At 70.4% G+C, this 115,343-nt stretch carries 90 protein-coding genes (1 of these 90 running past the window's edge); 55 read left to right on the top strand and 35 right to left on the bottom strand.

Features of this window, described 5'->3' with window-relative positions; all coding sequences use genetic code 11:
- The 5 genes from ACTWLT_RS09210 to ACTWLT_RS09190 form a co-directional block, all read left to right on the top strand.
- A protein-coding gene (locus ACTWLT_RS09210) for a glycoside hydrolase family 95 protein (protein ID WP_445317924.1) crosses the window boundary here: on the top strand, window positions 1-743 show its 3' portion. Its footprint begins 2,260 nt before the window's first position; 743 of the gene's 3,003 nt are visible here — the last part of the coding sequence; its start codon lies off the left edge, out of view; its stop codon occupies window positions 741-743.
- A 110-nt stretch (window positions 744-853) separates the two neighbouring features.
- Window positions 854-1,552: a VOC family protein gene (locus ACTWLT_RS09205; protein WP_445317923.1), complete on the top strand. Its 699-nt coding sequence runs from the start codon at window positions 854-856 to the stop codon at window positions 1,550-1,552.
- Window positions 1,553-1,618: 66 nt separating this feature from the next.
- Window positions 1,619-2,011 carry a YybH family protein gene (locus ACTWLT_RS09200; protein ID WP_445317922.1) on the top strand — a complete coding sequence of 131 codons (393 nt, stop codon included), beginning with the start codon at window positions 1,619-1,621 and terminating at the stop codon, window positions 2,009-2,011.
- A gap of 110 nt (window positions 2,012-2,121) precedes the next feature.
- Window positions 2,122-2,637: a SigE family RNA polymerase sigma factor gene (locus ACTWLT_RS09195; RefSeq protein ID WP_252418081.1), complete on the top strand. Its 516-nt coding sequence runs from the start codon at window positions 2,122-2,124 to the stop codon at window positions 2,635-2,637.
- On the top strand, window positions 2,634-3,803 hold the full coding sequence (locus tag ACTWLT_RS09190; protein WP_445317921.1) for a hypothetical protein: 1,170 nt from the start codon (window positions 2,634-2,636) through the stop codon (window positions 3,801-3,803). The genes ACTWLT_RS09195 and ACTWLT_RS09190 overlap by 4 nt, the downstream gene beginning before the upstream one ends.
- A 106-nt stretch (window positions 3,804-3,909) precedes the next feature.
- Here the strand turns inward: ACTWLT_RS09190 and ACTWLT_RS09185 are convergent, their stop codons facing one another.
- A complete protein-coding gene (locus tag ACTWLT_RS09185; RefSeq protein WP_445317920.1) occupies window positions 3,910-5,832 on the bottom strand; it encodes a Na+/H+ antiporter NhaA in 1,923 nt (640 codons plus the stop codon).
- Window positions 5,833-6,125: 293 nt separating this feature from the next.
- Here ACTWLT_RS09185 and ACTWLT_RS09180 point away from each other — a divergent pair, with 293 nt between their 5' ends.
- The gene (locus ACTWLT_RS09180; RefSeq protein WP_445317919.1) at window positions 6,126-9,086 is read left to right on the top strand and encodes a 3-keto-alpha-glucoside-1,2-lyase-like domain-containing protein; all 2,961 of its coding nucleotides are present in this window, start codon (window positions 6,126-6,128) and stop codon (window positions 9,084-9,086) included.
- 81 nt (window positions 9,087-9,167) lie between these two features.
- On the opposite strand, the gene ACTWLT_RS09175 is transcribed toward ACTWLT_RS09180, so the two are convergent.
- The 5 genes from ACTWLT_RS09175 to ACTWLT_RS09155 all read right to left on the bottom strand — a co-directional run bounded on the left by ACTWLT_RS09175 (window position 9,168) and on the right by ACTWLT_RS09155 (window position 16,449).
- Window positions 9,168-11,639 (bottom strand): M14 family metallopeptidase, encoded by a 2,472-nt coding sequence (locus ACTWLT_RS09175; protein WP_445317918.1) that lies wholly within the window; start codon window positions 11,637-11,639, stop codon window positions 9,168-9,170.
- A gap of 251 nt (window positions 11,640-11,890) precedes the next feature.
- Window positions 11,891-13,708: a glycoside hydrolase family 15 protein gene (locus ACTWLT_RS09170; RefSeq protein WP_445317917.1), complete on the bottom strand. Its 1,818-nt coding sequence runs from the start codon at window positions 13,706-13,708 to the stop codon at window positions 11,891-11,893.
- A gap of 34 nt (window positions 13,709-13,742) precedes the next feature.
- Window positions 13,743-14,219, bottom strand: a complete 477-nt coding sequence (locus ACTWLT_RS09165; protein ID WP_445317916.1) for a hypothetical protein — start codon at window positions 14,217-14,219, stop codon at window positions 13,743-13,745.
- Window positions 14,220-14,384: 165 nt separating this feature from the next.
- Window positions 14,385-15,779 carry an alpha/beta hydrolase domain-containing protein gene (locus ACTWLT_RS09160; protein ID WP_445317915.1) on the bottom strand — a complete coding sequence of 465 codons (1,395 nt, stop codon included), beginning with the start codon at window positions 15,777-15,779 and terminating at the stop codon, window positions 14,385-14,387.
- A 103-nt stretch (window positions 15,780-15,882) separates the two neighbouring features.
- On the bottom strand, window positions 15,883-16,449 hold the full coding sequence (locus tag ACTWLT_RS09155) for a QsdR family transcriptional regulator (protein ID WP_445317914.1): 567 nt from the start codon (window positions 16,447-16,449) through the stop codon (window positions 15,883-15,885).
- 173 nt (window positions 16,450-16,622) lie between these two features.
- On the opposite strand from ACTWLT_RS09155, the gene ACTWLT_RS09150 reads away from it, so the two are divergent.
- The 3 genes from ACTWLT_RS09150 to ACTWLT_RS09140 all read left to right on the top strand — a co-directional run bounded on the left by ACTWLT_RS09150 (window position 16,623) and on the right by ACTWLT_RS09140 (window position 21,417).
- On the top strand, window positions 16,623-16,925 hold the full coding sequence (locus tag ACTWLT_RS09150) for a hypothetical protein (protein ID WP_445317913.1): 303 nt from the start codon (window positions 16,623-16,625) through the stop codon (window positions 16,923-16,925).
- The gene (locus ACTWLT_RS09145; protein ID WP_445317912.1) at window positions 16,922-18,562 is read left to right on the top strand and encodes an amidase; all 1,641 of its coding nucleotides are present in this window, start codon (window positions 16,922-16,924) and stop codon (window positions 18,560-18,562) included. Before ACTWLT_RS09150 ends, ACTWLT_RS09145 begins: the two co-directional genes overlap by 4 nt.
- A gap of 293 nt (window positions 18,563-18,855) precedes the next feature.
- Window positions 18,856-21,417 (top strand): M14 family metallopeptidase, encoded by a 2,562-nt coding sequence (locus tag ACTWLT_RS09140; protein WP_445317911.1) that lies wholly within the window; start codon window positions 18,856-18,858, stop codon window positions 21,415-21,417.
- Window positions 21,418-21,481: 64 nt separating this feature from the next.
- Here ACTWLT_RS09140 and ACTWLT_RS09135 read toward each other — a convergent pair whose 3' ends face one another.
- Entirely contained in the window at window positions 21,482-22,195 is a 714-nt protein-coding gene (locus ACTWLT_RS09135) for a hypothetical protein (RefSeq protein ID WP_252418092.1), read from the bottom strand.
- Window positions 22,196-22,409: 214 nt separating this feature from the next.
- On the opposite strand from ACTWLT_RS09135, the gene ACTWLT_RS09130 reads away from it, so the two are divergent.
- From ACTWLT_RS09130 to ACTWLT_RS09120, 3 genes are all read left to right on the top strand, one after another.
- Complete coding sequence (locus ACTWLT_RS09130) at window positions 22,410-22,817, top strand: YciI family protein (protein WP_445317910.1); 408 nt, start codon at window positions 22,410-22,412, stop codon at window positions 22,815-22,817.
- 8 nt (window positions 22,818-22,825) lie between these two features.
- A complete protein-coding gene (locus tag ACTWLT_RS09125; protein ID WP_445318042.1) occupies window positions 22,826-23,971 on the top strand; it encodes an RNA polymerase sigma factor in 1,146 nt (381 codons plus the stop codon).
- Between the two features lie 108 nt (window positions 23,972-24,079).
- Window positions 24,080-24,529 carry an iron chaperone gene (locus tag ACTWLT_RS09120; protein WP_252418094.1) on the top strand — a complete coding sequence of 150 codons (450 nt, stop codon included), beginning with the start codon at window positions 24,080-24,082 and terminating at the stop codon, window positions 24,527-24,529.
- A 21-nt stretch (window positions 24,530-24,550) separates the two neighbouring features.
- Here the strand turns inward: ACTWLT_RS09120 and ACTWLT_RS09115 are convergent, their stop codons facing one another.
- Window positions 24,551-25,171, bottom strand: coding sequence for a helix-turn-helix domain-containing protein (locus ACTWLT_RS09115; protein WP_445317909.1), 621 nt, complete (start codon window positions 25,169-25,171; stop codon window positions 24,551-24,553).
- 120 nt (window positions 25,172-25,291) lie between these two features.
- Here ACTWLT_RS09115 and ACTWLT_RS09110 point away from each other — a divergent pair, with 120 nt between their 5' ends.
- Both ACTWLT_RS09110 and ACTWLT_RS09105 read left to right on the top strand, forming a co-directional pair.
- Window positions 25,292-25,948 (top strand): class I SAM-dependent methyltransferase, encoded by a 657-nt coding sequence (locus ACTWLT_RS09110; RefSeq protein ID WP_445317908.1) that lies wholly within the window; start codon window positions 25,292-25,294, stop codon window positions 25,946-25,948.
- Window positions 25,949-26,251: 303 nt separating this feature from the next.
- On the top strand, window positions 26,252-27,379 hold the full coding sequence (locus ACTWLT_RS09105; protein WP_445317907.1) for a glycoside hydrolase family 183 protein: 1,128 nt from the start codon (window positions 26,252-26,254) through the stop codon (window positions 27,377-27,379).
- Between the two features lie 67 nt (window positions 27,380-27,446).
- On the opposite strand, the gene ACTWLT_RS09100 is transcribed toward ACTWLT_RS09105, so the two are convergent.
- Window positions 27,447-28,340, bottom strand: a complete 894-nt coding sequence (locus ACTWLT_RS09100; RefSeq protein WP_445317906.1) for an SGNH/GDSL hydrolase family protein — start codon at window positions 28,338-28,340, stop codon at window positions 27,447-27,449.
- 226 nt (window positions 28,341-28,566) lie between these two features.
- Here ACTWLT_RS09100 and ACTWLT_RS09095 point away from each other — a divergent pair, with 226 nt between their 5' ends.
- Both ACTWLT_RS09095 and katG read left to right on the top strand, forming a co-directional pair.
- Window positions 28,567-28,995, top strand: a complete 429-nt coding sequence (locus ACTWLT_RS09095; protein ID WP_252418102.1) for a Fur family transcriptional regulator — start codon at window positions 28,567-28,569, stop codon at window positions 28,993-28,995.
- Window positions 28,996-29,024: 29 nt separating this feature from the next.
- The gene (gene katG / locus ACTWLT_RS09090; protein WP_445317905.1) at window positions 29,025-31,301 is read left to right on the top strand and encodes a catalase/peroxidase HPI; all 2,277 of its coding nucleotides are present in this window, start codon (window positions 29,025-29,027) and stop codon (window positions 31,299-31,301) included.
- An 86-nt stretch (window positions 31,302-31,387) separates the two neighbouring features.
- Here the strand turns inward: katG and ACTWLT_RS09085 are convergent, their stop codons facing one another.
- The 3 genes from ACTWLT_RS09085 to ACTWLT_RS09075 are packed head-to-tail and all read right to left on the bottom strand — an operon-like array spanning window position 31,388 to window position 34,235.
- A complete protein-coding gene (locus ACTWLT_RS09085; RefSeq protein WP_445317904.1) occupies window positions 31,388-32,119 on the bottom strand; it encodes an NADPH-dependent F420 reductase in 732 nt (243 codons plus the stop codon).
- Window positions 32,120-32,161: 42 nt separating this feature from the next.
- Window positions 32,162-33,193 carry an LLM class flavin-dependent oxidoreductase gene (locus tag ACTWLT_RS09080; protein WP_445317903.1) on the bottom strand — a complete coding sequence of 344 codons (1,032 nt, stop codon included), beginning with the start codon at window positions 33,191-33,193 and terminating at the stop codon, window positions 32,162-32,164.
- Window positions 33,186-34,235, bottom strand: a complete 1,050-nt coding sequence (locus ACTWLT_RS09075; protein WP_445317902.1) for an LLM class flavin-dependent oxidoreductase — start codon at window positions 34,233-34,235, stop codon at window positions 33,186-33,188. Before ACTWLT_RS09075 ends, ACTWLT_RS09080 begins: the two co-directional genes overlap by 8 nt.
- A 113-nt stretch (window positions 34,236-34,348) precedes the next feature.
- Here ACTWLT_RS09075 and ACTWLT_RS09070 point away from each other — a divergent pair, with 113 nt between their 5' ends.
- The 4 genes from ACTWLT_RS09070 to ACTWLT_RS09055 all read left to right on the top strand — a co-directional run bounded on the left by ACTWLT_RS09070 (window position 34,349) and on the right by ACTWLT_RS09055 (window position 38,537).
- Complete coding sequence (locus tag ACTWLT_RS09070; RefSeq protein ID WP_445317901.1) at window positions 34,349-34,840, top strand: MarR family winged helix-turn-helix transcriptional regulator; 492 nt, start codon at window positions 34,349-34,351, stop codon at window positions 34,838-34,840.
- A gap of 137 nt (window positions 34,841-34,977) precedes the next feature.
- Window positions 34,978-36,168: an MFS transporter gene (locus ACTWLT_RS09065; RefSeq protein ID WP_445317900.1), complete on the top strand. Its 1,191-nt coding sequence runs from the start codon at window positions 34,978-34,980 to the stop codon at window positions 36,166-36,168.
- 101 nt (window positions 36,169-36,269) lie between these two features.
- Window positions 36,270-36,899 (top strand): VOC family protein, encoded by a 630-nt coding sequence (locus ACTWLT_RS09060; protein ID WP_445317899.1) that lies wholly within the window; start codon window positions 36,270-36,272, stop codon window positions 36,897-36,899.
- A 93-nt stretch (window positions 36,900-36,992) separates the two neighbouring features.
- A complete protein-coding gene (locus ACTWLT_RS09055; protein WP_445317898.1) occupies window positions 36,993-38,537 on the top strand; it encodes an NAD(P)-binding domain-containing protein in 1,545 nt (514 codons plus the stop codon).
- On the opposite strand, the gene ACTWLT_RS09050 is transcribed toward ACTWLT_RS09055, so the two are convergent.
- From ACTWLT_RS09050 to ACTWLT_RS09035, 4 genes are all read right to left on the bottom strand, one after another.
- A complete protein-coding gene (locus ACTWLT_RS09050; protein WP_445318041.1) occupies window positions 38,521-39,120 on the bottom strand; it encodes a nitroreductase family protein in 600 nt (199 codons plus the stop codon). The genes ACTWLT_RS09055 and ACTWLT_RS09050 overlap by 17 nt on opposite strands.
- A 79-nt stretch (window positions 39,121-39,199) precedes the next feature.
- Window positions 39,200-40,432: a carboxylate-amine ligase gene (locus tag ACTWLT_RS09045; protein WP_445317897.1), complete on the bottom strand. Its 1,233-nt coding sequence runs from the start codon at window positions 40,430-40,432 to the stop codon at window positions 39,200-39,202.
- 48 nt (window positions 40,433-40,480) lie between these two features.
- A complete protein-coding gene (locus tag ACTWLT_RS09040) occupies window positions 40,481-41,644 on the bottom strand; it encodes a M20/M25/M40 family metallo-hydrolase (RefSeq protein ID WP_445317896.1) in 1,164 nt (387 codons plus the stop codon).
- A 91-nt stretch (window positions 41,645-41,735) separates the two neighbouring features.
- Window positions 41,736-42,311, bottom strand: a complete 576-nt coding sequence (locus tag ACTWLT_RS09035) for a carboxymuconolactone decarboxylase family protein (protein WP_445317895.1) — start codon at window positions 42,309-42,311, stop codon at window positions 41,736-41,738.
- Window positions 42,312-42,553: 242 nt separating this feature from the next.
- Here ACTWLT_RS09035 and ACTWLT_RS09030 point away from each other — a divergent pair, with 242 nt between their 5' ends.
- Together ACTWLT_RS09030 and ACTWLT_RS09025 are read left to right on the top strand one after the other, a co-directional pair.
- Window positions 42,554-43,669: a MerR family transcriptional regulator gene (locus tag ACTWLT_RS09030; RefSeq protein ID WP_445317894.1), complete on the top strand. Its 1,116-nt coding sequence runs from the start codon at window positions 42,554-42,556 to the stop codon at window positions 43,667-43,669.
- Entirely contained in the window at window positions 43,597-44,031 is a 435-nt protein-coding gene (locus ACTWLT_RS09025) for a DinB family protein (protein ID WP_445317893.1), read from the top strand. Before ACTWLT_RS09030 ends, ACTWLT_RS09025 begins: the two co-directional genes overlap by 73 nt.
- Before the next feature lie 41 nt (window positions 44,032-44,072).
- Here ACTWLT_RS09025 and ACTWLT_RS09020 read toward each other — a convergent pair whose 3' ends face one another.
- Window positions 44,073-45,026, bottom strand: coding sequence for a hypothetical protein (locus ACTWLT_RS09020; RefSeq protein WP_445317892.1), 954 nt, complete (start codon window positions 45,024-45,026; stop codon window positions 44,073-44,075).
- A 185-nt stretch (window positions 45,027-45,211) separates the two neighbouring features.
- On the opposite strand from ACTWLT_RS09020, the gene ACTWLT_RS09015 reads away from it, so the two are divergent.
- Window positions 45,212-47,398: a molybdopterin-dependent oxidoreductase gene (locus tag ACTWLT_RS09015; RefSeq protein WP_445317891.1), complete on the top strand. Its 2,187-nt coding sequence runs from the start codon at window positions 45,212-45,214 to the stop codon at window positions 47,396-47,398.
- Between the two features lie 93 nt (window positions 47,399-47,491).
- Here the strand turns inward: ACTWLT_RS09015 and ACTWLT_RS09010 are convergent, their stop codons facing one another.
- Both ACTWLT_RS09010 and ACTWLT_RS09005 read right to left on the bottom strand, forming a co-directional pair.
- On the bottom strand, window positions 47,492-47,833 hold the full coding sequence (locus ACTWLT_RS09010; RefSeq protein WP_252418117.1) for a YciI family protein: 342 nt from the start codon (window positions 47,831-47,833) through the stop codon (window positions 47,492-47,494).
- Window positions 47,834-47,901: 68 nt separating this feature from the next.
- Complete coding sequence (locus ACTWLT_RS09005; RefSeq protein ID WP_445317890.1) at window positions 47,902-48,558, bottom strand: dihydrofolate reductase family protein; 657 nt, start codon at window positions 48,556-48,558, stop codon at window positions 47,902-47,904.
- A gap of 245 nt (window positions 48,559-48,803) precedes the next feature.
- On the opposite strand from ACTWLT_RS09005, the gene ACTWLT_RS09000 reads away from it, so the two are divergent.
- The 4 genes from ACTWLT_RS09000 to ACTWLT_RS08985 all read left to right on the top strand — a co-directional run bounded on the left by ACTWLT_RS09000 (window position 48,804) and on the right by ACTWLT_RS08985 (window position 53,593).
- A complete protein-coding gene (locus tag ACTWLT_RS09000; RefSeq protein ID WP_252418119.1) occupies window positions 48,804-50,378 on the top strand; it encodes an MFS transporter in 1,575 nt (524 codons plus the stop codon).
- A 253-nt stretch (window positions 50,379-50,631) separates the two neighbouring features.
- A complete protein-coding gene (locus ACTWLT_RS08995) occupies window positions 50,632-52,272 on the top strand; it encodes a tannase/feruloyl esterase family alpha/beta hydrolase (RefSeq protein WP_445317889.1) in 1,641 nt (546 codons plus the stop codon).
- Between the two features lie 106 nt (window positions 52,273-52,378).
- Complete coding sequence (locus ACTWLT_RS08990) at window positions 52,379-52,864, top strand: SRPBCC family protein (protein WP_445317888.1); 486 nt, start codon at window positions 52,379-52,381, stop codon at window positions 52,862-52,864.
- 135 nt (window positions 52,865-52,999) lie between these two features.
- A complete protein-coding gene (locus ACTWLT_RS08985) occupies window positions 53,000-53,593 on the top strand; it encodes a dihydrofolate reductase family protein (protein WP_256483044.1) in 594 nt (197 codons plus the stop codon).
- A 160-nt stretch (window positions 53,594-53,753) separates the two neighbouring features.
- On the opposite strand, the gene ACTWLT_RS08980 is transcribed toward ACTWLT_RS08985, so the two are convergent.
- From ACTWLT_RS08980 to cmdF, 4 genes are read right to left on the bottom strand one after another with little or no spacing between them, the layout of a single operon-like run.
- Window positions 53,754-54,605 (bottom strand): phytanoyl-CoA dioxygenase family protein, encoded by an 852-nt coding sequence (locus ACTWLT_RS08980; RefSeq protein WP_445317887.1) that lies wholly within the window; start codon window positions 54,603-54,605, stop codon window positions 53,754-53,756.
- On the bottom strand, window positions 54,605-54,871 hold the full coding sequence (locus ACTWLT_RS08975) for a phosphopantetheine-binding protein (RefSeq protein WP_252418124.1): 267 nt from the start codon (window positions 54,869-54,871) through the stop codon (window positions 54,605-54,607). The genes ACTWLT_RS08980 and ACTWLT_RS08975 overlap by 1 nt, the downstream gene beginning before the upstream one ends.
- A gap of 28 nt (window positions 54,872-54,899) precedes the next feature.
- Window positions 54,900-56,279, bottom strand: coding sequence for a condensation domain-containing protein (locus ACTWLT_RS08970; protein WP_445317886.1), 1,380 nt, complete (start codon window positions 56,277-56,279; stop codon window positions 54,900-54,902).
- Window positions 56,280-56,322: 43 nt separating this feature from the next.
- Window positions 56,323-57,924: a tyrosine 2,3-aminomutase gene (gene cmdF / locus ACTWLT_RS08965; RefSeq protein ID WP_252418126.1), complete on the bottom strand. Its 1,602-nt coding sequence runs from the start codon at window positions 57,922-57,924 to the stop codon at window positions 56,323-56,325.
- Window positions 57,925-58,249: 325 nt separating this feature from the next.
- Here cmdF and ACTWLT_RS08960 point away from each other — a divergent pair, with 325 nt between their 5' ends.
- The 10 genes from ACTWLT_RS08960 (at window position 58,250) to ACTWLT_RS08915 (ending at window position 70,411) form a co-directional block, all read left to right on the top strand.
- Window positions 58,250-59,017: a TylF/MycF family methyltransferase gene (locus tag ACTWLT_RS08960; RefSeq protein WP_445317885.1), complete on the top strand. Its 768-nt coding sequence runs from the start codon at window positions 58,250-58,252 to the stop codon at window positions 59,015-59,017.
- A 57-nt stretch (window positions 59,018-59,074) separates the two neighbouring features.
- On the top strand, window positions 59,075-59,635 hold the full coding sequence (locus ACTWLT_RS08955; RefSeq protein ID WP_445317884.1) for a dihydrofolate reductase family protein: 561 nt from the start codon (window positions 59,075-59,077) through the stop codon (window positions 59,633-59,635).
- Window positions 59,636-59,855: 220 nt separating this feature from the next.
- Window positions 59,856-61,283: an extracellular solute-binding protein gene (locus ACTWLT_RS08950; RefSeq protein ID WP_445317883.1), complete on the top strand. Its 1,428-nt coding sequence runs from the start codon at window positions 59,856-59,858 to the stop codon at window positions 61,281-61,283.
- A 21-nt stretch (window positions 61,284-61,304) separates the two neighbouring features.
- On the top strand, window positions 61,305-62,543 hold the full coding sequence (locus tag ACTWLT_RS08945) for an acyl-CoA dehydrogenase family protein (protein WP_445317882.1): 1,239 nt from the start codon (window positions 61,305-61,307) through the stop codon (window positions 62,541-62,543).
- Between the two features lie 188 nt (window positions 62,544-62,731).
- Window positions 62,732-63,979, top strand: a complete 1,248-nt coding sequence (locus ACTWLT_RS08940) for a cytochrome P450 family protein (protein WP_445317881.1) — start codon at window positions 62,732-62,734, stop codon at window positions 63,977-63,979.
- Window positions 63,980-64,253: 274 nt separating this feature from the next.
- Window positions 64,254-65,006, top strand: a complete 753-nt coding sequence (locus tag ACTWLT_RS08935; protein WP_445317880.1) for an SDR family NAD(P)-dependent oxidoreductase — start codon at window positions 64,254-64,256, stop codon at window positions 65,004-65,006.
- Window positions 65,007-65,040: 34 nt separating this feature from the next.
- Entirely contained in the window at window positions 65,041-66,435 is a 1,395-nt protein-coding gene (locus ACTWLT_RS08930; protein WP_252418133.1) for an FAD-dependent oxidoreductase, read from the top strand.
- A 327-nt stretch (window positions 66,436-66,762) separates the two neighbouring features.
- On the top strand, window positions 66,763-67,947 hold the full coding sequence (locus ACTWLT_RS08925; protein WP_252418168.1) for an RNA polymerase sigma factor: 1,185 nt from the start codon (window positions 66,763-66,765) through the stop codon (window positions 67,945-67,947).
- A gap of 98 nt (window positions 67,948-68,045) precedes the next feature.
- The gene (locus ACTWLT_RS08920) at window positions 68,046-69,584 is read left to right on the top strand and encodes a 4-hydroxyphenylacetate 3-hydroxylase family protein (RefSeq protein WP_445317879.1); all 1,539 of its coding nucleotides are present in this window, start codon (window positions 68,046-68,048) and stop codon (window positions 69,582-69,584) included.
- Window positions 69,581-70,411, top strand: a complete 831-nt coding sequence (locus tag ACTWLT_RS08915; protein WP_252418135.1) for a methyltransferase domain-containing protein — start codon at window positions 69,581-69,583, stop codon at window positions 70,409-70,411. Before ACTWLT_RS08920 ends, ACTWLT_RS08915 begins: the two co-directional genes overlap by 4 nt.
- 83 nt (window positions 70,412-70,494) lie before the next feature.
- On the opposite strand, the gene ACTWLT_RS08910 is transcribed toward ACTWLT_RS08915, so the two are convergent.
- Window positions 70,495-71,868, bottom strand: a complete 1,374-nt coding sequence (locus ACTWLT_RS08910) for an FAD-binding oxidoreductase (protein WP_445317878.1) — start codon at window positions 71,866-71,868, stop codon at window positions 70,495-70,497.
- Window positions 71,865-73,400, bottom strand: coding sequence for a methyltransferase domain-containing protein (locus tag ACTWLT_RS08905; RefSeq protein WP_252418137.1), 1,536 nt, complete (start codon window positions 73,398-73,400; stop codon window positions 71,865-71,867). The genes ACTWLT_RS08910 and ACTWLT_RS08905 overlap by 4 nt, the downstream gene beginning before the upstream one ends.
- Before the next feature lie 326 nt (window positions 73,401-73,726).
- Here ACTWLT_RS08905 and ACTWLT_RS08900 point away from each other — a divergent pair, with 326 nt between their 5' ends.
- The 4 genes from ACTWLT_RS08900 (at window position 73,727) to ACTWLT_RS08885 (ending at window position 79,436) form a co-directional block, all read left to right on the top strand.
- Window positions 73,727-76,873 (top strand): non-ribosomal peptide synthetase, encoded by a 3,147-nt coding sequence (locus tag ACTWLT_RS08900; RefSeq protein WP_445317877.1) that lies wholly within the window; start codon window positions 73,727-73,729, stop codon window positions 76,871-76,873.
- 94 nt (window positions 76,874-76,967) lie between these two features.
- The gene (locus ACTWLT_RS08895; protein WP_252418139.1) at window positions 76,968-78,152 is read left to right on the top strand and encodes an acyl-CoA dehydrogenase family protein; all 1,185 of its coding nucleotides are present in this window, start codon (window positions 76,968-76,970) and stop codon (window positions 78,150-78,152) included.
- A 30-nt stretch (window positions 78,153-78,182) separates the two neighbouring features.
- Entirely contained in the window at window positions 78,183-78,584 is a 402-nt protein-coding gene (locus ACTWLT_RS08890; RefSeq protein ID WP_445317876.1) for an SgcJ/EcaC family oxidoreductase, read from the top strand.
- Window positions 78,585-78,710: 126 nt separating this feature from the next.
- On the top strand, window positions 78,711-79,436 hold the full coding sequence (locus ACTWLT_RS08885) for a maleylpyruvate isomerase family mycothiol-dependent enzyme (RefSeq protein WP_445317875.1): 726 nt from the start codon (window positions 78,711-78,713) through the stop codon (window positions 79,434-79,436).
- Window positions 79,437-79,461: 25 nt separating this feature from the next.
- On the opposite strand, the gene ACTWLT_RS08880 is transcribed toward ACTWLT_RS08885, so the two are convergent.
- Window positions 79,462-80,790 (bottom strand): FAD-dependent oxidoreductase, encoded by a 1,329-nt coding sequence (locus ACTWLT_RS08880; protein ID WP_445317874.1) that lies wholly within the window; start codon window positions 80,788-80,790, stop codon window positions 79,462-79,464.
- Window positions 80,791-81,030: 240 nt separating this feature from the next.
- Between ACTWLT_RS08880 and ACTWLT_RS08875 the strand changes: the two genes are divergently transcribed.
- Together ACTWLT_RS08875 and ACTWLT_RS08870 are read left to right on the top strand one after the other, a co-directional pair.
- Window positions 81,031-81,480 carry an SCP2 sterol-binding domain-containing protein gene (locus ACTWLT_RS08875; protein ID WP_445317873.1) on the top strand — a complete coding sequence of 150 codons (450 nt, stop codon included), beginning with the start codon at window positions 81,031-81,033 and terminating at the stop codon, window positions 81,478-81,480.
- Between the two features lie 178 nt (window positions 81,481-81,658).
- Complete coding sequence (locus ACTWLT_RS08870) at window positions 81,659-82,456, top strand: TIGR03084 family metal-binding protein (RefSeq protein WP_252418144.1); 798 nt, start codon at window positions 81,659-81,661, stop codon at window positions 82,454-82,456.
- A 79-nt stretch (window positions 82,457-82,535) separates the two neighbouring features.
- Here ACTWLT_RS08870 and ACTWLT_RS08865 read toward each other — a convergent pair whose 3' ends face one another.
- From ACTWLT_RS08865 to ACTWLT_RS08845, 5 genes are all read right to left on the bottom strand, one after another.
- Window positions 82,536-83,174 carry a MerR family transcriptional regulator gene (locus ACTWLT_RS08865; RefSeq protein ID WP_445317872.1) on the bottom strand — a complete coding sequence of 213 codons (639 nt, stop codon included), beginning with the start codon at window positions 83,172-83,174 and terminating at the stop codon, window positions 82,536-82,538.
- A 110-nt stretch (window positions 83,175-83,284) separates the two neighbouring features.
- On the bottom strand, window positions 83,285-84,130 hold the full coding sequence (locus ACTWLT_RS08860; protein ID WP_445317871.1) for a helix-turn-helix domain-containing protein: 846 nt from the start codon (window positions 84,128-84,130) through the stop codon (window positions 83,285-83,287).
- A gap of 1,169 nt (window positions 84,131-85,299) precedes the next feature.
- Entirely contained in the window at window positions 85,300-86,376 is a 1,077-nt protein-coding gene (locus tag ACTWLT_RS08855) for a carboxymuconolactone decarboxylase family protein (protein WP_445317870.1), read from the bottom strand.
- Window positions 86,377-86,435: 59 nt separating this feature from the next.
- A complete protein-coding gene (locus ACTWLT_RS08850) occupies window positions 86,436-88,073 on the bottom strand; it encodes an FAD-dependent oxidoreductase (protein WP_252418148.1) in 1,638 nt (545 codons plus the stop codon).
- Complete coding sequence (locus tag ACTWLT_RS08845) at window positions 88,070-88,639, bottom strand: DUF5987 family protein (RefSeq protein WP_445317869.1); 570 nt, start codon at window positions 88,637-88,639, stop codon at window positions 88,070-88,072. Before ACTWLT_RS08845 ends, ACTWLT_RS08850 begins: the two co-directional genes overlap by 4 nt.
- A gap of 243 nt (window positions 88,640-88,882) precedes the next feature.
- On the opposite strand from ACTWLT_RS08845, the gene ACTWLT_RS08840 reads away from it, so the two are divergent.
- The 10 genes from ACTWLT_RS08840 to ACTWLT_RS08795 all read left to right on the top strand — a co-directional run bounded on the left by ACTWLT_RS08840 (window position 88,883) and on the right by ACTWLT_RS08795 (window position 103,892).
- The gene (locus tag ACTWLT_RS08840) at window positions 88,883-89,470 is read left to right on the top strand and encodes a hypothetical protein (protein ID WP_445317868.1); all 588 of its coding nucleotides are present in this window, start codon (window positions 88,883-88,885) and stop codon (window positions 89,468-89,470) included.
- Window positions 89,467-90,045 (top strand): copper resistance CopC family protein, encoded by a 579-nt coding sequence (locus ACTWLT_RS08835; RefSeq protein ID WP_445317867.1) that lies wholly within the window; start codon window positions 89,467-89,469, stop codon window positions 90,043-90,045. The genes ACTWLT_RS08840 and ACTWLT_RS08835 overlap by 4 nt, the downstream gene beginning before the upstream one ends.
- A 106-nt stretch (window positions 90,046-90,151) precedes the next feature.
- The gene (locus ACTWLT_RS08830) at window positions 90,152-91,147 is read left to right on the top strand and encodes a DUF1702 family protein (RefSeq protein WP_445317866.1); all 996 of its coding nucleotides are present in this window, start codon (window positions 90,152-90,154) and stop codon (window positions 91,145-91,147) included.
- A gap of 192 nt (window positions 91,148-91,339) precedes the next feature.
- Window positions 91,340-92,383 (top strand): DUF1702 family protein, encoded by a 1,044-nt coding sequence (locus ACTWLT_RS08825; RefSeq protein WP_445317865.1) that lies wholly within the window; start codon window positions 91,340-91,342, stop codon window positions 92,381-92,383.
- A complete protein-coding gene (locus tag ACTWLT_RS08820) occupies window positions 92,380-98,193 on the top strand; it encodes a type I polyketide synthase (protein ID WP_445317864.1) in 5,814 nt (1,937 codons plus the stop codon). The genes ACTWLT_RS08825 and ACTWLT_RS08820 overlap by 4 nt, the downstream gene beginning before the upstream one ends.
- Entirely contained in the window at window positions 98,190-98,630 is a 441-nt protein-coding gene (locus tag ACTWLT_RS08815) for an acyl-CoA thioesterase (protein ID WP_252418155.1), read from the top strand. The genes ACTWLT_RS08820 and ACTWLT_RS08815 overlap by 4 nt, the downstream gene beginning before the upstream one ends.
- An 18-nt stretch (window positions 98,631-98,648) precedes the next feature.
- On the top strand, window positions 98,649-99,185 hold the full coding sequence (locus tag ACTWLT_RS08810) for a flavin reductase family protein (RefSeq protein ID WP_374558739.1): 537 nt from the start codon (window positions 98,649-98,651) through the stop codon (window positions 99,183-99,185).
- The gene (locus ACTWLT_RS08805) at window positions 99,182-100,540 is read left to right on the top strand and encodes a cytochrome P450 (RefSeq protein ID WP_445317863.1); all 1,359 of its coding nucleotides are present in this window, start codon (window positions 99,182-99,184) and stop codon (window positions 100,538-100,540) included. The genes ACTWLT_RS08810 and ACTWLT_RS08805 overlap by 4 nt, the downstream gene beginning before the upstream one ends.
- 341 nt (window positions 100,541-100,881) lie before the next feature.
- The gene (locus ACTWLT_RS08800) at window positions 100,882-102,813 is read left to right on the top strand and encodes a CRTAC1 family protein (protein ID WP_445318040.1); all 1,932 of its coding nucleotides are present in this window, start codon (window positions 100,882-100,884) and stop codon (window positions 102,811-102,813) included.
- Window positions 102,810-103,892, top strand: coding sequence for an enediyne biosynthesis protein (locus ACTWLT_RS08795; RefSeq protein ID WP_445317862.1), 1,083 nt, complete (start codon window positions 102,810-102,812; stop codon window positions 103,890-103,892). The genes ACTWLT_RS08800 and ACTWLT_RS08795 overlap by 4 nt, the downstream gene beginning before the upstream one ends.
- 120 nt (window positions 103,893-104,012) lie before the next feature.
- On the opposite strand, the gene ACTWLT_RS08790 is transcribed toward ACTWLT_RS08795, so the two are convergent.
- From ACTWLT_RS08790 to ACTWLT_RS08775, 4 genes are all read right to left on the bottom strand, one after another.
- The gene (locus ACTWLT_RS08790) at window positions 104,013-105,533 is read right to left on the bottom strand and encodes a glycoside hydrolase family 99 protein (protein ID WP_445317861.1); all 1,521 of its coding nucleotides are present in this window, start codon (window positions 105,531-105,533) and stop codon (window positions 104,013-104,015) included.
- Between the two features lie 87 nt (window positions 105,534-105,620).
- Window positions 105,621-107,750 (bottom strand): ThuA domain-containing protein, encoded by a 2,130-nt coding sequence (locus tag ACTWLT_RS08785; RefSeq protein WP_445317860.1) that lies wholly within the window; start codon window positions 107,748-107,750, stop codon window positions 105,621-105,623.
- Window positions 107,751-107,782: 32 nt separating this feature from the next.
- Window positions 107,783-110,653: a ricin-type beta-trefoil lectin domain protein gene (locus tag ACTWLT_RS08780; protein WP_445317859.1), complete on the bottom strand. Its 2,871-nt coding sequence runs from the start codon at window positions 110,651-110,653 to the stop codon at window positions 107,783-107,785.
- Window positions 110,654-110,714: 61 nt separating this feature from the next.
- A complete protein-coding gene (locus ACTWLT_RS08775) occupies window positions 110,715-113,858 on the bottom strand; it encodes a glycosyl hydrolase family 95 catalytic domain-containing protein (protein WP_445317858.1) in 3,144 nt (1,047 codons plus the stop codon).
- Window positions 113,859-114,315: 457 nt separating this feature from the next.
- Here ACTWLT_RS08775 and ACTWLT_RS08770 point away from each other — a divergent pair, with 457 nt between their 5' ends.
- The gene (locus tag ACTWLT_RS08770) at window positions 114,316-114,780 is read left to right on the top strand and encodes an SRPBCC domain-containing protein (RefSeq protein WP_445317857.1); all 465 of its coding nucleotides are present in this window, start codon (window positions 114,316-114,318) and stop codon (window positions 114,778-114,780) included.
- On the top strand, window positions 114,777-115,133 hold the full coding sequence (locus ACTWLT_RS08765; RefSeq protein WP_445317856.1) for an ArsR/SmtB family transcription factor: 357 nt from the start codon (window positions 114,777-114,779) through the stop codon (window positions 115,131-115,133). The genes ACTWLT_RS08770 and ACTWLT_RS08765 overlap by 4 nt, the downstream gene beginning before the upstream one ends.
- Window positions 115,134-115,343: the final 210 nt, after the last annotated feature.

Below are 115,343 nucleotides of genomic sequence, written 5' to 3'. Positions count from 1 at the left end.
TCCGGACGGACCGCGCCGGTACGGTCCGCCTGCGCGGCCGGCTCTTCGCCGGCACCTACGCCGTGGTCGACACCGCCGACGGTACGGCAGCGCGGACCACCCGGATCGAGACCGACCTCATCGAGCTCACCGTGCAGGCCGGGCGCACCTACCGGGCGACCAGTTCGGGCACCAGCGCGCCGACGCTGGAGCAGAGTTTCAGCAACGCCGGTATCTCCAACGACACCAACACCGACGCCGGAAACGTCGACGGCAACGGGGCTTCGCTCTCCGCGCAGGCCCTGGCGCAGGCCGGCGTCACCCCGGGCAGCACGGTGAGCCGAAACGGAGTCACCTTCCGCTGGCCGAACGTCAGCCCCGGCACCGCCGACAACGCCATCGCCTCGGGACAGTCGATCAGCCTGACCGGCACCGGCCGTACCCTCGGTTTCCTCGCCACCGGCACCTACGGCGCCGTGTCGGGGAGCGCCGCGGTGGTCTACGCGGACGGCACCCGCCAGACGTTCACACTCAGCACGCCGGACTGGTACGGCGGACCACATCCCGGCGGCACCGCCGCCATCGTGACCGCGTACCAGAACCGGCCCGGCAACCAGCGGGTCACGACCGCGGCCTGCGTCTACTACGTGGGTGTGGCACTGCAGAACAAGCAGGTGGTACGCGTCGAGTTGCCCAACATCAGCGACCGCCCGGCGTCCGGCGTACCAACCCTGCACATCTTCGCCATCGCGATTGGCGCCTGACCACGTCGCGGCCCGCCAGAGCGAAGCGGACCTCGGCCCCTCGACCTCCTGGTCCTGCGCGAACTCGTTAATGCCTTGTTGTCCCGCCGGGCGGTCTCTACCGTCTGGTGATGCGTTCGCGACTGCTGGCACTGACCTTCGAGGCGCAGGACCCGGCTCGTGCGGCGCAGTTCTGGGCCGCTCTCCTCGGCCGGGAGGTGGTCGAGGATGCCGCCGGTGCGCTTCTGCCGGGCGAGGACGCACAGCTCGCCCTTCGGTTCGTTCCGGGCCGCGCGGGCCAACTCGGAGCGAACCGCATGCACCTGCACCTGACCAGCACCGATCTTGACGATCAGCAGCACACGGTGGCGACGGCGCTGGAACTTGGTGGCCGCCACCTCGATGTCGGGCAGCGCCCCGAGGACGAGCACGTCGTCCTGGCCGACCCCGCGGGCTACGAGTTCTGCGTGATCGAGCCCGGCAACGCCTACCTCGCCGGGTGCGGCTTCCTCGGTGAGCTCACCTGCGACGGCACCCGGGAGGTCGGCCTGTTCTGGAGCAAGGTGCTGGGCTGGCCGTTGGTGTGGGACCAGGACGAGGAGACCGCGATCCAGTCACCGCGCGGCGGCACGAAGGTCGCGTGGGCAGGCCCACCCGTGGCCCCGAAGAGGGAGCCGAACCGGCAACGCTTCGAGCTCATCCCGGCCGCTGGTGACCGGCAGGCGGCGGTGGACGGGCTGATCTCCCTCGGGGCCACTCGCCTCGATATCGGTGAGAACGGCGCAGTCGTGCTGGCAGACCCGGACGGCAACGAGTTCCGCGTCAGGTGAGTCGGGCGGGCAGAGGTGACCTCGTTTCCCGCCGTATGCCGTCCGTCGAATGGCAAGGTGATGTCCATGGACAGGAAGCACGTCACCGATTGGCTCGCCGGTTACGAGCAGGCGTGGCGGACGCCGGGCACGGACGGGCTGGTCACGCTCTTCACCGAGGACGCGAGCTACCAGCAGGGGCCGTACTGGACGCCCGTCGTCGGCCTGCCGGCCATCGCCCGGATGTGGGAGGCGCAGCGCAAGGGTCCCGACGAGGTGTTCCAGATGAGCAGGGAGATCGTCGCGGTCGAGGGCGACACCGCGGTGGTCCGCCTGGAGGTCCGCTACGGCGACCCGGTCGAGCAGGAGTACCGCGACCTGTGGATCATGCGCTTCGCCGACGACGGACGTTGTCGGTCGTTCGAGGAGTGGCCGTTCTGGCCGGGACAGCAGCCGGCCAACCCTCCGGACGGATCGTGACCTGAGGAGTTCGCCAGCGATGTAGCTCATTCCTCCATCCCGCCGAACTTCGGCGTTGACGCAACCTGACGGTCGTCCGGACCCGTCGAGCTTGCGGAGGAGGGAGCCTGATGGTTGATGCCGAGGGTGAGTTCGTCGAGTACGTCTCCGCGCGACTGCCGAGCCTGCATCGGACCGCGTTCCTGATGTGCGGCGACGCCCACCTGGCCGACGACGTCGTGCAGCAGACGATCACGGCGTTGTACGTGAACTGGCGCCGGGTCAGTCGGGCCGACAACGTCGACGCGTACGTGCACCGGATGCTGGTCCACAAACTCGTCGACGAGAAGCGGTTGAGCTGGGCGAAGGTCCGGCTGCTGGGGTCGGTGCCGGTGCCGGAGCGCCCGCCGGTCACGCCGCACGACGAGCTGGCCGAGCGGGACAGCCTGGTCGCCGCTCTCGCCCACCTGCCCCGCGGCCAACGCACCGTACTGGTCCTGCGGTTCCTGTGCGACCTGTCGCTGGCCGACACGGCCGCCGCGATGGGCTGCTCCGAAGGCAACGTGAAGTCGCAGACGGCTCGGGCGCTGGTGGCGGTCCGCCAGGTGCTCGACGTCACCGAGATGTCCGGGAGGAACCCGAGATGACCACGTTGGACGACCAGCGGATCGCCGCACTGATGCAGTCGGCGTCGGTTCCCGAGCCGAGGGTCGATGTTGGCCGGGCGGTCCGCGACGGCCGGCGTCGCCGACAGCGCCGCCGCGTCGGCGGGATCGCCGCGGTGACGGTGATGGCCGGGCTCGGCGTCGTGGGCGCCGCCCAGCTCGGCGGGGCGGCCACCCGGCCGGCTCCGGTCCCGCCGGCCCTCGCGGCGTCACCGCACGGGACCGTGTCGACCGCCCCGCCCTCGCCGGTCACCTGCCAGGCGTCGTGGTTGCCGCAGCCGATCAGCGGCCCGGTCGCGGTGGCGAACGCCGTCGACCCCACCGGGCGGTACATCGTCGGCGACATCGGCACCGGGCAGGAGGACGGGCGGGTCGTGTTGTGGACCGACGGCCGGGCGGGTGTACTGCCTGCCACCGCGCGGCACGCGGCCGCGGTCAACGCTGGCGGCATCGTGGTCGGCACCAACGGCGACGGTACCGGCTGGGTCTACCGGGACGGGAAACTGCGTTCCCTGGCCACCCCGCGCGGCTACCAGGCGGTTCTCGTGCACGCGATCAACGGCCGGGGCGACATCGCCGGCACCGCCAGGGGAGCGGGCGACTCGCACCACGCCGTGCTGTGGTCGGCGAACCGCCCGCAGGAGTACCGGCTGGTCGGCCAGCCGGGATCCGCCGCGACCGGGATCACCGAGGACGGCACAATCGTCGGCACGACGGGCCAGTTGCCCTACCGGTGGACGCCGCAGGGCGCCGGGGCGGCGCTGGCGGTGCCCGACGGCTACCCGCGCGCCTCGGTCGACTCGGCGCACGGCGACTGGGCGATCGGCATGGTTCCCGGCGCCCAGCAGGGCGGGTCCGTGCAGATGCTGCCGGTGCGGTGGAATCTCACGACCGGTGCGGTGAGCCTGCTGCCATTTCCGGGTGCGACCGGGATCGCCGGCAACGGCGACCTGCTGGTCGGCGACGGTGCGCCGCTGGTCGTCGCCCCGGATGGCACGTCCCGCCGGTTGCCGGGCCGCTCCGAGGTCCGGGCGACCGAGGCCGGCACGTACACGGCCAACGGGATCAGCGACGACGGTCTGACCGTGGTCGGTGCCGTCTACGAGAACCAGGTGTACCGGCCGCTGGTGTGGCACTGCCGCCGCTGAAGGTCGCGCGCCCGATCCCCGGGTTTCGGCACGACCCCGCGTATCGGCGGCAGGCCCCTGAGCGCCGGGCACCAGGCCGGCTTCGAGACCGCCGGCAGCTCGGCGCTCAGCCCTCCCGGCGGGGCCCGGGATCCCGACGGTACGCGGGGCGAAGCTTCGCGCTGGCGAAGGCCGCCTTCACGGCGGCGGAGAGCGCGGCGATGTCGTACGCGCCGTGGTGACGCCGGCCGTTGATGAAGAAGGTCGGGGTGCCGGTGACGCCGCTGAGGTCGGCCGAGTCGACGTCCTCGGCGATCCGCTCGGCGCCCTCGCGCTCGGCGAGGCGCTCCCGGAACCGCTCCAGATCCAGGCCGAGCTGTTCGGCGTAGCCGAGCACATCGGCGGGACTGAGCGCGTCCTGGTGGTCGAGCAGCAGGTCGTGCATCTCCCAGAACGCGCCCTGCTCGCCCGCCGCCTCGGCGACCTCGGCGGCGAGTTGGGCGTGCGGGTGGACGTCGGTGAGAGGCAGGTGCCGCCACACGTACCGGATGTTGGCGAAGTCGGTCAGCAGCTCCCGGACCACCGGCTCGGCCTGCCCGCAGTAGGGGCACTCGAAGTCCCCGTACTCCACGACCGTCACCGGAGCTTCGGGCGGTCCGCGCATGTGGTCGCGCTCAGGATCGACCGGAACCATCAGGTCGATGATCCCTTCGGCGGCGCCCAGCAGCGCACGGGCACGCCGTGCCGCCGGCAGTCGGGCGGCGTGGCGGAACACCAGCCAGGTGATGACGGCCGAGGCGACCGTCGCGACGAGGATGCCGAGCTTCGTCTCCTCCAGGGCCGGGCCGTGCAGCGCATGGGTGGCGATCAGGAGGGCGACGGTGAACCCGATGCCGGAGATCGTGCCCACCCCTGCGACGGCGACCCAGCCGACCGGTGGCCGGAGCCGGTTGTGGCTGAACCGTGCCACCAGCCACGAGGTGGCCACGATCCCGAGCGGCTTGCCGATGACGTACGCCACCACGACGCCCAGCGTGACCGGGGAGGTCACGGCCCTGGCCAGGAGTTCGCCGTCGATCACGATCCCGACGTTCGCCAGCGCGAAGAGCGGCACGATCACGTAGCTCGCCCACGGGTGGTAGAGGTTCTGCAACCGGTCGTTCGGCGACAGCGTCGAGGCGAGCCCGACCCGGGCCGAACGGGCGAGCTGCGGGGTGGGCTGTTCCCGGAAGAGGCGGAACAGGTCGCTCGCCCGCTGTAGTTCGGTGCGGCCGGGGGCGTAAGCGTAGGTGAGCAGCCCCATCACCAGACCCACCACGATCGGGTCGACACCGGACTCCGAGACGGCGAGCCAGGCCGCCACCCCCAGCAGCGCGTAGATCGGCCCGTACCGCACGCCCCACGCCCTGACGAGCAGGACGACGGCGAAGATTCCCGCCGCGACGAGCAGCGCCGGCGGCGAGGGATGCTCCGGGTAGGCGATGGCCAGCACCGCGATCGCGACCAGGTCGTCGATGACGGAGACCGTGAGCAGGAAACCTCGCAACCGGTCCGAGAACCGTGGCCCGAAGACGGCCAGGGCGCCGAGCGCGAGTGCGGTGTCCGTGGCCATCACCGCGCCCCAGCCCGCGGCGGTGGTCTGACCGGCGTTGAACGCGAGGTAGATCGCGATCGGCAGGAGGATGCCGCCGAGCCCCGCCAACGTCGGCAACGTCAGCCGACGTCGGTCCCGCAGCTCTCCGATGTCGAAGTCGCGGCGCAGCTCCAGCCCGGCGACCAGGAAGAAGAACGTCATGAGGCCGCTGTTGACCCAGGTACGCAGGTCATGTGTCACGCGCCAGTCGCCGAGCTGGACGGAGAGGGAGGTGCCCCAGAGCGACTCGTACGACAGTACGTGGAGGTTCGCCCAGACGAGCGCGACCACCGCGGCGGCCAGCACCACCCGTGCGCTGCCGGTCTCGGTGTGCAGGAACGAGCGCCGCTGGGCGTTGAACCGGCCAACCCAGGTGGTCCGGCCGGACCACCCTCGGTGGGGGTTGTCACTCGTCACGTGGTCGATTCTTCTCGATCCGCTCGTGACCTGACTCAGAATTCACGAGATCGATCCCGCCGCAGAGGACGGCAGGGGGCCGGGGCCAACAGGGGGACTTTCATTCAGGAACTTAAAAGTTCCGTTCGATAAATGTGAAGTGATAGCGTCTGCGATCAATCTTTTGCGTTCCGAGACCGTTCTGGCCGGTCCAGAGGGGAGTCCGCGTCTCCCACCTCGGCCAGGACCCGCACCCATCGGGAGGAACCATGACCGCACCGAATCGATGGCGCCGACGCCATCGCGTCGGGTTCGTGGCCGCAGGTGCCGCTCTGGCGACCCTGCTCGCCACGGTCCTCGTCAGTCCAGCCGGGGCCGCACCCGTCACCGCCGACGTCCCGCCGCAGGAACCCGGCGTCACCCTGCGTTCGTACGACATGGGCGCCCCACTGTCGGCGTTGTGCACCCTAAAGCCGGCACAGACGCCGAACGTCGACAAGCTGATGCCGCAGGTCAACTGGACCACCACGGACGAGTTCGGCCTGTCCGACCGGTTCATCACCCACGTCACCGCCAACCTCGCCGTGCCCACCGACGGCGACCACACGTTCCGCCTCGTCAGCGACGACGGGTCCCGGCTCACGATCGGCGACCACCTCGTCGTCGACCATGACGGCCTGCACGGTGAGACCGCCAAGGAAGGGTCGGTCACCCTGACCGCCGGCCTGCACCCGTTGTTCGTCGAGTTCTTCGACAACGGCGGCGGCCAGGTGCTGCGGCTCGAGTGGCGGCCGCCGGGCGCCGACAGCTTCGAACTCGTGCCGCCCTCCGCGCTGAGCACCGATGCCGGCGTCGTACGCGTCACCGCCCCGGGCTGGAAGTACTGCGAGGGAGCAACCGACTCTGCCGGCGACGGCCTGCCGCTCGACCGGGTGCATCCCGGGTACGCCCTCACCGATCTGCGTCCCGAGGGGTTCCAACCGCAGGTCACCGGTATGGCCTTCAGGCCCGACGGCGACCTGGTGATCACCACCTGGGGCGGCACCGACAACGCGACCGGCGAGGTCTACGTGGTCGAGGGCGCCACCGGCCAGACCTCACCCGACCGGGTGACCTACCGCAAGTTCGCCGAAGGCCTGCGTGAGCCGCAGGGTGTGGCCGTGGTCGACGGCACCGTCTACGTCAGCCAGAAGCACGAGCTGACCGCACTGCGCGACACCGACGGCGACGGCGACGCGGACGACCGCCGGACGGTGGCGACCTGGCCGTGGGGCCAGAACTTCCACGAGTTCGCGTTCGGTCTGCTCTACCGGGACGGGTACTTCCACCTCAACCTCTCCGTGGCGATCGACCTGGGCGGGGCCACCACCGTGCCCCAGCCCGCGCCGAACCGCGGAACCTCGATCAAGGTGAACGCCAGGACCGGCGAGATCACCTACGTCGCCGGAGGCCTGCGCACCCCCAACGGGATCGGGTGGGGCCCGGGCGGCGAGGTCCTCGTCACCGACAACCAGGGCGGTTGGCTGCCCGCGTCCAAGCTGGTCCAGATCCAGCAGGGGGCGTTCTACAACCACTACACGACGCCCGCTGGTCCGTTCGACGACAAGCCGGTCACGCGTCCCATCGTCTGGCTTCCGCAGAACGAGATCGGCAACTCGCCCTCCACTCCAGTGCTGCTGAGGCAGGGGCCGTACGCGGGGCAACTGGTGGTCGGTGACGTGACCTACGGTGGCCTCCAGCGCGTCTTCCTGGAGAAGATCGAGGGGCAGTACCAGGGTGCCGTGTTCCGGCACACGCAGGGCCTGGAGGCCGGTATCAACGAGGTCGCCCTCGGCCCCGACGGCGCGCTCTACGTGGGCGGTCTCGGCGCCGGCGGCAACTGGGGCCAGGAGGGCAAGCTCAGCTACGGCCTGCAGAAGCTCACGCCCAACGGCACCTCGGCGTTCGAGGTCAAGCGGATGCGTGCGTCGCATGTCGGGTTCGAGCTGGAGTACACCATGCCCCTGTCGGCCGGGACCGCCGAGAAGCTCGCCGACGCGTACCAGGTGACGCAGTGGCGCTACGGTGCGACGAGCCAGTACGGCGGTCCCAAGCTCGACCTGGAGACTCTCGACGTGGCCAAGGCCGAACTGTCAGCGGACGGCCGTACCGTGAAGCTCAGGATCCCTGGGCTGAAGGAGAACCGCGTGGTGCACGTGCGCTCCCCGCGCCCGTTCACGTCGGCCGGCGGCGAGGAGCTGTGGAACACTGAGGCCTGGTACACGCTCAACGAGATCCCGGGACGCGTGGTGCAGCCGCAGACCTTCTTCGAGGCCGAGGAGGGCCGCACGGCCGGCGTCGGGATGGCCACCGACCACGCCGCGTACTCGGGGGCCGGATTCGCCGCCGGATTCGCTCAGGACGGCGCGTCGACCAGGATCTCCGTCGACGTCCGCGAGGCCGGGACGTACGACCTGGCGATGCGCTACGGCAACGGCCCGAATCCCTACTCGGGCGAGAAGCAGCTGAGCCTGTACGTCAACGGTGAACGGGTCGAGCAGACCGTCTTCCCCTCCACGGTGACCTGGAAGGAATGGGGCACCGTCACCACCACGGCGAGATTGAACAAGGGTCGCAATGTCGTCGAGTACCGCAAGGAGGCCGCGGACTCCGGGCACGTGAACCTGGACGTGCTCGCCGTCCGGCCGCACGGCAAGCGGATCACGCTGTTCAACGGTGACGGGCTCACCGAGTGGCAGCACAGCGACGGGCGCGAGCCGGAGTGGGCGGTCGCCGACGGCGCCATGACGGTGCGCGGCGGGGACCTGCGCACGGTCCAGGCCTTCGGCGACTTCCGGCTGCACGTGGAGTTCAACCTGCCGTTGTACCCGACGGACGTGACCGGCCAGGCGCGCGCCAACAGTGGGGTGTACCTGCAGGACCGCTACGAGATCCAGGTGCTGGACTCCTTCGGCATCGACCCGCCGCAGACCAACGACGCCGCGGCCATCTACACCCAGAAGGCCCCGGACGTGAACGCGGCGTTGCCACCGCAGACCTGGCAGACGTACGACATCGCCTACCGGCAGGCCCGCTACGACGCGTCCGGGAACAAGGTCGAGAACCCCCGCGTCACCGTGGTGTGGAACGGCGTCACGGTGCACGACGACGTCGAGATCCTCGGCCCGACCGGCGGCAGCCGGCCCGAGGGCCCGGCGACGGGTGCCATTCGACTGCAGGACCACGGCAATCCGGTCCAGTACCGCAACATCTGGATCGAGCCGCTGAACCAGTAGTCGCCCAGGTCGGGGCTTACACGATCATCGCCTCGTCAGTGCGGTCCGACCGCACTGACGAGGCGATGGTCAGTGGAGGGGCTACTTCTCGACGATCGTGATGGTCGCCGTGCGGTAGTTGTTGCGCCGGTCGTTCTTCGTCGGGTCGTAGTTCTTCTCGATGTTGCCGGCGCTGTCGACGGAGAACCAGCGGAACGTCGTGGTCTCGGTCACGTGGAACACCTGCCCCGGCTCACGGAACTCGGTCGCCGCATAGCGTGGCGACTCGAGTGTGGGCCGGCTGCCGTCCGTCGTGTAGTAGATGGTGGCCGGCTCGTTCGTCTCGAAGCGCACGTCGACGGGCCCGCGGTACCTCCCGCCGCCGGGGATGAGCCGGGACGTCGGGTCCTTCTTGTCCCTGCCCCAGTCCGCCGCGACCCGGAACATCTCCATGATCCCGTTGGCGTACTCCATCGTCTCGGCGTGGCCGCTGACGAGCTCCGGATTTCCCGCCCATTCTGGCTGGAACGAACCGCCCTGCCAGTCGCCCGTGGCCGGGTTGTAGACGGAGCCGCCGACCTCCCAGCCGAAGGCGTAGATCCCGTAGGTGTGGTACAGGTCCTCGCGCACGTTGCCCGCGGAGGAGTAGAGGACGTCGGACGAGCCGCCGACGTTCTCCGGCGTGACGACGGTTTCCCGGTGCGCCTTGACCTGCGACAGGATCCTGGCGGCGGACTGCCAGTAGAACGCCTCGTCACCCAGCGGCGGGCGCGGCGTGGTGATCCGCCCGTCCGCGATGTAGGCGCCGGGCTGCCAGAACAACTGACCGCCGTTGGAGTGCACCGACATCATGAACTTGATGTTCGGGTACTTCTCGACCAGCCAGATGATGTTCTTCGACTCGGGCTCGGACAGCTCCTCCGGCCCCTGGTAGGTGCCGCTGACGCAGTTGGTCGACCCTCCCGCGTAGCCGTCGTGGCCCGACCCCACCCGGTAGTTCCGGTTCAGGTCGACACCCCAGGAGTTCCGCTGCGCCGGATCGGCGGTCGCGTCCGGGCAGTGGTTCGTCATGTTCTTACGCTGCGAGGCGAAGTTGTAGAAGCTGTAGTTCGCCCCGTCGGGGTTGTTGGAGAGGATGAAGAAGACGTCGGTGTTGTCGACGATCTTCTTCGTCTCCCGGTCGGACCGGTAGTTGTGCACCAGACGCTCGGCCGACTCCAGGCTGGTCGTCGCCGGCACCCACTCGCGGGCGTGGTCCTGCGCCTGGATGAGCACGCCCGGCTTCTTGCCGTCGCGGTGCTTGCCGATCCGCAGGACCGGGATCGTGACCGGGCCGCGCGGCACCTCGCCCTCCGGTGCGCCGGCGCGCTTCTGGTCGAGGAAGTCGGTCAGCGCGACCGCGCCGGCCGTCGGCGCGACCACGCCGCTGCCGGTGTTGATCCGGTACAGGTGCGCCCGGCCGATGAGGCCCTGGGACCGGGTCCGCAGTGCCTCCGCCACCTCGGTAGCCGTACTCGCCGGCCCACCGGAGGCGTCCTTCGCGAGCAGGACGCGGACCGCCGTGCCCGCGACCTCCACCGCGAGCGGGAGGTTCGCCCCCGGCCGTTCCACGAACTCGACCGTGACGTCGTTGCCACCCTCGTGGCCCCACGCCGCCGAGCTCACGACGACCGCCGCCTGCCCCGTACCGCCGATCGTGGCCTGCGCCTTGCGCTGGTAGCCGTTGGTCTGGTTCGGCAGGTAGACGATCTCGGCGATGTCCGGGTACTGGCGGGCGATCTCCTTGGCTCGGCTGTAGAGCTGCTGCGGGTGCTTGTAGCCGTCCACGAAGTCCGACTTGTAGGACGGGTTCGCCGTCAGCGGCGGCGGGGCGTCCTCGAGCCAGTTGGAGACGACGCCGGTGGCGACGCCGCCGGTGGAGCTCGTCACCTGGATCTTGTTGGGTCGTGCGTCGAGCTTGAACAGGTTCCGGTGGAACATGTACTGCCCGGAGTCGACGAACCGGCTCATCGTCCGGGCGAAGCCGAACGGCGTACCCTTGCCCGAGTCGTTCTCGAGCTGCATCCCGACGACCGGGTCCGCCTGCTGCCCCTCGGTGGTCCGCGCCTCGACGTAGAGGAAGCCCTGGCCCTTGGTGGTGAACCAGTCGGCGCGGGCGATCCGCACCGTCGCCTCGTGGCTCAACGGCTGGACCGTCCGGGCGGCGACGCCGATGCCGCCGTCGGCCTGGTCACTCCAGGCGAAGCCCTCGTCATCGCCGAGCACGTCGACACCCATCGCCCTGAGCTCGGCGACCTGCTCGGCGGTGACCACCGCCTCACCTTCGATGCCGGTCGGCACGCGCTTGAGGCCGTGCTCGAGGTCGAAGCCGGCGGCGACCACCTTGTCCAGCATGTCGGCACCGGTCAGCTTGATGTGTACGAGGCGTACCGACTCTCGATCCTCGACCTGGGATCGGCCGGCGGTGGCCGCCGATTCCGTGGGATCCGCGCCCGCGGGCCCGGTCGCCACGAGGATGCTACCCACCAGGGCGGGCAGCGCGAGAAGCGCGATGCGTCGTTGTATGCGCCGCATTCCCCCTCCTTCTACTCACGACGGATGATTGGGGTGGTGACAGGCTCCCGTGCGCGTCGCCCCCACTGAGGACAGCCCTGCCGAACGCGCGGTGAGCCCGGGTACGACGACGGCTGCCGTCGCGAGAAGGAACGAAAGGGCGTGAGCGGGCCGGGTCCGGTGAGCGTATGTGCGTCTGCGGCGTCAGTGGTTCGCGTCGATCGAATTTGAGCATTCCTTGAGGCACCGTCCGACCGGGCCGCGCTACGGCGTCACTCGCCGACGGGGGCGTCCCGGATGGCGAGTGCGGCCTGGACGAGCGCGGCGTGGGTCAACGTCTGGGGGTAGTTGCCGAACTGTGCGCCGGTCGCGGGGTCCAGCTCTTCGGCGTAGAGGCCGAGTGGGCTGGCGTAACCCAACATGATCTGGAACATCTCGACCGCCTCGGCGCGGCGACCGGTGCGGGCGAGCGCTTGGACCAGCCAGAACGAGCAGGGCAGGAACGCGCCCTCGGTCCCCGGGAGGCCGTCCCGACCCGGCGGATAGCGGTAGAGCAGCGGACCTCCGGCGGAGAGCCGGTCCCGAACGGCGTCGATGGTGCCGTGCACCCGGGGCGACTCCACGCTGTCCATGTCCAGCAGCGGCAGGACGAGCAGGGCCGCGTCCAGGTCCGCCGAGCCGTAGGTGCGGACGTAGCTGGACGTCGTCGAGTCGAAGCCGGACGTCCGGACCTCGGCGGCGATGGCATCTCGTGCTTCCAGCCAGCGTCGACGTCGCCGACGTGACAGGGGGTGCGTGTCGGCGATGCGCAGGGCCCGGTCCAGAGCGAGCCAGGCCATGAGTTTCGAATGTACGTGCTGCGCCGGTTGGCGGACCTCCCAGATGCCGGCGTCGGGTTCCCGCCAGCAACGCGTGACCACGTCGGCGAAGCCGCGCACCGCCCGCCACGTCTCGGAGTAGAGGGGCTGCCCCGCCTGCACGAACGCCCAGGCGGCGTCGACCAGCCAGCCGTAGCCGTCGAGCTGGTGTTGGCCGGCGGCAGCGTTGCCGATCCGCACCGGGACGCTGCCGAGATAGCCGGGCCAGCCGGGCAGCTCCCGTTCTGCCGGTACGTGGCGGCCGTGCAGGGTGAGCAGCGCCGGCAGGCGTGGCCGTTGCAGCCGACTGGCGTGCAGCAGCCAGGCCAGGAAGCCGCGGGCCTCGTCGGGTTTGCCGACGCTGAGGAACGCACTGACGCCGATGCTGGCGTCACGCGGCCAGACGTAGCGGTAGTCCCAGTTCCGTACCCCGCCGGGATCTTCGGGCAGCGACGTCGTGGGCGCGGCCACCGGGGCGCGCGACGGCGAGTAGGTCAGCAGCCGCAGGGTCAGCAGGCTTCGTACGACGTGGTCCCGGAAGGGCAGTGACCCGTCGATGTCGGCGGTCCAGACCCGCCAACGTTCCTCGTCCTCGTTGAGCAGATCCCAGGCCCATGCTGGATCGACGCGGATCAGCGGTTCGCGGTAGGCGACGGCCAGCACGAGGGTGACCGGTCGGCCCGGCCTGACGCTGATCTGGGCGGGCCGCCCTGGTTCGACGGTGACATCAGGCGTGCTGTTCAGAGACACCGCGAGTGCCCCCCACTGACACACCAGGGTCGAGTGCCGGCGGTGGACCCGGGGCCGGCGGTGCCCCACGCCGAGGCGGGGATCGAACTCGACGACGGCGTCGGCAGCTGTGCCCTCGGCCGACAGGCGTCGCACGATCAGTGTCGTGGGCAGCAGTCGGCCGCTGACCTCGGCCACCATGGCCTCGGTGAGGGTGAGCCGGCTGCTACCGACCGTCCATGTCGTCTCCAGGGTGGCGCTGTCCTGCCGGTAGCGCCGTTCGACGACCGTGGCCGGTCGGGCGGGACCGACCCGAAAGGTTCCCGCGTCCGGACCCCCGACCAGCCGGCCGAACAGGGGTTCGCCGTCGAAGCGTGGCACGCAGAGCCAGTCGATCCCGCCGTCAGCGGAAACAAGGGCAGCGGTGCGGGTGTCACCCAGCAGCCCGTAGTCGCCGATCGGCGCTGGGGGCCGGGCAGACGCGGAGTCGGGCCCACCGGTCATGGCGATCGTTTCCTGACAGGCACTGGGACGCGAGTCAATGGGACCGAAGGAGCAGCCCGAGGACCACCCCGTAGATGACATGGACGACAACCACGACCACGGGGGTCTGGATGCCGTAGTTGACGGCGAACAGACCGGGCGGCTCCAGTACGGCCGTGCTCGCCGGGCCCGCCCGCTGGGAGGCCATGCGCGGGTGGACCCCCGGCAGCAGCGGTAGGAGCACCGTCAGTGCGATCCCGACGTGAACGGTCCCGAGCAGTGCCCCGATCCACCAGGTGGCGCGGTCCAGCAGGGCGAACGTGGCCGCGTAGCCGAGGGCGAAGCCCTGACCGGCGCAGAGGTGGATGAAGAAGCCGACGATCCGGGCCCGGTCGGGATCCTCGGTGACGAGGGTCCCGAGCACCAGGGGAAAGTCGAGGCGAGTGAGGCCGGCCAGTTGAGCGGTGATCAGAACTGCGGTGAGCGCCGCAGTGGCGACCAACCCGAACAACGCCCATCCGGCCCAGTCCATCTCCGCGATGTTCCCTTGGTCATTGGTCCGTCCTCGGCAAGAACAACAGTGGCAACGCCGGTTTTTCACCATAGGCCACCGGGCCGTGGGATGCGGCCAGCTCCCGCGATTACGACCGGTACCAGAACGGCCCGGGAGACGGACGACGTGGCCCGCCCTGGTTGGTCAGGCGCCGTGGCGTCCCACGTCGGCGTGGAGTGCTTCGCGGAGGTTCGCGGCGGCGTCGGCCGGCTGGAGGTAGCCGGCGGTGATGTTGCGGACGTCGGCGGTCACCACGCGGGCGACGTAGCCGGCGTGTGTGCGGTAGAGCTGGTCCAGGGTGCCCTCGTCGAAGGGCTGGTAGGTGCCGAACAGCAGGCAGAACGACTCACCGCTGTTGTCGCCGGTGTTCAGTGCGGTCGGCACGACCACCTGCGACAGCCGGATTCCGCCGCGGGCCAGGCCGTGGGCGTCCCGGGCCTTGGTGCCATCCGGGTTGATCACCAGCCGCGGCGCGGTCGGCGGTGGGGTGCCCCGCTCCACCCAACGCACCAGGTGGGCGTACGCGGCGGCGGTCACGTGGTGCATCGGCACCCGGCTGAAGGGCGGCCGCGCGCAGGTGTAGGTCGGGGCGGCGCCCAGGTCGCGCTCCTGGATCGGCGCCCGGTAGACCTGGCCGTTCTGGCCGCTGTGTGCCGCGCCGGCCACCTCCCACCGGCGGAACCGGTCGGTGTCGGCGGGGCGGACGGGCGTGCGGACGTCGGTCTCGGACAGCACCTGGAACACCGGCTCGTCGCCGACCCGGGTGGGCGCGGAGCCCACGACGAAGCCGTACCCCTCGAACACCGGCTGTACCTGGGGAAGGACCCGGTCGTAGTAGACAGTCATCCGGCCGGCCGACTGCGAGGCGCCGATGGCGAGCACGGTGCGGGCGCGCAGCCGGCCCAGCGGCGAGACACCCTGCGGGTCGGCGACGGCCCTGCCGGCCTGGGCGAAGATGTCGTACGAGAGTTCGTCGGCGACGTACCGTCCCCCGCCGGTGACGTCGAGTCCGCCGTACCGGGTCGGGCTCCAGCCGCGTAGCTGGTCGACTCCGACGCGCTGGGCGGAGACACCGATCCAGGCGTCGCCGGCGCGGATGGTGGCCTCGGCGTTCCAGAGCGCGTCCAGGTCGTACCCCGCCGTGACGTTCTGCCACTCCACCAGCGCGACGCCACTGAACCGGCGCGGGTCGACCGGCCGGCGCACGACCAGCCGGGTCTGGTACGCCACGTCGGCGGCGACGCGGTTGCCGGCGGTGTCCCAGCCGTCCGCCACGCCGGAGAGATAGAACTCCTCCTCGACGTAGCCCTTGGCGGCCAGGTCGGACGGCGTCGAGAAGAAGGGGTAGGTGTCGGCCAGCCGCTCCGCGCGCGGGTCGCCCGGCACGGTGCCCGGGATCGGACCGCGAACCGAGGCGCGGGCGATCGGCTCCCGCTCACCGGGCGCCGCAGCGCGCGCCGGTGCCGAGGCGAGCAGCGTGCCGACCAGGGCGGCGGCGAGGGTGGCGGCGAGGGTGGCGGTACGCCGTGGACGTGTCATGGCGAAGGCTCCTTCACGACGACTTCCTGGCCGTACCATAAACGCTCTTCGATGTGCTCGGAAGCGGGCGGGGGAGAGCTGAGACGGCTGTCGCAGCCGCTGCTCAGCACGCTTCGAGCACCGCCCGGGCGGCACGTTCCGCGGTCGCCGGGTCGGCCCGCCGCCCGTGGATCAGCTCCGCGTACAACATGGACTCGACGATCCGCACGTACAGGAAGGCGGCGCCGTCGAGGTCAGCCGGTGACCAGGCGGGGTCGGCAGTCGCGGCGACGAGGATGCCCCTCTGCGCATCGACGACCCGGGCGTGTACGCCGCCGGCCGGTGTGAACAGCACCCGCGCGGCCGTCGCCGGCTCGGCGCGCAGGAAGGCCCGGAAGGGCCGGGCCTGGCGGACCGCGACGGCGAACCGGCGGGTGGTCTCGAGCACCCCGTCGACGCCGGTGGTGGTGGTCTCGGCACGGGCCTGGGTGAGCAGCCGCTCCGCGAGGCGCCAGAGCACGTCACCGAGCAGCCGGTCGCGGCTGTGCACCACCCGGTAGAGCGTGGCCCGGCTGACCGTGAGGGTGCCGGCGAGCGCGTCCATGTCGACGGTGGCGTTGCGGAGAAAGAACAGACATCCGCCCTGGACGACACGCTCCGCGCTGATGACCCGCCGCGACGGCACCGGCATCCCTCGACGATAGCGCCGCCGGAACGACGTGACCGTCTGCCTCGTCATCGGCAAACTCAAATATTGCTCAACTTGTACCCGCGCCCCGCTGCCGCGACCTGGTACCCGCCTACGGTCAAGGTCACTTCGACAGGGATCGGCGACACCCCCCATTCGCACAACCTGGGAGCATCATGGCACCTACTCCGCCCACGGATGCTGAGCTGAACGTTCTGATCCGTGCCCGGCTGGCCGCACTCGGCATCGACCTCGACCAACTCCCGCCGGGAACGAGCCCCGACCCGGAGACCGGCTCGCCCGGCCAGGACTCCGTGCTCGCCTCGCTGCGCTCCTTCATGCGGGGCACCGTGGCGACGCTCGCCGCGTACCAGTTGCCGGCTCCCGACGGCACCGACCCCGATGCCGCGAAGGCGCTGTCACAGCAGCACGTGCCCGTCCTCTACCCCTCCAACGGCACGGAATGGCGGAAGGCATGACGTGCGAACCCTTTGACCGTACGGTCGACCGGCGCGCGTTCCTGGCTCGCGCCGCGGCGCTGGCCACCGTCTCCGCCGTGGGCGTCAACGTCGGACTGCCCTCGGTCGCGCTGGCGGGCAACGGCCTGTCCACCACCACCAGAACCCGAGCGGGCGGACGGCCGCTGGACCAGCCGAACGCCTACACCGAGCCGCGGCCGGAGGCGCTCGCCGAGCCGACCGAGCTCACGATCGCCGAGGCGGCCTGGCTCATCCGCGCCGGCAAGCTCACCCCCGCGCAACTGGTCGAGGCGTACCTGGCCCGAATCTCCCGGCACGACGGCATCTACCAGGCGTTCAACCGGGTACTCGCCGACACGGCCATCGCGGCCGCGAAGGACGCCGGACGCAGGCCCCGACGCGGCGCGCTGCACGGCATCCCGCTGGCCGTCAAGGACAACTACTACACGGAGGGGGTCCACACCACCGCGAACTCGTTCCTGTTCAAGGACTTCGTGCCTCCGTACGACGCGACCGCGGTGACCCGGTTGAAGGCCAGCGGCGCGATCGTGCTCGGCAAGACCCAGATGGGCCCGCTGGCGACCACCCGTGCCACCACACCGGCCGGCGTGATCACCACCGTCAACGCCTGGGCGCCGACCGACCGCGGCACCGACCCCGGCGGGTCGTCCACCGGCACCGCCACCGCGGTCGCCGGCCGGATGGCCACCTCCGGCATCGGCACGCAGACCGGTGGCTCGATCACCTCCCCCTCCAACGCGCAGAACCTCACCGGCCTCAAGCCGACCATGGGTCGGGTCTCGGCGGCCGGCATCATTCCGCTCACCTACACCCGCGACCATCCCGGCCCGTTGGCGCGCGACGCCAAGGACGCCGCGATCATGCTGACCGCGATGGCGGGCGAGGACCCCATGGACCCGCGCAGCCAGGGCCTGCCCGACGTGCCGAACCTGATCGACGCAGCCAGCCCCGTCTACCAGGGGCGTCGCGTCAAACTGCGGTGGAAGACCCGGATCGGGGTCCTGCCGGGCTTCGCCAACGGCACCTCGCCCACCGCAGTTGCCCGTGCGGCATACCTGGCGGAGCTCGCCGCGATCCCCGGCGTCACCCTGGTGGACGTGCCGCTGCCGGCCGAGTGGAGCCAGCTGACCGGCAGCACCTTCAACAATGTCCGGCTGCCCGAGCGGGCCGAGCCGTTCATGCCGTACCTGCGCACGGACCTGCGCGGCTTCGGGGTGTCGGTGACCAGTTGGCTGCAGGGTGCGCTGATGGGTGGCAACGAGTTCATCACCGGTCAGCGGGCCAAGCTGCTGTTGATGGATCGGGTTCTCAACGATCTCTTCGACGGCTGCGACGTCGTGGTGCAGACCGACCCGGTGCCCTTCGACATCGTGGGCCTGCCGGAGATCGCCTTCCCGATCGGGTCCACCACGGCGGGGCTGCCGATCGGCACCATCCTGGGTGGCCTCCCGTACGCCGAGGACCGGCTGTTGTCGGTGGTGGCCGCCTACCAGGCGGTGACGGACTGGCATCTGCGTCGGCCGGCCGACCCGCCCGCCGCCGCTGGCGCACGGGGTGCGGCTCCTGCCGAAGACCTCCGCCTGACGGCCGAGGAGGTCGCCGAGCTCAGCCAGTGACGTGCGAAGGGCGGGCAGGTCGGTGCCCGCCCTTCGTGGCCGTGCGAAGAGCCGGGGACTTTCGACGTACGTCCCCGGTGGAATGTGTCGTGCCTCGGCAGAACAACGGCATCTGCTCTGACAGTGGCGAGTATCAAGATTTCCTCAACTGCCGCCGTGAGCGTTCCGAACGTCCATCGAAACCTGTTGAATCGAGTTATCCGAGTTGGCGCGGCCGCCCCTGCCGGACCCTTTTCCGTCGTGTACGTACCGTGAAGGGGTATCAGGTGAAACGAAGACTGTCTCGGACAACGGTGTCGGTCGCGTGCGCGTTGACTCTGGTCGGTGCGCCGGTGTTGACGTCGGCGACCACCGCTACCGCCTCGAACCGCGTACCGAAGCCGGAGTCGGTGATCGGCTGGGCGCCGTGTGCCGACTACAAGCTCGCCACGTACGAGCAGATCGCCGACTACTACCGGGCGATCGACAGGGCCAGCGACCGGATGAGGCTCGTCGAGATCGGCAGGACCAGCGAGGGACGGCCGCAGCTGATGGCGATCGTCTCCTCCGAGAAGAACCTCAAGGACGCGAATCTCAGGCGCTACCGGGAAACCTCGGTACGACTCTCCCAGGGCGACTCGCTTCCCGAGTCTGAGGCGCGTGCCCTGGCGAAGAACGGCAAGGCCATCGCCTGGGTCGACTTCGGCATCCACTCCACCGAGGTGGCCGGGCACCAGACCGCCCCACAGTTCGCGTTCGACCTGGTGACCAGCGAGACGCCCGAGGCGCGCGCCATCCGGGACAACGTCATCACCCTGCTGGTGCCGAACGTGAACCCGGACGGCGGCACGAAGGTCGCCGAGTGGTACCGGAAGAACCTGGGTGGGCCCTACCAGGATGCGAGCTATCCCGAGCTGTACCAGAAGTACGCCGGCCACGACAACAACCGTGACTGGTACATGTTCAATCTGCAGGAGACGCAGAACGTCGGGCGTCAACTGTTCCACGAGTGGATTCCGCAGGTCATGCACAACGTGCACCAGACCGCCGTCTTTCCCGCCCGGATCAGCATTCCGCCGTACGAGGATCCGCTGAACCCGAACATCAACCCCCAGGTGGTCCGGGGCGTCAACCTCGTCGGCGACGCGATGGGGCAGCGGCTGGATCGCGAGGGCAAGGTCGGCGCGCTGGCCCGCCAGCAGTACGACATCTGGTGGAACGGCGGCGCGCGGACCGCGCCGTACTACCACAACCAGATCGGCATCCTGACCGAGACGGCGCACGCCTCGGCGAGCCCGCGGGTGTACGACCCCGCCACCTTCCCGAAGACCTTCGCGGACGGCACCTCGACGAGCGAGCCGTCGGTCTTCTACCCCAGCCCCTGGAAGGGTGGCGAGTGGCACCTGTCGCAGAGTTGCGACTACATCAAGACGGCCTCGTGGGCGATGCTCCGGGTGGCCAGCGACGACCGCGAGGGCCTGCTCTACGGCTCGGCGCAGATGGCCCGGGACGGTGCCCGCAACGGCGCCGGGACGACCTACGTGATCCCCGCCGACCAGGCGGACTTCCCGACCGCCACCAAGCTGGTGGACAAGCTGCGCTGGAACAACATCCAGGTCGAGCGGGCGGTCAGCTCCTTCACCGTCGGCAAGCGCACCTACCCCGCCGGGAGCTACCTGGTGCGGGAGGCCCAGCCGTACCGGGCGGCCGTGCTGGACCTGCTGAACCCGCAGGTCTATCCGGACCGGAGGCTCTACCCGGGTGGCCCGCTGGAGCCGCCGTACGACATCACCGGCTACACCCTGTCGTTCCAGATGGGCGTCACCGTCGACAAGCTCGGTCAGGCGGTGCGCGCCAGCACCGTCCGGGTCGACTCGCCGAGGGTGCCGGCGGGTGTGGTGGCCGGCGCACCGAAGTACGCGTACGCCCTCGACCCGCGGGTCAACGACAGCTCCGCGGCCGTGAACTCGCTGCTGACGGCGGGGGAGAAGGTCCTGCTCAGCGGCGCCGAGGTGACCACCCGCAGCGGCAAACTGCCGGCTGGCACGTTCCTGGTGACCCCCCGTCCGGGCACCGAGGCGCGGGTGACGGCGCTCGCCACCCGGTACGGCCTCAGCGTCGCCGCGGTCGACGCGCAGCCGGCGACGGTGCGGGAACTCGTCGCACCTCGGATCGGGCTGTACGACGGGTTCAACAACTACGACGAGGGCTGGACCCGCCTGATCCTGGACCAGTTCGGCTTCGGCTACCAGAAGCTGACGAACGCGTCGGTCCGGGCCGGCGACCTGCGGGCGAAGTTCGACACGATCGTGCTGCCCGACGCCACGTACAACTCGATGCGCAACGGCCGCGCGGCGGGCTCGCTGCCGCCGGAGTACACCGGCGGGATGACCGACACGGGCGTGGCCAACCTGAAGGCGTTCGTCGAGGCGGGCGGCACCGTGGTCACCCTCAACAAGGCCGCTGAGCTGCCCATCAAGGCGTTCGGCGTGCCGGTCAAGGACGTCACCGAGGGGGTGCCGGACACCAGCTACAACGTTCCGGGCTCGGTGCTGAACCTCACCGTCGACGCCGGTGACCCGGTCGCCGCCGGGTTCGGACCGACCGCGTCGGCGTTCGTCGCCGACGGGCCGGCGTTCGAGGTCGAGGACGGTGCGCAGGGTGTCACGGTGGCAGCCACCTGGCCGAAGACCAACCTGCTGAAGAGTGGCTTCCTCCTCGGCCAGGACGTCATCGGCGGCAAGGCGGCCGTGGTGACCGCGAAGGTGGGCGACGGGCAGGTCGTGATGATCGGCTTCAAGCCGCAGCACCGGGCTCAGTCGCACGGGACGTACCGGCTGCTGTTCAACGCGATGTACCTGGGGGGTCAGCGCTGACCTGACCTGGGTCGCGGTGGCCGGGCGCGCTCATGCGCCCGGCCACCGGCGCACCGCGGTGTCCTCAGGCCAGGAGGCGCTCCCGCATCGTCGCGCCCAGATTGATCCCACCCACCGCACGAGGGCCCGTCGGGTCGTGCACGTCGAGGACGTTGTTGCGGCGCATCAGCTCCCGCACCGCAGGTGGCAGCCGAGGCGGGTCGTCCATCGCTGCGAGGACCTGCGCGGCGCTTGAGATCAGTCGATCGGCCAGGGCGGCGGCGTCGGTGTCCACCCGTACCCGGCCGTACTCCCAGCCGGCGGTGGTGAGGTCGAGTACCTCGAACATGCGGGTCACGAGCGGCTTCGGGTCGGTCACCCGGTCGAGCCGGGGTGCCCGGCTGCCGACCACCGCGACGGCGGCGGCCACCTGCGCGTACGGGTGGAAGCCGCTCGGCAACGCGAACAGTGGCCACCGCAGCGCCGAGCCGGCCTCCATCCACAGCGGCCGGTAGTTCCGGCGGTGCACCAGGAGGCGCCGGCCCGTCCGTCGGTGGATCTCGTGGGCCTGGGCCAGGAGATCCGCGTGGGCCTCGTCGGCGACCTGGCTCACGATCCGGGCCGCCACCACCAGGCCGTCGTCGCTGTCCAGCATTCCGCTGACCGCCTCGACCTGCTCAGAGAACCGGATCTGCGCGCGGGCGCCGTACCGGTGCTGAACGTCGCGTAGCAGCGCCTCCTGCCGCCCCGCATCGAGCTGGACCCGCCCGCCGCCCAGCAACCGTCGAAGCCAACGCATTTCGCCTCGTTTCAGCACAGCCGTCCCGGACCGCGGCAATGCTAGTGCGTCGGACCTTCCTGGGATGGTGACGGGGTGCCTGGGCGGTCTGTGCGCCCTCTGCTCCGAGCGGGTCGAAAAAAGTCAGGACGCCGATGTCGAGAACCGGGGGCCGGCTCCGTCCCCGTGGTGAAGGCGACCAAGATGGGGCGCACCAGTACCGAGGAGAACCACGATGGCCAAGTACCTGCTGCTGAAGCACTACCGCGGCGCTCCGGCCGCGGTCAACGACGTGCCCATGGACAAGTGGGCGCCGGAGGAGATCACGGCGCACATTCAGTACATGAACGACTTCGCGGCCCGTCTCGAGACCACCGGCGAGTTCGTCGACGGCCAGGCGCTCTCGCCGGAGGGGACGTGGGTCCGGTACGACGGGGAGGGCCGCCCGCCGGTCACCGACGGCCCGTTCGCCGAGACGAAGGATCTCATCGCCGGCTGGATGGTGATCGACGTGGACAGCTACGAGCGCGCCGTCGAGCTGGCCGGGGAGCTGTCGGCCGCCCCCGGAGCGGGCGGGAAGCCGATTCACGAGTGGCTGGAGCTGCGCCCCTTCCTGACCGAGCCGCCCACCATCACGGAGTGACCTCGGCAATGAACGAGGCCCTGCTCAGGAGCCTCACGCCGAGCGTGCTCGGGATCCTCGTCCGCCGCGGAGCTGACTTCGCGGCGGGCGAGGACGCCGTGCAGGACGCGCTGGTCGAGGCGGTCCGTGTCTGGCCGACCGATCCGCCGCGGGACCCGAAGGGCTGGCTGGTCACCGTGGCCTGGCGCCGGTTCCTCGACGCGACCCGGGCGGACGCCGCCCGCCGCCGGCGTGAGGACCTCGTCGACGAGGAGCCGGCCCCCGGCCCCACGCCTGCGGTGGACGACACGCTCCAGCTCTACTTCCTGTGCGCCCACCCCTCCCTGACGCCGTCGTCCGCGGTCGCGCTCACGTTGCGCGCCGTCGGCGGGCTGACCACCCGCCAGATCGCCCAGGCATACCTGGTGCCCGAGGCGACCATGGCGCAGCGCATCAGCCGGGCCAAGCGCACGGTCTCCGGCGTGCGCTTCGACCAGCCCGGCGACGTCGCCACCGTGCTGCGCGTCCTCTACCTGGTCTTCAACGAGGGCTACTCCGGCGACGTCGACCTCGCCGCCGAGGCCATCCGGCTCACCCGGCAGCTCTCGGCCGCGATCGACCACCCCGAGGTGGCGGGGCTGCTGGCGCTGATGCTGCTCCACCACGCCCGGCGGGCCACCCGGAACGCGCCCGACGGCAGCCTGGTGCCGCTCGCCGAGCAGGACCGCGGTCGCTGGGACACCACGTCGATCGCCGAGGGCGTCCAGATCCTGCAGGCGGCCCTCGCCCGCGACCGGCTGGGCGAGTTCCAGGCCCAGGCCGCCATCGCGGCGCTCCACGCCGACGCGCCCGCCGCCGAGGAGACCGACTGGGTGCAGATCGTCGAGTGGTACGACGAACTCGTGCGCCTGACCGACAGTCCGGTCGTCCGGCTCAACCGCGCGGTGGCCGTCGGTGAGGCCGACGGACCCCGTGCCGGCCTGGCGGCGCTCGCGGCGCTGGACGACGCACTGCCCCGCCACACGGCGGTCGCGGCGTACCTCCACGAGCGCGACGGTGACCTGGCGACGGCGGCACGGCTGTACGCCGAGGCGGCGCGACGGGCACCCAACCTCGCCGAGCGCGACCACCTCACCCGCCAGGCCGCCCGACTCAACGCACGGCGGGGTCGTTGACGGGCCGATCCGATCAGGAATCAAGAAGCTCGGGGGGTGCGGTCGCGCCTAGCCTTTCCCAGGTAGCCGGCGTCACGCCGGGCCTGAACAGTGAGAGGAAGCCTGAGAATGTCCGCGAACACCTCCACCACCGTGTCCGACGGCTTCAGCCCGGAAGAGCGTGCCGCGATGAAGGAGCGCGCCGCCGAGCTGCGCGCCGAGGGCAGGAAGGGCGCCAAGAAGGCCGACGGGTTGCAGGCGGTCCTCGACCGGATCGCGCAGATGGCGCCGGAAGACCGGGCGCTCGCCGAACGCGTACACGTGGCGGTGACCGCTGCCGCCCCGGAGCTGTCGCCCAAGACCTGGTACGGGATGCCGGCCTACGCGAACGCGGACGACAAGATCGTGGTCTTCTTCCAGGACTCCGGCAAGTTCAACTACCGGTACTCGACGCTGGGCTTCCAGGACACGGCCAACCTCGACGACGGTGACCTGTGGCCGGTGGCGTACGCGCTGCGGACGTGGAGCGCCGCGGTGGAGAAGAGGGTCATCGAGCTGGTGAAGGCCGCCGTCGCCTGACCGTTGCCCGCACGACCACCCTCAGCTCCGAGCGCTGCGTCCTGCGCCCGGTGGAGGCGTGGGCCCCTGCTCGGACGATTCGGTGTGCGCCCGTTCACCGTCCTGGTCGAACATGGTGAGGATCTCCACCGGGCCGTCCAGCGCCCCGATGGAGTGCGGGGTCATCGTGGAGAACTCGGCCGCCTCGCCGGCGCCGACCGTGATCCGCCGGTCGCCGAGGTGCAGCAGCGCGGTGCCGCTGAGCACGGTGAACCATTCCCGTCCGGGGTGAACGGCCAGGTGCCCGGGGCCGGAACGCCGTTCGGGTGTGATCCGCATCTTGGCCACCAGGCGGCCACCGTGCTGCGCGGCGTCGCGCGACAGCACCCAGGTGACCAGGCCGGCTTCCTGGTGCTGGACCGGCCGGATGATCACGTCGGCGTCGTCGACGGGCTCCACGAGATGATCGATCGTGGTGCCCAGTTCCCGGGCGAGTACGACGAGCTGGTCGAGGTCGATGCGGCGGTTGCCGGTCTCGATCCGGCTCAGCGTCGACGGGCTGATGTGGCACCGGGCGGCGAGCGAGTCGAGGCTCCAGCCGTGGGCCTGCCGTAGCCCGCGGAGGCGTTGCCGGACGATGTCCGACAGGTCGACGTGTGACACGGCTCCATGCTACGGCTTCTTGCGTAAACGGCAAGGAGCCTTGCTGCAACGGCAGGAGCGCATACCGTTGAGGTACGAGGGACAGGCGGTCTCTCGTACCCCTTCGGCAGGAGCCCGGCAATGAGCAAGCCTCACGACCATCCCGGATCGCCGCACGCGGCGCACGCCGCGTTCGACCCGCAGTGGTGGGAGGACCACTACCGGGAACACCCGGTGAAACACCAGTCCCCGAGCCCGCAACTGGTGGCCGAGGTGACCGGCCTTCCCGCCGGGTCGGCGCTCGACGCGGGTTGCGGCGGTGGGGCCGACGCGCTCTGGCTCGCCCGGCAGGGCTGGCAGGTGACGGCGGTCGACGTCTCGCCGACCGCCGTCAGCGCCGCCGAGGGCTCCGCCGCGCACCACGACCAGGAGATCGCCTCGCGCATCTCCTGGGTCGTGGCCGACCTGACAACCTGGCAACCGCCGACGCGCTACGACCTGGTGGTGAGCCAGTACGTCCACCCCACGGTGCCCTTCACGGAGTTCGTGGCCCGCCTGGCCGAGGCCGTCGGCCCCGACGGAACGCTCCTCATCGTCGGCCACGATCAGGCCGACGAGCACTCGGCGGCGCACGCCCCCGACGACGCCTCGATCAGTCTCGACGCCGCCACCGGATCCCTGAGCCCGGACGTGTGGGATGTCGAGGTGGCCGAGCCCCGGATCCGCCACACCGAGCATGATTCAACGCGAGTGGTCATTCGCGACCTGGTCGTCAGAGCGCATCGCAGGTCGCTGTGATGGTGCCCGCCGGTCGTCAGAGGGTGGTCTCGGTGGGGCAGGCCGAAGAAGTCGTGCCACTTCACGCCGCCGCCGAAGGCGGTGCCGGTCGAGAGGCCGGATCATGGCGTGGCTCCAGTCGGGACGATGCCGGAGGGGCGCAACTGCCTCTGACGCGCCGATTCGAGTGCTGAGACTGCCACAAGGGCCTTGATCGATGTCAATGCGTTGTGAAGATTTCCTTCACCGCGCTGTCTGATGCAGGCAGGCATTGACATAGATGATGGTCGCGGGTTTACTCGCCGCAGTCAGGAAGGGGGAGCCATGGGCATCCGTCGTCGTTCGCTTCTCGGCCGTGCCGCCGCGATAGGTGCAGCCGGCGCGGTCGGTGTCGTCGGAGGTGGCCTGACCACGGCCGGTCCGGCCCAGGCGGCGGTCTGGAAGAAGCGGTTGACCGGCGCGGACCTCGACACCAACAGTCGGTGGCGGGTGGCCGGCACCGATCTGGGCATTCCCTACGTGCTGGAGAACGGGTCGATCGGCTACCTCTTCGGTGACACCTTCAACACGCCGTGGCCGGAGGGCCCGCCCCTGCCCAACGACTGGCGGTCCCCGGTCATGTTGCGCTCCGCCGTCCACCCGGGCGCGCCGGGCGGCGTGGTCTTCGACAGCGCGGCGCGGGTCGCCGGCAACGGACGTGCGCCCGAACTGATGCACAACGGCCACCACGGCATCGGCATCGACGGGCTTCCTGAGGTGACCGTCATTCCCAACGACGGCATAAGCTTCCCCGAGACCGGTCGGCAGCTCATCTCCTACATGAGCATCGAGAACTGGAACTCCGCGGGCCCGGCCGGGCCGCAGTGGAGGTCCCGCTACGCCGGCCTGGCCTACTCCGACAACGGCAACGACTTCGTCCGTACGCCGCTGAAGTGGTGGAACAGCCCGGACAACAGGGACCCGTTCCAGATGTGGACCATGCAGCGCGACGGCGACCACGTCTACGTCTTCTCGGTCCGCTCGGGACGCCAGGACGGTCCGATGATGCTGCGTCGCGTCCGGTGGGACCGGCTGTTCTACCCCGAGTCGTACGAGGGGTGGGGCTGGAACGGCACGAACTGGGGCTGGGGGAGGCCCTGCACGCCCATCCTCACCGGTCGTTTCGGTGAGCCGTCGGTACGTCGCCTGAGCGACGGCATCTGGGTGATGTCGTACCTGAACTGTCAGAACGGGTGCGTGGTCACCCGGACCGCCTCCGGGCCGGACCGGGCGTGGACGGCGGAGAAGATCCAGGTCACGAGCTGGCAGGAGCCGGCTCTCTACGGCGGGTTCATCCATCCCTGGTCGAGCCGGGACGCCAACGATCTGCACCTGATGGTGTCGAAGTGGACCCGTACGCCGGACGGCCGCAGCACCGCCTACCACGTCAGCCAGTTCGTCGGCTCGGTGTGACAGGAGTGCGGCCGGACGGTTGAGCCGGCCCGCCGCGACGCGACGGGACCGGCCCAACCGGTGGCGGTCAGCTGTTCAGAGTGGCCAGCAGGGCGGTGGCCATGCCCTGCTCGCCCCGTGCGTTCGGATGGAACGGGGCGGCCGAGTTCTGTGGCACCAGCCCCTCGACCCACCGGGTGCCGCTGCTCTTGCACGCGTCGCGGCCGATCGACGGGGTGTAGACGTCGGCGTACGTGGCGCCGTTCGCGGCGGCGACGCGGGCCAGCGTGGCGTTGAGCGACTTCTCGATGCCCCGCAGGTACGGCACGTCCTGGTAGGCGATCGGGACCACCGGCCAGCAGCCGTACCCGGTGTCCGGCAGGATCGCCGGATATCCGAGCACCGCGACCCGCGCGCCCGGCGCGGCTCGGCGGACCGCCTGGAGCACGGCGGTCACCTTCGGCGCGGCGGCGGCGATCCTGGCCTGCAACTGGTCGGTGCCTCCGGCGGTGTACCGGTCCTTGCACGGTGATCCCAGCGGGCTGCTCAGACTCGCCTCCGCGCAGTCGCCGATGATGCCGGAGAAGCCGATGTCGTTGCCGCCGATCTGCACCGTCACCAGCGCCGTGTTGGATGTGACGGCGTTGAGCTGCGGTGGCACCTCGATACCCAACTGGCCGCTACCGCCGTAGAGGATGTCGTCGGTGGTGGCCCCTGAGCAGCTCACGTCGACGAACGGCGACGAGCCGGCGGACGCGGCGACCAGGGAGGGGTAGTTGCGGTTGGAGCGTAGGCAGTTGAGGTCGACCTGGGTGGGGATCAGCGGACCGGCCGTGTACGAGTCGCCCAGTGCGACGTAGCGTCCGGCCGGCACGGCGGCGTTCGCGGGTGTGGTGAGGGCGAGCAGCACGCCGGCGGTGGCCGCGGCGAGTGCCGCCAGCCGGGTGGCTGCGCGCAGGATCGGCAGGCGGGGACGGGTCATGGCGCCTCCCAGTGGGGATCAGGGTGGTGCCGAGATTCTGTCGACAGCGACGGCGAGGGTCAATATAGATAGCCCTCACTATTTGCTGGTCGGAGGTGTGGGGTGGGCTGATCTTGGCTGATCCGGCATTGCCTGAAACAGACTCGCGTCATGAAACCGGACATCGCCACGGGGGGAGGCTGACCAAAACTAGATTCATTCCAGAAGAGTGGACTATGGTCATCACGTGACATCCGACTTCGAGGCTCAGCTGCGGTCGGTCTCGTTGCGCGTGACCAAGCCCCGGTTGGCCGTGCTCGCGGCACTGCACGACCACCCGCACGTCGACACCGACAGGGTGATCGCCCTGGTGCGGGCGGACCAGCCCACGGTCTCCCACCAGGCGGTGTACGACGTGCTGCGTGCGCTCACCGACGCCGGTCTGGTGCGACGCATCCAGCCAGCCGGCGCGACCGCCCGCTACGAGTCGCGGGTGGGGGACAACCACCACCATGTCGTGTGCCGCTCCTGCGGCGCGATCGCCGATGTCGAGTGCGCTGTCGGCCACGCTCCCTGTCTCACCGCCTCCGACGACCGCGGCTTCGTGGTCGACGAGGCGGAGGTCGTCTACTGGGGCACCTGCCCCGACTGTGCGACCGAACGCACCTCCCAGTGATCCAGCAGCACCAGTTCGGAAGGAAGTACATGAGCGACACCCAGGACAACGGCCCCTCCAGCGCGCAGGGCGTGGACAAGAAGGAGGCAGCGGGCTGCCCGGTCGCGCACGACTCCGTGACCGCGTCGGGCAGCGAGAGCGAGAATCCGGGGATTCCCTCGCCGACCCCGAAGACCGGTGGGCGTCCGCGTACCAACCGGGACTGGTGGCCCAACCAGATCGACCTGTCGGTGCTGCACGCCCACTCCTCCAAGAGCAACCCGTTGGGCGAGGACTTCAGCTACGCCAGGGAGTTCGCCAAGCTCGACGTCGAGGCGCTCAAGCAGGACATCGTGCAGGTCCTCACCACCTCGCAGGACTGGTGGCCGGCCGACTTCGGCCACTACGGCGGCCTGATGATCCGGATGAGCTGGCACTCGGCCGGCACCTACCGCATCCACGACGGTCGCGGCGGCGCCGGTGACGGCGGGCAGCGTTTCGCTCCGCTCAACAGCTGGCCCGACAACGCCAACCTCGACAAGGCGCGCCGCCTGCTGTGGCCGGTGAAGCAGAAGTACGGCCAGAAGATCTCGTGGGCCGACCTGCTCGTGCTCGCCGGCAACGTGGCCCTGGAGTCGATGGGCTTCAAGACGTTCGGCTTCGGCTTCGGCCGGGAGGACGTCTGGGAGCCCGAGGAGATCTTCTGGGGTCCCGAGGACACCTGGCTGGGTGACGAGCGCTACGTCGGCGAGGCCGAGATGGCGCCCGAGGTCGGCTCGACCGAGATGGGCCTCATCTACGTCAACCCGGAGGGCCCGAACGGCAACCCGGACCCGCGGGCGGCGGCGTACTTCATCCGGGAGACCTTCGGCCGGATGGCGATGAACGACGAGGAGACCGTCGCGCTGATCGCCGGTGGCCACACCTTCGGCAAGACCCACGGCGCGGCCCCCGCCGAGAACAACGTGGGCCCGGAGCCCGAGGGCGCCCCGCTGGAGGCGCAGGGCCTGGGCTGGTTGAGCAGCCACGGCAGCGGCAAGGGCCGGGACACGATCACCAGCGGCCTCGATGTGACGTGGACCGACGTGCCGACGCAGTGGAGCAACCGCTTCTTCGAGATCCTCTTCGGCTTCGAGTGGGAGCTCACCACGAGCCCCGCCGGCGCGAAGCAGTGGGTCGCCAAGGACGCCCCGGAGATCATCCCGGACCCGTTCGACCCGTCGAAGAAGTACAAGCCGACGATGCTCACGACCGACCTGGCGCTGCGTTTCGACCCGGCGTACGAGAAGGTCTCCCGCCGCTTCCTGGAGAACCCGGACGAGTTCGCGCTGGCCTTCGCCAAGGCCTGGTACAAGCTGCTGCACCGCGACATGGGTCCGGTCAGCCGCTTCCTCGGGCCGTGGGTCGCCGAGCCCCAGCTGTGGCAGGACCCGGTGCCGGCCGTCGACCACGAGCTCGTGGGTGACGCCGACATCGCCGCCCTCAAGGCGAAGGTCCTGGACTCCGGCCTCACGACCGCCCAGCTGGTCTCCACCGCCTGGGCGTCCGCGGCGAGCTTCCGGTCCACCGACAAGCGCGGTGGTGCCAACGGCGCCCGGATCCGTCTGGAGCCGCAGCGCAGCTGGGAGGTCAACCAGCCCGAGCAGCTCGCGTCGGTCCTGAGCACGCTCGAGGGCATCCAGCGGGAGTTCAACGAGGCCGGCGGCGCGAAGATCTCGCTCGCCGACCTGATCGTGCTGGCCGGCTCGGCCGCCGTGGAGAAGGCGGCGCGCGACGCCGGCGTCGAGGTGACCGTGCCGTTCCGCCCGGGCCGCACCGACGCCAGCCAGGAGCAGACCGACGTCGAGTCGTTCCGGGTCCTCGAGCCGCGCGCCGACGGTTTCCGCAACTACCTGCGGGCCGGCGAGAAGACCCAGCCGGAGGTGTTGCTCCTCGACCGCGCGTACATGCTGAGCCTGAGCGCGCCCGAGATGACCGTCCTCATCGGCGGCCTGCGTGCCCTCGGGAACAACGTGGGTGGCTCGCGGCACGGCGTCCTCACCGACCGGCCCGGCGTGCTCACCAACGACTTCTTCGCCAACCTGCTCTCCCCGGGCACCCGGTGGAAGGCGTCGGAGTCCGACGAGCACGTGTACGAGATCCGGGACCTGGCCACCGATGAGGTGAAGTGGACCGCCACCGCGGTCGACCTCATCTTCGGCTCCAACTCGCAGCTGCGGGCTCTCTCGGAGGTCTACGCCAGCGACGACGCGCGCGACAAGTTCGTGGCCGACTTCGTCGCGGCCTGGACGAAGGTCATGGAACTCGACCGGTACGACGTCGCCTGATCCTGCTCCAACCGACGAGCCCCGGTCGATCGACCGGGGCTCGTCCGCGACGGGAGCCGACCCTCGGGGCCGGGGTCACCCATGCGTCAACGCCGCGCCGCGGCGGGTGGATCGTCGGTCGAGAGGGCCCGCGCGGAGGCGATGACCCGCCCACGTTCCGACTGGGGAAAGCGGTCGAGCATGGCGCGCACCTCCTCAGCGCTCACGTTGGCACCGAACAGCTCGCTGCCCGGTTCGAGCCGTACGCCCTCGGCGAGGGGGCCGGCGACGACCGGATCGAAGCCGAGGGCGTCCACAAGGGACGCCACCGCGGCGAGGTCGGCGGCGTCGTCGCCGGCGATCGCGATGGCCTTGCGGCCGGGTGTCCCCGCCGGCCGTGCCTCGTCCTCAAGGTCGTGGTACCCCATGTGGTTGAACGCCTTGACGACCCGGGATCCGGCCAGGAACGCCTGCACGATCTCACTCGACGACGTGCGCGGATCGGTGAGGTCCGCACGGATGCCGTCGACCTCCCACCAGTAGTTCATCGCGTCGACGACGAGCTTTCCGCGCAGCGCCTCGGCGGGGACGCTGCGGTACTTGCCGAGCGGGAGGGCGAGGATGACGACGTCGGCGTCGGCCACCGCGTCGACCGCGGTGGTGGCGACCGCCCCGGGCGTGAGCACCTCGACGGTCAGCGCGATCTTCGCCGGGTCGCCGGAGCCGGCGACGAGCACCCGACAGCCGGCGGCGACGGCGAGTCGAGCCAGCACGGTGCCCACCTTGCCGGCGCCGAGGACGGCGAGGGTCTGTGGCCTGTTCCGGCCGTTGCCGTTCATGTCTTCCTTCCGGGGTGCCGATGCGGCGGTGGTGGGAACGGGTCAGCTGGCGAGGATGTCACGGACCATGGGGATCACCTTGGTGCCGTACAGCTCCACCGCGCGCATCCGGGCACTGACCGGCTGCGCTCCCGCCGTGTAGATGAGGTCGAACCGGCCGACGCCGACGCTGCGAACGGCCCGGGCGATACGCCGGGCCACGGTCTCCGGAGAGCCGATGTACAGGGAACCGTGCTCCACCTCGGCGTCGAACTCCTGGCGACGGATCGGCGGCCAGCCCCGCAGCCCACCGATCCGGTCCCGCATGACCCGGTAGTACGGCCAGTACACCTCCTTCGCCTCCTCGTCGGTGTCGGCGACGAAACCGGGGGAGTGCATCCCGACCGGGTGCGCGGTCGTGCCGAGCTGTTCGGCCGCCCGCCGGTAGAGGTCGATGTAGGGCGCGAAGCGCTCGGGAGCCCCACCGATGATGGCGAGCATGAGCGGGAGGCCGTACCGGGCGGTACGCACGACCGACTGCGGCGAGCCGCCGACGCCCACCCAGGTGGTGAGGCGACCCGACTCCGTCTTCGGGAAGACGTCCGCGTTCTCCAGGGGCGGTCGCTTGGTGCCACTCCAGGTGACCGGCTGCTCGTCCAGCAGCTTGACGAACAGTTCGATCTTCTCCTCGAACAGCACGTCGTAGTCGCGCAGGTCGTAGCCGAACAGCGGGAAGGACTCGGTGAACGAGCCACGACCGAGGATGACCTCGGCCCGGCCGTTCGACAGCGCGTCGACCGTCGCGAAGCGCTGGAACACCCGGACCGGGTCGTCCGAGCTCAGCACGGTCACCCCGGAGGCGAGCCGGATCCGCGACGTGCGGGTGGCGATACCCGCCAGCACGGTCTCCGGCGTCGATACCGAATATTCGGGCCGGTGGTGCTCGCCGAGGGCGATGACGTCGACGCCGAGCTGGTCGGCCAGCACCGCCTCGTCGACGACCTGCCGGATGGCCGCCGCGTAGGAGATGGGCTTACCGGAGTCGTCCTCCGGTACGTCGCCGAAGGTGTCGAGGCCGAACTCGAGGTCAGACATTGGTGGGCTCCTTCGCCAGCAGCTCCCGGACCCGCGGCGCGACCTCTCTGCCCAGCAGTTCGATGGTGCGCGCCCGTGCCTCGCGAGGCAGGTGCATGATGTCGTACTTGAGGTCGAATCGGCTCAGCCGTAGGTCACGCGCCACGGTGGCGATCTTCCGCGCGACCGTCTCCGGTGACCCGACGAACAGCGCCCCGTGGTCGATCTCGGCCTCGTAGCGCGCCCGGTCCGGCTTGTAGAAGCCGCGCTCCTCGGCGAGCGCCGCCACGACCGGCTGCCAGTACCGCCACCAGGTCTCCACCGCCTCCTCGTCGGTGTCCGCGACGAGGCCGAGCGAGTGTTGCCCGATCGGCTGGACAGTATGCCCGGCCTGTTCGAGCGCGCGGAGGTAGAGGTCGGCGTGTCCGGCGAACCGTTGGGGGCGCCCGCCGATGATGGCCATCATGAGCGGGAGCCCGTAGCGCGCCGCGCGGAGCACCGAGTTCGGGCTTCCTCCGACGCCGATCCACGTCGGGATGCCACCGGGCCGCATCCGCGGGTGCAGTCGCTGCGCGACCAGAGAGCTTCGTACGGTTCCGGACCAGGTGACCGGTTCGTCACGCTGGAGCCGTACGAAGAGGTCGAGCTTCTCCTCGAACAACCGCTCGTAGTCCGCCAGGTCGTAGCCGAACAGCGGGAACGACTCGGTCGCGGACGCGCGCCCGAGAACGATCTGCGCCCGTCCGTTGGACACGGCGTCGAGGGTGGAGAACTCGTGGTAGAGCCGCACCGGATCGTTCGTGCTGAGCACCGTGACCGAGGTGCCGAGGCGGATCCGGTCGGTTGCCGACGCGATCGCCGCGAGCAACACGGGTGTGGCCGAGTCGTTGTGGCCCTCCCGGTAGTGCTCACCCACGCTGAACACGTCGAGGCCCACCGACTCCGCGAGCCGCGCCTCGTCGACGAGCAGCCGCACGGTTTCCGCGTCGCTCAGGACCCGGCCGCCGTCGGTGGCCACCTCCCCGAACGAGTTGAGCCCCAGTTCGAAGCCTCCGTCTGTCATCGTCTCCTCCTCACGCTCGCCTCCCGCGGCGCCTCCCGCGGCAGGAAGCCCCTCGACGATTGACACGTCAACCATGCTAGTGTTCGAATTGACATATCAACCGGGAGGGGCGGATGACAAAGGCCACACCCGAGCGGCGGCGCGGACGCCACCTGCCGACCGCGGAGGAGCTGCGGATCTGGCGGGACTTCATCGAGACGACCGGTGCGCTCAGCTCCCAGATCGCGTCACGCCTCCAGGTCGATTCCTCGCTCTCGCCGGGGGACTACGCCGTACTGCTCGCCCTCAGCGAGTCGCAGGACCGGCAGATGCGCTCCTCCGAACTCGCGGCACACATCGGGTGGGAGCGGAGCAGGCTCTCCCACCACCTGGGGCGGATGGAGCGGCGGGGACTCATCCGTCGCCAGGAGTGCCCAACGGTTCCCCGAGGGGCGGAGGTGCTGCTCACGCCGACCGGTGCGGAGGCTTTCCGGCGCTCCACCGTCCCGCACCTGCGCGCCATCCGCGAGCTCTTCGTCGACGCTCTCACACCCGACCAGCTCCGCGCGGCAGGCGAGATCGCGGCGGCACTCAGCACGCACCTCGGCACGCGGCACGAGAGTTGAGCGGCGGGCCGGGACGCCCAGAGCGTCACGGCCGTCCCGCCGCATGCGACCGAGCACACCGGGTACGCCGCTGCGGCCCTCCAACCAGCGCGGTGGGCCAGGTCCGAGCGCTTTCCCCGCAGCCGAGGAGCACCGACATGCCGATCGCGGGACGGGCACGACTCTCACCGACGGCCTCCCTGGTGCTGCTCGCGTCGATTCTCGTGTCGTTCCTGGCCGCGTCGGCGGCACCGACCCCGCTCTACGGCATCTACCAGGAGCGCTGGCACTTCTCGCCGGTCACGACCACCGTGGTGTTCGCCGTCTACGCGCTCGCCGTGCTGGCGTCGCTGCTCACGTTCGGCAAGTTGTCCGATCATGTCGGCCGGCGTCCGGTCCTGGCCGTCGCGATCGCGGTGCAGATGGTCTCGCTAGTCGTCTTCGTCTTCGCCAACGGCGTACCCACGCTGCTGGCGGCCCGGATCGTGCAGGGGCTCGCGGCCGGCGCCGCCACCGGCGCCGTCGGCGCCGCCATGCTCGACATCGACCGCGCCCGCGGCACGCTCGCGAACTCGATCGCCCCCGGTATCGGAACCGGCAGCGGTGCCCTGCTCTCGGCGCTGCTCATCCAGTTCCTGCCCGCGCCGACGCGGCTGGTGTACGTCGTGCTGCTCGTGATCCTGCTGATCCAGGCCGTCGGGGTCGCGCTGATGCCGGAGACGGTCACGCCGATGGCGGGAGCGCGACGCAGCCTGCGGCCGGACATCAAGCTGCCCCGCTCGGTGCGGGAACCGGTACTGGTCGTCATTCCGGTGCTGTTCGCGGTCTGGGCGCTGGCCGGCTTCTTCGGGGCGCTCGGCCCGGCGCTCGTGCGGACCCTCATGAACACGTCGATCGTGGTCGGCGGTCTGGTCCTGTTCGTCTTCGCGCTCTTCGGGTCGATCGCCGTCCTGGTGCTGCGCAACACCGCCGCGAAGACGGTGATCCTCACCGGGATCGTCGCCCTCATCCTGGGCATGGTCGTCACGTTGGTGTCGGTCATGGCCCAGTCCGTCCCCGGATTCTTCGTCGGCCTGGCGCTCGGAGGTGTCGGTTTCGGTGGCGGATTCCAGGGCAGCCTCAAGACGATCATGCCGCTGGTCGAGGCGCACGAACGCGCCAGTGTGCTCTCCCTGCTCTATCTCGTCTGCTACGTCGGATTCGGCCTCCCCACGGTGATCGCCGGTTTCCTCGTGGTCTACGCCGGCGGTCTGCCCCGGACCGCCGACGAGTACTCCGTCGCCGTCATCCTCCTGGCCCTCGTAGCCCTGGTCGGGGTGCGCAGGGCCACGAGAATGGCCCCTGGCTAAGGCCGGGAACGAGGAACCAAGCCGGGGCACGGGCAGTAGCGTGGTGATCGGTACGGAACGCCAGGCGGGACATGAGCCGTACGCGATCCAGGGAGGCCGCGATGAGCCCGAGGAGTGCCCAGGGCGACGCGAGTGGGATGTCGAGCATCGAGAACCTCGACGTGAAGCTCGAAGTGATCGTCGTTCCGGTATCGGACGTCGACCGCGCGAAGGAGTTCTACGGACGCCTCGGCTGGCGGCTCGACCAGACCCCGCCCGGCATCGTCCAGTTCACGCCACACGGCTCCGGGTGCTCCGTGCAGTTCGGTTCGGAGCTCACCTCGGCCGCGCCCGGTTCGGCCATGGCGTACCTGATCGTGTCCGACGTCGAGGCGGCCCGCAACGCCCTGGTCTCGGCCGGCGTCGAGGTCGGCGACGTCTTCCACCCCAGCCCGGACGGCCCGGTCGACGGGCTGGATCCCGAGCGGCGCAGCTACTTCTCGCGCGCCATGTTCCGCGACCCGGACGGCAACACCTGGCTCCTGCAGGAGATCACGACCAGGCTTCCCGGCCGCATCGAGGGCGGCCTCACGTCCTTCAGTTCGGCGACCGACCTGGCGAGCGCGCTCCGGCGCGCGGCCGACGCCCACGGCGAGCACGAGAAGCGCACCGGCAAGAGCGACCCGGACTGGCCCGACTGGTACGCGACGTACATGGTGAGCGAGCAGTCGGGGGCGAAGCCTCCCGAGTGAGCCGCCAACGGGTCTGGCCGCCATCAGGCATTGACACGTCCCGCTATCCATTCCATGGTCGATGGACTCATCACTCCGTCGAAGGGTCAGAGGATGGTCGGCAACGAGCACAGGTACGTCATCGTCGGGGCGGGGCCCGCCGGGCTTCAACTGAGCTACTACCTCCAGCAGCACGGTGCCGACTACCTGACGCTCGAAAGTGGTGACGAACCGGGCGGGTTCTTCCGGCGGTTCCCCCGGCATCGCCGGCTCATCTCACTGAACAAGGTGCACACCGACAGCACCGACCCGGAGATCCGCCTGCGCTGGGACTGGAACTCCCTGCTCAACGACTCCCCGGACCTGCTGTTTCCGAACTTCAGCGAGGAGTACCTGCCCGCAGCCGACGACCTGGTGCGCTACCTCGCGGAGTTCCAACGGGTCCACCAGCTCAACGTCCGGTACGGCACGACGGTCGAGCGGATCACGCGGACGGGCGACGGTTTCACCGTGCGCACCGGCCAGGATGAGGTCCGGGCGCGCTGCCTGGTCGTCGCGACGGGCTGGGGCCAGCCGTTCGTGCCGGCCATCAAGGGCATCGAACATGCCATCGGGTACGAGGACATGGTCGTCGACCCCACGGCGTACGAGGACCAGCGGGTCCTGATCATCGGTAAGGGCAACTCCGCCTTCGAGACCGCGTCGGCCATCCTCGGCCGGGCCTCGATGGTGCACCTCGCCAGCCGGCAACCCCTGCGGCTCGCGTGGAACACCAAACACCCCGGGGACGTCCGTGGTCAGTACGGCGTGATCCTCGACAGCTACCAGTTCAAGACCCTGCACTCGGTGCTCGACTGCACGATCGACGAGATCCGGCCCGTCGACGGGCGGTTCCAGGTGTCCATCACGTACACCCACGCCGAGGGCGAGACCGCCGTGCTCGACTACCACACGGTGCTGCGGTGCACCGGCTTCCGGATGGACACCGCGGTGTTCGACGAGACGTCCCGTCCCGACATGGTGCGGGACGGCCGCATGCCCGGGCTACGCCCCGACTGGCAGTCGAGCAACATCGACGACCTCTACTTCGCCGGTACGATCGCCCAGGCCCGGGACGTCAAGCACGCGTCGTCGCCGTTCATCGACGGCTTCCGGTACAACCTCCGCACCCTGACGCGCATCCTGCGGGAGCGGTACGACGACGTGCCGTTGTCGTTCACGACGACGCCGGCGGACGCCGCGTCGTTGGCCAAGCTGATGCTCGACCGGGTGAACTGGTCCTCGGCGCTGTGGACCCAGTTCGAATACCTCTGCGACGTCCTCGTGCGCGACGACGCCACCGGCGACTTCCACCACTACGAGGACCTGCCGGAGGACTACGCCGTGGAGCGCTTCGCGTCCGCCACGCAGTGGTACACGCTCGCGCTGCGGTGGGGCCGCGACGACTACGGCGACGTCTTCGCCATCGACCGGCACCCGACCCCCGACCGGGCCCGGGAGAGCGCCTTCATCCACCCGGTGATCCGGCGGTACCGCGGAGCGGACCTGCTCGCCGAGCAGCACCTGCTGGAGGATCTGCTGGCCGAGTGGCGACGCCCGGACCGGCACGTCGAGCCGTTGGTCGAGTTCCTGACCAGGGACCTCACCAGCGGATCATGACCTCGTCGAGCGGCTTGCGGGTCAGGTCGGGGACGCAGGCGTCCGGCGTCGGATAACCGACCGGCATCACGACGTACGGGCGCTCCTCCGGCGGTCGCCCGCACACCTCGTTGAGGAAGCGCATCGGGCTGGGCGTGTGGGTCAGGGTGACCAGGCCGCAGTGGTGCAGCGCGGTGATCAGCAGACCGACGGCGATGCCCACGGATTCCTTGACGTAGTACGGCTTCGGGCTGTGTGGCCCCTGGTGTATCTCGAACACGACGATGACGGCCGGTGCGGTCTCCAGGAACGGCTTGCGCCAGTCGGTGCCGAGCCCGGCGATCGCATCCAGCCACTCGGCTGAGGCGCGACGGTCGTAGAACGCTCGTTCCTCGGCCTCCGCGGCCTCGCGCAGCCGGCGCTTGCGGGCCGGGTCGGTCAGGACGACGAACCGCCACGGCTGCACGTTGGCGCCACTCGGTGCGGTCGAAGCGGCCCGGATCGCGGCCTCGATCACCCCGTCGGGCACGGGGTCGGGGGCGAAGTCCCGCACCGAACGGCGCCGCGCCATCCGTTCCGCGAACGCCTCCGCCTCGCGCACCATCTCCGCCGGCTCCATACGGGCGTACTGGATCGGTACCCTGGACTGCAGGTCTGCCTCGGTCACCTGTGGCCTCCACTGATCAGGGGTGCCGGTCGCCGTGGCAGGGCAAGCCTGCCGCGACGTCCGGTTTCCCCAGCATTTCCGAGGCCGGCGGTTCGTCGTTACGCCGTCGTGCTGTCTCGCGGGAGGGCACGTCCGGGGCGGTCCGGGAGGCGATCTCGTCGACCACGTCGGTCAGGCGGCCGCGCAGTGCCGCGGCGGCCCGCTGGCGGGTCGCTCCGTCGCCGTTCGTGGCGAGGCGTGTCAACCAGTCCTCGACCCGCTCGCAGTCGCCCGCCTCGTGCAGCGCCGGTCGGGCGAGCTCGACCAGCCGCCCGGCGAGCGCCGCAGCGGGCAGCAGCCGGCCGGTGAGGACGTCGACGCCGTGCCCGCCCATCCCGTCGCGGGCGGCGCGCCAGTACGCGAGCCGCATCAGCTCCGGGATCAGTTCCGGCCCCTCGTCGCCCCGGTCGACCGCGTCACCGGCGACGACCACCAGAGCCCGCACCAGGGCGGCCAGGGCCGCGGACTCGGCGGCGGTGACGGGCACGTCGGCCACCCGCACCTCGAGCGTCGGGTGGTTCGTCGACAGGCGGAGATCCCAGAAGATGGTGCCCCGGTCGACCAGCGCGCCCACCTCGAGCAGCATGTCCACGTGGTCGTCGTACTGCTGCGCGGACCTCAGCAACGGAGGCGGGCCGGCCACCGGCCACCGGCCCCAGGTGACGCTGCGCCAACTCGCGTATCCGGTGTCGCGCTCCGACCAGTAGGGCGAGTTGGCCGTGAGGGCGAGAAACACCGGCAGGTGCTGGCGCAGGTGGTTGCCGATCAGCACGGCGCGGTCCCGGTCGGGCTCCTCCACGTGGACGTGGACGGCGCAGATCGCGAGCTCGTCGTGCAGCCCACGGAAGGTGGCGGTGCCGCGATCCTGGCGCGGCCCTTCGGTGATGGGCGGCGGCACGGCACGGCCCAGCACCGGCGAGCCGCTCGCGATCACCCGCAGACCCGCCGACAGCGCCGCGGCCTGGACGGCGGCACGACCTTCGACGAGTTGCGCGCTCAGGGCGTCCAGGCTCCGGCACGGGTCGGTGCGGGTCTCGACCTGGAGCTTGGTGATCTCGCCGCCCACCCGGGTGCCGAGGGCCGGACGCGCACGATCGACGACCGTGGCCGCCTCCGGCACGACCTCACCCCGGTCGACGTCGACGACGAGGAACTCCTCCTCGACCCCGAGTAGGGGAATGGGCGATCCCGAGCGCTGTCCCGTAGTCATGCCGACGCCGACCCCTCGCTGCCGGTCGTTCGCCGGCGCCGAGCCAGACTATGGGATGTCGTCGATGGGTCGCGGTCCGAAACGCTCCATCATGGACAACGCGTCCACGAGCCCGGCCAGAAGCGCCGTGCGCTCCGGCATGCGGTCGACACAGACGTACTCGTCGGCAGCGTGTGCTCCGCCTCCGACCGCACCCAGGCCGTCAAGGGTCGGCACGCCCAGCGCGGCGGTGAAGTTGCCGTCGGACGCGCCGGCGGCGTGCGCACCGACGACGTCCGGGATGCCGAGCTGACGGGCGATCGACTGGGCCAGCTCCAGCAGCGGCCGCGCCAGCTCGGGCGACATGGGGTAGCGGTTGATCCCGCCCTGCACGGCCAGCGTCGCCTCGGGCAGGAACGGCACCAGACCCCGGATGGCGTGGTCCACGCGTTCGAGTTCGTCCCTGGTCCAGGCCCGGACGTCGACGGCCAGGCTGGCGCGTTCCGGCACCGTGTTCGTCGTGGTGCCGGCGGAGAGCAGGGTCGGCGTGACCGAGGTGCCACCGCTGTCCGCCGCGCCGAGCGCACCCAGCGTGAGGACCTGGTGGGCGACCTCGACCGTGGCGTTGACCCCGCGTCGGGGCTCGACGCCTGCGTGGGCGGCGCGGCCCCGGACGGTGAGGCGGTACACCGAGCCGCCCTTCCTGGCCACCTTCACGTGCCCGTCCGGGGTGGCCGCCTCGCAGACGAGAACCGCACCCGAGCGCCGTGCCTCACGCTCGATCAGTGGCCGTGACGTGACGGACCCGGACTCCTCGTCGCACGTGAGCAGCACGCCGACCGCCGAGGTGTCCTCGACCAGGCGCAGTGCCGTGAACATCTGCACGATGCCGCCCTTCATGTCGCACACGCCGGGTCCCGTCGCGACGTCCTTGCGGACGGTGAAGGGCCTGGACCGGATCGTGTCGACCGGGAAGACGGTGTCGAAATGGCCGAGCAGCAGCACCCGTTGACTGGCGGCCTGCCACAGCAGGTGCGGCAGGCCGTCGATCACGACGCGGCGGGCGGGCCGGCCGAGAGCTTCCTCACCCCAGCGGGCGAGCAGGTCGGCACAGGACTCCAGGTGAGGCAGGGAACCCGGCGCCGACTCGGACGCGACGAGCGTGCCCAACCGGTCGACCATGTCCTCCCTGAGCCGCGTCGCGGCGTCGAGCAGACGGCGTGGGTCGTCCATCGATCCCTCCAGCCTCACGGGTGACGGGCCTGGCCAGGCGTGTCCGTCGACCATCGCAGGGGGATCGGGGTGTGGTCACCCTTGGCTGTGCTCAGGCAGCCGGTTCACCCGCCGGCCGCACGCTGGCCGATCCGTAGCCGAACTCGACGATCCGACGCGTGGACTCGGCGTAGGCGTCCTGACCCTCGGGCGCGAAGGTGCCGAGCCCGTCGACGTACCGGTTGAACATGCAGAACGCGGCGGCGATCAGGACGGTGTCGTGGATCTCCAGGTCGCTGGCGCCCTCCGCGCGGGCGTTGGCGACCAGCTCGGCGGTGACGTTGCGGCCGCTGATCTGTACCGCGCCGGCGATACGCAGCAGCGCCCGCAGTTTGGCCGAGATCGGGGCGCTGTCGAGGTCGGCGCGTACGTGGTCGACGAGGGGCATCCCCTCGTCGAGCTGTGCCGCGGCGAACGCCGAGTGCGACGCACAGCAGAAGGTGCACTCGTTGCGCCCGGAGACGTACGCCGCGATCAGTTCGCGCTCGCCGGCCGGGAGTGAGTGCGGGGCGCGCAGCAGCACCTCGGCCAGCTCGTTGAGCGGCTTCGCCGTCTCCGGGCGGTACCGCATCGGACCGGATATGCCGGGAAACTGCTTCTCGTCGATCCCCAGATCGATGTGCGCCATGGTTGTCATGCCTCTCAGCCGTGAGACGTGGCCCGGTCGGGCGGCGCTCCTGCCGAAGACGGCTGCCGGCGCCGGGGCGCGCGGCCGCCGCCGCGTCGCGCCGCCACGATCTCATTTCGTTCGCCGGCCGCGCTTATTCAATCGTGCTCTGTTCCAGAAACCGGCGTGCGTTCCCGGATCCTCGGCTTTCGCCGCCGGTGACGCTTGCTCCTCACGCGGCGTCATGCCACATAGTCGGTGGCGTGGAGGAGCACCTGACCGTGGGGCGTGTGGCGGAGTTGGCCGGCGTCAGCGTCCGCACGCTGCATCACTACGACGAGATCGGCCTCCTGGAGCCGTCCGCGCGGAGCGCGGCCGGGCACCGGGCCTACTCCGCGCACGATGTGGAGCGACTCCGGGAGGTGCTCGCCTACCGGCGGCTCGGCTTCGGACTGCGGGAGATCGCGGACCTGGTGCACGACCCGGCCACCGACGCGGTCGCGCACCTGTGCCGGCTGCGCGGCCTGCTGATGGACCAGCGCGACCGCGCTGCCGCCATGGTGACGGCCATAGACAGGGAACTGGAGGCACGAGCAATGGGAATCAGGACGACGCCGGAGGAGCAACTGACAGTGTTCGGCGCGCGGTTGTACGACGCCATCGGATCCGCCTACCCAGCGACGCGACGCACCGAGCCACGGATCGCCGCGCGCATCTGGGACGCGCTGGGGGATGCGCGAACGGTGCTGAACGTCGGGGCTGGCACCGGCTCCTACGAGCCACCCGACCGCGACGTCACGGCCGTCGAACCGTCGGCGGTCATGCGGGCGCAGCGTCCCGTGGGCGCGGCGCCGTGTGTGGCCGCCGCGGCGGAGAGTCTGCCGTTCGAGGACCAGTCCTTCGACGCCGCGATGGCGGTCAGCACCGTGCACCACTGGCCCGACCCGGTCGCCGGGCTGCGGGAGATGCGGCGTGTGGCCCGCCGCGTGGTGGTGTTCACGTACGACGCCGATGACACGGGCTGGCGTCAGCGGTTCTGGCTCACCCGCGACTACCTGCCCGAGTTCGCAGACCTCCTCGTCGGCTGGCCGTCCCTGGCCGACCTGACCCGCGCCATCGGAGGACGCGCGGAGCCGGTACTCGTCCCCTGGGACTGCGCGGACGGCTTCTTCGAGGCGTACTGGCGGCGGCCGGAGGCATACCTGGACGACCATGTACGCCGCGCGGTTTCGGTGTGGACCAGAGTCGGACCGCAGGCTGAGCAACGGGCGGTCCGCACACTCCGCGAGGACCTCTCCTCAGGCCGGTGGGCCGAGCGCAACCGCGACCTCGTCGCCCTCGACACGGCGGAGCTCGGACTGCGCCTGCTCACAGCCTGAACCACCGTGTGGACTGCTTGGACGGGCTGACGGAGGAACAGGCGCGCCGATCGTTGGTGCCGTCCCGGACCACCCTGCTGGGCTTGGTGAAGCACGCGACCTTCGTGGAGAGGGTCTGGTTCGACGAAGCCGTCACGTGCCGATCGCGCGCCGAGATCGGGATGCCCGCGACGCCGGACGAGTCGTTCGAGGCATGCGAAGCGTCCCGCCGCGCGACGGTCTCCCTCGGGCTGGGCGACCTGGTGCACGGCAACCGACGCGGTCCACTCCCGCTGCGCTGGGTGTACCTCCACATGCTGCGCGAACTCGCCCAGCACTGCGGGCACGCGGACATCCTGCGCGAGCAGGTGCTGAGCGAGTAGCGCGGGCACCCACACCGGTGCGGGTGCCCCGGTGTGGCGGGTCAGTTGTACGGCATCGTCGGGAACCAACCGACGCCGAAGAGCGCCGGCACCCGAAGGTCCCAGTAGACGACGGTGAACACGCCCAACGCGACGAGAAGCGCGCCGGTCAGGACGGCGGCCCGGGTGGGCGCCGCGATCCAGCGCAGGAAGCCGCCGCGGGTCACGAGCACCAGGACCGCGAAGATGAGTGTCACGACGAGGACGTTGCCGAGCGACTGCAGGGAGAACGCCAGCGCGCCGTAGAGGGGGTTGCCGGTATCCACGGCCCAGTGGAACAGCTTGTTGAACAGCGGGTACGGCCGGCCGACGACGAAGCCGCCGACCAGGGCACCGAGTGCGACGAGCCGGGTCACCGGCCGGTTGGCGAAGATGTCGGGCAACGCGCCGAGTGCCGCCAGTCCGAGATAGGTCAGCGCCAGCCCGATCAGGCCGAACACCACCGACGACTGGATCAGGCGGACCGGCATCCCGTCGACCGTGTCCGTCGACAGTTGGGGCAGGCGGTCGCCGAGCAGCACACCGAGCGCGCCGTAGGACGCCGACACGGCGAGCATGCCGACGGTCAGCCAACCGACGGGACGCAGCAGCGCGCGTACCGTGTGGGAGGCGGTCGGGGCGCGGTCGTCCGCACCCACCGTGCTCATCGGACCCACCGCGGCCACCATGGCGATGTTGCAGGCGGTGAAGGTGCCGGCGAAGCCCGACACGAACGCGAAGACCAGCCCCGCGACGGTGCCGCCGATGGCGGTGGCCTTGGCGTCATGGCCCAGGACGGTGTTGGCGACGTTGTCGCCGATCACCGAGTCGACGAACTCGAACGACCAGAGCACCGCGAGCAGGACGCCCGCCGCCGCGCTGAGAAGCGCGATCCGTAGCCGACGAGCCGGTGCGAGCCGGACGAAATCCGCCGGCGTGGACCCAGGATCGGTTCTGGTGACACTGCGCGATGTCATCTCATTCTCTTCTGTGCGAGAGCCGACTCGGACGGCGTGCGTGCACACAAGCTATGCGGCGTACGGCGGAGCCGGTTCTCTCAGCGTGCTCAGTAGCCGCTCCGCTGGTCTCGCGGGACGCGGGCGACGGCAGGAGCGCAATTCTGCGTATCCGTGGCAGCGCCACCCCGGGTCAGGATGGCGCCATGACAACCGCCTACCGAACCTGCCCGATCTGCGACGCCGTCTGCGGGCTGCGGCTCAGCCTGGCCGATGACGGGCGGGTCACCTCGGTCAAGGGGGACCCGGAGGACCCGTTCTCACGCGGCTACCTCTGCCCCAAGGGCGCGAGCCTGGGGCACATCGACGCGGATCCGGACCGCCTGCGTCTGCCGCTGGTCCGTGTCGACGGCGAGTTGCGCGAGGTCGGCTGGGACGAGGCGTTCCACGCCGTCGACCAGGGGCTGCGACGCGTCATCGAGGCGCACGGTCGGCAGTCGCTCGCCGTCTACCTCGGCAACCCGACCTTCCACACCATGGCCGGCATCCTGTACCGGGGGCCGCTGGCCCAGTCGCTCGGTACGCGCAACGTCTTCTCCGCCAGCACCATCGACCAGATGCCCAAGCACGTCTCGTGCGGCCTGCTCTTCGGCGATCCGTTCGCCATCCCCGTGCCCGATCTGGACCGCACCGACTACCTGCTGATCCTCGGCGCCAACCCGGTGGAGTCGCACGGCTCGCTCTGCGCCGCCCCGGACTTCGCCGGCCGGCTCAGGGCGCTGCGTGAGCGCGGCGGGCGACTGGTGGTGGTCGACCCGCGGCGTACCCGCACCGCCGCAGTAGCCGACGAGCACCTGTTCATCCGTCCCGGCACCGACGCCTACCTGCTCTTCGGCATCGTGCACACGCTGCTCGCGGAGGGGTTGACCTCGGTCGAGGTACCGGTGAGTGGCCTCGCCGAGCTGCGCGACCTGGCCGGGGCGTTCAGCCCGGCCGCGGTGGCGCCGGTCTGCGGGGTGCCCGCCGAGGCGGTCGTGCGCCTGGCCCGCGAACTGGCCGGCGCGCCCACCGCGGTGGTCTACTCCCGGGTCGGCACCTGCACCGCCGAATTCGGCACGCTCACCCAGTGGCTGGTCGACGTGATCAACGTGCTGACCGGCAACCTGGACCGGCCGGGCGGGGTGATGTTCCCGAAGACCGCCACCGCCGAGGTCATGCGCACCGGCGAGCCGTGGGTGTCGGGTCGCTGGCGCAGCCGGGTACGCGGGCTGCCCGAAGTCCTCGGTGAGCTGCCGGTGGCCACCCTGGCCGACGAGATCGACACCCCGGGCGAGGGCCAGGTCCGTGCCCTGGTCACGGTCGCCGGCAACCCGGTGCTCTCCGCGCCGAACGGCCCCCGGTTGGGCCGGGCACTGGAGGACCTGGAGTTCATGGTCTGCGTCGACCCGTACCTGAACGAGACCACCCGGCACGCCGACGTGATCCTGCCCCCGCCGCGCATCATGCAGATGCCGCACTACGACTTCCTGCTGCTCACCGTGACGGTGCGCAACTACACGCGGTTCTCCCCGCCGGTGCTGCCGTTGGCCCCGGATCAGCGCTCGGAAGCCGAGATCATGAAGCGGCTCACGATGATCGCCTCCGGGCAGGGTGCGGACGCCGACCCGGACCTGCTGGACGAGATGATGCTCGGCGAGATGATCGGCGGCGGCGTACGCACGCCGAGCTCGCCGCTGTACGGGCAGGACCCGGCCGCCGTGCGATCGGCGCTGACCGGCGAGAGTGGGCCGGAGGTGCTGCTGGACGCGATGCTCCGGCTCGGCTCGTACGGGCTGACGCTGGCCGACCTGAGGGCGAACCCGCACGGCATCGACCTCGGAGCGCTGCGGCCGCGCCTCGGCGAGCTGCTGTGCACCGCGTCCCGCACGGTGGAGCTGGCCCCCGCGGCGCTGGTCGAGGACGCCGCGCGGCTGCGTGCCCGACTCGCCGAGACACCGCCGGAGGTGGTGCTCATCGGCCGGCGACAGCTGCGGTCCAACAACAGTTGGCTGCACAACGTGGCGCCGCTGGCCGGCGGCAGCAACCGGTGCACGCTGCACATCCACCCGCACGACGTGGCGCGCTTCGGGCTGGACGGGCAGGCCCGGGTGCGCTCGGCCACCGGCGAGGTGGTGGTGCCGTTGGAGCCCACCGAGTCGATCATGCCGGGAGTGGTCAGCCTGCCGCACGGCTGGGGGCACTCGGACACCACCCAGCGGGTGGCCGCCCGCCAGCCCGGGGTCAACGCCAACGCGTTGACCAACGACACGGTCATCGACCCGCTCTCCGGCAACGCCGTGTTCAACGGGATACCGGTCGCCCTCAGCCCGTGCCGGGACAGCCCGCGGCCGTAGCGACGCGCCCGCGACGCGACAGCCCCGCCCGGTGGACCCGGGCGGGGCTGTGGTGCAGAACGGGCTGCACGACCTCAGCGGAGATGCTTCGAGTCATTCCGCCGGGGGAGTGAACAGCGGCCTGACCTCCACGCCGCCCGGGGAGCGCGTCGGCACCAACTTGGCGATCTGCAACGCATGGTCCAGATCCCGTGCCTCCAGCACGAAGAACCCGGCGAGCACCTCTTTCGCCTCGATGAACGGCCCGTCGACGAACACTCCGTCCCGGATCGAGGTCGCGGTGGCGCTGGACTGCAGCGCCTGCGGCGTCAGGAGTTGACCGCCCAGCTCCTCGACCTGCTTGCCGAACCGCATGTGCGCCTCGGTCTCCTCCGGCGGGGTCTCCATCGGGTCGGCGGGCGCGGGCAGGTACAGGAGAACGGCGTACTGCGCCATGGGGAAGTTCCCTCCTTCGTGTCTGGCCGGCGGAGCGGCCCGGTCGGTTGCGGTGCGCCGCGGGTGCGTCACCCTCCCGTCACGACGCGGTATCTGATGTGCGTCGCGCAGGGAGTCTCGATCACCCGGGTGGATTCCATCCTGACCCGGTCCAGGCCGGGGCGCTCGAACAGCCGGACGCCGCGTCCCAGCAGCACCGGTGCGAGGTGGATCTGCACCTCGTCGAGGAGCCCGGCGGCCAGGTACTGCTGTGCGACGTCCGCGCCGCCCATCACGTAGACCGGCTTGTCGGCGGCCGCCGCCTGCGCCTGCCGCAGAGCGCTGCGGATGTCGGACGCGAAGGTGAACACGGCGCCGCCGTCGGGCACCTTCTCGGGACGGTCGTGGGACACCACGAACACCGGTGTCCTGCCCAGCGGACCGTCGCCCCACCCGTTCGGTCCGGTGGAGATGTCATAGGTCCGCCGGCCGGCCACCACGGCGCCGGACGCGAACAGCTCGTCCAGGACCGTGGTGTCCTCGTCCGTCCGGCCGCTGGAGATCCAGTCATGGAGTCGTTCGCCGCCCTCGCCCAGCGGACGCTCCGGGCTGTCGTTCGCACCCGTGATGAATCCGTCCAGCGACATCGTGATGTCGAAGACGACCTTTCCCATCATGCCTCCCACGCTCGGCTCGGCCCAGACGCCCGGCTGGGCGGGAGCCCATGGTGCGTCGTCGCGGGGCATGACCGCATCCTCCCGATTGCTCCGTCGTACGCCGAGGTGGTGCGCATGGTGGATGGTCCGCAGCGGAAGGTATCCGGTCGCCGGGACCGGCGCGAACAGGACACGCAAAAGTCGGTGGCCGGAGGCTGTCGATTTTCGGGCCGGTCGTTCGTCGTCAGTGCGGGACGGAGGGTTCGCCGTGCCGGCGCGGCGAACCCTCCGCCCCCCGGTTTCGACCATGAGTGAGGTACGAAAGGACCACAGAAGTGACTGCAGAAGCTCCACCGAAGGCGGGAAGGGCGGCGTGGATCGGGCTGGCCGTGCTCGCCCTGCCGACGTTCATCATTGCCGTCGACCTGTTCGTGCTGCTCCTGGCGCTCCCGGCGCTGGCAGGCGACCTGGGCGCCAACAGCGTCCAGCAACTGTGGGCCTCCGACATCTACGGGTTCCTGCTGGCCGGGTTCCTGATCTCCATGGGGACGCTCGGTGACCGCATCGGCCGGCGCAAGCTGCTGATGATCGGTGGAGCGTTGTTCACCGTGGGGTCGGTGCTGACGGCCTTCGCCCCGACCATCGAGCTGCTGCTCCTGGCCCGGGCCGCCCTGGGCATCGCCGGTGCCACGCTGATGCCCTCGACCATCGGGCTCATCGGCGCGCTGTTCGCGGACCCGAGGCAGCGCGCCACCGCCTTCGGGATCTGGGGCGGTGTCTACACCCTGGGCGCCAGCTTCGGGCCGGCGCTCGGCGGTCTGCTGCTGGAGCATTTCTGGTGGGGATCGGTGTTCCTGGTCGCCGTCCCGTTCCTCGTGGTCATGCTGGTGCTCGGGCCGAAGTACCTGCCCGAGTTCAGCAACCCGAACGCGGGCAAGATCGACTACGTGAGCGTCGGCCTGTCGTTGCTGGCACTGCTCCCGATCATCTACGGCATCAAGGAGTTGGTCCGCACCGGCTGGGAGCCGGTGCCGGTGCTGGCACTGGTCGTCGGCCTCGTGTTCGCCGTGCTGTTCGTCCGCCGGCAGAACCGGCTGGCCGAGCCGCTGCTGGACCTGAAGCTGTTCAAGAACGGTGTCATCAGCGCGACCCTGACCAACTCGCTCATCTTCAGCGGTGTCGGCGGCGGCCTGATGCTGCTCATGCTGCTGTACTTCCAGCTCGTGCGGGGCTTCAGCCCGCTGGAGGCGGCCCTGCTGATGATCCCGGGCATGCTGGCCGGTGCGGTGGGCATGCAGGTGGCACCGAAGCTCGCCGCCAGGTACCGGCCGGGCAACGTCATCGGCGTCGGTGTGCTCCTCGCCGCCCTGGTGTACGTCGCAATGACCCAGGTGTCGGTGGAGAACGGCACGTGGCTGCTGGTCACCGGCTTCGTGCTGGCCTCCTTGTTCGGCACCGCGTCCGTCGGTCTGGGCACCGGACTGGTGGTCGGCAACGCGCCGCCGGAGAAGATGGGCTCCGCGGGCTCGCTCGCGCAGCTGTGCCTCGAGTTCGGCGGCACGCTCGGTCTGGCGCTGCTGGGCACCGTGGCCACCGCCGTGTACCGCGGCACGGTCGACGTCCCGGGCGGCGTCCCCGCCGACCAGGCCGCCGTCGCCGGCGACAGCCTCGCGGGGGCGGCGGTGACGGCTCCGGACCTGCCCGTCGACCAGGCCGGCGCGCTGCTGGCCTCGGCTCAGAACGCCTTCGTCAACGGTGTGCAGGTGATGGCCATCATCGGCGTCGTGCTGTACGTCCTGAGCGGGCTCCTGGTGATCTCGAAGCTCAGGAACGTGCCGCCCTTCGGCCAGGCCGCGCCGCCGCCCGAGCCCGACCCGGCTGCGCCGGTCGGGGCGGAGAAGGTCGCCTGAGCCGTCCCGGGTGGGCCGGTCCGATGAGTCCGGTCCGGTGAGCCTGGTCCCGTGACGACGGTGCGCCCGCGTGGGCGTCCGCCGGGGCTCCCGGCGAACCGGGCGGGTCGCACCCGCCGGTTCACCGGGAGCCGCCCGGTGAGTGCGCGGGTTTCGCTGCTCTGCGCACTCTCGGAGGGGCGACCGTCGGGCCTGCTCGTCGAGACTTACCAGTGATCCGAATTGCCGACCACGACGTCAGTGGAGGGAACCGATGCGATTAACCGCATTCCTGGCGCAGGCCGCCACCATGGCCGTGATGACCACGATGGTGGTGGCGCCTGCCCAGGCCGCCCCGGTGGCACCCGGCGTGATCCGGCCGGTCCGCGGATGCGCCGAGCTGGTCCGGGACTACGCCATTCCCGGGGCGGCGACACACGTGGTATCGGCAACGCTGGTCGAGGCGAACGGGACCGAGCCCGCCCAGTGTGACGTTCGCGGCTACGTCGAGCCCGCGGTGAACTTCAAGCTGCGCCTGCCCACCGACACCTACCGGGGGCGGTACGTCCAGCACGGGTGCCCCGGCGAATGTGGTGTCATGGAACAGGCGCCCCCGGAATGCGGGCCACGTAATCCGGACCTCGCCGTGGCGCAGACCGATGACGGGCACGTGGGCAAGGGCGACTTCCCGGCCAACATCTCCGACGCCAGCTGGGCGGAGGACAACCAGGCCGCCCGGGACGACTTCTACTTCCGTGCGCCGCACGTGGTGTCCGTGGCCGTCAAGAAGCTCATCCAGCGGTTCTACGGGGCGCCGCCGAAGCAGTCGTACTTCTTCGGCTGCTCGACCGGCGGGCGGGAGGGCCTGATCCTCGCCCAGCGCTACCCGCACGACTTCGACGGGATCAGCGTCGGTTCACCCGCGATCTTCCTCGGCCCGCTCAACGGGATCTACATCGCCTTCGCCGCCAAGACCAACATGGGCGCCGACGGCCAGTCGATCCTGACCCGCGAGAAGCTCCCCGCGCTGCACGCTGCGGTGCTCGCCGCCTGCGACCATCTCGACGGCCTGGTCGACGGTCAGCTCGACGACCCACGAAGGTGCCGGTTCGACCCGGGCACCGTCCAGTGCTCGGCCGGCACCGACGACCCGGACTGCCTGACGCCGGCGCAGGTCGCCGTCGTGCGCAAGCTGTACGACGGGCCGCGGGATCCGGACGGAACCCGCCTCTACCCCGGCTGGCAGACCCGTGGCTCGGAGCTGTCCTGGGACGGCCACCTCGTCCCGAACGAATTCAGCTCGGCCCGGCCGTTCCCCGACCAGTTCCTGCAGTACATGGCGTACCCGATCGGCAGGCCGCAGTCCTCGCTGGCCGAGATCGAGTTCACGGTCGAGGAGCTGCGCCGGCTGAAGCCCGAGAGCATCGCGGGCAACGCCGCGAGCCTGGACATGCGGGAGTTCCGTCGCTCCGGCGGCAAACTGATCATGTGGAGCGGCTGGGACGACCAGTCCATCCCGGCGGTGGGCATGCTGGACTACTACCAGCGGGTGTGGCAGCGCTCGGGCGGCCTGCAGGCCACCCAGCAGTGGCTGCGCACATACGTGATCCCGTCGAAGTACCACGCCTGGACCGGCGGGTCCCGGCTGACCGAGTTCGAGACCTTCAACGCGCTGGTCGACTGGGTCGAGCGCGGTCGGGCCCCGGTCGGCATCGTCGCCACCGGCACCAACCCCGAAGGGGGCCCGCGCACCCGTCCGGTCTATCCGTACCCGTTGGTGGCGCGTTACGACGGCACCGGCAGTGTGGACGAGGCGCGGAACTTCGTTCCTGTCCGCCCCCCGGGCCGACTGAACGACGTCATCCACTGGGCCGGCGAGGACCTCTACCACCGGCCGGGGCCGGTGGCCCGCTGACCCTCGTCGTCGCCCCGACAGACACACGATCCGGGTCGGCCGCGTCGCACCACCGCGCGCCGCGGCCGACCCGGAACACCCGCCCTGCAGAGGAAAGGAAAACCCGATGACCGAGACTCTGACCGAGGCCACCCAGACCGAGCCGGAGCCGTGGCTCCAGAACGTGGTCGTCACCCGTGAGTTCGACGCCACGCCCGAGCAGATCTGGGCCGCCTGGACCACGCCCGAGCTGATCACCCAGTGGTGGGGTCCGAGCGGGTTCCGCACGCCGCTGGAGGAGATCACCTTCGAGCCCTTCGTCGGCGGCCAGTTCAAGCTGACCATGTACTCGCCGGACAACGACGCGGTGCCGCAGGACGCGCGCGTCCTCCTGTGGGAGCCCAACCAGCGGTTCATGTACACCGAACCGGTCCCGTGCTGGCCGGTCATCAAGTTCGTCGTCGGCAAGATGACGCTGTCCGAGAAGGACGGTAAGACCGAGCTGACCCTGGACGTCACCTCGATCGCCGGCGTCGACATGGTGGAGATGTCCCAGGGCACCTGGCACGAGATGTTCGACAAGCTCGCCGACCTTCTCGCGACGAGCAGATAACCGCGGCGCCTCATCCGTGGCGGTCATTGCAGCCGCCCATTGGCCGATCGTGCAAAGTGGTGCGTCATCGGCGTACCTCCCGCCGGTTTTGTGGCAAAATGTACGGTGACGCAAGCGACCGGTAGGAGACCGAACATGCGGAAACTGATCGCAGATGAATTCATGACGCTCGACGGGGTCGTTCAGGCTCCCGGCCATGACGGAGAGGACAGCGACGGCGGCTTCCAGCACGGCGGCTGGCACATGCGCCACATGGACGAAATGTCGACGAACTGGGTCAACAAGACCACGCTCGAAACTGCTGGCTTTCTGTTCGGCCGCCGCACGTACGAGATCTTCGCATCGTTCTGGCCGACCGCTCCCGACGAGCTGGCCACCCTCGCCGACGTGCTCAACAATCGGCCGAAGTACGTCGCCTCGACGACGCTCAACGAACCGCTCACCTGGCAGAACTCCACTGTCCTCGACGGCGACGTCGTCAAGGCAGTGGCGTCGCTGAAGGAAGAGGACGGCGGCGACCTCCACGTCGTCGGCAGCGCCCAGCTGACCCGCACCCTCATCGAGCACAACCTCGTCGACGAGCTTCGACTCCTCATCGACCCGGTCCTCGTCGGGGGTGGCAAGCGCCTCTTCCCCGACAACGGCACCTTCCGGCAGTTGCGGCTCGCCGACAGCCAGGTGACGAGCACCGGCGTCATCATCGCGACCTACACCACGGCCGAGTCCTAGAGATCACCAAGCAGGGGCGGGCACCGGTTTCCGGTGTCCGCCCTTCGCCATGCGGTCGGCCCGCCCAGCCCCTGTGCGGCCCCGGCCCGGTCGGTCCGCACAGCGATGCGGCGGCCTGCGGATCTCCCGCCGGCCGCCGCACTCGCGCACCCGATGGTGGTTACCGGACCGCGGTGGGTTCGTCGGATGACACGAGGTCGAACGGGTCTTCCATCTCGTACCAGCCGAGGCCCGGCGGGCACCGGTCGTACCCGAGGAGCCGGCGCACCTCCGGCGGGTACGCCAGGACGGACTCCCGCGGCACCGCCAGGTACTGATTCTCCTCCTGGCGGAGGTTGCCGAGGTCCAACGCGAGGGTCAGGCCGGTCCGTGGGGCGTCGCTCACGTTCTTGCCGCCGCCGTGGTAGGTCCCCCCCAGCCAGATCAGGCCCGAACCGGCCGCCATCTCGGACGGGAGGGCTTCCTCCTGCAGCGGAGCCCGCTCGTCATCCCAGAGGTGGCTCCCCGGGATCATCAACGTGGCGCCGTTCTGGGCGGTGAAGTCGCTCATGGCGAGCATCAGCTGGACCCGACTGGTCGGGCCCGGGTGCCGGCGCAGGTGCAGCGCGTCGTCCCGGTGCAGCGGCTGCCTGCCCTGACCGGGCCAGATCTGGATCACCTGGGTGCCGCTGATCTGGATCGAGGGAGTCATCTCCACCCGGGATTTGCCGATCCACATCGGCACCGGCTTCTGCATGATGGCGCGGGCGGCGCCCAGGTAGAGCTGCTGGGTCACCACCGGCGTCAGGTGGGTCGTGCGGGCGAACAGTGAGGACACCCGCTTGGTCCGGGTTCCGTTGTACCAGCTGTCCTCGAAGCTCTGGGCATCGAGTGACGGGCCGAAGTCGGCCCAGAGCGCCGCGAGGGTGCCGCCGTCGACGAAGTTCTCGACGACGACCGCACCGTCACGCTCCAGGATGTCGACCACCTCGGTCAGGTCGGCATCGGGACCGACCCGCATCAGATCACGCATCACGCGTCACCCGTCTTCGCGAGGTTCACGGTCCCCGCCGCCTTGGCCCTCACCGCCGACGCCAGCGACTCCAGGTTCGGGTCCTCCTCGAAGATGTCGCCGATGTCGATCCAGACATCGAGCTCCTCCTCGATGCGGGACACCAGGCGGACCGCCGAGATGGACTCCCCACCCAATTCGAAGAATGTGGCGTCTTCCTGCCCGCTCGGCACCTTGAAAATGTCTTTCCAGATCTGTTCGACCTTCTTGTCGATGTCGCTGCTCATCGGCGTCCTCCGGAATGGGGTAGACGGATCACAATTGGGCGTCCGGTGCCAGGACCGCTCTCCGGAGCACCCGGAGATAGGCGAGCACCAGCTCGTTCGCTGATTCCCCGCGTATCACGTTCGTGTTGTACTGCAGGCAACCGACCAGGTCGTGATTGGCCGAATCGAGATCCAGCGTCCACAGCGCACCGTCCGGCACTTCTGGGCCGACGTCCTGAGGCAGCAGCCGCCGGCGTATTTCGGAGAACTCCAGGTCACCGATCAGCTCGCCGCTCATGACGTAGGGGAACTGGAAGACCTGGAAGGGGTAGACGGCGAGATCGTCGGCCATGAAGGTGCGGCCGAGGTTGGGGGAGTCGGCCATGACCTGGGCAAAGGGGATCTGGTGTGCGTAGGCCTCGAGGCAGGCCGCGCGTGTGCGCTTGAGCACCTCCCGGAACGTCGAGCATCCACCCAGATCCGTCCGGAGTGGAATGAAGTTGAAGAAGCTGCCCACGGTCTGCTGGAACCGGGCCTCGCCGCGGTTGGACGCGAGTGTCGGCACCACGATGTCGGTGGCCCCCGTGGCGTCCCGGAGAAACACCTTGTACGCGGCGAGCATGACCATGAACGCGGAGCTGCGGGTGTCCTTCGCCAGGCCCAGGGCGGCCGAGGTGACGTCCGGGTCGACCAGGAACCGGTGGGCCGCCGTGTCCTTCGGACGCCCGACGGACTTCGGCCAGTCCGTGCGCAGCCCGAGAATCTCCGCACCCTGCAGCTTCTTCCGCCAGTAGTCACGGGACCTGGCCGTCGCGGCTGAATCGCTGGCACGCTGTCGTTCCCAGGCCACGTACTCCCGGTACTGAGCCGGCTCCACCAGGTCGGGCACGTCGTGCCCCCGCGCCGCGCCGTAGCTCACCGCGAGGTCCTGGATGAGCACGTGCATGGACCATCCGTCGACGGCCGTGTGGTGCGCGGTGAGCACCAGGACCGCGTCGTCGTCACTGAACTGCGCCAGGACGACCTGCACCAGCGGCAGGTCGGAGACCGGGTAGTCGCCGGCTTCGAGCTCGATCAGCAGCTCCTCGGCCCGACGATCCCGGTCGGCCGGATCGACGTGCCGCAGGTCGACGACCCGCAGACGCGGCGGGCTCGCCGGGAGAACCCGCTGGTGCCGGTCCTGTTCGGCCCGGACGACCACGGTGCGCAGCGCCTCGTGCCGGCGTACGACGCGGAACAGCGCCTCGCCCAGCACATCGACGTCGATGGCGCCGCGTACGCGCCACCCGTACACGATGCTGTAGCGCGGACCGAAGGGCCCTCTGTCATCGCCCTGGTCGAACATGCACAGGAAATCCTGGTTGAACGACAGCGGAATGTGATCGGTCTCCTCGGGTGAGACCGCCGCCTCGGCGTCAATGGATGTCATGGCCTCTCAGCCCCTCCTCGAATGGATCGACGACCACGGCCGGTCAACGCAGCTCGATGGCGTTGGAACGGGCTGCCTCCAGGAACGCCCCGCGGGACAGCGCGGCGGCCACCGACTCGATCTCGTCGGACATGAAGCGGTCCCGGTCCAGGGTCGGCGCGAGCGAGCGAACGATGTCGTGGGTCGCCTTGCCGACCGGGCTGAGCTGGCCGTACCGCTTGGCCACGTCGATGGCCTGCGCGGCCGCCAGCAGCTCCACCGCCAGGATGTAGTTGTTGTTCGTCAGCACCCGGCGCGCGTTGCGGGCCGAGATCAGGCCCATGCTGACGACGTCCTGGTTGTCGCCGTTGGAGGGCACGCTCTGGGTGCTCGCCGGGGCGATGGTCCGGTTCTCGGCGACCAGCGCGGTCGCCGGGTACTGCGCACCCGCGAAACCGCTGTTGAGCCCGGGCTGGCCGGATGCGACGAGGAACTCCGGCAGGCTCGACAGGTGCCGGTTGAGCAGCCGGTTGGTCCGGCGCTCGGAGAAGACGCCCAGTTGGGTCAGGGCGATCGTGACGTAGTCCATCACGAACGCGACCGGCTGGCCGTGGAAGTTCGCGCCGTGGAAGACCTCCTTGCCCGGGAAGAACAGCGGGTTGTCGTTGGCGGAGTTCAGCTCGACCTCGATCGTGTCCGACGCGTGGTACAGCGTGTCCCGGACCGCGCCGACGACCTGCGGGATGGCCCGCAGCGTGTACGCCTTCTGGATGTAGACGTCGGTGCGCGAGACCTCTCCGGTCTGCTGTGCCTGGGCCTGACGGCGCAGGTCGGCGTGGTCGAGTGCGAGGCCGGTGCCCGTGAGCATCGCCCGCATGTTGGCCGCGCTGTCGATCTGGCCCCGGTGCGGCCGGGCGACGTCGTGCCCGTCCGACTGGAACGGGCTGGTCGAGCCGAGCAGAGCCTCCACCACCAGCGCCGCGGTGATCTCGGCCTGTCGTACCTGTTCGAGCGCCCGCCCGACGACCAGACACCCGAGGCCCGTCATCGCCGAGGTGCCGTTGATGAGCGACAGCCCCTCCTTGAAACGGAGTTCCAGTGGCGTGATGCCGTGCCCCTTCAGCACGGGGCCGGTCTCGGTGCGCCCGCCGTCGCTGAGGACGTACCCTTCGCCGATGACGGCGCTGGCGATGTGTGCCAGCGGTGCGAGGTCTCCGCTGGCGCCGAGCGACCCGATCTCCGGGATCGCCGGGGTGATGCCGAGGTTGAGGTAGAGCGCGAGCCGCTCCAGCAACTCGCCACGTACCGCGGAGTATCCCTTGGCCAGCCCGTTCAGCCGGGCGACCATGATGGCCCTGGCCACGTCCTCGCTGAACAGCGGGCCGACGCCCGCGCTGTGGCTGCGGACGAGGTTGGTCTGCAGCTGCACCTCCTTCGAGGTGCCGATCAGCATGTAGATCATCTCGCCGTAGCCGGTCGTCACACCGTAGACCGGAGTGCCCTCTCGGACGGTGTTCTCGAACATTTCCCTGCTCACGGCGGCTCTGTCCAGCACGTCCGACGCCAGGTGGCAGGCCGCGCCGTTTTCGGCGATTTCCCGAACATCCGCGACAGTTAACTTCTCGCCGTCGACGTTGACGGACGACGTGTTCTCAGGAACACCCACGTTGCACTCCTTCACTGGTTCGTGACAGCCCGCGCTGTGCGTGCTGACGACGAATGGACGCCGGCTGCGGTAGCAGCCGCTGTTCGTTCACCTCGTCGCCGAGCCGCGCATTGGTCACCGGGTTCGACCCGAAGGCCTCATCGCTCATCGTGGGCTCGCCCGGTCGACGGCACACCTCAGGATGTGCGGTTTGACGGGTCGGCATGTGTGGCGTTCTTCCAGATTGCGCACCGTGCCGCGCACCCCGCCATCGGCCTTCTCGCGGTGTAGCGTCTGCGGCGGCTGCCGGTATCCACAACGTCCTGATCCCTCGGGAAGGTGATCGATGCCCAGCGAAGACCCGATGGCCCGCGACCTCTACCTCGATCTGTTGAAGAGGGTGCTGACCAACGTCATCTATGAGGACCCGCCGATCCCGAACCCGGTGTTCGACGGACAGGAGTTCAATCGGTGGGCCCGGAACACCGGCAGCGACTGGCCCAGCGTTGCGCACACAATGGTCGGAATGGCCAGGCTCAACAATGTGCAGCACTGTCTGGAACGCGCCATCGCGGACGGTGTGCCGGGCGACTTCATCGAAACCGGCGTGTGGCGAGGCGGCGTATGCATTCTCGCCCGAGGTCTGTTCAAGGCCTACGGGATCACGGATCGCAAGGTCTGGGTCGCGGATTCCTTCGAGGGAATGCCGGTCATCGACCAGAGCGGTCATCCGGACGACCAGAGACTCCTGCTGCACGAGCACAACGCCGTGCTCGGCGTCACGGCGAAGGTCGTGCGGGACAACTTCGACCGGTACGGCCTGCTCGACGACCAGGTCGAGTTCCTGGTCGGTTGGTTCCGCGACACCCTGCCGACCGCGCCCATCCGCCAGTTGTCGGTGCTGCGGCTCGACGGAGACCTCTACGAGTCGACGCGCGATGCGCTGACCAGCCTCTACCCGAAGCTGTCGCCCGGTGGCTACGTCATCGTGGACGACTACCTGATGCCCGGCTGTCGCGCCGCCGTCGAAGAGTTCCGCGCGCAGCACGGTATGGAACACGACCCGATCGAGAGGGTCGACCGGTGGAGCGTGTACTGGCGCCGTTCCCGGTAGGGGACACGAGGCTCCGCGCCGGCGAGGACGTCATCCGAAACGACCAGGAGGTCCGCTGTGGGAAGGCTCGTAGCAACGACATTCATGTCTCTCGACGGGGTCATCAAGAACCCCGAAGAGTGGCAGGGCCCGTTCTTCGGCGAGGACGCCGGCCGGTTCGCCGAGGAACGACTGTTCGCCAGCGACGCTCTTCTGCTGGGTCGCGGCATCTACGAGGTCTACGCGGCGACCTGGCCCACCATGGACGACGACGGCGGGTTCGTCGAGAAAATCAACAAGATGCCCAAGTACGTGGTGTCCACGACCCTGGACAAGGCCGAGTGGGAGAACACGACGATAATCGGGGGTGACCTCGCGGACCAGGTGGCCAAGCTCAAGCAGGAATTCGCGCAGGACATCCTCGTCTACGGCGTCGGCCAGCTCGCGCACGAGTTGTTGGCGCACGGCCTTGTCGACGAGTTGGAGGTGTGGGTGCACCCGATTCTCGTGGGCAGGACCGGCGCGGAAGCGTTGATCGGTCGCGAGGGAAGCCGGCACGAATTCGAACTCGTCGGGACCGAGACCACCGAACTCGGCGTCATCATCTGCCGTTACCGGCCGACGGTCGGGAAGGACTGACACCACCCCGTTCGGGGCATTTCCCGCATCAATCGAAGCTCCGGTCCGGACGGAATTCCACTGCCCGGGCCGGAGCTTCGGCGCACCCGAGAAGACCACTGCGCAGAACCGCACGCGCGGAGATGTGGCCATTCGACCCGCGCGACACCATTGCCCTACGTGATCGCGTTCTGCCGCCTTGCGCCGATGCCTCGCGCGAGGTGCGAAAAGGAGGAGTCGAATGAAGAAGACTGACATCGACGTCTGGGTCGCCGATCTGCGCTTTCCGGGGTGGATGGACCGGTGGCACCAACAGGCAGCGGAATTCAGCCGGCTCCACCCGGAATACGAAGTGGTCGTCCGGGGCATGGACTTCTTCACGTTTCCGCAGGTGCTCGCCGAGGAGGCCGCGCAGGGGCGCCGCCCGGCGCTCGCGGAGTACTACTTCTACGCGAGCCAGGTCGCCCGCGACACGGTGGCCGCGGATGGCAGCCCCCTGTTCACGTCGGTCTCGAAGGCCATCGGCGACCGCACCGAGATCCTCGGCGAACCGGTCGTCCTCCACGACCTCCACCCGGCGTTCCGCGACTACTACACGTACGACGGCGACCTCGAGTCGATGCCGTCGGCCGGCACGACGAGCCTGCTCTTCGCCAACCGCGACCTGCTGGACCGGGCCGGCGTGTCCGGGCTCCCGCAGACGTGGGACGAGGTCACCGCGGTGTGCGAGCGGGTGGCCCGGCTCGACGACGGCCCGTCGCACGCCATCACCTGGTCGAACCACGGCACGTTCGTCCAACAGGCGCTCGCCTGCCAGGGCGGCCACTTCGTCAACAACCGCAACGGCCGGGACGGCCGGGCCACGAAGATCGACCTCACCTCGAAGGAGATGATGTCCTGGGTGAACTGGTGGCAGAAGCTCCACCAGGACGGCCACTACCTCTACACCGGTGAGATTCCGGACTGGGCGGGCACCCTCGAGGCGTTCCGGGACCAACGGGTGGCGATCCGGATCTCGTCCTCCAACGACGTCAACTACATGGCGCTCGCGGCCGAGATGGGTGGCTTCACCATGGACGTGGGGGCCTTCCCCCACAACGATCACGTCCCCTACGTCGGCAACGCCGTGGCCGGTACGTCGATCTGGCTCACCAACGGCCTGGACGAGGTGACCCAGGAGGGTGCGCTGGCCTTCCTCATGTGGCTGCACAATCCCCGCAACGCCGCCCAACGGCACAAGGACAACAGCTTCGTTCCGATCACCCGCGCCTCCTACGAGCTGCTGGCGGAAGAGGGCTGGTTCGACACGCACCCGCACCACTCGATCACGTACGACCACGTCAACGACTTCCCGGCGGGGGTGTCGGCCCGGCCGGCCGGCGGCCGACCGCTGACGGAGGGCGCGTTGTTCGGGGACTTCGCGGGCGCCCAGGACATCATGACGCACGCCATGCACGACGTGCTCACCCACGGAGCCGACCCGCTGGCCCGGTTCACTCAGGCCACCGCCGAGGCGCAGAAGCTGCTGGACGACTACAACGCCTGGGTGAGCCGTGTGCCGCGGGACGTCGCCAACATCCCCAACAGCAGCCACCGGGTGGAGTTCTGGACCGACGCCAAGCCGTACACCGCCCAGGATCTCGAAGACGTCGTACCGCTCAACAGCTGACCAGACAGGACAGGCGCAGCCATGACAGTCAACATGACCGCCCCCACCCACGGCCTGTCCCGCCCGCCGGAGCCGGACCTCACCCCGGCCGAGGTCATCGCGCGGGCCGAGGCGATGATCCCGATGCTGCTGGCACGGCAGGCCGAGACCGAGGAACGCACGTACTACGCCCAGGACACGCACGACGAGTTCGCCAGGGCGGGCTTCTACCGGATCCTCGTTCCCCGACGCTACGGCGGCTACGAGTTCGGCATCGACACCTTCATGCGGGTGGTGATGACGCTCGCGCGCGGCTGCCCGTCGACCGGCTGGATGTTCTGCCTCGGTGCGGTGCACGCCGTGGTGACCGCCACCATCTTCGAGGAACGGGCGCAGGACGAGATCTTCGGCGTCGGTGACTTCATCTGTCCCGCCACCGTCATCCCCAGCGGCACCGCCCAGCGCAGCGCCGACGGCGGTTGGGTGCTCAACGGCACCTGGTCCTACTGCTCCGGCGCGCCGTACGCCACGCACTTCCTCGGCCACACCCTGATCGCCGCCGACGAGGGCCAGGAGCCCACGCCCGCGCTCTTCATCGTCCCCCGCGACCAGTGGCGGTACCTGGACGACTGGGGCCAGCAGTTGGGGCTCAAGGGGAGCGGGTCACACAGCATCGTCATCGAGAACGGGTACGTCCCCGAGCACTTCGTCCTCGACACGCACATGAGCATGTACACGGTCAGCGACGAGACGCCGGGCGTCCGGCTGCACGACAACCCGCAGTACGGCGGCGGGCCGCTCAGCTTCATGATGCTCGAGTCGGCCGCCCTGGCCGTGGGCATCGCGCAGGGAGGGCTCGACGCCTACGCGGACCTGATGCGGTCCAGGACGACGTCGTTCCCCCCGATCCTGCCCAGGACCGAGGATCCCGACTACCAGATCTGGTACGGCGAGGCCGCCGGCCGGCTGGTCACGGCCGAGGCCGCACTTCTCGGTGCGATCCAGCAGTGGACCGACCTGTGCACTCAGGGGCCGGCGGCGTTCACCAAGGAACGGGAGTGGCTCATAGCCACCATCTGCCGTGAGGTGGTCAGGCTCAGTTGGCAGGCGGTCGAGAAGTACATCTTCCCCACGGCCGGATCGAGCGCGGTGCGTCACGGCCAGCGCATCGAGCGGATCTGGCGCGACCTGTCCATGATGCAGAGCCATGCCGGAATCTCGATCGTCATGAACACCATGGCCAATCGGGAGCTCACCAGGGCTCGGTTCGGCCTCGAGTAGTGCGTCGTGCCCCCTCCCGGCCGGTCGCCGCCCACGGCTGGCGGCCGGCCGGATGAGCAGGGCAACCGCAGAGATGCGACCCGCCGCGCGGGCGTGTGACGCTCAATCGCGAGGCCAGCCGGCGGCCGTGTGCACGGCACGCCTCGCGGACAGCCCGATTTCCCAATCAGAGGTGGGAGACAACAACCATGGAACAGCGCTGCCCTGTGCTCGACACCTCCGGCAAGGACATACACGGTGAGGCCGCCCGCCTTCGGGGGCAGGGTCCCGCGACCCGGGTGGAACTTCCCGGTGGCGTCCTCGCCTGGTCGACCAACAGCTACGCGGTCATCAAGCAACTGCTCACCGATCCGCGGGTGACCAAGAGTGCCCGCAACCACTGGCCGGCGTTCATCGACGGGGAGATCCCGCCGGACTGGGAGATGATCAGCTGGATCGCGATGGACAACATGGTCACCGCGTACGGCAAGAACCACGTCCGGCTGCGCAAGCTGGTCGGCAAGGCGTTCACCGCGCGGCGTACCGAGGCGATCAAACCGCGCATCGTCGAGCTCACCAACGAACTGGTCGAGGCCCTGGCCCAGGTCAAGCCGGGTGAGGTGGTCGATCTGCGGGAGCGGTTCGCCTACCCCCTGCCGGCCCGGCTGGTGGCGGACCTCATCGGCATGTCCGAGGACGCCCGGGCGAAGACCGCGAAGGTCATCGACATGATGGTGGACACCACGGTCACCCCGGAGCAGGCCCAGTCCATCCTGCTCGGGTGGCGGGGTGCGATGGCCGAGCTGATCGAGGTCAAGCGGCGCGAGCCGGGGGAGGACATCACCAGCGACCTCATCGCGGCCCGCGACGAGGACGGCTCCCGACTCAGTGAGGCCGAGCTGACCGACACGATCTTCGCGATCCTGGGCGCCGGCTCGGAGACCACCATCAACTTCTTCGACAACGCGATCACCGCGCTGCTCACCCACCCGGACCAGCTCGAGCTGGTGACCAGCGGCCGGGCGTCCTGGGCCGACGTGATCGACGAGACGCTGCGGGTGGAGTCGCCGCTGGCGCACCTGCCGCTGCGGTACGCGGTGGAGGACATTCAACTCGACGGGGTGACCATCCCCAAGGGTGACCCGATCCTCATCAACTACAGCGCCGTGGGGCGGGATCCGGCGCTGCACGGCGACACCGCCGGCAGCTTCGACATCACCCGGCCGGACAAGGAGCACCTGTCCTTCGGGCACGGCCCGCACTACTGCCTGGGCGCCGGCGTGGCCCGGGCGGTCGCCACGATCGGCCTGTCCACCCTGTTCGGCCGCTTCCCGGGGCTGTCCCTGGCGGTCCAGCCGGACGACCTGCGGCCGCTGCCGACGTTCATCATGAACGGCCACCGCACGCTGCCGGTACGGCTCACCAGCCCGGTGCCGGCGGGGCTCTCCGCCGGCTGATTCTCCGCCGGACCACTCCAGGTCCGGCCGGCAGGATGCCCACTTCCGCGCTCGACGGCATCCTGCCGGCCGGCACCGGTCCCGTTCGGCTGCGCGACGGTCAGCACGCGCCTGCGTTCGCCGTGCCGGGCCGACCATCACGGCTCCAATCTGGTCGTCCGGCCTCCACAGTGGACGGCCGTACAACAGTGGTTCGAAGCTGCCCGTCAGCGGTCACAGGGAGAACGCAATGTCAGAGGTGCCCGGCCCGGGACTCCGATGTGATCCTGACTGCATGACCGACTTTGATGGTAAGAACGTACTGGTCACCGGGGGTGGCAGCGGCATCGGGCTGGCGACCGCCCGGCGGCTCGTCGAGGCCGGCGCGCGGGTGGTGATCGCCGGCCGCAACGCGGACCGGCTCAACGCCGCGGTGAAGACCCTCGATGCCGAAGACCGGGTGCTGGCGGTACCCACCGACGTGTCCCGCCTCGCCGACCTCGACCGGTTGTCCGCGCAGATCCGGGAGCGGTTCGGCCAGCTGCACGGCGTGTTCGCCAACGCCGGGATCGGGCTGAACGCGCGCACCGCCGACGTCACCGAGGCCGACTTCGACCAGGTGGTCGGCACCAACTTCAAGGGCGCGTTCTTCACCGTGCAGAAGGCGCTCCCACTGCTCGCCGAGAACTCCTCGGTGGTGCTGAACGCCTCCTGGCTGGTGCACAGGGGGATGGCCACGGGATCGCTGTACGCGGCGAGCAAGGCCGCCGTGCTCAGCCTCGCCCAGACGCTCGCCCCGGACCTGGCGGGGCAGGGGATCCGGGTGAACACCATCACCCCCGGCCACATCAGGACCGAGATGTTCGACGGCGTGACCGGAAACGATCAGGTGCGGGAGTTCTTCCGTGGCCAGGTGGCCCTCGGTCGGCTGGGCAGGCCCGAGGACATCGCGGACGTGGTGCTGTTCCTGCTGTCGTCCCGGTCGTCGTACATCACCGGCCAGGAACTTGTCGTCGACGGCGGGCTGGTCGGTTCCGTTCCGGCCTGACCGGTCGACAGGGGAGAAGAGAGGAGGAAACCGGATGGAAGACGGGACTGGAACCCGCGCGGTCGTGATGGGCGGAAGCCTGGCCGGACTGTTCGCGGCCCGGGTGCTCGCCGACGCGTACGACGAGGTGGTCCTGGTGGACCGCGACGAACTCGTCGGCGTGGAAGGGCCGCGACGGGGCTGCCCGCAGGGGCGGCACATCAACGGGCTGCTCGCTCGCGGCCAGCAGGCCATGGAGGAGCTGTACCCGGGGATCACCGAGGAGCTGTTCGCCGACGGGGTGCCCACCGGCGACCTCGCGGGCAACGTGCGCTGGTACTTCAACGGCCAGCCGATCAAGCAGCAGCACGCCGGCCTGGTGTGCGTCGCCGCCAGCCGACCGATGCTGGAGAAGCACATCCGGCGGCGCACCGCCGCCCTGCCGAACGTCGTCTTCGCCGAGCGGCACGACATCCTGGGCCTGCACACCACGGTCGACGGGCGGCGCGTGGACGGGGTCCGGGTGCACCGCCTCGGCGAGGGTGGCGTCGAGGAGGTCATCCGCGCCGACCTGGTGGTGGACGCCACCGGCCGGGGATCGCGGGTGCCCATCTGGCTGGAGAGTCTCGGCTACCCGCAGGTCCGGGAGGAGCGCAAGAAGATCGGTCTGGGGTACGTGACCCAGCACTACCGGCTGCGCGAGGACCCGTACCACGGCGACCTGTCCATCAACCCGGTCGCCTCGCCGGCGCTGCCCCGCGGTGCGATCTTCACGAAGACCGACGGCGGACGCGTCGAACTGACCACGTACGGGATCCTCGGCGACCACCCGCCCACCGACCAGGCGGGCCTCTACGCCTGGCTCAAGTCGCTGGCCGTGCCGGACATCTACGACGCGGTGCAGCACGCCGAGCCGCTGGACGAGCCGGTCGCGTTCCGCTTCCCGACCACGCTGCGTCGCCACTACGAGGAGATGGACCGGTTCCCGGACGGCCTGCTGGTCACCGGCGACGCGGTCTGCTGCTTCAACCCGGTCTACGCCCAGGGGATGACGGTGGCGGCGCTCGGCGCGCTCACCATGCGCCAGCACCTGCACACCGGCGCCGCCCCCCAGCCGGGGCAGTACTTCCGGGACCTGGCCCGGGACGTCATCGACCCGCCCTGGGAGATGACGAACACGGTGGACCTCAGCTTCCCCGGCGTGGAGGGGAAGCGCACGCTGAAGGTGCGGATGGCGCAGGCGTTTCTCAAGCGGGTCCAGCTCGCGGCGACGCGCGACGGATCCGTCGCCGCCGCGTACATGCGGGGGGCCGGGCTGGTCGACCGCCCGGAGGCGATGATGCGCCCCGGCTTCGTCCTGCGGGTTCTGGTGAAGTCCTTCGGCCGGGCGGCCGCGACGAACGGGACGGCGCCGAAGGTCACCGACCGGACGCCGGCCCCGGCGGGGTGAGGGGGGCCGGAGCCGCCGCGGGCGGCTGGTGCGTGCCGGGGTCGGCCGGGGTCGGCCGGCCCCGGCACGCACCGTGACCACCGACCGCCCGGATTCCCGCTCGGCCACCACCGGCGCTGGCGTGTCGCCAGCCGTGATCGCCAGGACGCCCCTTGACCGCGACGTAGACTCCTCACAGGTGACGACCCGGGCCGGTCACATCGACCGCGCCCGTCGTCACCTGCCCTGGCAGCCACACGAAGGGGAGCCTCCGGCGAGATGATCCGGCGTTCCACGACCACCGTCGAGGAGGCCGTCGCCGACGCGCACCGCCACGAGTGGGCCACCGTGCTGTCCTCGACGGTCAGCGCCGCCCGTGACTTCGACCTGGCCGAAGAGTGCGTGCAGGAAGCGTACGTGGAAGCGCTGGAGGCGTGGAGCCGCGACGGCGTCCCGCACCGGCCGGGTGCCTGGCTGACCACCGTGGCGAGGCGGAAGGCGCTGGACGCGCTGCGGCGGGAGCAGACGTTCCGCTCCAAGCTGCCGCTGCTGGTGGAACCGGAGGACACCGACCAGGGCGACCGCGACGACGATGCCGCCGTACCGGACGACCAGCTCAAGCTCATCTTCACCTGCTGCCACCCGGCGCTGTCCCAGGAGGCGCAGATCGCGCTGACCCTGCGCCTGGTGTGCGGCATGAGCACGACCGACATCGCGCGGGCTTTCCTGGTCTCCGAGTCGACCATGGCGGCCCGGCTGACCCGCGCCAAGAAGAAGATCAGCACCGCCCGCATCCCCTACCGGGTCCCCCGTGCCGACGAACTGGCGGACCGGCTGGACGCGGTGCTGACGGTGATCTACCTGCTCTGCGCCGCCGGGCACACCGCACCGTCCGGGGACCAGCTGATGTCCGAGGACCTGGTGGACCGCGCGCTGGACCTGACCCGCACGCTGGTCACGTTGATGCCGCGGGAGCGGGAGGTCCAGGGCCTGCTCGCGCTGATCCTGCTCACCAACGCCCGCCGGGCAACCCGCGTCAACGACACGGGCCGCCTGCTGCCGCTGATGAACCAGGACCGCACGGCCTGGGACCACGCGGCCATCGACGAGGCGCACCAGTTGGTCGTCGAGGCGTTGCGCGAGGGCAGTCCGGGCCGGTACACACTGCAGGCCGCCATCGCCGCGCTGCACGCCACCGCCCCCAGCTACGCCGAGACCGACTGGCCGCGGGTCCTCGCCTTCTACGACCGGCTGCTGGCCGTCTGGCCCTCACCGGTCGTCGCGCTGAACCGGGCGATCGCCGTGGCCATGGTCGAGGGACCGGCCGCCGCGCTGCCCGAGATCGAGGCACTGGAGCGCGACGGCAGGCTGGTCGGCTACCGGTACCTGCCGTCGACCAAGGCGGATCTGCTCCGGCGGCTCGGCCGCCACCCCGAGGCCGTCGCCGCGTACCGGACCGCCCTCGACCTGGCCCCCAACGACGCCGAACGTCAATTCCTCGCGACCAGGATGGCCGAGATCAGCGGGCGCTAGGCCGTCCGGTGCACCGCGCACTCTGGAAGGGCTTCAGCCGCAGGGCGGATGCCACGATGGAGATCCACGAAGCCACCAACGGCGAGGGATGAAGTCCGATGAAGACGCGTCCGCTGACCGGTGCCGAATACATCGAGAGCCTCCGCGACGACCGCGAGATCTACATCTACGGCGAGCGGGTGAAGGATGTGACGTCGCATCCGGCGTTCCGCAACCCGGTCCGGATGACCGCCAGGCTCTACGACGCCCTGCACGACCCCGAGCACCAGGGCGTGCTGACCGCCCCGACCGACACCGGCAGCGACGGCTACACGCACCGGTTCTTCACCACCCCGCACTCGGCCGAGGATCTGGTCGCCGACCAGCAGGCCATCGCCACCTGGGCGCGGATGAGCTACGGCTGGATGGGACGCAGCCCGGACTACAAGGCCGCCTTCCTCGGCACCCTCGGCGCCAACGCCGACTTCTACGAGCCGTACGCGGACAACGCCCGCCGCTGGTACAAGGAATCCCAGGAGAAGGTCCTCTACTGGAACCACGCCATCGTGCACCCGCCGGTCGACCGGAACCGCCCGCCGGACGAGGTCGCCGACGTGTTCATCCACGTGGAGGCCGAGACCGACTCGGGTCTGGTGGTCAGCGGCGCCAAGGTGGTGGCCACCGGGTCCGCGCTCGCCCACTACAACTTCATCGCCCACTACGGCCTGCCCATCAAGAAGAAGGAATTCGCGCTGGTGGCGACGGTGCCGATGGGCGCACCCGGCGTGAAGCTGATCTGTCGCCCGTCCTACACGGCCACGGCCGCGATGATGGGCAGCCCGTTCGACTACCCGCTCTCCTCCCGACTGGACGAGAACGACACCATCCTCGTGCTGGACAAGGTGCTCATCCCGTGGGAGAACGTGTTCATCTACGGCCACCTCGGCAAGGTGCAGTTGTTCACCGGGCGCTCCGGCTTCCCCGAGCGGTTCACCTTCCACGGCTGCACCCGCCTCGCCGTGAAGCTGGACTTCATCGCCGGCCTGCTGGCCAAGGCGCTGGAGATCACCGGCACCAAGGACTTCCGCGGCGTGCAGAGCCGGCTCGGCGAGGTGCTGGCCTGGCGCAACCTGTTCTGGGGGCTCTCCGACGCGGCGGCCCGCAACCCCGTGCCGTGGCGTAACGGGGCGGTGCTGCCCAACCCGCGCTACGGGCTGGCCTACCGGTGGTTCATGCAGATCGGCTATCCGCGGGTCCGGGAGATCATCATGCAGGACGTGGCGAGCGGGCTGATCTACGTCAACTCCAGCGCCGACGACTTCCGCAACCCGGACGTCCGGCCCTACCTCGACAAGTTCGTCCGTGGCTCGGACGGGGTCGACGCGGTGCAGCGGGTCAAGGTGATGAAGCTGCTCTGGGACGCGGTCGGCACCGAGTTCGGCGGGCGCCACGAGCTGTACGAGCGCAACTACGCCGGCAACCACGAGAACACCCGGGTGGAGCTGCTCTTCGCCGACATGGCCTCGGGTGACGCGGAGAAGACGGCCGTCTTCGTCGACGAGTGCCTCGCCGAGTACGACCTGGACGGCTGGACCGTGCCGGACCTGTCGTCCTTCGACGAGCTGCGCGGTGTCCGCAACAACATGCTCAACGGGTGACACCGGTGGCCGCGGAACGGGTCGACTTCGGCCGACACTACGACGAGCGTTCGCCCATCACCGACGAGCTGCGCGACGGCCAGGTCCACATGTGGTACTGGTACGACCGCCGCGACGACGCGTCGCTGACCGAGGCGGTGCTGCGGATGACCCGGAAGGTGACCGACACCCTGGGCCTCCGGCCCGGCGAGCACCTGCTGGACGCGGGCTGCGGGCCGGGGGAGACCGCCGTGCACGTGGCCCGGACCACGGGCGTCCGGGTCACCGGGATCACGGTGAGCGGTTTCGAGATCGACCGGGCCAACGAGCGGGCCAGGGCCGGCGGCGTCGGCGACCGCGTCACCATCCAGTACGGCGACTTCATGGACCTGTCGTTTCCGGACGACACCTTCGACGCGGTGCTGGCGCTGGAGTCGCTCCAGAACGCCCCCGACCTCGGACGGGTGCTCGGCGAGCTGTACCGCGTGCTGCGCCCCGGCGGCCGGATCTCGCTGTCGGACTTCAGCCTGGAGTCGGCCCGCGAGCCGGAACGGATACGCCAGTTCATGGCCGCCATCGAGCTGCGCGAACTGCCCACCCTGGCGCAGTGGCTGGATCACCTGCGCACGGCCGGCTTCGAGGTGGAGGAGTACACCCAGTGCGGGCCGCGGGTCTTCGGCCGTAAGGCGAAGTACGTCGAGGCGGCGATGGTCCGGCAGCGGGAGCTGGTGGAGAAGTTCGGGGCGCCGGCGCTGGCCGAGTTCGGCCGGCGGCACCACGGGTTCTTCGCCCCCCGCCGGGACCAGATCGGCTACGTCATCATCGCCGCCCGCAAACCCTACCGCTGAGCCGGGCCGGACCGGACACAACGATTCGCCCCCGGACCGTGCGGTCCGGGGGCGAATCGGGATCGAGGTTCGAGCGGTACGCGCTACCGGTACGCCGGGTCGAGGACGTCGCCCCGGAACAGACCGGTCGGGTCGACCCGAATCCGGGTCCGGTCCACCCTGTCCGCCTGCACAGGGTCGAGGTGCCCCTGCGGATGCTCCCGGTTCTCCACGAAGGTGGGGGCGGTCCGGCCGGTGTCCCACGGGGTGAGCGCCGCCCGGATCTGCGCGCACCGAGCCGTGATCGCCGCGGTGCTGTCCTGGTCCACCGGCACACCGGCAGCGGTGTACGCGTACGCGGCGGTGAGGTGGCTCAGCGCGCCACCGGCCGGGTCGGGCACCGCCAGCCGCCCGCCGAGCTGGCGCAGCCCGGCCGCGACCAGCGGTGAGTCGGGGTCCACCGTGGCCGCGAGGAACGTGGCGGCGGCATCCGCGTCGAGTTCGCCGAGCAGCAGGTGGTCTCCGACGACCGGAACCGGGTCACTGGGCTCCAGGTGCACCTCCAGCACGGTGGCCGGGGTGGCCACCTGCCAGTTGTCCAGCACCGGCTCGGCCACCGCGCGCAGCGGCCCCAGCAGGTCGTCGGCCTGCTGCTGTGCGGTCGCCGGGTCCGCGCCGGGCTCGGCGAGCACCGCGCCGTCCAGTGTGAGCACCGGGCCGCCGGTGAGCTCCGGCGGGACGCCCGGCACCGCGGGCATGTTCAGCACCCGCAGCGACGTGGTCGCCGTCCACGGCGCCCGCCGGGTCCAGGCCAGCCAGTGGTCCAGCAGTCGCGCGGCGTGGGTGACCGGCCAGAACGACGCCCCGGTGACCACGGTGGCGGCCGGGAACAGCGCGAACTCGACGGCGGTGACGACTCCGAACCCGCCGCCTCCGCCGCGCAGCGCCCAGAACAGCTCCGGGTCGGTCGCCGCGTCGACCCGGCGCAGCTCGCCGTCGGCGGTGACCAGCTCCACCGCCCGCAGACTGTTCACCGCCAACCCGGTGTACCGCCCGTAGAAGCTGAGCCCGCCGCGCAGCAGGTAGCCGACGACGCCGACCAGGGGGGACGAGCCATGCGCCGCGGCCAGCCCGGAGCCGGCCGCGGCGGTGACCACGTCGCCCCACTGCGTGCCGGCCGGAACGCGGGCCACCCGCCGGGCGGTGTCGATCTCGACACCGCCGGCGAGCCGGGTACGGATCAGCAGCGCGTGGTCCATCGGGGCGGCGGTCGTCGAGGCGTGCCCGGTGGCGTGCACCCGCACCTCGAGCCCTTCGGTGCGGGCGTGCCGGATGGCGGCGCGCACCTCGTCGACGGTGTGCGCGGTGGTCGCGGCGGCCGGCCGTACCGGCGCGTGCAGGTTGAACACCCCGGTCGCGGCCGCGTACGCCGGGTCGCCGGGTCGGGCGACGGCCCCTCGGGCACCGACCGCCGTCATGCTTTCGTCTTCTCGGCGGTCACGAAGACGAACGTGCCCTGACCGGAGATGTCCCGCACCGTCATCCCCGCGTCGGTCAGCCACTGGCGGATCTCGTCCACCGTGAACAGCAGCATCCCCTCCAGGCGGCTGGGGAAGTAGTGCGACGCCTGGAAGTACCGGGCGATCGGGTCGTCGTCCCAGCGGAACGTCATCATGGTGAAACTGCCGCCCGGGCGCAGACACCGGCCCATCTCGGCGATCCCGGCGGCCGCGTCGTCCGGAAAGGCCTGCAGCGCGTTCCAGCAGTTCACCGCACCCAGGCTGGCATCGTCGAAGGGCAGGGCGGTGGCGCTGGCCAGCACGGCCGGCACCTGGGGCAGCCGGGCGCGCAGCACGTTCAGCATGGGCAGGGCCATGTCCAGCGCGATCACCCGGTCGGCGCCCACGGTCCTGGCGACCACCTCGGTCCACCGGCCGGCGCCGGCGGCCACGTCGAGCACGGGCCCCTCCACCGGGCGCAGGTGCCCGGCCAGGTACCGGTCCTCGTCGGCGGGGGTCACCGCGTTGTCCCAGTTGGCGCCGGCGATCCGCAGGAAGGCCGGGCGCAGCACCGACTCGTAGTAGATGCCGAGCGTCGGCATGGCGGCCAGCTTGCTCAGCAGGTCCGCGGTGACCTCGTCGGCGGTTCCCTCGGTGATGCCGGTGGTCAGGTCGAGCACGCCGTTGGCGATGGGGTAGGCGGTGCCGCAGCTGGCGCAGCGCACCCCGTCCGCACCGAACGACAGCCGGCCGCCGCACCTGCGGCACCTGAACGCGGCCGCGTGCCGGGCGAGGATGTCGCCCTCCGGCGCCGGGCCGGGCTGTACCGGCCGGTGCGGGGGGACAGCGTCGGTGACCACCGCGGGCGCGCCGTGTCGGGCCGCCCAGTAGGCCTTCGCGCCCGAGTACGCCAGCACGGTACGGCTGTCGTTCTCCCAGTTCGCGGCGACCTGCGCAGGGGTGAGTGTGCGGGTCTGTGCCTGGTGGTAGGCGCGCTCGGCCTCGTCGAGGGGCCACGCCGACGGCGACGGCCAGACCCGGCCCAGGTCCGGGTCGTCCGGGTCCAGTCGTTGCAGGCTGCGCTCCAGCCGGCTGCGGTCCTCCGCGTCGAGGTCCAGGTCGGCCACGGCGGCGAGGATCTGGTCCCGGTCGTCGGTGAACTGGCTGAGCAGGTAGAGCAGGGCCAGGGTCAGCGGCTCCCGGCTGTCGCGGTTCTTCACCAGCTCGAGATAGCGGGGGAGGCCCTTGCGCACCTCGGCGGCGACCGGGCCGTCGGTCGCCGGGTGCTCGGCCTCCGCGAGGAGACCGAGCAGCACCAGCAGATGCCCCTGCCGGTCCTCGCCGATCCGGTCCAGCGACGCCACCAGGGTCGCCGCCGCCGGGCGGGCCAGCTCGGTCAGGGTGCCGTCGCGCCAGAGCGCGCCGGCCAGCCGCTGGAACTGCGCGTCGATTCGGTCGGGTGTCGCATCCGTGAAAGCCGTCAGCAGTTCGGCCACCGTCGCGTGTGTCATGCAAGAAACCCTGGTCGCTCCATGTCGCCCACGCACATCCCAGATTGCGGCCGCAGGACATTCTCGGAGATGCGACGCCGCCGGGCGAGGTATGACGCTGGCGTTGACCGGCTGTGGAGGGCGATACGACCTGGGCGGCGACGAGCGCGTCGACCGCCTCCCGCAGGCGTACCCGCCAACTCCCGGACCGGACCGCACCCCCGGCGCAGATCGCGACCGGGCCGACCCGGCCCCCATCTCGTGACCACACGCCCGTGGCCTTCCCGGGTTCGCCGCCATGACCCGGTTCGGCCACGGCTGCCGCCCGCCCAACCGACGGAGGAGATGTGTACGCGACGACCTCGCCGCTCCAGGACGGAGTGTGGTTGCAGCACCGGATGGACCCGGGGTCCCCGGCGTACCAGGTGGGTTGGGCCTACCGGCTGACCGGCGCACTGGACCTGGCCGCGCTGCGCGCCGCCTGGCGCGCGGTGGTGCACCGGCACGAGATCCTGCGTACCACGCTGGTCGAGCGGGACGGTCGGGCGGTGCAGCTGATCACCCCGCCGGGCGGCGTGAGGCTGTCCATTGAGGACGTTCAGGAGCCGCCCGAGACGTGGTGTGCGCGGCGGGTGTGGGAGCCGGTCTGCCTCGCCGACGGGCCGCCCGCCACGCTGAGCGTGGCCCGACTCGGCCCGGCCGAGCACGTCCTGCTGCTCAGCGGGCACCGGGGCGCCCTGGACGACCGTTCCGCCGCCATCGTGCTGGACGAGCTGTCCCGGTACTGTGCCGGCCGCCCGCCGGCCGGTCCGCCGCCCGCCCAGTACGCCGAGTACGCCCGCTGGCAGCGCGGTCTGGCCGGCACGCGGCGGTGGCGCGACCTGGTCGACTGGTGGACCGCGGCGCTGTCACCCGCGGTGCCGCCGCTGGTGCTGCCGGCGGACCGGGCTCGCCCCGCCGGGCCGTCCTGGCCCGGCGGTGAGGTGCGGTTCGATTGGGATGAGCGGATGGGGCGGGCGCTGGCCGGGTTGGCCGCCGCGGCCGGCGCTGCGCCGCGGCTGGTGCTGGTCGCGGCCTTCCTGGCGCTGCTGCGGCGTTGGGGCGGCGGGGACCGCGTGGCGGTCGCCGTGCCGGTCCCGCTCCGCCCGGAGGCCGCCTTCGCCGGCCTCGTCGGGCCGTGCGCCAATCCGCTGGTGCTCTGCGTCGACCTCTCCGGCGGGCCGACCTTCCGGGAGTTGCTGAACCGGGTGACGCGCGCCGCCCGGGCCGCCGCCGACCACCACGAGCTGCCCTTCCCCGACCTGGTCCGGGCGCTGAACCCGGACCGTGACCCGCGCCGCGTCCCGTTCTGCGACGCCATGGTGGTGCTCCGGGACGACCCGGAACCCTCGTTGCGTCTGCCCGGGGCGGTGGTTCGGCCGCTGCTGCTGCCGGCCGGGGCGGTGGCCGCCGATCTCACCCTGACCGTGGACCGCGCCGGCCCCGCGGTCCGTGGTGCGCTGGCCTACCGGGCCAGCCTGTTCGACCAGGCCTCCGCACGGCGCCTGGTCGAACAGCTCCGCACCCTGCTCGCTGCCGCGCTGGCCGAGCCGGGCACGCCGGTGGACGCGCTGCCGCTGGAGGAGCCCGACCGGTTGCGCGCCGCGGTGCTCGCGGCCGACCAGGTGGCGGTCGGCGTACCCCGGCTGTCCGCGCCCGCGCTGGTGCACCGCTGGGTGGCGCGCCGGCCGGACGCGCCGGCCGTGGACGGCGGCGCCGAGGTGCTGACCTACCGGCAGCTCGCGGCGCGGGCCGCCGCGGTGACCCGGGCGCTGCGCGCCGGCGGCGAGGTGGCCGGGGCGCCGGTCGCGGTGCGGATGCCGGTCGGGCCGCGCCAGGCCGCCACCCTGCTCGGCGTGCTCGACGCCGGTGCGCACCTGGTGTGCCTGGGGCCCGGGGACGTGGGGGAGCGGGGCCGGGCTGTCCTCGCCGACCTGCGGCCGGCCTGTCTGTTGCTGGATCGGGCACCGGACGGGGACCGGCTGGCCGCCTGGTATCGCGACGAGCTGGCCGGCCGCGTGCTCGACGTGACGACGCTGCCGGACCACGACGGCGAGCCGCCGGATCCGCCGCCGGCGCTGGCCGACCGGGCGTACGTCGCCTACACCTCCGGATCGACCGGCCAGCCCAAGGGCATCCCCCAGTCGCACGCCACGCTCGCGCAGTTCGTCACCTGGCTGGGCACGGAGTTCCGGATCGGCCCCGGCTCCCGGGTCGCCCAGTGGGCGGCACCCGGCTACGACGCCAGCCTGTGCGAGGCGTTCGCGGCGCTCGTTGCCGGCGCCACCCTGTACCCGGTGGCCGACCGGATCCGCGCGCATCCCGAGAAGCTGCTGGAGTGGCTCGCGACCGAGCGGATCACGCTGTTCCAGACCGTGCCCAGCGTCGCCCGCGAGCTGCTGGCCGTCCTCGTTCGGCAGGGTGGCGCCGAGCGGCTCGCCGCCCTGGACCACCTGCTGCTGGCCGGGGAGGCACTGCCCGCCGAGCTCGCCGAGGGCCTGCGTGCGGCCCTGCCCTGGGTCCGGCTGATCAACCTGTACGGCCCCACCGAATCCATCCTGGCCACCTGGCACGACGTCACCGGCCACCCGGGCGGTGGGCCGGCGGGGGTACCGATCGGCCGGTCGATCCCCGGCCGGCAGGTGCTGGTGCTCGACGACCAGGACCGGCCCTGCCCGGCCGGGGTCACCGGCCAGTTGGTGGTCCGCGGCCCCTACGTCACCCCCGGCTACCTGGGCGCGGCCGCCGAACAGACAGCGCCGTTCCGGTCGCTGCCCGACCTGCCCGGGTACGGCATTCCGGCCGGCCCCTGCTACCGCACCGGTGATCTGGGCCGGCGGAGGTTCGACGGGCTGCTGGAGTTCCGGGGGCGCCGGGACCTCCAGGTCAAGCTGCACGGCACCCGGCTGGAGCTGACCGACGTCGAGGCGGCGCTCGCCGGGCAGGAGACGGTGTCCGAGTGCGTCGTGGTCGCGGTCCCCGGCCCGGACCGGATGGTGGCCCGGCTGGCCGCCTACGTGGTGCCACGGCCCGCGCCGGACGGGACGATGCCCGGCGTGGCCACCTGGCGGTCCGCGCTGCGTCGCCGGTTCGGCAGGGCGATGCCGCCGGTCTCGTTCACCACGATGGACGCGCTGCCGCGCAACCTGGGCGGCAAGGTGGACCGGCGGGCACTGCCCGATCCCGATCCGGTGTCGGCGGCGGACCCGCCGGAAACGCCGGTGGAGCATCGGGTGGCCGGGATCTGGGCCGAGCTGCTGGGCGCGGCTCCGGCCGGCGCCGACCAGTCCTTCTTCTCCGCGGGCGGGCACTCGCTGCTGGTACCGCGGCTGCTCGCCCGGATCCGGGAAGCGTTCGGGGTGGACGTGCCGCTGTGGCACTTCTTCGCCGACCCGACCGTGCGCGGCCTGGCTGCCCTGGTCGGATCGTCCCTGGTCACCGAGGTGGCGGCATGACGCACGGCGGAAGATGCGGACGCCGGACGGCGGATGCGACGGTGTGTGCGGGGTGCGGCTTCCGTGTCTCGTCTGAGCCTTCTAATGGGAGGAAATGGTGCTGACCACCGATGTCCCGACGCGGGAACAGCTTGTTCATCGCGCGGCCGAACTGGTACCGGTGCTGCGGAAGAACGCGGCGTGGTCCGAGGAGAACCGGCGCATCCACAACGAGACCATCGAGGCGCTGGCCGACGCCGGCGTCTTCAAGATGCGGGTGCCGACCCGCTACGGGGGGTACGAGTCGGACACGCGGACCCTGGTCGACGTCGCCACCGAGCTGGGCAGGGGCGACGGGTCCGCCTCGTGGACCGCGTCGGTGTACTGGATTCCGACCTGGATGGTGGGTCTGTTCCCGGACGAGGTGCAGGACGAGGTGTTCTCCACCCCGGACGTACGGGTGTGCGGCACGCTGAGCCCGTCCGGGATGGCCGCCCCGGCCGACGGCGGCATCGTGCTCAACGGCAAGTGGGGGTTCATCACCGGCGCCCTGCACAGCCACTGGCAGGAGATCATCGCGGTTCTGGTGAGCCCGGACAGCGAGCCGATGCCGGTCATGGCGCTGGTCCCGACGTCGGAGCTGCAGATCGTCGACGACTGGTACACCGCCGGCCTGAAGGGCACCGGCAGCGTCAGCACGGTCGCCCAGGACGTCTTCGTGCCGTCCGCCCGGGTCCTTCCGCTCGGCCAGATCATCCAGGGACAGTCCGCCTCGAAGGCGAACGCGGACGCCCCGATCTACCGTGCGCCGCTGCTGCCGGTTGCCGCGGCGTCCTCGGTGGGCACCGTGCTCGGGCTGGCCGCGGGCGCCCGGCAGGCGTTCTTCCAGCGGCTGCCCGATCGCAAGATCACCTACACGAACTACGCCAGCCAGCGTGAGGCGCCACTGACCCACCTCCAGGTCGCGGACGCCTCCATGAAGATCGACGAGGCGGAGTTCCACGCCCACCGGCTGGCCACGGTGGTGGACACCAAGGGCGTCGAGGGCGCGGCCTGGACGGTCGAGGAGCGGGTGCGCGCCCGCGCCGACATGGGCGCCGCCTGCCGGCTGGCCAAGGAGGCCGTGGACATCTTCAACACCGCCAGCGGCGGCTCGTCGATCTACGCCGACGTGCCGATCCAGCGCATCGAGCGCGACATCCAGGCGGTCAACCTGCACGCGCTGATGCACCCGAACACCAACGCCGAGCTGTACGGCCGGGTGCTGTGCGGCCTGGAGCCGAACAGCCTCTACATCTGATCCCGCCGACGCGGGAGGAAGGCGATCACAATGACTGTCACGGACGCGGACAAGGCGGCCGTCGCCGCCGTCCCCGGGCGCATCGTCGCCGCCTGGGCCGAGCACGACGGCGCGGCGTTCGCCGACGTCTTCACGGCGGACGGCACCATGATCCTGCCCGGCGTCTTCCGCAAGGGCCGGGCCGAGATCGAGTCCTACATGAGCACCGCTTTCCAGGGCCCCTTCAAGGGGACCCAGGTCACCGGGCAGCCGCTGGACCTGCGGTTCCTGGGTCAGGACGCGGCGCTGGTGATCACCGTTGGCGGGGTGCTGGCCCCGGGCGAGGCGAAGGTCTCCGATGATCGGGCCATCCGGGCCACCTGGGTGGTGGTGAAGCAGGACGGGCAGTGGCGGCTCGCCGCCTACCAGAACAGCCCACGCGGCGACAGCTAGCGGGAGTGTCGTCCCCGCCGGGCTTCTGCCGCTCTCCGGAGCAACCGGAGACCGGCGGGGACGACGTCCGTACGCTCAGCTTTTTCGAAGATGCCGAACAGGTCGACGGACTCCCATGATTGTGTGGTGCGGGTCTACGACATGATCGTCAGCTATCGCCACCGGATGGCGGACCTCCTGGCCGGGCTGACCGACGAGCAGGTACGGCAGCGAACCCTCTGCGAGGCGTGGACCGTCCACGAGGTGGCGGCACACCTGATCAGCTTCCTCCGATTCGGCCGGACCAAGCTCTACCTCGGGTTGCTCACGACGGCGGCGGACCTCGACAAGGTCAACCTGCGCCTCACCGAGCGGGAGGCCGCACGGCCCACCGGCGAGATCGTCGAGTTGCTCCGTCGGTACGCCGATTCTCGGATCGCCATCCCCCGGGCGGGTTACGACCCCGTCCTGACCGACCTTGTGCTGCACGAGCTGGACATCCGGCTGCCGCTCGGCATTCCCGGCGCCGTCCCGGAGAGGCAGCTGCGGGTCGCGTTCCACCATCTCGCCACGAAACCCGCGCTCGGCTTCACCATGAACTCCCGGCTTCGGGACCTTCGGCTGGTCGCCACGGACACGGGATGGAGCCACGGCAGGGGCCGCCTCGTACGGGGTGACGCCGAGACGCTGCTGCTCGGGATGGGCGGGCGGCGGTCGGCATTCGACCGGCTCGACGGCGACGGCGTACCCCTGCTGGCCCAGCGGGTGGCCTCGCCGCCGCGACCCGGCGCGGCCCGGCGGCTCGGGATGGTCCTCGACGTCCTGGTCCATCCGGCTCCGGCGGAGCGTCGCTCCCGCGCCGCCGCCGGCTGAGGTCGTCCCGCGGGAGTCGCAGCCCTCACCCGTCGGCCGTGGACCGGCCGCCGCGCAGGACTCGGAGAACGATGGTCGGGTGCAGTAGCCGGGCCGGTGGGTCGACCAGGTTGAGCACCCGCAGGAAGGCGGAGCCGAGCACCGGATCGGTCTGCGCCGCGGCGTGCAGCCGGTGCACGTAGGCGTTGACGAAACGAACCTTCGGTGTCCGCCTGCCTTCGACCTGGGGGAACCGCAGGTCGGTGCCCACCGCGATCGACCACGGCCCGTCGATGAGTTTCGCGGCACCCCGGAAGAACCGCCGCCACAGCCTGTCGCCGCCGCTGGTCAGCAACCGCCGCAGCAGCAGCCCTTCGTCCGCGGCCACGGTCATGCCCTGCCCGTAGAGGGGGTTGAAGCTGCACAGCGCGTCGCCGATGACCAGGTAACCCAGGGGAAAGCGGCGCAGGCGCTCATAGTGGCGCCGCACACTGGCCGGATACCGCATCCGGGCGGGAGCGCTGACCGGGGTCGCCTCACGCACCAGTTCCGCGATGTGCGGCATGCCCAGCGACTCGGCGAACCGTACGTAACCCTCGTCGTCGACGGGCGGTTCCTCGCCGAGTACGCCGCTGAGGGCGACGGCGAACCGCTCACCCTCCTGCACGGCCACGATGCCGGTACGCGGGCGTTCGGGTCGAGCGTTGGTGAGGGCGCCGAGGAGCCCGTCGAGGTGCCGTGGATCGCGTTGGTAGAGCCGGGTGACGTACGTGACCTCGATCGGCACCCGTTGCTCCCGGGGCGTCGGGTAGCCCAGCTCGCCCAGCCACAGTGGTGTGCGGGACGCCCGGCCGCCGGCGTCGACGACCAGGTCGGCGTGGAGTGTGCCCCGCTCGCCGTCACGCTCGGCCACGGTGACCCCGACGACCCGGCGCCCGTCACCGGAGGTGACGAGACTCGACACCTCGGTCCGGGCTCGGAACCGCACGTTGGGCAGCTTCCCGACCCGGGACCGCACCGCGTGTTCCAGGAGGGGCCGGCTGACACCGAGGCCGATGAGCCCGCTGGGGGAGCGCCGCATCGGGTAGCCGTCGTTCTGCCAGTGCACCTGCTCGTTGAGGTCGACCAACGGCGCGCCCATCGCGTTCAGTTCCTCGCTGAGCCCGTCGAACAACTCGTCAAGGGCCTGGCGTCCTCGGGCCAGGAGCACGTGCAGCTGGCGCGACTGCGGCACGCCGCGCCGCGGTGCGGCGGCGTCCGGCATCGAGTCCCGGTCGACGACCGTGACCTGGTCGCACACCTCGCTCAACACCTGGGCGGCGATGAGGCCACCCATTCCGGCACCCAGTACGACGGCGTGGCCCGCGAACACCATGTCCGGACGATAGGCGCTCCGCCGTACGCCGGTCGTCTTCCGGCGTGCTCAACGGTCCGCGGCTACGCCCCGTGCCCAGCGCAACGTCGGAGTGGGGCCGCCGGTGACGAGCCGCAGACAATCGATGCGGCGGGCGACCAGCGCCGGTCAGCCAACGGGCACGGCGCGGCGCCGCCTCGGCAAGCGCCGACGCGAAGGGCAGCTCCCGGCGCGTCGCCCCCGCCCTGTGAAGGAGTCCAGATGTCCGGCAACTACGTGAACCCAGCGACGATGGATCCCAGGGAGTTCGCGCGGATGGTCAAGACGACCTCGACCGACGACCTCCGGCGGATGATGCACGGCGACCAGCGCGCCGCCGTGCTCGACGAGCTCTTCGCCCGGATGCCCGGTGTGTTCCGCGCGGACCGGGCGGGTTCGACGAACGCCGCGATCCACTGGCAGATCGGGGACCGGCCGGACGGCGGCGTGGACATCTACGAGCTGGTCATCGCGAACGGGACCTGCACGCTGTCCGACAGCCCTGGCAGCGAGCCGAAGCTGACCCTGATGCTCGGCGCGGTCGACTTTCTGAACCTGGTGACCGGCAATGCGCATCCGGTTCTCATGGTCATGCGGGGCCGGTTGAAGACCAGGGGCGACGCCGCTCTGACCGCCAGGTTCCCGAAGTTGTTCGACATTCCCAAGGCGTGACCTTTTCGTCACGACCCCACCCCTTCCCGTGATGCGGCGAATCGACCAGGACATCGCGCTGCCGCAACGACGAAGAGGACCGGGCCACCCCGCTCGGCGCATGCTCGATCTGCAGCATGCGTACGGGCTTGCCAGGAGAGCCAAGCCCGACATGCCGTCGGAGAAGAGAGGTCACAGAATGGTCCAGCAGTCAAAGGTGGTTTCCGACCTGGTGGCAGACGGAAACGAGGTCGACAGCCTGGTGAGCAACCTCGATGAGGCGGGGTGGCAGACGCCGACCCCGGCACCCGGGTGGACGATCGCGCACCAGGTCGCGCATCTCGCAGCGACCTTCCGGCTGGCGGCCCTCGCCGCGTCGAATGCGGGAATGTTCAAGGACGTGACGTCCCGGTTGAGCCCCGACTTCGGCGCCAACGTGAAGGCGGCGATGGCGGAGTACCTCGCCGAGCCTCCGGACGTCCTGCTCCGCCGGTGGCGTGCCGAGCGTGCCGGCGTCGAGCAGGCGTTGTCCGCCCTGCCGGGAGACCAGATGGTGCCCTGGCTCGTCCGGCCCCTGCCGGCCGCGGTGCTGGCCGCCGCCGGGATGATGGAACTCTTCGCGCACGGTCAGGACATCGCCGACGGGCTCGGCGTCCGGCGCACGCACACCGACCGTATCGGCCACCTCGTGGCCTTCGGGGTGCGGACCTGGGACTTCGGTTACCAGGCGCGCGGCATGCAGACGCCGGACGTCGAGTTCCGGTTCGAGCTCGTCGCCCCCTCCGGCACGGTGTGGGCATTCGGGCCGGAGGACGCCGAGCAGCGTGTCACCGGGCCGGCGGTCGACTTCTGCCTTCTCGTGACGCGCCGTCGCCATCACGCCGACCTCGGCGTCAAGGCCACCGGTGCGGACGCGGAGCGCTGGCTCGACATCGCACAGGCCTATCGGGGCCCCGCCGGCGAGGGACGCAGGCCGGGCCAGTTCCCCGCCCAGTGACGGATACACCGTAGGGGCCGCCACCGAAACCTGGTGGCGGCCCCTACGGTTGCCGGCCCCGGACGAGTGCGTCGAGGCGTCAGCCGCCCGATGGCCCGCCGGCGAACCGCTGTTTCACCAGGTGCTCGTAGGCCATCCGCCTCAGGGCCGTGTTGGCGACATCGACGAGGATGGCGCGGACGATGGCCGAGGCCCGGTCGCAGCCCTCGTCACGCTTCCCGAGCAGATCCAGTTCCCGGCTGGCGTGCTGCTCCGCCGCCTTGGCGTACGGCTCGAAGAACTCGACACCCTGACCGCAGTTGAGCCGGTCCATCGCAGCGAGCACCTGGGACAGGATGGCGCGAGCGGAGGCGTCCGGCTCGACCTTCCATCCCAGGCTGTCGATGAAGGCGGTGACCCGCGCCTGCTCCGTCGAGGTCTCCGCCTGATCCTTGGCCGTGTCGACCGGGGGGAGGGCGCGACTCACCATCGCGAAGAGCTCCGGGAGGCAGCGGCCCTCGTCCTCCAGTGCCCTCAGCAGCTCCCGCACCGCCGACAGCTCTAGCTGCCCCAGGCTGGTCAGCGTACGGATCATGCTGAGCCGTCGGCGGTGTACCTCGTCGTACTGCGCCTGGTTTCGCGCCGTGGGTCTCCCCGGGGGGAGCAGTCCCTCTCGTAGGTAGAACTTGATGGTGGCCACGGGCACGCCGGTCTGCCTGCTGAGATCCGAGATGCGCATCGAGGTTCCTCACTTAGCCAGCCTGCAAGACTTCTTCCAAGCGACACTCGTCAGCGACCGACCCCGCGCGGTTCGCATGACGGCGTTGAGCCGACCCTGGGCCGCGTTGGCTACGCCGCTGGGCGGGAAGCGGTACCCATCCGCATCATCTGGCGTCGCCCGACCGCGAAGGTGGGGACTCCGGACGGTGACGTGCCGCTCGCCACGGTTGCCAGGTTCGGCGCCCTGTCGTCCCGGGCCTCGTCCTCCGCCATCCTCTCCAACGCCAACTTGCGGGTGTCCTGCAGCGCCAACAGGACCGGCGGATCCAGCGCGCGGACGGGCCGCGGCTCGACCTCGACCTCGACGACCGTCTCGTTGCCCACGACGATGGGGCCGTGGCTGGCGACGCAGATTCCGTGGCCGTCCGGTGCGTCGTCGGCCTCGCCGTCGGCCGGTAGCGACTGCGCGAGCAGGTACCAGGTTCCGGGTGGCACCTGCTCGAACTTGAACCGGCCGGAGCCGTTCAGCACGGTGCACCGCACCGGCTTGCCTTCCGGGATCCGGTCGACGAAGAGGCCGACGAACACCAACCTGGCCTCGCTGCCGCTGTGCTCGCGGATGTGGCCGGACACCTGTGCACCCGAGGACGTCGTGGCGCCGTCCTCCTCGCTCAGGATCTGCGGGGCGAACCCGGCACGCCGGCGGTAGGTCGTCGGGGGCATGCCGACGCTTCGGCTGAAGCGGGCGCTGAACGTGCCGACGCTGTTGTAGCCGACCATCAGACTGATGTCCGCGACCTTGAGAGACGTCGTGACCAGCAGGTGCTTGGCCTGTTGCAGGCGAAGCGCCGAGAGGAATCGGCCCGGTGAGACACCGGTCACCCGCTGGAAGATCCTCGTGAAGTGGAACTTGCTGAACAGCGCCGCACGCGCCATGTCGTCAACCGTCAGCTGTTCCCCCATGTTCTCGCGCATGGTCGTGATAGCGCGCCTTACAGCTAGCTCGATCGACTCCTCCACCGTGCCTCCGATCGCTCACAGTGCTGAGGCCCTGGGCGCGACTGCCTGGCGGTGCGGCTGGTGGGCATGGCTGTCCCAGCCCCCAGCCCTACGACAATAGTTGCGACGCTGCGATGAGTCACAAGCCAGAATAATCGCGTTTAGTAATCGAAGCAGATGAATTGCTCTGCGTCCCAGGCCCCAGCTGGCGGTACGTCCGTCCTGGACGAGATTAGCGATCCTTGGGCTCCTTGGCAATCCCACGGTCACGGCCCGACCACGTAGAGCAATCGTGAAGAGGGAATGTGGCGTGGGCAGCGCTTTCCAGGGTTCGCACAGCTCACGGAACGTCGGGTATGGATAGTCGAACGTTCCACTTGCCAGAAGGTGTCGACCCCCCGCAGGCGCTGCGGATCGGCCTGCTTCGGCGGTGCTCACGGGCGGCGGGAGCGCGCACCAGAATTGAAAAACGCATGTCACGTTCCGTGACGATTTGTGGGTTGAGCGGGCAGGTGTTCGATATCGGACATCACCTTACGTAACCGCCGAGCTGGAGGTTCTATGATCGTTGAGGCGGGTGGGTATGTGACTGACAGTTATCCTTCACGCGGGGGTTGACCGGGTCCGCCGTGCACTGATATCCACTCGGCGATGCGTTTAGGACGACATCCGACATCCGCGAACGATCCCTGACAGATCGTCGATTGTGGAGTCTGTGTCAATTACCAGACTGCCGTCCGGTGCGGGCTGTGGGCCGACGGCCGAACAATTCCTTGAGCCTTCCAAGCGATTGTTCAGACGCTCCGTCGGCGAATATAATTGGCTGATAAACGGTTTTCCCTGTTGTCCGCGAATCGCAATCGGAGATAGTGGCTACTCAGTGCGGTATCGAATGGAAATGGGGCAGGTGCAGCCGTGCGTCGCTTGTGGATTCGATCGTGCAAACGCTCGGACAAATCGTTTCCAGGCACAGCTTGCCGGGCGTAGAAGGGCGACCGCGGGCGTTGGGGGGCCGTGGCGCGCATCGGGTGAGTCAGCGGCGTTGCCACCCGGACAGGCGCGGCTCACAAGACGCCGCGACGCGAACTCCTGCCATGATCCGGAACTGCGACCGCCGCACCGAACAAGCTGGTCGTTACTCGGGATCAGGAATCCGAAGTCGTCGAGAACTCATCGCCCAGCAAAGCACCGGCCCGCCGCGCGGCCGTGAAACTCGCCCACGAAGCGAGCTCGATGAGGGAGCCGCCGCTCACGTCCGCGCCGGCCGCGTCGACGACGGCGTCGGTGACCCGGTAGGAGGCCAGGGCTACCGACAACGCGAGGCGTCCGGTCGGGCGCTCCTCCTCGGGCAGTCTGCTGACCGCGTCGTCGAGCCAGAGAGCGCCACCGGTCAGCGACGGCGCGCCGGCCGGCAGGAGGTCGGTCACCAACTGCCGGACACCGGCCGGTACCGTCCGCCTGCCACCCGCCTCGAAGACCGTGGCGGCGCGGGACATCGCGGCCGCGACGTGTGGCTGGCCCGCTGCCCACCGGAGGTCCGCCGGCAGTGGCGCAGCCGGCAGCAGATCCACCGAGGCCCCCGGCAGGGCCGGTACGCGGGCGAGGCGGCCCATCATCCGGGCGGCGACGCCCCGGGCCACCTCGCGCGCTCGACCTCGCACCGGTGGCAGCGGCGAGTCCTGCAGGAAGACGTTGACCATCCGGTTGTAGTAGTGGAAGGCGACGGCGACGCCCAGCAACTCGGGCGCGTGCGAACGCGGGAAGGGAGCGGAAACCGGCTGCGTCGACCGGACGGGACCGCTCGCCCGCGCCCACCGCGCCAGCTCGCGCAGCGACGGGTCGGCGATGGCCTCGATCCGGTCCGCCATGACGTGCCCGGCATCCGCTCCCTCGGTGAGCCCGGCCAACGTGGCGCCATGGACGTCCACGCAGTACGGGCAACTGTTGGCCAGGGACACCGCCGCGGCGACGATCTCCTTGGCGGCGCGGCCCACCTCGCCCTCCACGACGAGCGTCTCGCGCAGGATCGCCCAGGCCGCCGCCAGGTGGTCCGGCGCCGGCGCGTGGAGAGCGACCGGTGGGGCGAGAAGCCCGAAGTCGTGCTCGACCTGTTGGTAGACCCGTGTGACGACTCCGGTGGCGCCGCTCGGCGGAATCCGAGGGACGTGGCGGATGTGCGCCAACGTGATCCGACGAGTGGTACGCGCGAACAACGAACTCACGCTTGCTCCATCCCCGCAGGACTGCGGCGTGGGCTCGGGCCGGCGCCGCCGTGGTGGGATCAGACGGTGTTGGCCACCGCGCGGCGGCCCGCCGTGGCGCCGTCGGGTGACGGCGCACCGTAGCGGACGTTGACGCCGCGCGCTCTCGCTGCCGCGACGATTCCGGGCATCGCCCGCTCCGCCAGGGCGGCGATGGTGGACGCCGGATTGACCGTCAACGCCCCCGGGACGGCGGATCCGTCCGTGACGAAGATGCCCGGGTGGTCGCGTAGCTCGTGGCGGTCGTCCAGGGCGGACGTCGCCGGATCGTCTCCGATGCGGCACGAGGCGAGCGGATGGACGGTGTACGCGCCGACCAGGTCGTTGGTCCACGGCATCACCCGGGCGAGCCCGTCGCGTTCGAGGATGTCCTTGATCTCCGCGTCGGCGAGGGCCCATCCGCGACGGGTGTTGGCGGTCGGTGTGTACCGCAGCGGGCCGTGCCCGAGCATCTGCTGGGAGAACCGGTTGGCGTTGCCGGTCTCGGGGAGCGGACCAAAGAAACCTTCATTGTCGTCCTCGGACATGACGAAAATCGTCAGCCAGGACTGCCAGCGCCGGAGCAGCTCCTTTTTCTCCATACCGAACCAGCTCGGCCCGGTCGCGTCCGGCACCTGCGCGAGGATCGTGCCGAGCGCCGGAGGAAAGTAGAGCTGTTCCAGCGAGAATCGCTCATATTCCGGTAGCGAACCGTCGAGGTGGTCCCAGTTCGCCACCGTGGGTCCCCGGCCGATCTGATAGGCCTCGTACGCCTTGCCGCCCTCGCGAGTCAGGCCCAGTACGTCGCGGACGCGATCCTCGTCAAAGACGGCGGTGTTGAGCCGCTCGCCGTTCCCGGAGAAGTACCGGCCCACCGCGTACGGCATCGTGCCGAGTTGGGGCTCCGAGCGCCGCAGGATGACCGGCGTCGCGCCCGCACCGGCCGCCAGAATGACGATCTTCGCGTCGATCTCGCCGGCGTCGTGCAGGACCCGGTAGTCCTCCCCGTCGACGATCCGGTAATGCACGCGATAGCTGCCGTCGTGGTTACGGGTCAGACTCTGCACCTCGTGCAGCGGCCGGATTTCGGCGCCGTACGACAGCGCGGCCGGCAGGTAGTTGAGGAGGAGCGACCGCTTCGCGTCGAACCGGCAGCCGGCCATCATCCAGTTGCAGTTGGTGCAGAGAGACAGGTCGACAGCGGATGGCGCCGGGTTGGCGGTACGACCCGCGTGGTTACAGGCCGCGGCCCAGAGGCCGCCCGCGTACGGCACCTGGTCCCAGGGGGTCGTCGTGATGGGCAGGGCTTCGGCCACCCGGTCGTACCACGGGTCCAGCGTGTCGCGCGTGATGGTCGCCGGCCACATGGGACGGCCGATGCTTCCCCGGCGGTGGAAGACGAACCGCGGCGCCCGGGGCATGGTGGCGAAGTAGACGACACTGCCACCGCCGACGCAGTTGCCACCCAGCACACTCATGCCGTCACCCACGACGAAGTCGAAGATGCGGGTGAAGGAGCTGCCGAGCTTGTAGTCGTGGTCGAACTCCTCGGCCTGCAGCCACGGCCCCCGTTCCAGGACCGTGACCTTGGCACCTCCGGCGGACAGGTGGTAGGCCGCGATGGCACCACCGAAGCCGCTGCCCACGATGAGGACGTCGGTCTTTTCCACAGTGGTCATGATGGGCTGCCCGTCGACGTGGTGTGTGGGTGAAGGTCGGCCAGTTGGCGGCCGTACGAGAAGCGGGGGAAGCGCCACAGGCCGTCCTCCTGGGGCGGGGCGAAGCCGATTCCCAGCAGCCCGGGATGGCCCGTGGAGAGTGCCTCCGTGGTGCTCAGGTGGGCGCCGCTGTCGTACGCCATGTTGCTGAACAGCGCCAGGCCGACCCACATCTGCTTCTCCGGGTGGTCCGGGGCGCACAGCCTCGCCACCAGGGCGGTCCGGTCGGCGAACGACAGCGCGACGAAGGGCGGCACGTCGGCGTCGAGCGTGAGGCCGTGCTCGCGGGCGTACTCCGTGGCGTACTCGTCGAGCTCCATCGCCGCGACCTCGAGCGCCGGAGCGAGCCCGCCCGCCGGGTCTCCCAGGAGCGTGACCGCACCCGCCTCGACCGCGCCGGGGTCGTCGACGACCCCGGCGATGGCCCTGTCCTCCGGCGACCGTTTGGCCCCGGGAACGATGGTGTCCGCGAACGCTTCGAGGACCAGGATCTGGTCCGGATCGTGCTCCGCGTTTCCGAGTGGCACAGGCGTTTCTCCTCTCCGATCTCACACAACGGTGCGGGGCGGGAGCCGGAGACCTCATCTCTGTCGTTGCGGACGTCGGCGCCGGCCGGGCCACGCCCACCTGGGGCTGCGGTGATGCCGGAAGCCGGACGGCCGCGCAATCTGGGAGATGAAGGCGGCGGTGGCCTGCGGGAGATTGGGGGTTCGGTCGGGACCGGTACGCGGTGCCCGGCCGGCATCCGGACGTCACGCAGGAGGATCTTGATGGCTGTTGGAAGTGTCCCGCTGCGACGGGACGGTCTCCTGGGAACGCTGAACGGGCGGCACCACCGGACCGGGGTCAACATCTTCATGCTCATCGTCGTCGCGCACTGGGCCGAGCACCTGACGCAGGCCTTCCAGATCTGGGCCCTGGGCTGGCCCGTGCCGCAGTCCCGTGGCGTCCTGGGGCTGGCCTTTCCCTGGCTGGTGACCTCGGAGTGGCTGCACTACGGCTACGCGATCGTCATGCTGGCCGGGCTGTGGCTGCTGCGCGACGGCTTCAAGGGCCGGGCCAGGACGTGGTGGACCGTCGCACTCGCGATCCAGTTCTGGCACCACATCGAACACCTGCTGCTGCTGATCCAGGCGCAGACGGGCACGCTCTTCTTCGGCAGGACCGTGCCGACCAGCCTGCTGCAGCTGGTGCTGCCCCGGGTCGAGCTGCACCTGTTCTACAACTCGGTCGTGTTCCTGCCGATGGTGATCGCCATGGTCTACCACCTGCGGCCGAGCAGGGCCGAGGCGGCGATGGCGACCTGCACCTGCGCTCCGAAGGCGCGGGCCGGTGCGCTAGCCGCGCCCGCGATATGACGTCCACGACCACCACCGAGCCATCCACCCGGCTGACCTGGCATCAGTTGGGTGGATGGCTCATTCTCGCCATCGTCGTCTCCGTGGTGACGCTGGCCGTCGTGGCGGAACCAGCCGCGCTGCGGGTGGTCTCGTCCTACCCCGCCGACCGGGTGGTCCTCGACCGGCCACCCGCGTCGGCGACCGTGTCGCTCGACGGAATGCTCCGCCCGGCGGAATACCACCTGTCGGTCGGTCCCGCCGCCGGAGGCGGCCTGGTCTCCACCACCGCGGCCCACCTCGACGGTCAGTCCCTGGTGGTCCCCCTGCGGATCGTCGAGCCGGGAAACTACCGGATGGTCTACCACGTGCGGCTGGAGGACGGGCGGCAGCTCTCGGGCAGCTCGACGTTCTCGGTCACCACGGCCGGTGATCCGAGCGCGGCGTCGCCGCCGGTCCCGGCCGCACCGTCGGACGCCCACGCCCACCAGTTGCACGACGACCCCCTGACGGTCGTGCTGATCGTCGCCGACCTCCTGCTGATCGTCGTACTCGCCGCGGTGTTCCTACTGCGTCGGCGGCCGCGCGGCGTCTGACGCCGTCCCGGCAGATCGCACGGCAGGAGGCGTCCTCGCAGGATCTGGCGTACGACGATGGCCTCGCGGTCGTCGCCCCGGCGCCGCGAACCCTGAGGAGGACGATGTGCCGACCACCCTCGGCTCCCTGCGTCGGTTGATCCTGACCCCGTCCCTGGTGGAGACCACGTTCTCGCGTCGCGGCTTCCCCGTCGCCGACAACCAGGTCACCCGACGGCTGGAGGCGATACCCCAGGCGGTGATCTGCGGCTTCGAGTGGGGCGTCGACACGCGCAGCCTCTGGGAGTTGGAGCGCCGGCTCGAACTCGTCGACATCGAGATGCGGGGCTTCGCGTACGAGGGCGCCGCGATGGCTCTCACCGTGCTCGACGCGATGGGTACCGGCCGCGCCCAACTCGCCCGGCAGTTCCTGAGCGGGCCCGCCGTGCCGCACACCTTCCTGACCTACATCGGCATCGGCTTCGCGATGGCCCGCCTGCCGCGTGTCCTCTGGAAGAAGGTGCTGCCGGATCTCACCGGCACGCCGTACTACCCGACGATGAGCTGGCTGGCCGTCGACGGGTACGGCTTCGACAAGGCGTTCTTCCACACCGAGCGGTACGTGACCAGGCAGGAGCTGCTTCCGGCCTATCCGTGGCAGGGTCGGGCCGAGTACTTCCCCCGTGCCGTCGACCAGGGCATCGGCCGGGCGCTGTGGTTCATCCACGGCGCCGGCTGCGAGGCGGTCGCCGGGGCCGTCGAACGGTTCACCCCCGGGCGTCACGCCGACCTGTGGAGCGGCGTCGGGCTCGCTGCCACCTTCGCCGGCGGCGCGGACAGCGAACACCTGGTGGCGATGCGAAGCGCCAGCGGTGAGCACGCCCCGCATCTCGCCCAGGGCGCGGTTTTCGCCGCCCGGGCCCGCGACTTCTCCGGGCACGTGCCGCCGCACACCGGCGTGGCCGTGGGCGCGCTCACCGGGCTCGACGTCGACGCCGCGGTCGTTCTGGCCGACAAGGTCGCTGACGAGGGCCTCGACTCCCCGACGGAGCCGCCGTACGAGGTCTGGCGTCGCAGGATCCGCGAGTGCTTCCCGGTCGCGGTCGGCGACAGCCCGGCCTAGCGCTCCTCGCGTCTCGACGACGATCACAATTCGCCATTCTTGGCGATTTCCACTATCCGCTTTCCGGCGACGAATAGCCGGATTGTGTATCGGTGCTCACCAAACATGTCTCACGTCGCGCAAACCTGAAGAAGAAAGTCCAGGTAGAGGCAGCAAAGATAGCACCATGGTGGACAGCAATGGAGACCCCGAGTGAGCGCTTTGGCGGCGTTGAGGCGCCGCATTCTCACCCCCGACGTCTCGGAGACGAGGCTCGACGTCCGGGGATTCCACGTGAAGGACGACGCATCCCGGGAACGCCTGGAGACGGTCGGAAGCACCTTCCTCGCGGGCTTCGCCGTGGCGGCCGAGGTCAGTCGGGTCCCCGACGCGACCGAACCGCTGGAGCGGATCCCGTCCAACTTCAAAGGATTCGCGTACGAGGGCGCGGCGATGGCCTTCGCGATCCGTGACGGCCTCCCGCTCGGCGGGCGGCGACACGTTGCCCAGTTCATCGCCGGCGCGGGCGAGCGGCACTCCTACATGGCCTACGTCGGCGTCGGTTGGGCGATGGCGAGACTGCCGCGGATGTGCTGGTCGGCCCTCTACGGCGACGACCCGCTGCTGCGCTGGCTCGTGCTCGACGGCTACGGGTTCCATCAGGCCTACTTCAAGACAGCGAAGTACGTGCACCAGGCCTACCGGCACCGCGACTTCCCGTGGCCCGCCGACGACACCAGCGGATACGCGCCGCGCGTCATCGACCAGGGCGTCGGCCGTGCCACCTGGTTCGTGGCGGGCACGGACCCGAAGCGGGTCGTGCGGTTCTTCGAGGGGTTCGCCGAGGACCGCCGCCCGGATCTCTACGCGGGTGCCGGCCTCGCCGCCACGTACGCCGGTGGCGCCACCGAGGACGAGCTGAAGTGGTTCCGCGACGCGGCCGCTCCCTACCGCGCGGACCTGGCGCAGGGTGCCGCGTTCGCCGCGGGCGCCCGGCACCTCGCCGGTCTGACGTCGCCGCACAACGAGCTGGCGACGCGGGTGTTCTGCGGGATGTCGGTCGCCGAGGCGTCCCGGGTCACCGACGAGGCGCGGGTCGGCCTGACCAACGTCGGAGTGCTGCCGTCCTACGAGGTCTGGCGGCAGCGGATCGCCAGCGCGTTCGTGGAATCAGGCCCACCGCGTCGGCATCTGCCGAGCGGTCAGAAGCTCTCAGCGCGGACGCGATCGCCGCAGGAGGAGAACGAAATCCAATGACGAGAATCGCTGTGGTCGGGATGGCGTGCCGCTATCCCGATGCCACCTCACCCACGGAACTGTGGGAAAATATCGTCGCCGGGCGACGCGCTTTTCGCCGACTGCCCGACGTGCGGATGAACCTGGCCGACTACTGGGACCCCGATCCCACGACGCCCGACCGTTTCTACGCGCGCAACGCGGCGGTGATCGAAGGCTACGAATTCGACCGTTCGGCGTACAAGATTCCGGGCAGCGCATTCCGGTCGACGGATCTGACCCACTGGCTCGCCCTCGAGGTCGCCGCGACGGCCCTGGCCGACGCCGGCTTTCCGATGGGCGAAGGGCTGCCCCGGGAGCGCACCTCCGTGATCGTCGGGAACACCCTCACCGGGGAGTTCTCCCGCGCGAGCACGTTGCGCCTCCGCTGGCCGTACGTCCGGCGGGTGGTGGCGACGGCGCTGAAGGACCGGGACTGGGACGACGACCAGCTCGCCGACTTCCTCGGCGGGCTGGAGGAGTCGTTCAAGCGCCCCTTCGCCCCCGTCGACGAGGACACCCTGGCCGGCGGCCTGTCCAACACCATCGCCGGCCGCATCTGCAACCAGTTCGACCTCAAGGGCGGCGGCTACACCGTCGACGGCGCCTGTTCCTCATCCCTGCTGTCGGTGGTGACCGCGTGCAAGAACCTGGTCGACGGCGACGTGGACGTGGCGATCGCCGGTGGCGTCGACCTGTCCATCGACCCCTTCGAGATCATCGGGTTCGCGAAGACCGGTGCTCTCGCCACCGGTGAGATGCGGGTCTACGACCGCGGCTCCAACGGCTTCTGGCCCGGCGAGGGCTGCGGCATGGTCGTGCTGATGCGCGAGGCGAACGCCGTCGAGGCGGGGCACCGGATCTACGCGGTGATCCCGGGTTGGGGCATCTCCTCCGACGGCAAGGGCGGCATCACCCGGCCCGAGATCGGCGGCTACCGGCTCGCCCTGCGGCGGGCCTACGAGCGCAGCGGCTTCGGCGTCGACACCGTCGGGCTGTTCGAGGGCCACGGCACGGGCACCCGCGTCGGCGACCACACCGAGCTGACCGCCCTGTCGCAGGCCCGGCTCGCCGCCAACCCCGATGCGCCGCCCGCGGCGATCAGCTCCATCAAGGGCATGATCGGCCACACGAAGGCCGCCGCCGGCGTGGCCGGTCTCATCAAGGCCGCCCTGGCCGTGCACCACGAGGTGGTGCCACCGGCCATCGGCTGCGTCGACCCGCACGAGATCTTCACCGAGGGTACGCCCGCACTGCGCGTTCTGCGTCGTGCCGAAGCCTGGCCGGCGGACCTTCCGGTGCGGGCCGGCGTCACGGCGATGGGCTTCGGTGGCATCAACACCCACGTCGTGCTCGAAGGCCAACGGCCGCGTCGCCGGACCCGGTTGACCGGCGCCACCCGGGCGCTCGCCGCCTCCGCTCAGGACGCCGAGCTGCTCGCCGTCGACGCCCGCTCGCCGCAGGACCTCGCGGCCCGTCTGAACCAGCTCATCGACTACGTGCCGATGCTGTCCTACGCGCAGCTCGCCGACCTGGCCGTCACCCTGCACCGGGAGCTCCGTGGCCTGCCGTTCCGGGCGGTGGTCGTGGCGACCTCGCCGGAGGACGCGGTGCGGCGGTTGACCCGGGTGCGGGAGGCCGTCGAGTCGGGCGAGACGTCGATGCTCAGCGGCGACGGTCGCTCTCTGCTCGGCCACGCCAGCGGGCCGGCCCGGGTCGGTTTCCTCTTCCCCGGGCAGGGGTCCGGACGGGGCATGAGCGGCGGGGCGCTACGCCGGCGGTTCGCCGAGGTCGAGGAGGTCTACCTCAACTCCGGCCTGCCGAGCAAGGGAGACGTCGTCGCCACCGAGGTCGCGCAGCCGCGGATCGTCACCGGGGCCGCCGCCGGCCTGCGCGCGCTCAGCCTGCTCGGCATCGACGCCACGGTGGCGGTCGGGCACAGCCTCGGCGAGATCGCGGCCCTGCACTGGGCCGGCGCCATCGACGAGGAGACGCTGCTGCGGATCGCCGGTGTCCGTGGCCGCACCATGGCGCAGCACAGTTCGTCCGGCACGATGGCCGGCGTCAGTGCCGCCCCGGAGGCCGTCGAACCCCTCATCGCCGACCTGCCGGTCGTCATCGCCGCGTACAACGGTCCGGCCCAGACGGTCGTCGCCGGCACGGTCGACGCGGTCCGGGCGGTGTGCGATCGGGCGACCGCCGCCGGTCTCAACGCCCGGGTCCTGCCGGTGTCGCACGCGTTCCACTCGCCGCTGGTGGCGCCGGCCGCGTCCGCCTTCGCGTCCGCGCTGGGCACGGAGCGTCTCGGCCCGGTGGAGCGAAAGGTGATCTCCACCGTCACCGGCGACGTGCTCGCCGCCGACACGGACATCACCGAGCTGCTCCACCGGCAGATCACCGACCCGGTGCTGTTCACGCAGGCCGTGGCGCTGGCGGCGAAGAACGTCGACCTGTTCGTCGAGGTCGGACCCGGCCGGGTGCTCACCGGCCTCGCCTCCGGCGTCGCCGAGGTGCCCGCCGTGGCGCTGGACACCGACGACGAGTCCCTCGCGAGCCTGTTGACGGTCGCCGGCGCGGCGTACGTCGTCGGTGCCGCCCCGCTCGAGAGCGCGCTGTTCGACGGCCGCCTGACCCGGCCGCTCGAGGTCGGTGCCCCGATGACCTTCCTGGCGAGCCCCTGCGAGCAGGCGCCGACCGTCGACCTCCCGGCCGCGCGAACCGTCGCGCCGCCCGCCGAGAAGGCCACGCAGGCGACCCCGGCGCCGGGAGTCGAGATGCCCGGGTCCGCGGAGTCGTCGGAGGACCTGCTGCGGCGGCTCGCCGCCCAGCGGGCGGAACTGCCGCTCGACCTCGTCCGGCCGGACAGCCGACTCCTCGACGACCTGCACCTCAGCTCCATCACCGTGGGTCAGGTCGTCAACCAGCTCGCACAGCAGCTCGGAGTTCCGCCGGCGCGGGTGCCGACGAACTTCGCCATGTCGACCGTCCGGGAACTCGCCACGGCACTCGACGAACTCGTCGACACCACGGGCGGCGGCGCGGCCGACGCACCCCCGTACGTCGTCGGCGCGGCATCGTGGTCGCGACCGTGGCGGGTCGACCTCGACGCCGTACCGGTCGGGCCGCGCTCGGCACCGGAGGGCACCGGGTCGTGGCACGTCCACGCCGCGGCCGAGCACCCCCTCGCCGAGCGTCTGCGGGCCGAGCTGCACCGGGCGTCGGTCGGCGGTGGCGTCCTGGTCTGCCTGCCGGAGCAGTGTGGCGAGGCGGATCTGCAACACGCCCTGGACGGCGCGAAGCGGGCGTTGGCGGGCGAGCCCGGCAGCCGCTTCGTGCTCGTGGGCAACGGGCGTGGCGCCGCCGCCATCGCCAGGACCCTCCGCCTGGAGGCGCCGCACCTGAGGGTGACCATCGTCCACCTCCCGGCCGACGCCGCGGCGGTCGAGCGGGTCGTGGCCGAGGTGGCCTCGACGGTCTCCTTCACCGAGGTCGTCTACGGCAGCGACGGCGTCCGTCGCGTACCGACGATGCGTGCCATGCCGGTGCGCGCCGACCGGTGGGAGTCCCCGCTGGGCGCTGAGGACGTGCTGCTCGTCACCGGCGGCGGCAAGGGCATCACCGCCGAGTGCGCCCTCACCATCGCCGTGGACAGCAAGGCGCGCCTCGCGCTGCTCGGTCGCTCGGACCCGTCCGAGGACCAGGAGCTGGCGGCGAACCTGGACCGGATCCGGCTCGCGGGGGTGACCGTCAGGTACGCGCGCGCCGACGTCACCGACGCGGATTCGGTACGTCGTGCGGTGGCGGAGCTGACCGCCGAGCTGGGCCCCGTCACCGCCGTCCTGCACGGCGCGGGCCGCAACGAGCCGGCGGGACTGACCAGCCTGGGCATCGACGACTTCCGCCGGACCCTCGCGCCCAAGATCGACGGCCTGCGCGCGGTGCTGGACGCCGTCGACCCGGCGCGGCTGCGTCTGCTGGTCACCCTCGGCAGCATCATCGGCCGCGCCGGCCTGCGCGGGGAGGCCCACTACGCGACCGCCAACGACTGGCTGGCCGAGGAGACCCGGGCGTTCGGCGAACGGTTCCCGGAATGCCGGACCATCTGCATGGAGTGGTCGGTCTGGTCGGGTGTCGGCATGGGGGAGCGGCTCTCGGTCGTGGAAGCCCTCAGCCGCGACGGGGTCACGCCCGTCACCCCGGAGCAGGGTCTGTCCATCCTGCGGCGGCTGGTGAACGACCCCGAGGCGCCCAGCGTCGTGGTCATCAGCGGGCGTACCGAGGGCATCGACACCGTCCGCAAGGACCTTCCCGAACTGCCGCTGCTGCGCTTCGTCGACCGCGTGCTGGTCCGCTATCACGGCGTCGAGCTCGTGGCCGAGGCCGACCTCAACGTCGGTACCGACCGTTACCTCGCCGACCACCTGCTCGACGGGAACCTGCTCTTCCCCGCCGTGTTCGGCATGGAGGCGATGGCCCAGGTCGCGCAGGCGGTCACCGGCTCCACCGTCGTGCCGGTCATCGAGGACGCCGAGTTCGTGCGGCCGATCGTCGTACCGCAGCAGGGCAGTACCCGGATCCGCGTGGCCGCCGTGGTGACCGACGACGACGTGGTGCGGGTGGCCATCCGCAGCGAGGAGACCAACTTCACCGCGGACCACTTCACCGCGACGCTGCGCCTCTCCGCCACGGAGCCGGCGGACGGGCCGCCCGACCAGGTCGACGACGGCGGCGATCCGGTCCCGCTGTCCCCGATGGAGGACCTCTACGGTCAACTGCTGTTCCAGGGCGACCGGTTCCAGCGGCTGCGCCGCTTCCACCGGTCCGCCGCCCGCCATGTCGACGCGGACGTCGAAGCGCTCGACGTCGACTGGTTCGCGCCCTACGCCGCGGCGGAACTGCGCCTGGGCGATCCGGGAGTGCGGGACGCTCTCATGCACGGCAACCAGGTGTGCGTACCGCACGCGACGCTGCTGCCGGCCGGCGTGGCTCGCATCCATCCCGGCGGCCCCGCCCTGGCGGCCGCTCGCGCCCTGCGCTACTGCGCGACCGAACGCAGCCGGGACGGCGACACCTACGTGTACGACATCGCCCTGCGGGACGAGAACGGCACCGTGGTGGAGCGGTGGGAGGGACTGCGGCTGCAGGCCGTCCGCAAGCAGGACGGTCGCGGCCCCTGGGTGGCACCGCTGCTCGGCCCCTTCCTGGAGCGTGCCATCGGCGATCTGACCGGCGCCCGGGTGGCCGTCGCCGTCGAACCCGACGACGCGCACCCCGACGACGCCGCACCGGGTGGTCACGTCGCCCGGCGCCGCGCCCGCACGGCCGTCACCGCGAGCCGGGCCTACGGCCGCCGGGTCGAGGTGAACCACCGGCCGGACGGGCGTCCCGAGGTACGCGGCGAGGCGCCGATGTCGGCCGCCCACGGTGCCGGCGTGACGGTCGTCGTCACCGGTGCCGGCACGGTCGGATGTGACGTGGAGACCGTCGTGTCGCGTACGGAGCAGGAATGGTCCGGTCTCCTGGGCCACCACGCCGGCCTCGTCGCGCAGGTCGCCAAGGACACGGGCGAGGACGCGGACACCGCCGCGACGCGCGTCTGGACCGCCGTCGAGGCGCGGCACAAGGCCGGGCTGCCACCGGACTCCCCGCTGACCGTCGCCGCGGTGCCCAGCGACGGATGGGTCTCGTTCCAGAGCGGTGACGTACGGATCACGACGTTCGTCACCGCCCTCCGCGACCTCGACACCCCTGTCGTCTTCTCGATCCTCACCGAAGGGAACGCCGCGCGATGACGCTCGTCTACTACGAGATCCGGCACATCGTCGGCTTCGAGGAGACCAACCTCGTGGGGAACGTCTACTACGTCAACTACCTGCGCTGGCAGGGCCGCTGCCGGGAGATGTTCCTCAAGGACAAGGCGCCGGAGGTCCTGGCGGACCTCCGCGGCGACCTGAAGCTGTTCACCCTCAAGGTCGAATGCGAGTTCTTCACGGAGATCACCGCCTTCGACGAGCTCGCCATCCGCATGCGTCTACTGGACGTGGCGCAGACACAGCTCGAGTTCGGTTTCGACTACGTACGGCTGACCCCGGACGGCGGCGAGACGCTCGTCGCCCGGGGTGCCCAGCGGGTGGCGTGCATGCGTGGACCCAACACCCGCACCGTCCCCACCCGAGTACCGGAGCCTTTGGAGCGCGCACTGGCCCCGTACTGGAGCGCACGTGTGTAGCACCCCGCAGGAGGTCTCGTGAACGCCCATCCCAAACCGGTCGAGGAACTCATCGACCCGAAGCTGCTCCGACGCGTCTACGGCGCGTTCGCGACTGGCGTGACCGTCGTGACGGTCGGCGGGCAGAACCCCCACGCGATGACCGCGAACTCGTTCACCGCGGTCTCGCTCGATCCCGCACTCGTGCTGGTGTGCGTCGAACGGAACGCCATCATGCACCGGGCGCTGCTCGACGGCCGGAACTTCGGCGTGTCGGTGCTCGCCTCCGACCAGGAGGAGGTGGCGCTGTACTTCGCCGACCGTCGCCGACCACTCGGCGCCGCGCAGTTCGAGTACGGCACCTGGCGTACGGGTGAGCACACGGGCGCGCCACTGCTCGAGGGCGCGGTCGCCCACCTCGAGTGCGAGCTGTGGCGGGCCTACGACGGCGGCGACCACACCATCTTCCTCGGCCGCCTCCTGGCGCTCGAACGGCATGTCGACGACGACGGTCTGCTGTTCCTGTGCGGCAAGTTCCGTGGACTCGACCAGCTTCCCGCGAAGGTGACGACATGACGACGCCCCGACGTGCCGGGCCGACACCACCGGGACCGCCGCGGACCGCGGCGTTGACGATGCTGGCGGTCATGACCCGCGACCGGCTGGGCATGATGACCTCAGCGGCGGCCAGGTACGGCGACGCGTCCCGCCTGCCGGTGGGGCACAAGGCCCTGTACTTCTTCAACCATCCCGACCACGCCAAGCACGTCCTGGCGGACAACGCGGCCAACTACCACAAGGGGATCGGCCTGGTGCACGCCCGGCGCGCTCTCGGCGACGGCCTGCTCACCAGCGAGGGCGAGCTGTGGCGCAAGCAGCGCAAGGTGATCCAGCCCGCGTTCCAGAGCCGACGGATCGCCGCCCAGGCGGGAGCCGTCGCCGCGGAGGGCGCGGCGCTGGTCGACCGGCTGCGCATGCGGGGCCGGCACGGGCCCGTCGACGTCCCGACCGAGATGACCGGGTTGACGCTCGGCGTACTGGGTCGCACGTTGCTCGACGCCGACCTGTCCCGGTTCGCCTCCATCGGCGGTGATTTCGCCGCCGTACAGGACCAGGCGATCTTCGAGCTGGAGACCCTCTCCGCCGTGCCACCCTGGATCCCGCTGCCCAAGCAGATGCGGTTCCGGGCGGCCCGTCGGCGCCTGCAGCGGATTGTGGACCAGCTCGTCGGTGAACGCACCGGGCACACCAACGACCGCGACGACGTGCTCTCCCGCCTCATCCTGTCGGCCAACCGTGAGGACGACCCACGGGTCGGACGCGAGCGGCTCCGCGACGAGTTGGTGACCCTCCTGCTCGCCGGGCACGAGACCACGGCCAGCACGCTCAGCTGGTCGCTGTACCTCGTCGACCGGCATCCCGAGGTACGCGAGAAGCTGCGCGCCGAGGCGCTCGAGGTGCTGGGCGACGGCCTGCCCACCTTCGACGACCTGACGCGGCTGCGCTACACGGCGATGGTGGTCGAGGAGGTCATGCGGCTGTATCCACCGGTGTGGTTGCTACCGCGCAAATCCCTGGAGCCGGACCAGGTCGGTGACTATCACGTTCCCGCCGGCGCGGACGTGCTGATCAGTCCTTTCACACTGCACCGACACCCCAGATTCTGGAAGGATCCCGACCGTTTCGACCCGGAACGGTTCGCGCCGTCGGCCACCAACGACAGGCCGCGGTACGCCTACATTCCGTTCGGCGCGGGGCCCCGATTCTGTGTCGGTAACCACCTCGGCATGATGGAGGCCGTCTTCGTCCTCGCCATGCTGATGAGGGATCTGCGTCTCGCCGCGGTCGGCGGCCGGGTGGTCCAGCCGGAACCGATGCTCTCGTTGCGCATCAAGGGTGGCCTGCCGATGACGGTGACCCCGCTGCGGTAGACGCACCGGAGCCGACAAAGGAACGGTCGCGTGGCGCTCCGCGTCCGCGACCGTTCCTTGTGATTTCAGAACAGACAGCGGCCCTATCGGCTGTCCATTGATTCCTACTTCATTCGTGCGGCAGTTCCGGACGCTGGTTTCGGAAGCACGAAACGAGAAGACTTCCCGCTTCCGCGGCAGTGACCATAAGCGTTGTCTGCGGATCGCTCGGACCCGTGGACATTTGCCAATCGGCGATCCGTCCGGAAACGACGGACCATGTCCGAGCCCTTCCATCCCGAGGGGGACCGTTGCCACCGGAACCAGTTGGCCTCGCACGACGACTCATCACGCCCGTGTTGGTGCTCGTGCTCGTCGGCACGCTCTTCACCGTCTCCCGACTGCCCAGCGCCTCCGCCGAGACACGTGCCGCGATCGCCTCGCGGTTCTCGTTCACGGAGCTCCCGATCGCGCTGCCACCCGGCCTGCCGCAGAGGGAGGTGCGCGTCGTCAATCCGAAGTACGAGCACATCAAGTCGTGGGTGTCGTCCGTCGGTGCGGCGATCGCCATCAACGACTTCGACGGCGAGGGCAGGCCCAACGACATGTGCCTCGTCGACACCCGGACCGACTCGGCCATCGTCACCCCGGTACCGGGTGGCGGCGCCACCTACGAACCCTTCGTCCTCAACCCGGCGCCGCTGCCGATGGGCCCCGCGATCTCGCCGATGGGTTGCGTGCCCGGTGACTTCAACCTCGACGGCAAGCTGGACCTGCTCGTCAACTACTGGGGCCGCACGCCCGTGCTGTTCCTGCAGAAGCAGAGCTCGACGAAGGTCGCGCTGGAGTCGTTCCACCCGTACGAGCTGATTCCGCAGGAGCAGACGACCGACGGCGTCTATCACGGCCCCCTGTGGAACACCAACGCCGTCGCGGTCGCCGACTTCGACGGCGACGGCCGGCCGGACATCGGCATCTTCAACTACTTCCCGGACAGCGCCGTCCTCGACCCGAACGGCCACCCGACGGTCCAGATGAACCACTCGATGTCGCGGGCCACGAACGCCGGCGGAGCGCACGTCCTGCGGTGGACGTCGGCCACCTCCGGCGACCAGCCGACCGCGGTGTACAAGGAGCAGACGGCGATCGACCCCCGGTACTCGTCGGGGTGGACCCTCGGCGCCGGGTCGGCCGACCTCGACGGCGACCTGCTCCCGGAGCTCTACCTGGCCAACGACTTCGGCCACGACCGCTTCTTCCACAACGTGTCCAGGCCGGGCCAGATCAGGTTCGAACTCGCCGAGGGCCGGCGGGGCGCACTCACCCCGAAGTCCCTGGCGCTCGGCAACGACTCGTTCAAGGGCATGTCGGTCGAGTTCGGTGACCTTGAGGGGCGCGGCAAGTTCGACATGTTCGTCAGCAACATCACCCAGGAGTGGGGGCTGGAGGAGAGCAACTTCCTCTGGATGAACAACTCCACCTCGCCCGAGGACGCCAGGGCGAAGATGGAGGACGGCGTCGCGCCGTTCGACAACAAGGCGGCGCGCAAGAACCTCGCCTGGGTCGGCTGGGGCTGGGACTCCAAGATGGGCGACTTCGACAACAGCGGGCAGCCGGCCATCATCCAGGCCACCGGCTTCGTCAAGGGCACCATCAACCGGTTCAACTGGCTGCAGGAACTCGCGATGAGCAACGACCTGCTCCTGGCCGAGCCGGACATGTGGCCGAAGGCCGTACCGGGCGTCGACATCTCCGGGTCGAACCCGATCGCCTTCTGGGTACGCGAGGACAACGGCCGGTACGTCAACATCAACAAGGAACTCGGCATCGCCGAGGAGATCCCGACCCGGGGCATCGCGATCGGCGACGCCGACGGCGACGGTGGGCAGGACTGGGCCGTAGCCCGCCAGTGGGCCGCGCCGGCGTACTACCGCAACAACAACTCCGGCGACGGTGACTTCCTGGGGCTGCGGCTCCACCGACCGACGCTCGGCGGGACCGCCTCGCCGGGCGAGGGCCCGGGCGGACTGTCGCCCGCGTACGGCGCCCAGGTGCGCATCGTCACCGCCGACGGCCGGGTGCAGCTCGCGCAACTCGACGGCGGCGGCGGCCACTCCGGCAAGCGCAGCTTCGACGTCTTCTTCGGCCTCGGTGACAGCGGCGACAAGCCGGTCTCCGCCGAGATCGTGTGGCGCGACCTGGGCGGTGCTGTGCACAAGCAGAAGCTCGACCTGAACACCGGTTGGCACGACCTGGTGCTGACCTCCGACGCGCAGGAGTTGACTACGCGATGACCGACGTCAGACACACCACGGACGAGAGGGTGACCGCCACCGGTGCTGTGACGGAGGGCAAGCCCGTCGTCGACGGCGCACAACCGGTGCGGGGCAGCAGTGCCAACGGAAGGGGCGCAGGGGTCGCCGGGGAGCCGCCCCCGGTGCCCCGGGTGGACAGGCGGGACCCGCGCTACATCGCGCTGCGCAACTTCGCGATCTCGATGTCGATCTTCAACATCCTCGGCTACACGGTGCTCGGCTTCGAGCAACCGTGGACGTGGCCGCTGTTCGCACTCGCGGTCGGCTACACCGCCGAGATCCTCATCGAGTGGGTGTCCGCACGCGCGCACAAGCGCCGTCCGGGATACTCCGGCAACGGCATGTGGGGCCTCTACACCTTCCTGCTGCCGACGCACATCACCGCGCTCGCGGCCAACATGCTGCTGTACGCCAACGAGATGTTCCTGCCGATCGCCTTCGCGGTCGTGGTCGCCGTCGCCCAGAAGGCGGTGCTCCAGGCGCCGATCAACGGTCGGATGCGGCACTTCATGAACCCGTCCAACTTCGGCATCACGATCGCGTTGCTGGCCTTCGGCTGGGTCAACGTCGCACCGCCGTACCACTTCACCGAGAACGTGCCCGACGTCATCAGCCTCGCGGTGCCCATGATCATCCTCACGGCCGGCACGGTCCTCAACGCGATGCTGACGAAGAAGATCCCGCTCATCGTCGGCTGGGTCGGTGCGTTCATCATCCAGGCGCTGATCCGGCACTGGGTGTGGGACGTCGCGCTCTGGGCCTCGCTGGGGACGATGACCGGTGTCGCCTTCGTGCTCTTCACCAATTACATGATCACCGACCCGGGTACGACGCCGTCGAAGCCGAAGTGGCAGTTCATGTTCGGCGTCAGCGTGGCCATGGTCTACGGCGCGCTGATGGTCTTCAACGTCGTCTACACGTTGTTCTTCGCGGTCTGCATCGTCTGCGGTGCCCGCGGTCTGTTCTGGTGGGGCAAGTGGTTCGCGGAACGGAGGAGGGCCCGCGTCGCCGCCCCCGCACCGGCCGCGGTACCGGACGGGATCGCGCTGGCGCGCTGATTCCACCGCTCTGACGGGTGCTCGCAGGGTCGACGGCGTGGCTGCAAACCACGCCGTCGACCCTGAGCCGTCGGCCGGACCAGGAGAGCCGTTGCCCTCCGGCTCTCGCGGCCGACACCGTCAGCCGCCGACGAGGTCGAACCGCTCCCAGGGGCCGACCGCGGTCCGGTTGGCGATCAGGGGCGCGGCCCCGGCGTTCTCGGCGACCACGTACCGGTCGTTCACCGCGGCGCGCAGGCTCACGCTTCCGTCGCCGTGGCGAACCAGGTGGAACGTCTCCCACCGGCCGACCGACGTCCGGTTCGCGATCAGCGGCGCCGCCCCGGCGTCCTCCGCGGTCACGTACCGGCCGTTGACACGGGCGCGCAGCGCCACGGTGCCGCCGCCGAGGTCGGTGAGGTCGAACTGTTCGGCAGGGCCGAACACCGTCTGGTTGGCGATCAGCGGTGCCGTGCCGCCGGACGCCGCGCTGACGTACCGGCCGTTGGCCTGGGCCCGCAGACTCACCGGCCGCTCCGGGTTCGGCGCCGGGTCGACCGAGGGGTCGAAACGGTTGGCCCAGTACCGGGTGCGTTCCAGGTAGGCGGTCTGGGCGGCGGTACCGGTCCGCCCGTACGCGCCGGAGTACGTCAGGTAGCCGCGCCCGGCCGGCGGGTTCGCGCTCGCCGGCTCGATCGTCGAGCCCTCGTGCCACTCGTTGAACGACGTGATGGAGACCCAGGTCGGCGGGCCTCCGTGCGACGTGCTCAGGGCGTTGGTCCACTGCTGGTCGTACATGGCACCGTTGGCCCGGTCGACCGCGGGTGTGGTGTTGCCCGGGACGGCACGGTCGTCGAGGTAGCCCGGGGCCACCGAGGGCGCCCAGACCAGGCCGTTGGCCCGGCAGAACGCGCTCGCGGTGGCCCAGCCGGGTGCGGTCGCCCCGGCGATCCCGTCGTAGGTGTACATCCCGCCGAAGTGGGCGACCTTGGTCGTGTCGGTGGTCTGGGCCAGCACGATGCTGGTGTCGCGGACCTGGGCCAGCGGCGACCAGTCGCTGATGCGCAGGCTCTCGAAGACGTAGAACGGCGCGCGGTTGCCGTGCGCCGCGTCCCGGTGGAACGCCGGGTGGCTGCCGTAGCGGTCGTGGAGATACCTGATGTCGGCGACGGTCGAGGCGGCCGTCCGGCCCGCGTACGGCTCCAGGTGCCAGGCGACCCGAAGGCCGTACGCGGCGGCCGCGTCGAGCACGACCGGGGTCAGGTTGTCCTCGTACGAGCCCTGGCCCCACCAGCTGTGCACGAGCACGCCGACCCCGGCGTCCCGGATCCACGCCATGTGCTGGCGCACCGTGGCCCGGTCGCCGGAGTCGTACGGGCCCAACGTCGGGTAGAAGTTCGCGCCGATGTCCTGCGGTGGGGTGTGGCCGCCCTGCGGCCAGTGCCGGTAGCTGCCAGCGACGCTGGGGTTGCCGTACCAGGAGTAGTAGAAGATGTGCACGTTGCTGGCGGTCGCCGCCATGGGTGCGGCCACGTCGGTGGCGGTGGGCGGCTGCGGGGCCGCGTGGGCGCTCGGGGTGGCGGCGACGGCGAGGACCGCGGCCGCGGTGGCGACCACCGCGGTCAGGTACGACCAGAGCCACCGTCGGGGGTGTGCGGACACGGGACCCTCCTTTCCGAGGGTCTTGGGGGGCCGACCGGTGCTGCGGTGGCCGGCCCCCGTGGGCGGGCGTCGGGGGAGCAGGCCGCGTCAGCTGCCGCGGACCTCCAGCTCCCACAGCGAGTAGCCGTACGCGGGCAGGGCGCGTTGGGTGCCGTGCACGCGCAGGTAGCGGCCGGTGGCCGAGAGCGGGATGTCGTCGACGCCGCCGTCGCCGGTGGTCGTCGTCCAGACCGGCGACCAGGTGACGTTGTCCGGGAACACCTGCACCTGGTACGCCCGCGCGTACGCCGCCTCCCAGGTCAGCCGGACCCGGTTGACGGTGCGCGACGCGCCGAGGTCCACGGAGATCCACTGCGGGTCGGCGTAGGCGCTGCCCCACCGGGTTGCCGGGTTGCCGTCGACCGCGTTGCCCGCCACGTGGGCGCTGCCGGTCTCGACGCTGGACGTCGTCACCGGCCGGCCCCGGGAGAGCAGGAGGCCGCCGGACGGGGTGCCGTAGACGTTGAGGTCCCACAGCGAGTAGCCCCACTGGGTGGCCCTCTGGGTCCCGTACACCCGTAGGTAACGTCCGGTGCCGGCGACCGTGAGGTCGTCGACGCCGCCGTCGCCGGTGGTCGTCGTGTGGATCGGCGACCAGGTGACGTTGTCCGGGGACACCTGCACCTGGTACGCCCGCGCGTGCGCTGTCTCCCAGGCGAGCCGGACGCGGTTGACGGCGTACGTGGCTCCGAGGTCCACCGAGATCCACTGCGGGTCGGCGTAGGCGCTGCCCCACCGGGTTGCCGCGTTGCCGTCGACCACGTTGCCCGCCACGTGCCCACTGCCGGCCTCCACGCTCGACGCCGTCGCCGTTCGGCCGCGGGCGAGGTCGGTGACGGGCGGCTCGCTCGGGCCGTCGGTCCTGATCCGCACGTTGCGGTAGTTGATGTCGAGGCCGGCGCCGTCGTTCTGCAACCCGATGTATCCGTCGGCGATGGCCCGGCTGCTGACGTAGTCATTGATCTTGACCCCGTTGAGCCAGATCTCGACCCGCTGACCGTGCACGCCGATCTCGTAGGTGTTCCAGGAACCGGGTGGGTTGAGCGCCGCCGCGCGGGCCGCCTGGTTCGGGGCCTGGAAGCTGTAGACGCTGCCGGTCGTGCGCGACGGATCGGCGTCGGTGGCGTCGATCTGGATCTCGTGACCGGCGTCGACCGGGCCCCACGGGTCACCCTGCGGATCGGGGAAGCCGATGAAGACCCCACCGTTGTCGTCGCCCGGCATCATCCAGTCGACCTTGAGCGAGTAGTTGCCGAAGGTGCGCACCGGGTACCAGAGCAACCCCATCCCGCCGTACGAGGTCAGCGTGCCGTCGGTCAGGGTGAAGCCGCCCGGACCGGCCTGCCGCCACTGGGCGAGACTGGCCTGGGTGCCGTCGAAGATCGACGTGTAGCCGGGCTCCGGCCGGCAGTCGGCCGGGGCGGCACCGGCCGCCACCCGGATCCCGCCGAGCAGCATCGCCGTGAAGTTCGGGTCGCCGTAGCTCTGCTCGGTGTGGCCGAGGCCGGTGTACCAGGCGCGCCCGCCGCCGTAGTTGTGGCACCAGGTGATCGGGTGGTCACCACCCATCGACCCGCCGCTGTACGACGACTCGTCGAGGCTGGCCAGCACCTTGACCGCCGAGCGGGGGTTGCTCCGGTAGTTGTACCACTCGTCGGTGCGCGTCCAGGTCGACGGCAGGTGCGCGGTGGACGGGTTCGCCCGGTCCTCGACCCGGATGGTGGCCTGCTGGATCGCCGGGTGCGAGGCGAAGTACCCGCCGACCAGACCGCCGTACCACGGCCAGTCGTACTCGGTGTCGGCGGCGGCGTGCACCCCGACGTAGCCGCCGCCGGCGGCCACGTACGCCTCGAAGGCACTCTGCTGGCTGGTGTCGAGCACGTCGCCGGTGGTGTTGAGGAAGACCACGGCCTGGTACCGGGCGAGGTTGCCGGTGGTGAACGCGGCCGCGTCCTCGGTGGCGGTGACGGTGAAGGCGTTGGCCGCGCCGAGCTGCTGGATCGCGCTGATGCCCTGCGGGATGGCGGAGTGCCGGAAACCGGCGGTCTTGGAGAAGACCAGCACGTTGGTCAGTGGCGCGGCGTCGGCTGGGGCCGGATTCACCGTCGCCGCACCGGCGGCGAGGGTGAACCCGGCGACCACGGCGGCGAGCGTCGCGGTGATGGCGCGTCTGCGCATGGGGACTCCTTGCGGGGTCTCGGACGGACAGGTCAGGGCAGGGTCCAGTTCTGCGCGGCCGTGCCGTTGCAGTCGTAGATCTGCAACTGCCGTCCGTTGGTCGGGGTGGAGGAGGGGATGTCGAGGCACCGGTTGGCCTGCGGGTTGCGCAGGCTGCCGTTGGGGCCGGACACCCACTGCTGGGCGCCGGTGCCGTTGCAGGTCCACAGGTGGATCGGCGTGCCGTTGGTCGTGCCGCTGGACTGCACGTCCAGGCACTTGCCCAGGCTGCGGATGGTGCCGTCGCCGGGAAGCGTCCACTGCTGGTTGGTCGCCCCGGCGATGCAGTCCCACATCTGGACGCGGGTGCCGTCGGCGGTGCCGCCGGCGTTGACGTCGACGCACTTGCTCATGCCCCGGATCGGGCCGGTGCGGGTACCGCCGGCCGGGGTGCTCACCCCGGCGCCGGTGAACGTGTAGCTGTCCAGGTCGAGCAGGGCGCCGCCGGTGCCGCCGGTGAAGACGACGTAGAGGTCGTGGGTGTTGTCGTCGGGTCTGGTGACGGTGGCGGTGACCTCGGTGTAATTGTCCCAGCCGCCGGTGTTGGGCACGGTGACCCGGGCGACTTCGGGACCGGCCGGCGAGTCGTACCGGAAGGAGACCACGTTGCCGGCCTTGTCCGAGGAGACCCGGGCCCGGACCCCGGTGATGCCCTTCAGGCTCACCGCGTGGTGCCGGACGTACTCGCCGGTCTGGACGTCACCGAGCCGCCGGCCGCCCTCGGCGCCGCTGGCGTTGATCACCTGGGGGCCGTGCAGCGAGACGTAGTGCTCGGCCTGCCACTGCTTGGGCCAGAGCGTGACGTCCTTCTCCGCGGTCAACGGCACCGAGCCGGCGGCACCCCGGTCGGTGTAGCCGGCCCGCAGCAGGAAGAAGAGCACCGAGTCCGGCCCGGCGTGCACCGGTCCGGTGTTGACGGTGAAGCCGCAGCCGGTGCCCTGGCCCTCCTCGTGGGCGTGCTCCTGGTGGCCCAGGGCCGCCCGGATCACCACGTTGGCGCACGGGACCGTGCCGTCCTGCGCGTCGCTCGCGGTGGCGGTGGCGGTCAGGTTCTGGTCCCAGGAGAACAACCCGCCGTTGGGGATGCCGTTGAGCGACACGGTGGGCCGGTTGTTGCCCACCACGACCGCCACCTGGGTGGTGCCCGAGCGGCCGGTCCCGTCCGACACGGTGAGCCGGGCCCGCTTGTCGCCGTTGCTGGCGTACGTGTACGTGGGGTTCGCGGCGGTGGAGTCGACGGTGCCGTTGCTGTCGAAGTCCCAGGCGTAGGTCAGCGGGTCGCCGTCCGGGTCGGTGCTGCCGGCGCTGGAGAAGCTGACCGTGAGTGGGCTGAGGCCGTTGTCCGGGGTGGCCGAGGCGACCGCCGTCGGGGACCGGCCACCGGCGACGTAGTTGATTTTGTACAGCCCGGCGGCGGCGTCACCGGAGAAGTAGCCGTTGCCGTACTCCAGCAGGTAGAGCGAGCCGTCCGGGCCGAACTCCATGTCGATCGGGTGGACGAACGACATGCCGGCGAGCACCGGCTCGATGACCGTCGGGTTGCCGGTGCGGGCGTTGCCGTTGTCGAACTGGACCTCCTTGACCCAGTTACGGCAGTACTCCGTGATGATCAGCTTGTTGTCGTAGTACTGCGGCCACTTCACCTCGGAGTTCAGGTTCGGGTCGAAGTGGTACACCTCGGCGTGGTTGGGCGAGCCACAGCCACCCGGGTTGTCCAGGGCCGGCCACTCCCGGCTGCCGCCGTGCTGCTCCCAGACCAGGGCGCCCCTGGTCGGCGGAAGCTGCTGCAGACCGGTGTTACGCGGCGAGTTGTTCACCGGGCCGGCGCTGCCGCCGCACGGGAACCAGCCGCGAGGCGCGTTGGCGGCGAAATCCCAGTCGTTGTAGGCGACGTTGGGTCCGCCGCAGTACGGCCAGCCGTGGTTGCCCGGCGCGGTGGCCCGGTTCCACTCGTCGTACGCCGCCGGTCCCCGGTTGGCGATGGTCGCGCCCGCGTCCGGCCCGACCTCACCCCAGTAGAGGGTGTTGCCGTTCAACTTGTCGACCCAGACCCGGTACGGGTTACGCACCCCCATGACGTAGACCTCCGAGCGGGTGCCGCTGGTGCCCGGTGCGAAGAGGTTGCCCGTCGGGACGGTGTACGTGCCGTTGTCCTCCGGGTGGATCCGGTTGATCTTTCCGCGCAGGTCGTTGGTGTTGCCCGAGGTGCGCTGCGCGTCGTACTGGGCGTCGCGGCTGGTCCGCTCGTCGATCGGTGCCATGCCCGCCGAGTCGCCGCCGGAGTTGGTGTTGTCGCCGACGGCGAAGTAGAGGTTCTCGTTGCTGTCCCAGGTCATCGAACCGGCCGAGTGGCAGCACAGTCGCCGTTCGGTCGGCCACTCGATGAGCTTCGTCTCGCTGGCCGGGTCGAGCACCAGGGTCGTCGGGTTGAAGGTGAACCGCGAGATGCGGTTCACCAGCGGCGTCGCGACCGGCGAGTAGAACAGGTACACCCAGCGGTTGGAGGCGAACCTGGGGTGCACGGTGATGCCGATCAGACCGTCCTCGAACCGGGCGTCGAGCTGGAGGGTCAGCGCGACGGTCGTGGTGCGGTTGGCCGGGTTGTAGAGGCGTACCTGCCCACCGCCGGAGCTGGTGCCCCGGTTGATGTAGAGCACCTTGCCGTCGGGCAGGACGGACAGTTCGATCGGCTCGCCCATCGAGAGCCCGCCGTCGAGCTTGACCTTCTCGAACTGGTTGGTCGGGGGAGGTGCCGCCGTCGCCGGCGGGGCGGCCGTGGTGACCCCCACCAGTATCGGCAGCAGGCTGGCGAGGGTGGCCAGGACGACGGCCGCGACGAGACGCGGACGTGGTTTGCGGATCATGGCGTTCTCCGGTGTCCAGGGGGCGGGGACGGCGGGCCGGTCTGACCCGCCGGTTCCGGCGTCAGGCGGCGACGAGGTCGAACTTCTCCCAGGGACCGACGGCGTCCCGGTTCGCGATCAGTGCCCCGGCCCCGGCGTTCTCCGCGACCACGTACCTGTTGTTCACGGCCGCCCGGAGGCTGACCGAGCCGTCCGGGTTCCGGACCAGCGCGAAGGTCTCCCACGACCCAGCCGCGGCCCGGTTGGCGACCAGCGGGTTGGCGCCGGCGTTCTCGGCACACACGAACTGGTTGTTCACCCGGGCCCGTAGGGCGACGTTGCCGGCGCCGAGGTCGACCTGGTCGAACCGCTCCGAGCCGCCGATCGCGACGGCGCTCGCCACCAGGTTGCCGGCGCCGCCGTTGGTGGCGGAGACGTACCGGCCGTTGGCCTGGGACCGCAGCGCGACGCCACCGCCCGTCGGTGGGCTGCTGCCGGTGAGGACCCGGATGGCGTCCACCATGCCGACCGAGGTGGTCTTGTTGACGATGCGGATGGTGTGCGTGCCGTTCGTCAACCCGGTCCGGCTGAAGACGACCTGCTGTGCCTGGCGGGGGCCGGTGACGTTCAGGTTGACGTTGGCCTGGAAGACGTTGTCCAGGTAGACGTCGACGTTGCCCATGTCGCTGAAGCGCTCGGAGAGGTACTCCACACCGGTGCCGGTGAACGTGTAGCTGGCGGCGGCGCCGACGGTGGTGCTGTGGTGGGTGTCGTCGTTGTAGTCGCCGTACCCCCGGGCGGTGGTGTGGTGCCAGTTGGCGTCGTACGTCAGCATCGTGTCGTTGACCAGCCCTCCGCCGCCGACGCCGCCGAGGCCGAGCGTCGAGGCGGTGCCCGACAGGCTCTTCTCGCCCTGGTTGGCGGTGCCGGTCAGGGTGGTGGCCGCGTACGTCGACAGCGGCTTGGCGGTGCGCTCCACCACGTACACCGTGTTCGCCACGGTGGCGAAGCTGATCTCGGCGGCCGAGGTGGTGGTCAGCACGGCGTTGTCCGACGTACGGCGAACCCGCACCTCCTGGCCGCCCCACGGGTTCACCACCCGCGCCGACTTGCCGTGCAGGCTCTTCAGACCGACGTACTTGACCTCGCCGGCCTCCCGCTCCGAACTGACCAGGAAGCCGTCCTTGGCCAGCAGCGTGAACTTCCCGACGAAGCTGGAGTCGGTCGGCACGGCCGGGAAGACCCGGATCCTGTCGTTGTACGACTGCAGCAGGGACTCGTTCATCGCCGCCAGGTGGACGCCGAGATACTCGAAGACCCCGTTGGTGTTGTTGGTCATTCCGTTCGGGTAGTTCTGGTACTTCTGCAGCATGGTCCGCATGCCCTGGAACGCCTGGTTGCCGAGACCAAGCCGGGCGGCGTGCACGTGGTCGTTGGACCAGACGTTGCCGTACGGGTGCGGTCGCACGTTCCAGGTGTTGACGGCGGTCTGCTGGTCGGGGTAGCCGATGCCGGTCTGGTCGTAGGGCCAGACCAGCTCCAGCGACACGTTCTCGTTGTTGCGGGTCTGCGAGATCGGCGGGTCGTGCGGCAGGTACGCCCCGTTCTGGACCTGGTACGGGGCCAGGTTGTCGACGATGGTCTGCCAGTTGGCCCGCAGTCCCGCGTCGAGGCCGAGCTGCTGGCTGACCTGGATGGCGAGCGGGAAGAGCAGCCGGACCGCGGCCAGGTCGGTGATCGCGTTGCGGACGTCCCAGTACGTCTCGTGCGCGTTGGAGTTGGCCATGTACCACCGACCGGTGGCGGGGTCACGGTCGAGCATGTCCTCGTAGAACTTCACGGCCTCCCGCATGTACGGGTACGCCGTGTTGCGCAGGTACGCCTCGTCGTTGCCGTACCGGTACTGGAGGTACATGTTGTAGGCGGCCTCGGTGCCGGTCGAGTAGAGGTCGTTGACGTAGTCGCTGTTGACGGTGCCCCGGGCGTTGCCGTCCCAGCCCATCGTCTCCGGCACCCAGAGACCGTCACTGCCGTAGCGGGTGGTCGTGTACGACTTCAGCGCGGCGAGGTTGCGACTGTAGAGCCGGTTGAAGCCGGCCATCACGTCGAGATGGTTGCTGGCCAGGAACGAGTTGTAGACGTCCCGCTGGTTCCAGTACCAGTACCCGTTGCTCCACTTGGAGTTGTCCTGGGTGGCTCGGAACACACCGTTGATGAAGTGCAACGGGTAGTTGCCGTAACCACCCGCCGCGATCATGTACGTCGCCAGGTAGTAGACGTTCTCCAGGTAGTCGGCGTCGCCGCCGGCGTTGGAGTACTGGACGAACGACTTCGCCCAGAAGTCGTGCCACCAGGTGCGGTAGTTGTTCAGCGTGGTGGCGTAACCGGCGCCCTTGACCGTCGCGAGCTGGTTCTTCGCCTGGGTCACCGAGTTGAGGCCGGGCGCGTTGATCCGGCTGGCCGCGGTGAACCAGACCGTGTAGCTCGACGTGGGGGTGATGTTCAGCCGGACCCGGGTGCCGTTGACGACCTGGGAGGTGTACGACGCTCCCTCGACCGTGGCCGCGAGGGTGTACCCGAAGTTGTTCGCGTCCGTCTGTCCACGGCTCAACCCGACGCCGTTGGCGTCGGCGAAGGTCGAGACGGTCCGCCACGTGTTCAGGTCGGGGACGTCGGCGATGTTCTGGACGGTGTTCATGTCCCAGAGGCTCAGGTCGAGGCCGACGCTGGTCACTCCGGGACGGCTGTCCTCGACGTGGATGCCCATCACCTCGGAGTTGGGCGCGCCCATGACCGTGATGGTGCGGTTGTTGTCGTACTTCGTGGTCAGCGTGCCGTCGTACAGGGAGAGGCGCTGCTGGAAGGTGGTGTAGCCGGTGTCGACCTGCGGGTTGCTGGAGAGGTTGACCAGCCCGGCCGCGTAGGTCGACTGTTGGGCCAGGTCCACGCCGGAGACCTGCATGGTGAGGCCGTTGGCGTTCCAGGCCATCGCACCGGTCCGGCCGTTGCCGACGGTGAGCCCGTGCAGGGGGTTGGTGTTCGGGCGGTTGTAGACGATGTCGTGCTTGGCCAGGTAGGCGGCCCGGTTGACGTTGAGTGTCCCGGTGCCGGTACTGAATGCGGCGTCCGTCGGTGCTGCGGTGGCCGGGCCGCCCGGGCCGACGGCGACGACGCCACCGGCGAGCAGGACGGCGAGCGCGATACGCAGCGGCGTTCTCACCTTCATCGACACGATCTCCTCTGGATCGTCCGTGCGGATGATGTCTCGCGCCCCGGGGAACTGCCCGGTCTGCCCGCGTCCGCCGAAACGCGAGCGACATCGAGACGATCTGGGATGGTGTCACCGCGCTGGCTCACTCGACAGCGAGGTAAACATCGACCCACATCTTTGACAAGCAGTTAACATCGGATGTATTTGCGGGTCAATACCTTCGGTTCGGGAATCTCAGCTCGGCCGTACCGACCCTGGACGGCGAGGGTCGCCATACATCGGATCTCTTGATGGCCCGGGCGCCGGCCCTGGTCGGCGTTCCCCTAGCGCTGGCGCGTGCCGACCGGGCGCTGTGTCGTTTCATGCGTCCGTCTCGTCGGTGGTTTCGCCTCCCGCTCGCAACTGATGGTTGCGGGTGCCGGGCAGGTCGGCTAGCGTGATGCGCAACCAAACATTGCGAAAGGCGGCAGGCGTGGAATTCGGAACGATCGAGCGCGAGATCCACATCGACGCGGCACCCGAGGTCGTCTTCGACGTGGTGAGCAGCCCGGAGCACCTGCGTGAGTGGTGGCCGGACGAGGCGGAATTTCCGGCCGTGCCCGGGGGAGCGGGGCGGATCGGCTTCGGCGACGTCTCCCAGGGCGGCGGCACCTGGGTGCGGTTCGCGGTCGTCGACGCCGTGCCGCCGCGGCACTTCTCCTTCCGCTGGACCCACGAGGAGGGGGAGACCGCCGGCCCGGGCAACTCGTTCCTGGTCGTCTTCGAGCTCGAGCCCGCGGGGAGTGGGACGCGCCTGCGGATGACCGAGAGCGGTTTCCGCGAGCGTGGCTGGGACGAGGCGAAGGTCGCCGCCGAGTACGCCGACCACGTCAGCGGCTGGGACCTCTTCCTGCCGCGCCTGCCGGTGTACGCCGCGAAGGTCGGAGCGGGCTCGTGAGCGTCCTGGTGGACGACGACCTCTGGTCGGCGGTGGGTGACCCGACCCGGCGCCGGATGCTCGACCTGTTGCTGAGCGAGGGCAGCGGGACGGCGACCAGCCTGAGCGAGCGCCTGCCGGTGACCCGTCAGGCGGTGGCGAAGCACCTCGTCGTCCTGGACCGGGTGGGCCTGGTGCACGCCACCACCGCCGGCCGCGAGAAGCAGTTCCGCGTCGACGAGGTCCAGCTCGCGCGCGCCGTCGCCCAGCTCGCCGACGTCGGCGCGGCCTGGGACTCCCGCCTGCGGCGTATCAGGCGCATCGCCGAGACGATCCAGCGCGGCAGGGACGCCGACAGCGAGAAGAAGCGGTAGGGAGGCGCACGAGGTAGCAACCCCGCCCCTGACTCCTCGATCGGGTGGCATGCGACCGGGCCTGCGGGCGGGGCGCCGGGCGGAACATACCGTCGGCGGGGGAGCGAGCAGAGTGCCGGCCGGTGGTGGCGAAGGCGGGCTCTCTGCTGTTCCCCGGGCCCGACGACGGTGTCGCCACCGCGGGCCGTTGCGGTGGTCGGCAGGCGGTGT

The sequence above is a fragment of the Micromonospora yongxingensis genome (assembly GCF_052601155.1).
This window is presented reverse-complemented; position numbering and strand designations above follow the sequence as displayed.

Coding starts and splice junctions, on each gene's coding strand:
- ACTWLT_RS09205 (WP_445317923.1), top strand. CDS start 854: ATGCGTTCGCGACTGCTGGCACTGACCTTCGAGGCGCAGGACCCGGCT.
- ACTWLT_RS09200 (WP_445317922.1), top strand. CDS start 1,619: ATGGACAGGAAGCACGTCACCGATTGGCTCGCCGGTTACGAGCAGGCG.
- ACTWLT_RS09195 (WP_252418081.1), top strand. CDS start 2,122: ATGGTTGATGCCGAGGGTGAGTTCGTCGAGTACGTCTCCGCGCGACTG.
- ACTWLT_RS09190 (WP_445317921.1), top strand. CDS start 2,634: ATGACCACGTTGGACGACCAGCGGATCGCCGCACTGATGCAGTCGGCG.
- ACTWLT_RS09175 (WP_445317918.1), bottom strand. CDS start 11,639: ATGCGGCGCATACAACGACGCATCGCGCTTCTCGCGCTGCCCGCCCTG.
- ACTWLT_RS09170 (WP_445317917.1), bottom strand. CDS start 13,708: ATGACCGGTGGGCCCGACTCCGCGTCTGCCCGGCCCCCAGCGCCGATC.
- ACTWLT_RS09165 (WP_445317916.1), bottom strand. CDS start 14,219: ATGGACTGGGCCGGATGGGCGTTGTTCGGGTTGGTCGCCACTGCGGCG.
- ACTWLT_RS09160 (WP_445317915.1), bottom strand. CDS start 15,779: ATGACACGTCCACGGCGTACCGCCACCCTCGCCGCCACCCTCGCCGCC.
- ACTWLT_RS09155 (WP_445317914.1), bottom strand. CDS start 16,449: ATGCCGGTGCCGTCGCGGCGGGTCATCAGCGCGGAGCGTGTCGTCCAG.
- ACTWLT_RS09150 (WP_445317913.1), top strand. CDS start 16,623: ATGGCACCTACTCCGCCCACGGATGCTGAGCTGAACGTTCTGATCCGT.
- ACTWLT_RS09145 (WP_445317912.1), top strand. CDS start 16,922: ATGACGTGCGAACCCTTTGACCGTACGGTCGACCGGCGCGCGTTCCTG.
- ACTWLT_RS09135 (WP_252418092.1), bottom strand. CDS start 22,195: ATGCGTTGGCTTCGACGGTTGCTGGGCGGCGGGCGGGTCCAGCTCGAT.
- ACTWLT_RS09130 (WP_445317910.1), top strand. CDS start 22,410: ATGGCCAAGTACCTGCTGCTGAAGCACTACCGCGGCGCTCCGGCCGCG.
- ACTWLT_RS09125 (WP_445318042.1), top strand. CDS start 22,826: ATGAACGAGGCCCTGCTCAGGAGCCTCACGCCGAGCGTGCTCGGGATC.
- ACTWLT_RS09120 (WP_252418094.1), top strand. CDS start 24,080: ATGTCCGCGAACACCTCCACCACCGTGTCCGACGGCTTCAGCCCGGAA.
- ACTWLT_RS09110 (WP_445317908.1), top strand. CDS start 25,292: ATGAGCAAGCCTCACGACCATCCCGGATCGCCGCACGCGGCGCACGCC.
- ACTWLT_RS09105 (WP_445317907.1), top strand. CDS start 26,252: ATGGGCATCCGTCGTCGTTCGCTTCTCGGCCGTGCCGCCGCGATAGGT.
- ACTWLT_RS09100 (WP_445317906.1), bottom strand. CDS start 28,340: ATGACCCGTCCCCGCCTGCCGATCCTGCGCGCAGCCACCCGGCTGGCG.
- katG (WP_445317905.1), top strand. CDS start 29,025: ATGAGCGACACCCAGGACAACGGCCCCTCCAGCGCGCAGGGCGTGGAC.
- ACTWLT_RS09085 (WP_445317904.1), bottom strand. CDS start 32,119: ATGAACGGCAACGGCCGGAACAGGCCACAGACCCTCGCCGTCCTCGGC.
- ACTWLT_RS09080 (WP_445317903.1), bottom strand. CDS start 33,193: ATGTCTGACCTCGAGTTCGGCCTCGACACCTTCGGCGACGTACCGGAG.
- ACTWLT_RS09075 (WP_445317902.1), bottom strand. CDS start 34,235: ATGACAGACGGAGGCTTCGAACTGGGGCTCAACTCGTTCGGGGAGGTG.
- ACTWLT_RS09070 (WP_445317901.1), top strand. CDS start 34,349: ATGACAAAGGCCACACCCGAGCGGCGGCGCGGACGCCACCTGCCGACC.
- ACTWLT_RS09065 (WP_445317900.1), top strand. CDS start 34,978: ATGCCGATCGCGGGACGGGCACGACTCTCACCGACGGCCTCCCTGGTG.
- ACTWLT_RS09060 (WP_445317899.1), top strand. CDS start 36,270: ATGAGCCCGAGGAGTGCCCAGGGCGACGCGAGTGGGATGTCGAGCATC.
- ACTWLT_RS09055 (WP_445317898.1), top strand. CDS start 36,993: ATGGTCGGCAACGAGCACAGGTACGTCATCGTCGGGGCGGGGCCCGCC.
- ACTWLT_RS09050 (WP_445318041.1), bottom strand. CDS start 39,120: ATGGTGCGCGAGGCGGAGGCGTTCGCGGAACGGATGGCGCGGCGCCGT.
- ACTWLT_RS09045 (WP_445317897.1), bottom strand. CDS start 40,432: ATGACTACGGGACAGCGCTCGGGATCGCCCATTCCCCTACTCGGGGTC.
- ACTWLT_RS09040 (WP_445317896.1), bottom strand. CDS start 41,644: ATGGACGACCCACGCCGTCTGCTCGACGCCGCGACGCGGCTCAGGGAG.
- ACTWLT_RS09035 (WP_445317895.1), bottom strand. CDS start 42,311: ATGGCGCACATCGATCTGGGGATCGACGAGAAGCAGTTTCCCGGCATA.
- ACTWLT_RS09020 (WP_445317892.1), bottom strand. CDS start 45,026: ATGACATCGCGCAGTGTCACCAGAACCGATCCTGGGTCCACGCCGGCG.
- ACTWLT_RS09015 (WP_445317891.1), top strand. CDS start 45,212: ATGACAACCGCCTACCGAACCTGCCCGATCTGCGACGCCGTCTGCGGG.
- ACTWLT_RS09010 (WP_252418117.1), bottom strand. CDS start 47,833: ATGGCGCAGTACGCCGTTCTCCTGTACCTGCCCGCGCCCGCCGACCCG.
- ACTWLT_RS09005 (WP_445317890.1), bottom strand. CDS start 48,558: ATGCCCCGCGACGACGCACCATGGGCTCCCGCCCAGCCGGGCGTCTGG.
- ACTWLT_RS08995 (WP_445317889.1), top strand. CDS start 50,632: ATGCGATTAACCGCATTCCTGGCGCAGGCCGCCACCATGGCCGTGATG.
- ACTWLT_RS08990 (WP_445317888.1), top strand. CDS start 52,379: ATGACCGAGACTCTGACCGAGGCCACCCAGACCGAGCCGGAGCCGTGG.
- ACTWLT_RS08985 (WP_256483044.1), top strand. CDS start 53,000: ATGCGGAAACTGATCGCAGATGAATTCATGACGCTCGACGGGGTCGTT.
- ACTWLT_RS08980 (WP_445317887.1), bottom strand. CDS start 54,605: ATGCGTGATCTGATGCGGGTCGGTCCCGATGCCGACCTGACCGAGGTG.
- ACTWLT_RS08975 (WP_252418124.1), bottom strand. CDS start 54,871: ATGAGCAGCGACATCGACAAGAAGGTCGAACAGATCTGGAAAGACATT.
- ACTWLT_RS08970 (WP_445317886.1), bottom strand. CDS start 56,279: ATGACATCCATTGACGCCGAGGCGGCGGTCTCACCCGAGGAGACCGAT.
- ACTWLT_RS08960 (WP_445317885.1), top strand. CDS start 58,250: ATGCCCAGCGAAGACCCGATGGCCCGCGACCTCTACCTCGATCTGTTG.
- ACTWLT_RS08950 (WP_445317883.1), top strand. CDS start 59,856: ATGAAGAAGACTGACATCGACGTCTGGGTCGCCGATCTGCGCTTTCCG.
- ACTWLT_RS08945 (WP_445317882.1), top strand. CDS start 61,305: ATGACAGTCAACATGACCGCCCCCACCCACGGCCTGTCCCGCCCGCCG.
- ACTWLT_RS08940 (WP_445317881.1), top strand. CDS start 62,732: ATGGAACAGCGCTGCCCTGTGCTCGACACCTCCGGCAAGGACATACAC.
- ACTWLT_RS08935 (WP_445317880.1), top strand. CDS start 64,254: ATGACCGACTTTGATGGTAAGAACGTACTGGTCACCGGGGGTGGCAGC.
- ACTWLT_RS08930 (WP_252418133.1), top strand. CDS start 65,041: ATGGAAGACGGGACTGGAACCCGCGCGGTCGTGATGGGCGGAAGCCTG.
- ACTWLT_RS08920 (WP_445317879.1), top strand. CDS start 68,046: ATGAAGACGCGTCCGCTGACCGGTGCCGAATACATCGAGAGCCTCCGC.
- ACTWLT_RS08910 (WP_445317878.1), bottom strand. CDS start 71,868: ATGACGGCGGTCGGTGCCCGAGGGGCCGTCGCCCGACCCGGCGACCCG.
- ACTWLT_RS08905 (WP_252418137.1), bottom strand. CDS start 73,400: ATGACACACGCGACGGTGGCCGAACTGCTGACGGCTTTCACGGATGCG.
- ACTWLT_RS08895 (WP_252418139.1), top strand. CDS start 76,968: ATGGTGCTGACCACCGATGTCCCGACGCGGGAACAGCTTGTTCATCGC.
- ACTWLT_RS08890 (WP_445317876.1), top strand. CDS start 78,183: ATGACTGTCACGGACGCGGACAAGGCGGCCGTCGCCGCCGTCCCCGGG.
- ACTWLT_RS08880 (WP_445317874.1), bottom strand. CDS start 80,790: ATGGTGTTCGCGGGCCACGCCGTCGTACTGGGTGCCGGAATGGGTGGC.
- ACTWLT_RS08875 (WP_445317873.1), top strand. CDS start 81,031: ATGTCCGGCAACTACGTGAACCCAGCGACGATGGATCCCAGGGAGTTC.
- ACTWLT_RS08870 (WP_252418144.1), top strand. CDS start 81,659: ATGGTCCAGCAGTCAAAGGTGGTTTCCGACCTGGTGGCAGACGGAAAC.
- ACTWLT_RS08865 (WP_445317872.1), bottom strand. CDS start 83,174: ATGCGCATCTCGGATCTCAGCAGGCAGACCGGCGTGCCCGTGGCCACC.
- ACTWLT_RS08860 (WP_445317871.1), bottom strand. CDS start 84,130: ATGCGCGAGAACATGGGGGAACAGCTGACGGTTGACGACATGGCGCGT.
- ACTWLT_RS08850 (WP_252418148.1), bottom strand. CDS start 88,073: ATGACCACTGTGGAAAAGACCGACGTCCTCATCGTGGGCAGCGGCTTC.
- ACTWLT_RS08840 (WP_445317868.1), top strand. CDS start 88,883: ATGGCTGTTGGAAGTGTCCCGCTGCGACGGGACGGTCTCCTGGGAACG.
- ACTWLT_RS08835 (WP_445317867.1), top strand. CDS start 89,467: ATGACGTCCACGACCACCACCGAGCCATCCACCCGGCTGACCTGGCAT.
- ACTWLT_RS08820 (WP_445317864.1), top strand. CDS start 92,380: ATGACGAGAATCGCTGTGGTCGGGATGGCGTGCCGCTATCCCGATGCC.
- ACTWLT_RS08815 (WP_252418155.1), top strand. CDS start 98,190: ATGACGCTCGTCTACTACGAGATCCGGCACATCGTCGGCTTCGAGGAG.
- ACTWLT_RS08805 (WP_445317863.1), top strand. CDS start 99,182: ATGACGACGCCCCGACGTGCCGGGCCGACACCACCGGGACCGCCGCGG.
- ACTWLT_RS08795 (WP_445317862.1), top strand. CDS start 102,810: ATGACCGACGTCAGACACACCACGGACGAGAGGGTGACCGCCACCGGT.
- ACTWLT_RS08785 (WP_445317860.1), bottom strand. CDS start 107,750: ATGCGCAGACGCGCCATCACCGCGACGCTCGCCGCCGTGGTCGCCGGG.
- ACTWLT_RS08780 (WP_445317859.1), bottom strand. CDS start 110,653: ATGATCCGCAAACCACGTCCGCGTCTCGTCGCGGCCGTCGTCCTGGCC.
- ACTWLT_RS08775 (WP_445317858.1), bottom strand. CDS start 113,858: ATGAAGGTGAGAACGCCGCTGCGTATCGCGCTCGCCGTCCTGCTCGCC.